Source organism: Streptococcus sp. Marseille-Q5855 (assembly GCF_946901985.1).
Classification (GTDB): domain Bacteria; phylum Bacillota; class Bacilli; order Lactobacillales; family Streptococcaceae; genus Streptococcus.
Genome location: NZ_CAMPPR010000006.1, coordinates 115,343 through 230,685 on the forward strand (window position 1 = coordinate 115,343; position 115,343 = coordinate 230,685).

The 115,343-nt window shown below is 40.8% G+C and carries 106 protein-coding genes, 3 pseudogenes and 2 riboswitches (1 of these 111 cut by a window edge); of the genes and pseudogenes, 28 read left to right on the forward strand and 81 right to left on the reverse strand.

What is annotated here, in order from left to right; genetic code table 11:
* Positions 1 to 68 precede the first annotated feature (68 nt).
* Genes OC529_RS07040 through OC529_RS07050 form a run of 3 tightly spaced genes read right to left on the reverse strand, consistent with a single transcriptional unit; the run spans position 69 to position 2,503 of the window.
* Entirely contained in the window at positions 69 to 1,409 is a 1,341-nt protein-coding gene (locus OC529_RS07040) for a sensor histidine kinase (protein WP_049538856.1), read from the reverse strand.
* Positions 1,410 to 1,422: 13 nt separating this feature from the next.
* On the reverse strand, positions 1,423 to 2,160 hold the full coding sequence (locus OC529_RS07045) for a response regulator transcription factor (protein WP_049538858.1): 738 nt from the start codon (positions 2,158 to 2,160) through the stop codon (positions 1,423 to 1,425).
* 4 nt (positions 2,161 to 2,164) lie between these two features.
* On the reverse strand, positions 2,165 to 2,503 hold the full coding sequence (locus OC529_RS07050; protein WP_049521288.1) for a LytTR family DNA-binding domain-containing protein: 339 nt from the start codon (positions 2,501 to 2,503) through the stop codon (positions 2,165 to 2,167).
* 358 nt (positions 2,504 to 2,861) lie between these two features.
* Between OC529_RS07050 and OC529_RS07055 the strand changes: the two genes are divergently transcribed.
* Together OC529_RS07055 and OC529_RS07060 are read left to right on the forward strand one after the other, a co-directional pair.
* Positions 2,862 to 3,113 (forward strand): hypothetical protein, encoded by a 252-nt coding sequence (locus tag OC529_RS07055; protein ID WP_001130044.1) that lies wholly within the window; start codon positions 2,862 to 2,864, stop codon positions 3,111 to 3,113.
* Between the two features lie 28 nt (positions 3,114 to 3,141).
* The gene (locus tag OC529_RS07060) at positions 3,142 to 3,465 is read left to right on the forward strand and encodes a hypothetical protein (protein WP_000131863.1); all 324 of its coding nucleotides are present in this window, start codon (positions 3,142 to 3,144) and stop codon (positions 3,463 to 3,465) included.
* Between the two features lie 175 nt (positions 3,466 to 3,640).
* On the opposite strand, the gene OC529_RS07065 is transcribed toward OC529_RS07060, so the two are convergent.
* A complete protein-coding gene (locus tag OC529_RS07065; RefSeq protein WP_262081822.1) occupies positions 3,641 to 4,690 on the reverse strand; it encodes an ABC transporter permease in 1,050 nt (349 codons plus the stop codon).
* Entirely contained in the window at positions 4,687 to 5,418 is a 732-nt protein-coding gene (locus tag OC529_RS07070; protein WP_000889954.1) for an ABC transporter ATP-binding protein, read from the reverse strand. The genes OC529_RS07065 and OC529_RS07070 overlap by 4 nt, the downstream gene beginning before the upstream one ends.
* A 67-nt stretch (positions 5,419 to 5,485) precedes the next feature.
* Between OC529_RS07070 and OC529_RS07075 the strand changes: the two genes are divergently transcribed.
* Complete coding sequence (locus OC529_RS07075; protein WP_001278317.1) at positions 5,486 to 5,896, forward strand: HIT family protein; 411 nt, start codon at positions 5,486 to 5,488, stop codon at positions 5,894 to 5,896.
* A gap of 9 nt (positions 5,897 to 5,905) precedes the next feature.
* On the forward strand, positions 5,906 to 6,193 hold the full coding sequence (locus OC529_RS07080; RefSeq protein WP_262081823.1) for a hypothetical protein: 288 nt from the start codon (positions 5,906 to 5,908) through the stop codon (positions 6,191 to 6,193).
* A 428-nt stretch (positions 6,194 to 6,621) separates the two neighbouring features.
* On the opposite strand, the gene dnaJ is transcribed toward OC529_RS07080, so the two are convergent.
* From dnaJ to OC529_RS07140, 12 genes are all read right to left on the reverse strand, one after another.
* The gene (gene dnaJ / locus OC529_RS07085) at positions 6,622 to 7,758 is read right to left on the reverse strand and encodes a molecular chaperone DnaJ (protein ID WP_262081824.1); all 1,137 of its coding nucleotides are present in this window, start codon (positions 7,756 to 7,758) and stop codon (positions 6,622 to 6,624) included.
* A gap of 198 nt (positions 7,759 to 7,956) precedes the next feature.
* Positions 7,957 to 8,589, reverse strand: a complete 633-nt coding sequence (locus tag OC529_RS07090; RefSeq protein ID WP_262081825.1) for a DJ-1/PfpI family protein — start codon at positions 8,587 to 8,589, stop codon at positions 7,957 to 7,959.
* Between the two features lie 304 nt (positions 8,590 to 8,893).
* Entirely contained in the window at positions 8,894 to 10,717 is a 1,824-nt protein-coding gene (dnaK, locus tag OC529_RS07095) for a molecular chaperone DnaK (RefSeq protein WP_262081826.1), read from the reverse strand.
* Positions 10,718 to 10,988: 271 nt separating this feature from the next.
* On the reverse strand, positions 10,989 to 11,513 hold the full coding sequence (gene grpE, locus OC529_RS07100) for a nucleotide exchange factor GrpE (protein WP_000046038.1): 525 nt from the start codon (positions 11,511 to 11,513) through the stop codon (positions 10,989 to 10,991).
* A 26-nt stretch (positions 11,514 to 11,539) separates the two neighbouring features.
* Entirely contained in the window at positions 11,540 to 12,574 is a 1,035-nt protein-coding gene (gene hrcA, locus OC529_RS07105; protein ID WP_262081827.1) for a heat-inducible transcriptional repressor HrcA, read from the reverse strand.
* A gap of 160 nt (positions 12,575 to 12,734) precedes the next feature.
* Entirely contained in the window at positions 12,735 to 13,247 is a 513-nt protein-coding gene (locus tag OC529_RS07110) for a DUF2812 domain-containing protein (protein ID WP_262081828.1), read from the reverse strand.
* A 34-nt stretch (positions 13,248 to 13,281) separates the two neighbouring features.
* Positions 13,282 to 13,857: a DUF2812 domain-containing protein gene (locus OC529_RS11765; RefSeq protein ID WP_200832377.1), complete on the reverse strand. Its 576-nt coding sequence runs from the start codon at positions 13,855 to 13,857 to the stop codon at positions 13,282 to 13,284.
* Positions 13,857 to 14,177: a PadR family transcriptional regulator gene (locus OC529_RS07120; protein ID WP_112444454.1), complete on the reverse strand. Its 321-nt coding sequence runs from the start codon at positions 14,175 to 14,177 to the stop codon at positions 13,857 to 13,859. Before OC529_RS07120 ends, OC529_RS11765 begins: the two co-directional genes overlap by 1 nt.
* Before the next feature lie 113 nt (positions 14,178 to 14,290).
* Complete coding sequence (gene glnA, locus OC529_RS07125) at positions 14,291 to 15,637, reverse strand: type I glutamate--ammonia ligase (protein WP_001122886.1); 1,347 nt, start codon at positions 15,635 to 15,637, stop codon at positions 14,291 to 14,293.
* 36 nt (positions 15,638 to 15,673) lie between these two features.
* Positions 15,674 to 16,030, reverse strand: a complete 357-nt coding sequence (gene glnR, locus OC529_RS07130) for a transcriptional repressor GlnR (RefSeq protein WP_000659547.1) — start codon at positions 16,028 to 16,030, stop codon at positions 15,674 to 15,676.
* 76 nt (positions 16,031 to 16,106) lie between these two features.
* Complete coding sequence (locus OC529_RS07135; protein WP_100104681.1) at positions 16,107 to 16,634, reverse strand: FUSC family protein; 528 nt, start codon at positions 16,632 to 16,634, stop codon at positions 16,107 to 16,109.
* Positions 16,635 to 16,957: 323 nt separating this feature from the next.
* Entirely contained in the window at positions 16,958 to 18,154 is a 1,197-nt protein-coding gene (locus tag OC529_RS07140) for a phosphoglycerate kinase (protein ID WP_001096747.1), read from the reverse strand.
* A gap of 212 nt (positions 18,155 to 18,366) precedes the next feature.
* Here OC529_RS07140 and OC529_RS07145 point away from each other — a divergent pair, with 212 nt between their 5' ends.
* Together OC529_RS07145 and OC529_RS07150 are read left to right on the forward strand one after the other, a co-directional pair.
* Entirely contained in the window at positions 18,367 to 19,533 is a 1,167-nt protein-coding gene (locus tag OC529_RS07145) for an IS30 family transposase (protein ID WP_262081829.1), read from the forward strand.
* Between the two features lie 404 nt (positions 19,534 to 19,937).
* Positions 19,938 to 21,569 carry a Na/Pi cotransporter family protein gene (locus tag OC529_RS07150; RefSeq protein WP_138703645.1) on the forward strand — a complete coding sequence of 544 codons (1,632 nt, stop codon included), beginning with the start codon at positions 19,938 to 19,940 and terminating at the stop codon, positions 21,567 to 21,569.
* A 473-nt stretch (positions 21,570 to 22,042) separates the two neighbouring features.
* On the opposite strand, the gene OC529_RS07155 is transcribed toward OC529_RS07150, so the two are convergent.
* The 11 genes from OC529_RS07155 to OC529_RS07205 form a co-directional block, all read right to left on the reverse strand.
* Entirely contained in the window at positions 22,043 to 23,650 is a 1,608-nt protein-coding gene (locus OC529_RS07155) for a CTP synthase (RefSeq protein ID WP_262081830.1), read from the reverse strand.
* Positions 23,651 to 23,886: 236 nt separating this feature from the next.
* Positions 23,887 to 24,474 carry a DNA-directed RNA polymerase subunit delta gene (rpoE, locus tag OC529_RS07160; protein WP_000418402.1) on the reverse strand — a complete coding sequence of 196 codons (588 nt, stop codon included), beginning with the start codon at positions 24,472 to 24,474 and terminating at the stop codon, positions 23,887 to 23,889.
* A 127-nt stretch (positions 24,475 to 24,601) separates the two neighbouring features.
* Positions 24,602 to 25,051, reverse strand: coding sequence for a GNAT family N-acetyltransferase (locus tag OC529_RS07165; RefSeq protein WP_262082046.1), 450 nt, complete (start codon positions 25,049 to 25,051; stop codon positions 24,602 to 24,604).
* Between the two features lie 4 nt (positions 25,052 to 25,055).
* Entirely contained in the window at positions 25,056 to 25,475 is a 420-nt protein-coding gene (locus OC529_RS07170; protein WP_262081831.1) for a chromosome partitioning protein ParB, read from the reverse strand.
* Positions 25,476 to 25,502: 27 nt separating this feature from the next.
* Positions 25,503 to 26,153, reverse strand: coding sequence for a phosphatase PAP2 family protein (locus OC529_RS07175; RefSeq protein WP_262081832.1), 651 nt, complete (start codon positions 26,151 to 26,153; stop codon positions 25,503 to 25,505).
* The gene (locus tag OC529_RS07180) at positions 26,143 to 26,706 is read right to left on the reverse strand and encodes an ECF transporter S component (protein ID WP_000185834.1); all 564 of its coding nucleotides are present in this window, start codon (positions 26,704 to 26,706) and stop codon (positions 26,143 to 26,145) included. The genes OC529_RS07175 and OC529_RS07180 overlap by 11 nt, the downstream gene beginning before the upstream one ends.
* Before the next feature lie 164 nt (positions 26,707 to 26,870).
* A riboswitch (FMN riboswitch) is annotated at positions 26,871 to 27,089 on the reverse strand.
* Between the two features lie 59 nt (positions 27,090 to 27,148).
* On the reverse strand, positions 27,149 to 27,652 hold the full coding sequence (locus tag OC529_RS07185; RefSeq protein ID WP_000181388.1) for a tRNA (cytidine(34)-2'-O)-methyltransferase: 504 nt from the start codon (positions 27,650 to 27,652) through the stop codon (positions 27,149 to 27,151).
* Positions 27,653 to 27,844: 192 nt separating this feature from the next.
* Positions 27,845 to 28,675 (reverse strand): energy-coupling factor transporter transmembrane component T family protein, encoded by an 831-nt coding sequence (locus tag OC529_RS07190; RefSeq protein ID WP_262081833.1) that lies wholly within the window; start codon positions 28,673 to 28,675, stop codon positions 27,845 to 27,847.
* Positions 28,660 to 30,342 carry an ABC transporter ATP-binding protein gene (locus tag OC529_RS07195; RefSeq protein WP_262081834.1) on the reverse strand — a complete coding sequence of 561 codons (1,683 nt, stop codon included), beginning with the start codon at positions 30,340 to 30,342 and terminating at the stop codon, positions 28,660 to 28,662. Before OC529_RS07195 ends, OC529_RS07190 begins: the two co-directional genes overlap by 16 nt.
* 281 nt (positions 30,343 to 30,623) lie before the next feature.
* Entirely contained in the window at positions 30,624 to 31,172 is a 549-nt protein-coding gene (locus OC529_RS07200; protein WP_000403160.1) for an ECF-type riboflavin transporter substrate-binding protein, read from the reverse strand.
* An 18-nt stretch (positions 31,173 to 31,190) separates the two neighbouring features.
* Positions 31,191 to 32,039, reverse strand: a complete 849-nt coding sequence (locus tag OC529_RS07205) for an S-adenosyl-l-methionine hydroxide adenosyltransferase family protein (protein WP_112444429.1) — start codon at positions 32,037 to 32,039, stop codon at positions 31,191 to 31,193.
* A 187-nt stretch (positions 32,040 to 32,226) separates the two neighbouring features.
* Between OC529_RS07205 and trkA the strand changes: the two genes are divergently transcribed.
* Together trkA and OC529_RS07215 are read left to right on the forward strand one after the other, a co-directional pair.
* Complete coding sequence (gene trkA / locus OC529_RS07210; RefSeq protein ID WP_173233504.1) at positions 32,227 to 33,576, forward strand: Trk system potassium transporter TrkA; 1,350 nt, start codon at positions 32,227 to 32,229, stop codon at positions 33,574 to 33,576.
* A 3-nt stretch (positions 33,577 to 33,579) separates the two neighbouring features.
* On the forward strand, positions 33,580 to 35,019 hold the full coding sequence (locus OC529_RS07215) for a TrkH family potassium uptake protein (protein WP_173233502.1): 1,440 nt from the start codon (positions 33,580 to 33,582) through the stop codon (positions 35,017 to 35,019).
* A 124-nt stretch (positions 35,020 to 35,143) separates the two neighbouring features.
* Here OC529_RS07215 and OC529_RS07220 read toward each other — a convergent pair whose 3' ends face one another.
* The 5 genes from OC529_RS07220 to OC529_RS07240 all read right to left on the reverse strand — a co-directional run bounded on the left by OC529_RS07220 (position 35,144) and on the right by OC529_RS07240 (position 42,037).
* The gene (locus OC529_RS07220) at positions 35,144 to 36,823 is read right to left on the reverse strand and encodes a PTS lactose transporter subunit IIBC (protein ID WP_262081835.1); all 1,680 of its coding nucleotides are present in this window, start codon (positions 36,821 to 36,823) and stop codon (positions 35,144 to 35,146) included.
* Positions 36,824 to 36,892: 69 nt separating this feature from the next.
* Entirely contained in the window at positions 36,893 to 38,305 is a 1,413-nt protein-coding gene (gene lacG / locus OC529_RS07225) for a 6-phospho-beta-galactosidase (RefSeq protein ID WP_262081836.1), read from the reverse strand.
* Positions 38,306 to 38,314: 9 nt separating this feature from the next.
* Positions 38,315 to 38,659: a PTS lactose/cellobiose transporter subunit IIA gene (locus OC529_RS07230; RefSeq protein WP_000836780.1), complete on the reverse strand. Its 345-nt coding sequence runs from the start codon at positions 38,657 to 38,659 to the stop codon at positions 38,315 to 38,317.
* Positions 38,660 to 38,826: 167 nt separating this feature from the next.
* A complete protein-coding gene (locus OC529_RS07235; RefSeq protein WP_262081837.1) occupies positions 38,827 to 40,713 on the reverse strand; it encodes a DUF4838 domain-containing protein in 1,887 nt (628 codons plus the stop codon).
* A 1-nt stretch (position 40,714) separates the two neighbouring features.
* Positions 40,715 to 42,037 carry a PTS sugar transporter subunit IIC gene (locus OC529_RS07240; protein ID WP_262081838.1) on the reverse strand — a complete coding sequence of 441 codons (1,323 nt, stop codon included), beginning with the start codon at positions 42,035 to 42,037 and terminating at the stop codon, positions 40,715 to 40,717.
* 167 nt (positions 42,038 to 42,204) lie between these two features.
* Here OC529_RS07240 and OC529_RS07245 point away from each other — a divergent pair, with 167 nt between their 5' ends.
* The 3 genes from OC529_RS07245 (at position 42,205) to OC529_RS07255 (ending at position 45,276) form a co-directional block, all read left to right on the forward strand.
* Positions 42,205 to 43,428: an ROK family transcriptional regulator gene (locus OC529_RS07245; RefSeq protein ID WP_262081839.1), complete on the forward strand. Its 1,224-nt coding sequence runs from the start codon at positions 42,205 to 42,207 to the stop codon at positions 43,426 to 43,428.
* Between the two features lie 1,013 nt (positions 43,429 to 44,441).
* A complete protein-coding gene (locus OC529_RS07250; RefSeq protein ID WP_261233580.1) occupies positions 44,442 to 44,726 on the forward strand; it encodes a hypothetical protein in 285 nt (94 codons plus the stop codon).
* Positions 44,719 to 45,276: a DUF6036 family nucleotidyltransferase gene (locus OC529_RS07255; protein ID WP_000359824.1), complete on the forward strand. Its 558-nt coding sequence runs from the start codon at positions 44,719 to 44,721 to the stop codon at positions 45,274 to 45,276. Before OC529_RS07250 ends, OC529_RS07255 begins: the two co-directional genes overlap by 8 nt.
* A 261-nt stretch (positions 45,277 to 45,537) precedes the next feature.
* On the opposite strand, the gene pflB is transcribed toward OC529_RS07255, so the two are convergent.
* Positions 45,538 to 47,862: a formate C-acetyltransferase gene (gene pflB, locus OC529_RS07260; RefSeq protein WP_000260631.1), complete on the reverse strand. Its 2,325-nt coding sequence runs from the start codon at positions 47,860 to 47,862 to the stop codon at positions 45,538 to 45,540.
* A 237-nt stretch (positions 47,863 to 48,099) separates the two neighbouring features.
* Between pflB and dinB the strand changes: the two genes are divergently transcribed.
* Complete coding sequence (gene dinB, locus OC529_RS07265; RefSeq protein WP_262081840.1) at positions 48,100 to 49,161, forward strand: DNA polymerase IV; 1,062 nt, start codon at positions 48,100 to 48,102, stop codon at positions 49,159 to 49,161.
* Between the two features lie 32 nt (positions 49,162 to 49,193).
* Here dinB and OC529_RS07270 read toward each other — a convergent pair whose 3' ends face one another.
* Positions 49,194 to 50,039, reverse strand: a complete 846-nt coding sequence (locus tag OC529_RS07270; RefSeq protein ID WP_262081841.1) for an undecaprenyl-diphosphate phosphatase — start codon at positions 50,037 to 50,039, stop codon at positions 49,194 to 49,196.
* Positions 50,040 to 50,099: 60 nt separating this feature from the next.
* Positions 50,100 to 51,989 carry a DUF2207 family protein gene (locus OC529_RS07275; RefSeq protein WP_262081842.1) on the reverse strand — a complete coding sequence of 630 codons (1,890 nt, stop codon included), beginning with the start codon at positions 51,987 to 51,989 and terminating at the stop codon, positions 50,100 to 50,102.
* A gap of 138 nt (positions 51,990 to 52,127) precedes the next feature.
* Here OC529_RS07275 and OC529_RS07280 point away from each other — a divergent pair, with 138 nt between their 5' ends.
* Entirely contained in the window at positions 52,128 to 53,693 is a 1,566-nt protein-coding gene (locus tag OC529_RS07280; protein ID WP_262081843.1) for an ABC transporter substrate-binding protein/permease, read from the forward strand.
* Entirely contained in the window at positions 53,693 to 54,433 is a 741-nt protein-coding gene (locus tag OC529_RS07285) for an amino acid ABC transporter ATP-binding protein (protein ID WP_033680755.1), read from the forward strand. The genes OC529_RS07280 and OC529_RS07285 overlap by 1 nt, the downstream gene beginning before the upstream one ends.
* Before the next feature lie 106 nt (positions 54,434 to 54,539).
* Here OC529_RS07285 and OC529_RS07290 read toward each other — a convergent pair whose 3' ends face one another.
* The 9 genes and pseudogenes from OC529_RS07290 to rpmB all read right to left on the reverse strand — a co-directional run bounded on the left by OC529_RS07290 (position 54,540) and on the right by rpmB (position 62,712).
* Entirely contained in the window at positions 54,540 to 54,755 is a 216-nt protein-coding gene (locus OC529_RS07290) for a hypothetical protein (protein WP_001130036.1), read from the reverse strand.
* 105 nt (positions 54,756 to 54,860) lie between these two features.
* Positions 54,861 to 54,974 (reverse strand): annotated as a pseudogene (locus OC529_RS07295) (SPFH domain-containing protein); the annotation flags it as partial.
* Between the two features lie 537 nt (positions 54,975 to 55,511).
* A complete protein-coding gene (ilvA, locus tag OC529_RS07300) occupies positions 55,512 to 56,762 on the reverse strand; it encodes a threonine ammonia-lyase IlvA (RefSeq protein WP_050242204.1) in 1,251 nt (416 codons plus the stop codon).
* 113 nt (positions 56,763 to 56,875) lie between these two features.
* On the reverse strand, positions 56,876 to 57,898 hold the full coding sequence (gene ilvC / locus OC529_RS07305; protein WP_000290683.1) for a ketol-acid reductoisomerase: 1,023 nt from the start codon (positions 57,896 to 57,898) through the stop codon (positions 56,876 to 56,878).
* A gap of 65 nt (positions 57,899 to 57,963) precedes the next feature.
* The gene (ilvN, locus tag OC529_RS07310) at positions 57,964 to 58,440 is read right to left on the reverse strand and encodes an acetolactate synthase small subunit (RefSeq protein ID WP_001253803.1); all 477 of its coding nucleotides are present in this window, start codon (positions 58,438 to 58,440) and stop codon (positions 57,964 to 57,966) included.
* The gene (locus OC529_RS07315; protein ID WP_060805182.1) at positions 58,433 to 60,133 is read right to left on the reverse strand and encodes an acetolactate synthase large subunit; all 1,701 of its coding nucleotides are present in this window, start codon (positions 60,131 to 60,133) and stop codon (positions 58,433 to 58,435) included. The genes ilvN and OC529_RS07315 overlap by 8 nt, the downstream gene beginning before the upstream one ends.
* 200 nt (positions 60,134 to 60,333) lie before the next feature.
* Positions 60,334 to 62,001 (reverse strand): DAK2 domain-containing protein, encoded by a 1,668-nt coding sequence (locus tag OC529_RS07320; protein WP_000036655.1) that lies wholly within the window; start codon positions 61,999 to 62,001, stop codon positions 60,334 to 60,336.
* Positions 62,002 to 62,003: 2 nt separating this feature from the next.
* Positions 62,004 to 62,369 (reverse strand): Asp23/Gls24 family envelope stress response protein, encoded by a 366-nt coding sequence (locus OC529_RS07325; RefSeq protein ID WP_050089938.1) that lies wholly within the window; start codon positions 62,367 to 62,369, stop codon positions 62,004 to 62,006.
* Between the two features lie 154 nt (positions 62,370 to 62,523).
* Entirely contained in the window at positions 62,524 to 62,712 is a 189-nt protein-coding gene (gene rpmB / locus OC529_RS07330) for a 50S ribosomal protein L28 (RefSeq protein ID WP_001140948.1), read from the reverse strand.
* A gap of 226 nt (positions 62,713 to 62,938) precedes the next feature.
* On the opposite strand from rpmB, the gene OC529_RS07335 reads away from it, so the two are divergent.
* Together OC529_RS07335 and OC529_RS07340 are read left to right on the forward strand one after the other, a co-directional pair.
* Positions 62,939 to 64,105, forward strand: coding sequence for an IS30 family transposase (locus OC529_RS07335; RefSeq protein WP_262081844.1), 1,167 nt, complete (start codon positions 62,939 to 62,941; stop codon positions 64,103 to 64,105).
* A 346-nt stretch (positions 64,106 to 64,451) separates the two neighbouring features.
* Positions 64,452 to 64,613, forward strand: a pseudogene (locus tag OC529_RS07340) (helix-turn-helix domain-containing protein); the annotation flags it as partial.
* Positions 64,614 to 64,794: 181 nt separating this feature from the next.
* Here the strand turns inward: OC529_RS07340 and OC529_RS07345 are convergent.
* Positions 64,795 to 65,060 (reverse strand): annotated as a pseudogene (locus OC529_RS07345) (glycosyltransferase family 8 protein); the annotation flags it as partial.
* A 253-nt stretch (positions 65,061 to 65,313) separates the two neighbouring features.
* Complete coding sequence (locus OC529_RS07350; protein WP_001025438.1) at positions 65,314 to 66,858, reverse strand: peptide chain release factor 3; 1,545 nt, start codon at positions 66,856 to 66,858, stop codon at positions 65,314 to 65,316.
* Between the two features lie 212 nt (positions 66,859 to 67,070).
* On the opposite strand from OC529_RS07350, the gene gatC reads away from it, so the two are divergent.
* From gatC to nusB, 6 genes are all read left to right on the forward strand, one after another.
* Positions 67,071 to 67,373 (forward strand): Asp-tRNA(Asn)/Glu-tRNA(Gln) amidotransferase subunit GatC, encoded by a 303-nt coding sequence (gene gatC, locus OC529_RS07355; RefSeq protein WP_057487535.1) that lies wholly within the window; start codon positions 67,071 to 67,073, stop codon positions 67,371 to 67,373.
* Positions 67,373 to 68,839: an Asp-tRNA(Asn)/Glu-tRNA(Gln) amidotransferase subunit GatA gene (gene gatA, locus OC529_RS07360; protein ID WP_173262939.1), complete on the forward strand. Its 1,467-nt coding sequence runs from the start codon at positions 67,373 to 67,375 to the stop codon at positions 68,837 to 68,839. Before gatC ends, gatA begins: the two co-directional genes overlap by 1 nt.
* The gene (gene gatB / locus OC529_RS07365) at positions 68,839 to 70,281 is read left to right on the forward strand and encodes an Asp-tRNA(Asn)/Glu-tRNA(Gln) amidotransferase subunit GatB (RefSeq protein ID WP_173262942.1); all 1,443 of its coding nucleotides are present in this window, start codon (positions 68,839 to 68,841) and stop codon (positions 70,279 to 70,281) included. The genes gatA and gatB overlap by 1 nt, the downstream gene beginning before the upstream one ends.
* A gap of 131 nt (positions 70,282 to 70,412) precedes the next feature.
* The gene (gene efp / locus OC529_RS07370) at positions 70,413 to 70,973 is read left to right on the forward strand and encodes an elongation factor P (protein WP_000568643.1); all 561 of its coding nucleotides are present in this window, start codon (positions 70,413 to 70,415) and stop codon (positions 70,971 to 70,973) included.
* A 21-nt stretch (positions 70,974 to 70,994) separates the two neighbouring features.
* On the forward strand, positions 70,995 to 71,384 hold the full coding sequence (locus OC529_RS07375) for an Asp23/Gls24 family envelope stress response protein (RefSeq protein ID WP_173262945.1): 390 nt from the start codon (positions 70,995 to 70,997) through the stop codon (positions 71,382 to 71,384).
* Positions 71,377 to 71,802, forward strand: a complete 426-nt coding sequence (gene nusB, locus OC529_RS07380) for a transcription antitermination factor NusB (RefSeq protein ID WP_262081846.1) — start codon at positions 71,377 to 71,379, stop codon at positions 71,800 to 71,802. Before OC529_RS07375 ends, nusB begins: the two co-directional genes overlap by 8 nt.
* A 219-nt stretch (positions 71,803 to 72,021) precedes the next feature.
* Here the strand turns inward: nusB and OC529_RS07385 are convergent, their stop codons facing one another.
* The 13 genes from OC529_RS07385 to OC529_RS07445 all read right to left on the reverse strand — a co-directional run bounded on the left by OC529_RS07385 (position 72,022) and on the right by OC529_RS07445 (position 82,581).
* On the reverse strand, positions 72,022 to 72,789 hold the full coding sequence (locus OC529_RS07385) for an acetyl-CoA carboxylase carboxyl transferase subunit alpha (protein WP_262081847.1): 768 nt from the start codon (positions 72,787 to 72,789) through the stop codon (positions 72,022 to 72,024).
* Positions 72,786 to 73,652, reverse strand: coding sequence for an acetyl-CoA carboxylase, carboxyltransferase subunit beta (gene accD / locus OC529_RS07390; RefSeq protein WP_262081848.1), 867 nt, complete (start codon positions 73,650 to 73,652; stop codon positions 72,786 to 72,788). The genes OC529_RS07385 and accD overlap by 4 nt, the downstream gene beginning before the upstream one ends.
* Positions 73,653 to 73,688: 36 nt before the next feature.
* Positions 73,689 to 75,056 carry an acetyl-CoA carboxylase biotin carboxylase subunit gene (gene accC / locus OC529_RS07395; RefSeq protein ID WP_262081849.1) on the reverse strand — a complete coding sequence of 456 codons (1,368 nt, stop codon included), beginning with the start codon at positions 75,054 to 75,056 and terminating at the stop codon, positions 73,689 to 73,691.
* Positions 75,057 to 75,067: 11 nt separating this feature from the next.
* Positions 75,068 to 75,490 (reverse strand): 3-hydroxyacyl-ACP dehydratase FabZ, encoded by a 423-nt coding sequence (gene fabZ / locus OC529_RS07400; protein WP_000565515.1) that lies wholly within the window; start codon positions 75,488 to 75,490, stop codon positions 75,068 to 75,070.
* Complete coding sequence (gene accB, locus OC529_RS07405; RefSeq protein ID WP_262081850.1) at positions 75,487 to 75,972, reverse strand: acetyl-CoA carboxylase biotin carboxyl carrier protein; 486 nt, start codon at positions 75,970 to 75,972, stop codon at positions 75,487 to 75,489. The genes fabZ and accB overlap by 4 nt, the downstream gene beginning before the upstream one ends.
* 2 nt (positions 75,973 to 75,974) lie before the next feature.
* The gene (gene fabF / locus OC529_RS07410) at positions 75,975 to 77,210 is read right to left on the reverse strand and encodes a beta-ketoacyl-ACP synthase II (RefSeq protein ID WP_262079499.1); all 1,236 of its coding nucleotides are present in this window, start codon (positions 77,208 to 77,210) and stop codon (positions 75,975 to 75,977) included.
* Positions 77,211 to 77,231: 21 nt separating this feature from the next.
* A complete protein-coding gene (gene fabG, locus OC529_RS07415; RefSeq protein WP_262081851.1) occupies positions 77,232 to 77,963 on the reverse strand; it encodes a 3-oxoacyl-[acyl-carrier-protein] reductase in 732 nt (243 codons plus the stop codon).
* 40 nt (positions 77,964 to 78,003) lie between these two features.
* Positions 78,004 to 78,927 (reverse strand): ACP S-malonyltransferase, encoded by a 924-nt coding sequence (fabD, locus tag OC529_RS07420; RefSeq protein WP_262081852.1) that lies wholly within the window; start codon positions 78,925 to 78,927, stop codon positions 78,004 to 78,006.
* Positions 78,920 to 79,894 (reverse strand): enoyl-[acyl-carrier-protein] reductase FabK, encoded by a 975-nt coding sequence (fabK, locus tag OC529_RS07425; RefSeq protein ID WP_000857439.1) that lies wholly within the window; start codon positions 79,892 to 79,894, stop codon positions 78,920 to 78,922. The genes fabD and fabK overlap by 8 nt, the downstream gene beginning before the upstream one ends.
* Before the next feature lie 117 nt (positions 79,895 to 80,011).
* Entirely contained in the window at positions 80,012 to 80,236 is a 225-nt protein-coding gene (locus tag OC529_RS07430) for an acyl carrier protein (RefSeq protein WP_000257838.1), read from the reverse strand.
* 58 nt (positions 80,237 to 80,294) lie between these two features.
* Complete coding sequence (locus OC529_RS07435) at positions 80,295 to 81,269, reverse strand: beta-ketoacyl-ACP synthase III (RefSeq protein ID WP_262081853.1); 975 nt, start codon at positions 81,267 to 81,269, stop codon at positions 80,295 to 80,297.
* Positions 81,269 to 81,703: a MarR family winged helix-turn-helix transcriptional regulator gene (locus OC529_RS07440; protein ID WP_000386353.1), complete on the reverse strand. Its 435-nt coding sequence runs from the start codon at positions 81,701 to 81,703 to the stop codon at positions 81,269 to 81,271. Before OC529_RS07440 ends, OC529_RS07435 begins: the two co-directional genes overlap by 1 nt.
* A 92-nt stretch (positions 81,704 to 81,795) precedes the next feature.
* Complete coding sequence (locus OC529_RS07445; protein ID WP_262081854.1) at positions 81,796 to 82,581, reverse strand: enoyl-CoA hydratase; 786 nt, start codon at positions 82,579 to 82,581, stop codon at positions 81,796 to 81,798.
* A gap of 408 nt (positions 82,582 to 82,989) precedes the next feature.
* Between OC529_RS07445 and OC529_RS07450 the strand changes: the two genes are divergently transcribed.
* The 3 genes from OC529_RS07450 to serS all read left to right on the forward strand — a co-directional run bounded on the left by OC529_RS07450 (position 82,990) and on the right by serS (position 86,216).
* Positions 82,990 to 84,354 carry an aspartate kinase gene (locus OC529_RS07450; RefSeq protein WP_262081855.1) on the forward strand — a complete coding sequence of 455 codons (1,365 nt, stop codon included), beginning with the start codon at positions 82,990 to 82,992 and terminating at the stop codon, positions 84,352 to 84,354.
* 2 nt (positions 84,355 to 84,356) lie between these two features.
* Positions 84,357 to 84,728: a DUF956 family protein gene (locus OC529_RS07455; RefSeq protein ID WP_262079511.1), complete on the forward strand. Its 372-nt coding sequence runs from the start codon at positions 84,357 to 84,359 to the stop codon at positions 84,726 to 84,728.
* Positions 84,729 to 84,941: 213 nt separating this feature from the next.
* The gene (gene serS / locus OC529_RS07460) at positions 84,942 to 86,216 is read left to right on the forward strand and encodes a serine--tRNA ligase (protein ID WP_262081856.1); all 1,275 of its coding nucleotides are present in this window, start codon (positions 84,942 to 84,944) and stop codon (positions 86,214 to 86,216) included.
* Between the two features lie 24 nt (positions 86,217 to 86,240).
* On the opposite strand, the gene OC529_RS07465 is transcribed toward serS, so the two are convergent.
* The 6 genes from OC529_RS07465 to zapA form a co-directional block, all read right to left on the reverse strand.
* Positions 86,241 to 87,140 (reverse strand): TDT family transporter, encoded by a 900-nt coding sequence (locus OC529_RS07465; RefSeq protein WP_262081857.1) that lies wholly within the window; start codon positions 87,138 to 87,140, stop codon positions 86,241 to 86,243.
* Between the two features lie 108 nt (positions 87,141 to 87,248).
* Complete coding sequence (locus OC529_RS07470) at positions 87,249 to 87,797, reverse strand: carboxymuconolactone decarboxylase family protein (protein ID WP_262082047.1); 549 nt, start codon at positions 87,795 to 87,797, stop codon at positions 87,249 to 87,251.
* A gap of 131 nt (positions 87,798 to 87,928) precedes the next feature.
* Entirely contained in the window at positions 87,929 to 89,251 is a 1,323-nt protein-coding gene (locus tag OC529_RS07475) for an alanine/glycine:cation symporter family protein (protein WP_262081858.1), read from the reverse strand.
* A gap of 90 nt (positions 89,252 to 89,341) precedes the next feature.
* Positions 89,342 to 89,430, reverse strand: a riboswitch (glycine riboswitch).
* A 163-nt stretch (positions 89,431 to 89,593) separates the two neighbouring features.
* Positions 89,594 to 91,930 carry an endonuclease MutS2 gene (locus tag OC529_RS07480; protein ID WP_262081859.1) on the reverse strand — a complete coding sequence of 779 codons (2,337 nt, stop codon included), beginning with the start codon at positions 91,928 to 91,930 and terminating at the stop codon, positions 89,594 to 89,596.
* A gap of 218 nt (positions 91,931 to 92,148) precedes the next feature.
* Positions 92,149 to 92,697 carry a CvpA family protein gene (locus tag OC529_RS07485; RefSeq protein WP_262081860.1) on the reverse strand — a complete coding sequence of 183 codons (549 nt, stop codon included), beginning with the start codon at positions 92,695 to 92,697 and terminating at the stop codon, positions 92,149 to 92,151.
* Entirely contained in the window at positions 92,694 to 92,996 is a 303-nt protein-coding gene (zapA, locus tag OC529_RS07490; protein WP_000002019.1) for a cell division protein ZapA, read from the reverse strand. The genes OC529_RS07485 and zapA overlap by 4 nt, the downstream gene beginning before the upstream one ends.
* Before the next feature lie 86 nt (positions 92,997 to 93,082).
* On the opposite strand from zapA, the gene rnhC reads away from it, so the two are divergent.
* The 3 genes from rnhC to OC529_RS07505 all read left to right on the forward strand — a co-directional run bounded on the left by rnhC (position 93,083) and on the right by OC529_RS07505 (position 97,182).
* Positions 93,083 to 93,964: a ribonuclease HIII gene (gene rnhC, locus OC529_RS07495; protein ID WP_262081861.1), complete on the forward strand. Its 882-nt coding sequence runs from the start codon at positions 93,083 to 93,085 to the stop codon at positions 93,962 to 93,964.
* A 3-nt stretch (positions 93,965 to 93,967) separates the two neighbouring features.
* Positions 93,968 to 94,582, forward strand: coding sequence for a signal peptidase I (lepB, locus tag OC529_RS07500; RefSeq protein WP_101506910.1), 615 nt, complete (start codon positions 93,968 to 93,970; stop codon positions 94,580 to 94,582).
* A 233-nt stretch (positions 94,583 to 94,815) separates the two neighbouring features.
* Positions 94,816 to 97,182: an ATP-dependent RecD-like DNA helicase gene (locus OC529_RS07505; protein ID WP_262081862.1), complete on the forward strand. Its 2,367-nt coding sequence runs from the start codon at positions 94,816 to 94,818 to the stop codon at positions 97,180 to 97,182.
* Between the two features lie 47 nt (positions 97,183 to 97,229).
* On the opposite strand, the gene tig is transcribed toward OC529_RS07505, so the two are convergent.
* From tig to mapZ, 15 genes are all read right to left on the reverse strand, one after another.
* Positions 97,230 to 98,513, reverse strand: coding sequence for a trigger factor (tig, locus tag OC529_RS07510; protein ID WP_261030165.1), 1,284 nt, complete (start codon positions 98,511 to 98,513; stop codon positions 97,230 to 97,232).
* A gap of 317 nt (positions 98,514 to 98,830) precedes the next feature.
* Positions 98,831 to 99,850 carry a choline-binding protein CbpC gene (gene cbpC, locus OC529_RS07515; RefSeq protein WP_000698044.1) on the reverse strand — a complete coding sequence of 340 codons (1,020 nt, stop codon included), beginning with the start codon at positions 99,848 to 99,850 and terminating at the stop codon, positions 98,831 to 98,833.
* Positions 99,851 to 99,867: 17 nt separating this feature from the next.
* Positions 99,868 to 101,202 carry a trypsin-like peptidase domain-containing protein gene (locus OC529_RS11830; RefSeq protein ID WP_000750731.1) on the reverse strand — a complete coding sequence of 445 codons (1,335 nt, stop codon included), beginning with the start codon at positions 101,200 to 101,202 and terminating at the stop codon, positions 99,868 to 99,870.
* Between the two features lie 219 nt (positions 101,203 to 101,421).
* A complete protein-coding gene (locus OC529_RS07525) occupies positions 101,422 to 102,054 on the reverse strand; it encodes a response regulator (RefSeq protein WP_262081864.1) in 633 nt (210 codons plus the stop codon).
* Between the two features lie 9 nt (positions 102,055 to 102,063).
* A complete protein-coding gene (locus tag OC529_RS07530; protein ID WP_262081865.1) occupies positions 102,064 to 103,062 on the reverse strand; it encodes a sensor histidine kinase in 999 nt (332 codons plus the stop codon).
* Positions 103,059 to 103,757 carry a cell wall-active antibiotics response protein LiaF gene (liaF, locus tag OC529_RS07535; protein ID WP_262081866.1) on the reverse strand — a complete coding sequence of 233 codons (699 nt, stop codon included), beginning with the start codon at positions 103,755 to 103,757 and terminating at the stop codon, positions 103,059 to 103,061. Before liaF ends, OC529_RS07530 begins: the two co-directional genes overlap by 4 nt.
* A gap of 76 nt (positions 103,758 to 103,833) precedes the next feature.
* Positions 103,834 to 104,844, reverse strand: a complete 1,011-nt coding sequence (gene fni, locus OC529_RS07540) for a type 2 isopentenyl-diphosphate Delta-isomerase (RefSeq protein ID WP_262081867.1) — start codon at positions 104,842 to 104,844, stop codon at positions 103,834 to 103,836.
* Positions 104,828 to 105,835: a phosphomevalonate kinase gene (locus OC529_RS07545; RefSeq protein WP_262081868.1), complete on the reverse strand. Its 1,008-nt coding sequence runs from the start codon at positions 105,833 to 105,835 to the stop codon at positions 104,828 to 104,830. Before OC529_RS07545 ends, fni begins: the two co-directional genes overlap by 17 nt.
* The gene (mvaD, locus tag OC529_RS07550) at positions 105,822 to 106,775 is read right to left on the reverse strand and encodes a diphosphomevalonate decarboxylase (RefSeq protein WP_262081869.1); all 954 of its coding nucleotides are present in this window, start codon (positions 106,773 to 106,775) and stop codon (positions 105,822 to 105,824) included. The genes OC529_RS07545 and mvaD overlap by 14 nt, the downstream gene beginning before the upstream one ends.
* Complete coding sequence (gene mvk / locus OC529_RS07555) at positions 106,757 to 107,635, reverse strand: mevalonate kinase (protein ID WP_262081870.1); 879 nt, start codon at positions 107,633 to 107,635, stop codon at positions 106,757 to 106,759. Before mvk ends, mvaD begins: the two co-directional genes overlap by 19 nt.
* Positions 107,636 to 107,809: 174 nt before the next feature.
* Entirely contained in the window at positions 107,810 to 111,031 is a 3,222-nt protein-coding gene (locus OC529_RS07560) for an SHIRT domain-containing protein (protein WP_316043904.1), read from the reverse strand.
* Between the two features lie 363 nt (positions 111,032 to 111,394).
* A complete protein-coding gene (cbpF, locus tag OC529_RS07565) occupies positions 111,395 to 112,483 on the reverse strand; it encodes a choline-binding protein CbpF (RefSeq protein WP_262081872.1) in 1,089 nt (362 codons plus the stop codon).
* Between the two features lie 99 nt (positions 112,484 to 112,582).
* A complete protein-coding gene (locus tag OC529_RS07570) occupies positions 112,583 to 113,272 on the reverse strand; it encodes a DNA-binding response regulator (RefSeq protein WP_262081874.1) in 690 nt (229 codons plus the stop codon).
* A gap of 11 nt (positions 113,273 to 113,283) precedes the next feature.
* The gene (gndA, locus tag OC529_RS07575; protein ID WP_050389763.1) at positions 113,284 to 114,708 is read right to left on the reverse strand and encodes an NADP-dependent phosphogluconate dehydrogenase; all 1,425 of its coding nucleotides are present in this window, start codon (positions 114,706 to 114,708) and stop codon (positions 113,284 to 113,286) included.
* A gap of 75 nt (positions 114,709 to 114,783) precedes the next feature.
* On the reverse strand, positions 114,784 to 115,343 hold the end of the coding sequence (gene mapZ / locus OC529_RS07580; protein ID WP_262081876.1) for a mid-cell-anchored protein MapZ. Its footprint extends 853 nt past the window's final position; the window shows 560 of its 1,413 coding nt (coding positions 854-1,413); its start codon lies off the right edge, out of view; its stop codon occupies positions 114,784 to 114,786.

Sequence of the window (115,343 nt, forward strand, 5' to 3'; positions counted from 1 at the left end):
AGTTTTATTGTAGAGTTTTAATATATTTATTCTAGTATTTGATTTTTCAATGATTCTATTATTTGTTATCATTCAATTGATATCATTGTTAAAACCTGACGAAATACTTGATTTTTGCAGGCGGTATTTAGACTGGTATTAGGATGACTTTCCACAATTTTCATGACGGTATAGAGACCAATTCCTCTCTCCTCCCCTTTAGAGCTTGCTCCAAAGGAGAAGATTTCAGAAATATCGATGCCCTCTTCTTTGATGGAATTTTCAATGATAAAGGTCTCCTGTGCTCCATTTTTAAAAAAGGCGATTGAAACGTGAGGTTGACTGGCCTCTGCAGTGGCTTCAATAGCATTGTCACAAAGGATAGACACAATGGTTAGAAAATCAAGCAGTCTCATTCCCTCAACCTGAATCTCCTCAGGAACTTCGACATTAAAGACAATCTTCTTATCTCTGGCTTTTAGAAATTTCCCTGCTAGGAGACTTTTGAGGGCTTTATCACGAATATTCACTAATCTGCCCAGGTCATATTTGTTGTCCTGCAATTTTTCACTGGAATCCTTTAAAACAGAGTCGTAAACCTCTTTTATCTGCTCCATATCCTCCTCTTCAATGCCCAGACGTAAACTAGTCAAGAGGTTGCTATAGTCATGCCGAAAGCTCCGTACTTCCTTGTAAAGTTCCTCTATATGCCGACTATAGCGTTCCATATCTCTATAGCGCAAGGTCTGCTCTTGGTTCAGTTTCTCCTGAAGTTTTTCCTTCAAATAGGTATCTAATTTCTTGATAACCCCCATAAAAAAGAGTAGATAAAATACCAGAATGAAATGGCGAACAGTCGTTGATTGTATACCTTGTACATATTCAAAATAAGACAGACTTTGCATCACTAGATAGTAAGCCCCCATTATCCAGTTAATCTTAGTCAGGGACTTTTGAAAATCTTTATCGGGAATCTCCTTTCTCAAACTAGTAAAATCATAGTCTAACCATTTCAAAAAGGCTAGAGAAATAAAGCAAATGAAAATTTTTATACATAACCAAATAAAAGAGCGGTCATCATACACATGCCCTTGCCCTAAAAATGGAAGCACAAAATAAGAAATACCTCTATAAAAGAGATTCACCAATATCATTGGAAAGAGACCATAAAAGAAAAGGAGTTTTTTAGGAAGTCCTCTTAACAGTAATAAAGACAAGCCTATGCCGTACAAGGGTTCCACAAAATAAGATAGGTAATTATTTCCTACTATATAGCTAATCGTTACAAAAATAACTACTAAAAGTAGCTTAAAAAGAAAAGCTTTAAAGACTCTCTCCAGAGTTAGAACAATTCCATCCACCTTAAAAAATATAAACAATTCCAATCCAGATAGCAAAAACACATATACGATCTTCCAAACTAATTCCATCCCATCACCTCACTCAGTGCAAGTTATTGATAGCCTCAGACACTTCCCTGACCTTATAACGCGCTATCATACAGCTCCCACCATTGGGAAAGAAAAGCAGTTTTTCTTTCTTATCCAAACGCACCACATTGGCAGGATTGATGAGAAAAGAGCGATGGCACTGCAAGAGACGAGGTTCCTGCTTGAGAATCTCCTCCAAACTCGCTGTAAATTCCAACCTATCTGTCTCGCTATAGAGAATGACATGATGGGGTCTGGGAGACGTTTCGAGATAGTAAACCTCTTTAAAAGGATACTGGAATTGGGCAAATTTTGATTTAAAGTAAAAGCAATCTTCCGCTAGACTCTTACTGTCTTGACTATTGGCATAGAGGAGGGCTGTCTCGATCCGAGATTCAAACTCCTCTGCCGAAAGAGCCTTATCAATGTAGTCCAAAGCAGACACTTGGTAGCGAAAGGACAGGGGCATAAACTCTGAGTGAGTCGTCACAAAGACTATCAAGGCATAAGGATCCCGATCCCGAATCTTTCTAGCCACTTCCAGCCCCTTCATCTCCTCATTTCGAATCTCAATATCCAAAAAGAATAGCTGATGCGCCCCCTTCTCATGCACCTCTGCCAGCAGTTGAGCTGGCTTACCAAAGACCTCAAAAGAGCTGGGAGTGATATGATGTTCCTTCAAAAGTTTCTCAATCGTCGTTTCAATCCTAGTCTGCTGGGAAAAATCATCTTCTAAAACAAATATTCTCATCTTCTTACTCTCCTTCTTTCAACCATTTTTGACGAATTTCTCTATAGCGACGTCTGGCATACTTGACAGCGTATTGACCTTCTTCTCCGAGAAAAAGGATTCTTTCTTGAAAATCAATCGATTTTAATTTATCAAGATTAACCAAACAATTTCGATGACATCTCATCAAGGTTTCCCCATATTGGTTCTCAAGATTACTTAAATTTTGAACCATATTAAAGCTAGCTTCTTCTGTAACAATCTGTACGGTATGGGCTTTAGTTGGATGTGTTTGGATATAGTAGATATCGTCGACGTTTACTTTATAGACTGTTTTCTGTGTCTGAATAATCATATGTTTCATTGGATTCTCCTCCTAAGAAAAGAATAACAGAAAAGGTCTAGCACAAGCACACCCAATCCTAAACAGTCTTTGAAAGCTCCTAAAAGGATTATTTTTCTACAACATCATGATGGGCTTACCACTATTTTATCATAAAATCTTAACAGTACCATTCAGGAAATTTCAAGAACAATTAAAGATTTGATGGTGAAAAAGGAGATAAAAGTGATAGACTATGATTATAGAAAGACTATGTTTGCAACAACTTTAAAAATCATCAAAAAAGGAGAGGTGCATATGATTTATTCACATCCACCATGATTAACACCCTATACATATACTCTATTGCAATTGACGTAAATATAACAAGGAGAAAATTATGGCCAAGTCAAATAAAACAAAACAATTAACATCAATCGAACTTTCTCATATAAATGGCGGTAGTATTCCATATGGATGGTATTCTCCGTTTCATATAATTAGCGATAATGTACTATGTAGAAATGGATATTCATATAATAAAGCTAATCTTGATAATGGTAAATGTATCATTGATTGGGGCAACATAGTTGGCAATGTTGCTAATAATATAGGTGCCTCACTAGGAGATTTACACAATCCCTTACCTTAAAATATAAATTATATAGGAGGTCACGCAAATGACAGACCCAATTAAAACTGCTCAGACTTTGATTACTGACTTAAACAAAGCCTACCAAGCATGCAAACAGGCAACCGCTGACGACGTCCGCTTTCAGGAGCAATTAAACTCTATTCTTGGTTTTCTAGCCAAGGCTGAGACAGTGGATAATCGAGTCTTGATTGAACTGGAAAAATTTTACCAGACTTCCAGTCTGCTCATGGGACTCAGCGCTCTCAATCCTGATGCTCCTACTCGCGCCGCTTGGCGTGCCTATGACCGTTTCCACTTTGACCAAGTCAAGACCAAGTTGAGCCTCTACGGTCCAACCATTATCTTGTAGAAAATAAAAGAAGCTGAGACAGATTGAACTCAACTTCTTTTTTGTTTCATATAAGCAATGTTATACTCAATGAAAATCAAAGAGCAAACTAGGAAGCTAGCCGCAGATTGCTCAAAATACTGTTTTGAGGTTGCAGATGGAAGCTGATATGGTTTGAAGAGATTTTCGAAGAGTATTAGTCCTGCATCTGGCGTTTCACCTGATAAGGCAGATACAAGACTTGTAAAACCAAACCAGCACCCAGCAAGGCTAGAAGGGCCAGTTTTTCTTGGAAGGTCACAAGGCCGACCACTAATTCCACCACTAAGACCAAACTGGTCAATCCTCGGACTACCGCCTGCAAGCCTTTTTCCTTTTGCCCCTTGTCCAGTGGAAAAAGTTGGGTCAAATACTGGTAGTCAAAGGCATGATAGAGGGCCAGTAACTGGAAGAGCAAGAGGTAGTTAAAGAGAACCACCACTGCTGTCGCAATCCAAGCTTGCTCGATAAAGACCTGCGCCAGCAAAGAAAGCAAGAGCAGACGGAGACTGAGCGCAAAGAGGTCTCCATTTCGCAGATAAGAACGCAGATAGAGATTTTGCCAAATCTTTCCAGGCACCTTCTGAACAGTCTTTAGGATAAAATCCAGATAAGCACGGCGCTTGACGCTGTTTGAAATTCCCTTTACCTGCGTAAAGAGGGCAAAGAAACGAAGCAAGACTTGCTTGCGCTTGCTTTCTTGAGAAATAACATAGTCCCAGTCCAGTCCAGTTTCAGTGAAAAATTTGCTGGCCTTTTGACGAAAGAGGAAATATTTACCTACCCCCACTAAAAGTACATAGACCAGAAAAACAGGCAAGCCATAACCCATGGCTAAAAATAAGGGCGCAAATAAAAGCAAGAAAAGGGTCTGGACAAAGAGCCAAAAGACTAGGGAAACGCCAGTTTGACGCTTGAGATAGAGTTTGATTTCCTCTTCTCCGACCAAGAGAAAGAGCTTGTCTGGAGCCTCCATATAGGTGGCAATTCCTCCCCAAAGCAAAAGTAAAACAGAGGTAATTCCTACAAATAAAAGGATAGGCCAATGATTTTCAGGAAAATGTTGCAAGAGTTGACTGTACTGGTAGGCTAGAAAGCCCAGCAGGACAAGCAGGAACAAGACAAAGTGGTCATTGAGAACATAGCGCAGATAACCGACACACTCCTTACGAAAAGCCTGCTTTCTCTTTAAAAACAAGTCTTTCATAGCTCCTCCTCTTTGGTCAGAGCCAAGTAAATATCATTCAAACTAGCCTCAGGCATATCAAAGGCTTCGCGCAGTTGCAGGAGATTGCCTTTGGCACGCACCTCTCCCTTGTGAAGAATGACAAAGGCATCACACATCTTTTCCGCTGAATCCAGCACGTGAGTACTCATGAGAATAGACTTACCCTTTTGCTTTTCCACTTCCAAAAGCTGAATCAAGTCTGCAATAGCCAGCGGATCAAGACCAAGGAAAGGCTCATCCACGATGAAAAGACTCGGATCCACCACAAAAGCACAGATAATCATGACTTTCTGCTTCATCCCTTTTGAAAAATGAACAGGGAACCAGTCCAATTTCTGGTCCAGACGGAACATTTTTAACAAAGGTTCTACTCGATCAAAAGCCACTTTCTGCTCAATACCATAAGCCATGGCAACCGTTTCGATATGCTCTCTGAGGGTCAATTCCTCATACAAGCTAGGTGTCTCAGGAATGTAACCAATTTGCTTGCGATAGCTAGTCGCATCTTCTTGCAGGGTCAGGCCATTGATATTGATGGAGCCACTATAAGGTGTCAACAGACCAATAATCTCATTGATTGTCGTCGATTTCCCAGCACCATTGAGACCAATCAAACCGACCAGCTGCCCACTTTCAACAGTAAAAGACACATCTTTCAAGACAGGGACATGGACATAGCCACCTGTCAGGTTTTTAATTTCTAACATATTTTCTCCAAATCTGGTATAATGTAGCTATATTATATCAAAATTCAATACAGTAGAGGTAGATTTTATGTCAGATTGCATTTTTTGTAAAATCATCGCAGGGGAAATTCCTGCTTCAAAAGTATATGAAGATGAGCAGGTTCTTGCCTTTCTTGATATCTCTCAAGTGACACCCGGACACACCTTGGTCGTGCCAAAAGAACACTATCGCAATCTTTTGGAAATGGACGCTACTAGCGCCAGCCAACTCTTTGCCCAAGTACCAAAAGTAGCTCAAAAAGTCATGAAAGCTACCAAGGCTGCTGGTATGAATATCATTGCCAACTGTGAAGAAATCGCAGGCCAAACAGTCTTTCATACCCACGTTCACCTCGTACCTCGCTACAGTGCGGACGATGACCTCAAGATTGATTTTATCGCCCACGAACCAGACTTTGACAAACTTGCTCAAGTCGCTGAAACTATCAAAAACGCCTAAGGAGTTGCCATGAAATTATCCAACCTACTGCTATTTGCAGGAGCTGCAGCTGGAAGTTATCTAGTTACAAAAAATCGCCAAACCATCACAGATGAAGTCTTGAATACCACTGACCGCGTTCAAGCTATCAAGGACGATGTGGATATTATCCAAAACAGCCTGCAAATCATTGACCAGCAAAAAGAACTCATCAAGGGATACCAAGAAGACCTGACTTATAAATTTAAAGTCTTGGAAAAGGATATCCAGACTAGACTAGCTGTTATCAAAGAAACACAGGAAACTGAAGATAAGTAAAAGAGCCACTCGGCTCTTTTTTAAAAGGTAAACAAGTTATATCCCATCAACTATACATCATAATTTAGGCAACTCATACTCAATAAAAATCAAAGAGCAAACTAGAAAGCTAGGCACAAGCTGCTCAAAACACCGTTTTGAGGTTGTGGATAAAACTGACGAAGTCAGCTCAAAACACGGTTTTGAGGTTGTAGACAAGCCGACGCTGACGTAGTTTGAAGAGTATTATTCACCATTTCATAACTAAATCGAAGACTTTCCGCCGTAATGAAAACACCTGAAACAGCTTGGTTTCAGGTATTCGGAAACTTTGAGACCTAGGCTCAAAGTTTAGGTATGGAACTTCGAAGAGGTCGCTACCGTCCGTCATTACTTAAGGAAAGTCTTAAAAATCTACAAGCAAAAAGAGCCCGACGGCTCTTTTTGCTTTATTCTCCTTCAAAGGCATCTTTAATATGGTCAAAGAAGCCCTTTTTCTTTGGATTTACTTTCAAGTCACCAGCAGCTGCGAATTCTTTCAAGGCTGCTTTTTGGCGGTCATTCAAGCCTGTCGGTGTTACGACATTAACGGTAACATATTGGTCACCAACTGCACCACCACGAAGGCTCGGAGCTCCTTTTCCACGTAGACGGAATTTCTTACCAGTCTGAGTTCCCTCTGGGATAACCAATTCAACATCACCGTGAACAGTTGGGATATCTACTGTATCACCAAGAGCTGCTTGGACAAAGTTAAGGTTCAGATTATAGAAGATAGTGGTTCCTTCACGTTCAAACTTGTCGCTGGCTTCCACAGAAACCACTACATACAAGTCACCATAAGGTCCACCATTAAAGCCAGCTTCACCTTGACCAGCTAGGCGAATTTGTTGACCTGTTTCCACACCAGCAGGAATTTTGACATGTACGCTATGCGCTTGTTTTTCATGCCCTGTTCCGTGACATGTTGTACATGGATCTTTGATTTCTTTTCCGCGACCATGACAGACATCACAGGTTACTTGGCGACGCATCATACCAAGTGGAGTCTGCGTATCGACGTTAATGACACCAGCACCATGACAGCGTCCACAAGTGACTGGACTTGTTCCTGGTTTAGCACCTGAGCCATTACATGTACTACAGCTTGCTTCACGATTGTACTTAACCTCTTTTTCAGCTCCAAAAATAGCTTCTTCAAAGGTCAAGTTCACACGATACTGGAGGTCATCCCCTTGACGAGGAGCGTTTGGATTGCGTGAAGCACCGCCTCCTCCGAAGAAACTTGAGAAGATATCTTCAAAACCACCGAAGCCTCTTGCCCCATCGAAACCGCCGAAACCACCAGCTCCACCAAAACCACCGTTGGCTCCAGCAGCACCGTATTGGTCATAGGCAGCACGTTTTTGGTCGTCACTCAAAGTCTCATAAGCTTCCTGAACTTCCTTGTACTTTTCCTCAGCACCAGGCTCCTTATTGATATCTGGGTGATATTTTTTGGAAAGCTTACGATAAGCCTTTTTGATCTCGTCTGCCGAAGCGTTTTTTGACACCCCCAGACGATCATAAAATTCAGTATTGTTCATACAAGATACCAAGACCGTAAAATTCGACTGAAAAATAGGAAATCTGACGCTGGAGCGATGCTCCTAGACAGATTTATCTTTTTTCCGAAAATTTAGGTCGGGTTCAATTCCTTTCTTTTATATTGAGTAAGAAATTTGGGAACCCATGTTCAATTCCCTGAACACCCTTGTTCCTTTCTATAATTTTCATGTAAATCTTTAGAGGCTGTTTTCTATACTCTGCTTCACTTGATCAAACTCTTCATCTGATAGAGTAAATATCAAATCCTCTTCAGCATACTCGTTCTGTTCTTTAAAATAGTTGTCCGTATTCTCTGCCAACCCTAAACCAAAAATCACTTTTCTTGCAAACTCTTGATGCGCAAAGCCTATAGCCGTAATGATATTTTTATCTTGCACAACCAGTTTGGGTTGGAAATTCTCACGCGGAAGAAATTCAAAATAGTCAAAGAAGTTTTGCCAAATCCCACCTGTAAATTTCGTGTCGTTCAACAAGCCTGCTTTCGCCAATAAAAGGGGCGCTGAAGAAATAGCTGCAATTAGGATATCTTGCTCATTAAGACTTCTCAAAAACGAGATCAATTTCTCATCTTGTAGAGCAGGACCTATATTTACCATTCCTGGCAAAATTACACAAGAATAATCTTCTATACGGATCTGATCCAATGTTTTTGTAGGTAAACAAGGCAAGCCATCCTCAGAGACCACCATCGAATTCTCAGAAGCGACATAATCAATCGTGATGTCAAAAGACAGAGCTAAAGTACTTGTTAAAGCGGTTATCTCATAAAGAGAAAAATTAGGATAAATGATACAAAGTACTTTTTTCATACACAACATCCTCTATTTTATCGAAAAACAGAGGCTGGGTTGCAACCTCTGGATTTCTTCCTATCATTACGACGTTCAAAAACAAAGTCGATTATACTTTGTTTTTGAACTAGTAAGGCGTTTAGGCAAGTCGCCATAGCGATTGCCGTAGAATGACAATCACTTTAGTGATTAGTCATTCTTAACGAGTTAGGCTTAACTGAGTTTCGGCTAAAAACTTCGGAAAAAAGATAAGCCATCTTTTGTGCATCGCACAAGGCGATGGCTTCCTATTTTTCTTTCGTTTTCTTAATACCTCAACATCTTATTTTTCAGTAAACTCTCCGTCTACGACGTCATCGCCTGCGTTTCCTGTTGCTTGTGCGCCTTCTGCTCCTGCTTGAGCTTGTTGGGCTGCTGCTGCTTGTTCGTAGAGTTTAACAGCAAGTCCTTGAGCTTTTTCGTTCAAAGCTTCGAGTTTTGCTTTCATTTCATCCAAGTTGTTGTCTTCTTGAGCTTTCTTAAGGTCATCAAGGGCAGCTTGGGCAGCGTCACGTTCTGTGTCGAAGCCTTTACCTTCAGTTTCCTTGATAGTCTTTTCAGTTGCGAAGATTGCTTGGTCTACTTCGTTACGAAGATCAACTTCTTCTTTACGTTTCTTATCCGCTTCAGCGTTTGCTTCTGCATCTTTCATCATGCGGTCGATTTCTTCGTCAGTCAAACCTGAGTTTGATTGGATAACAATAGTTTGTTCTTTTTGAGTTCCAAGATCTTTAGCCTTAACAGACACGATACCGTTCTTGTCGATGTCAAATGTTACTTCGATTTGAGGAATTCCACGAGGTGCAGCTGGGATGTCTGTCAATTGGAAACGTCCAAGAGTCTTGTTATCTGCTGCCATTGGGCGTTCCCCTTGAAGAACGTGGATATCAACGGCTGGTTGGTTGTCTGCTGCTGTTGAGAAGACTTGTGATTTAGATGTTGGGATTGTTGTGTTACGGTCGATGAGTTTTGTAAAGACACCACCCATTGTTTCAATACCGAGTGACAATGGTGTTACGTCAAGAAGGACAACGTCTTTGACATCACCAGTGATGACACCACCTTGGATCGCAGCACCCATAGCAACTACTTCGTCAGGGTTTACTGATTTGTTTGGTTCTTTACCAGTTTCAGCCTTCACAGCTTCTACAACGGCTGGGATACGAGTTGAACCACCAACAAGGATAACTTCGTCGATTTCTGACAAGCTCAAACCTGCATCCGAAAGGGCTTGACGAACTGGAACTTTTGTACGTTCTACAAGGTCACGAGTCAAATCATCAAATTTCGCACGAGTCAAAGTCATTTCCAAGTGAAGAGGTCCAGCCTCACCTGCAGTGATAAATGGCAAGCTGATTTGTGTTGAAGTTACACCAGAAAGGTCTTTCTTCGCTTTTTCAGCCGCATCTTTCAAACGTTGCATTGCCATCTTGTCAGTAGACAAGTCAATACCATTTTCTTTCTTAAATTCTGCTACCAAGTGGTCGATGATTTTTTGGTCAAAGTCGTCACCACCAAGTTTGTTGTCCCCTGCAGTTGACAATACGTCGAAGACACCATCACCCAATTCAAGGATAGAGACGTCGAATGTACCACCACCAAGGTCAAATACCAAGATTTTTTCTTCTTTGTCAGTCTTGTCCAAACCGTAAGCAAGAGCGGCTGCAGTTGGTTCGTTGACAATACGTTCTACTTCAAGACCAGCGATTTTACCAGCGTCTTTTGTTGCTTGACGTTGAGCGTCGTTGAAGTAAGCAGGAACTGTGATAACTGCTTTGGTTACTTTTTCACCAAGATAGTCTTCAGCATAACCTTTCAAGTATTGAAGAATCATAGCTGAGATTTCTTGTGGAGTGTATTCTTTTCCGTTTGCAGAAACTTTTTCAGAAGTTCCCATATTAGATTTGATAGAGATAACTGTATCTGGATTTGTAACTGCTTGACGTTTCGCAGCGTCACCAACGATGATTTCGCCGTTTTTAAATGATACTACAGATGGAGTTGTGCGGTTTCCTTCTGGATTTGCGATGATTTTGCTTTCAGTTCCTTCAAGAACTGCTACTGCTGAGTTTGTTGTCCCTAAGTCAATACCGATAATTTTAGACATGTGTTTTTCTCCTTAAATTTTATATTCTATTTTTCTTTTTGATACTCTTCTTAAGTGGCGACGCCGTCAGAGCTTGACTTCGTCAATCTCTTTGACTAAACTTTGACCCTAAGGTCTCAAAGTTTGCGCAGATAGCGCCACGGCGAAGAGTATCGTCTTTGGTTCGCTTCGCTCACTATTGCAAAGCTGAACTACTTTTTTATCTTTCTTCATAGTTTATTGTCATTTCGGACAAGTTTTCTATTATATATGTTGCAACCGTCATAATTGCCTAGTTGTAGACAACTACCATTGCTGGGCGTAGGATGCGGTCATGGAGTTTGTAGCCTTTTTGGAAAACTTGGGCGATGGTATCTGCTGGGTGTTCATCGTCTGCTGGGAGAGTTTGGATGGCCATATGATAGTTATGGTCAAATTCACCGTCAGCTGCGATTTCTTCGATTCCTTCTTCTTTCAAAGCATGAATCAAGCTTTCTTGCACCATTTCCAATCCTTTTTTGACATCGTCTGTCAAACCTTCAACCGCGAGTGCACGCTCAAGGTTATCCAAAGAAGGGAGAATCGCTTTTGCCAAGTCCTGGCTACGATAACGTTGCAAGTTTTGACGCTCTTCATTGGCACGACGTTGGATATTTTGCATTTCTGCATGAGCGCGAAGATATTTGTTTTCGAACTCATCTGCACGTTCATTCGCCAAGTCCAACTCAGACTTCTCAGGAGTTGTTTCTTCTACCGTTTCCACAACTTCCTCTTCTTGGACTTCTTCTACTTCTTCATTTTTTATATCTTGGGCCATTTTCGCCTCCTTTAATGATTTCAATCTTAATGTACTTCGTAATGATTACTGCTGAGGTAGCGGTAAAAATCTGTCAACTTCATGGTCAAAACACGGTTGACCACATTGACTTGGTTGATTAGCTGTTGGTAATCCAGATTAACAGGACCGATAATGGCTAGAATTCCAACTCCCCGATAAGGAATGAGGAACTTGCTACTAATCACCGCTAGATCTGCTAAACAAGATTCTTGACTGTCCGCAACTCGGATATTTTGCATTTGATCCTCGTGCATCCCCTCACGAATCTCCAGAGCCACCTTTTGCGGTTGATCAAAGAACTGATAGGCTGCCAGATTGGCAAAATTCAAGAGATTGACCTTGCCCGCCACCACAATGTTTTCGTTGAACATTTCCTTAAAAATGTGTTCAAAGAGATCGATCACATTATCCGTTGTTGTGAAGTAACGCTGGATAATCTGCGGAATCTCCGTCCGAATCTTGTAGTGAATATCTAAAACGGTGTGACCGAGGAAACGTTCCTGAATGATGCTCTTCAGTTTCAGCAAATCCTCCTGCAAAAAGTTCCTTGGAATCAGAAACTGACTGGTAACCGTTCGCGACTCGTCTAGGGTGAATACTGCCAAGGCTGTATGTTGCCCCAAAACAACGATATCAAAGGCTGTCAACCTTTGCCTGCTCGGCTCAACATCCAGTGCCACTACCGTACAGCCACTCAGGTCTGTCAGTAGATTAGCAGCTTCTTGCAGAATATCCTCTAGCTTGAAGAATTCCTGATCAAAGGCTTTGACAATCTCATAAACCTCATTTTCAGCCAGTCGGTCAAAATCCAGTGAGTGTTTTACATAGTACTGAAAACCAGCAACACTTGGCATTCGACCACTTGAAGTATGAGCCTTCTCAAGCAAACCTTGCTTTTCTAGAGCCGCCATATCATTACGAATGGTTGCACTGCTAGAGTTAATAGACTCTTGCAAGGCTTTGGATCCGACAGGTTCGTGCGTTTTGGTAAAGATGTCAATAATCAGATTTAAAATATCCTGCTGACGCTCTGTAACCATCTCATCACTCCTCTCTGTCTGATCGATTAGCACTCGATACGCTCAAGTGCTAACTTATGATTCTATTATACACCCTTAGAAGAGAATGTCAAGATAAAAACTCAAAAAATTAGCACTCTTTTATCAAGAGTGCTAAAAATCAGTCTACAGACCGAGAAACTCACCTTCCATCTACTTGGTATTTACTTTTTAGTCTGAAATAACCATAGATTAGATAAGAAATCATAAAGGCATATAGAGCAAAAATGACAAAGAAAGATTGCGACAGTTCTTCCCTAAACGAACTCATACAAACAACAAGACCGCCTAAGAAAGTAGCTGTACAGGAACGAAGTCTATTTCGCACAACTTCCCATCTGAGCCCCTTACTCATATAGACTTGATCCTCTGGAAGTAAATCAGAAGCCGGTTTACGAAGAATCGAACAAGAACCTGCTCCTATCAATTCCCAACCTCTATCTCTAAAATCTTGCAGTTCATGCTTATATTTTTTAAGAAATCTAGAATCATAGATACAGTAGATGACATCGTTTGGTTGACATTGGTCAAAATAGAACAAACCAAAACGACTCGTTCTATACCTCCAACCTTTCAAATGCATCTCATGTAAATATTCTTCTTCCTTGTCCAAATCAACAATGGTGAAAAACCGAAATTGTACTTTGCTATTCATTACCTTACCTCCAAATCAGAAAACATACATGGTTTTATTTGTCAGATAATTCTTTCCATTTTTGAAACAAGCTCCAAAAAATATAAGAAATCTGAATCGCAAAAACTATCAATAAAACCCAATCTATTATGAAAATCAAAAACACTACCCAACTGAAAGAACTACCTCCACTGACAAACTTTGAGAAAACCGGTAGTAGAGCTAAAAAGAGAAGCAAAATAGGAAGCATCCGCCTCGTTAAAATCCGTTTGACCATAGCTAACTTCCCGGCCGCGTCATTATAAATTTCAAACTCGGCATCCGACTCAATTCCAGAATGAAGCTTTCTAAAGTAGGAAAACCCATTAAAGTCTGTAATATGATCCCAGCCACAGTCTTTAAATAATTGTAAATAGGAGGCTCTCTCTGATTTTTTCATGGGATAAAAGTCCAACTGATAAGACACCTGCTTCGGTTGGCACTGTTCAAAAGTATACTTAACCGCAACTACTAAGTTAGAGTAGGTTACTTCCTTGAGCTTCCAGCCCTCAGCATGCATTTTTCTAAGATATAAAGCCTCTCTATCATAATCCGCAATGGTAGCAATTCTATAAACAACCTTCTTTTCCATCATCTTCCCTCCAGACTGTTTCTATAGAGGCGTTCAATACGTTTCAATTCAATATCTAAGACTTTTCGTCCCAAGTCTGTAATCTGATAGATTTTACGCTTCTCCTCTTCTCGGACAAAGGAAATCAAACCATCCTTTTCCATCTTTGACAAGGTTCCATACATAGTCCCAGGACTAATCGAAACTTGAGAATCTGTCATCTCCTTGACCTTTTGCGTAATACTATAACCATGACCTTCCTTTTGCAGACAGAACAAGATATAAAAACCCGTTTCCGTCATGGGAAGATAAACTCGACGAATCTTATCTGTTAATTCCATTTGCATTCACCTCCTATTCAGCTCGATATATCGCACTTCGTTATATAAAATATATCACACCTCGATATAAAATACAAGAAAAAAGACCGCCCTCAGGCAATCTTTCTTCTATATTAGTAAAGATCTAAATAGTTATCAATTTCCCATTGTGAAACGAAGGTTGCATAGCTTGCCCATTCGATTCGTTTAGCTTCAAGGAAACTAGTATAGATATGTTCTCCGAGAGCCGCTCTGACAACTTCATCTTCTGTCAAAGCTTTCAAAGCGTTGTGAAGGGTTGATGGAAGGTCTGTAATACCAGCTTCCTTACGCTCTTCTGCTGTCATGATGTAGATATTTTCTTCGATAGGAGCTGGTGCTTCGATTTTATTTTCAATACCATGCAAACCAACCTCCAAAAGAACAGCCATAGCAATGTAAGGGTTCGCCATTGGATCCACTGAACGCAACTCAAGACGAGTTCCCATACCGCGTGAAGCAGGTACGCGCACAAGTGGCGAACGGTTACGACCAGCCCAAGCAATGTAAACAGGCGCTTCATAACCCGGAACCAAACGTTTGTATGAGTTAACCGTTGGGTTCATGATGGCAGTATAGTTGTAGGCATGCTTGATCAAACCGCCAAGGAAATGGTAGGCCGTTTCTGACAACTGCATCCCTTTTGGATCATTTGGATCAAAGAAGGCGTTATTTCCTTCTGCATCAAACAAGGACATATTACAGTGCATACCTGATCCAGCAATACCAAATTTTGGTTTGGCCATAAAAGTTGCGTAAAGACCATGTTTGCGAGCAATAGTTTTAACAACGAGCTTAAAGATTTGAATCTTATCACAGGCACGGAGAACTTCATCGTACTTAAAGTCAATCTCGTGTTGACCAACCGCAACCTCGTGGTGACTGGCTTCTACTTCAAATCCCATTTTGGTCAAGACATTGACAATCTCACGACGTGTATTGTCCGCAAGGTCAGTAGGTGCCAAATCAAAGTAGCCACCCTTGTCATTTACTTCAAGTGTTGGGTCCCCATTTTCATCCAGTTTAAATAGGAAGAATTCTGGCTCTGGTCCAAGGTTGAAGGATTTGAATCCTACTTCTTCCATGTGACGAAGAGCTCGTTTCAAATTGCCACGAGGGTCTCCTGCAAATGGTTCACCTTCTGTTGTATAGACATCACAGATCAAACCTGCAACACTTCCATTTTCATCTCCCCACGGGAAGACTGTCCATGTATCCAAGTCTGGGTACAAGTACATATCCGACTCATTGATACGTACAAAACCTTCGATAGAAGATCCATCAAACATAGCCTTATTTGACAAGACCTTATCTAATTGTTCATCTGTAGCAGGAATTTCGACGTTTTTCATGGTTCCCAAAATATCTGAGAACATGAGACGGATAAAGGTAACATTTTTTTCCTTGACTTCACGACGAATATCTGCAGCTGTGATTGGCATGAGTTTTCTCCTTAATGTATGACTACTTGCGGTTGCCTAACCGCGTCCAAAAGGTGATTGCACCGAAGCAAAGCGACCCTGCTGGAGGAGTTCATTGTGCAGTGCACGGCGCACCTCAGTCTGACTCACCGCTTTCTTGGATTTCGCTTCACGTTCAGCATATTTTTTCTTAATGGCAGCGATATTATAACCTTCAGAAATATAATCTTTGATTTCAAGTAGACGATCCATGTCATTCAAGGAATACATGCGACGGTTCCCTTCGTTTCGATCAGGCTTAATCAACTCTTGATCTTCATAATAACGAATCTGACGCGCCGATAGATCGGTCAACTTCATAACACTGCCGATAGGAAAAACAGCCATATTTCGGCGAAATTCTTTTTCCTTCATTTACAATTTCCTTCTTTCTGTCTATTATAGTCTAAAAAAAGACAAACGTCAATTGATAATGTTATAAAATGTAACATTATTTTTCTTTTTTCTCTAAAAAGAACCGAATACGATCAATATCGTAATTTACCAGAATTGCGACAAAAACTCCCATGAACGTTTCTGATACACGCGCAAACACGTACAAAATCGTTTCCCCACTCGGAATCGATAGGGTAATGATTAACATAGCTGCTACACCGCCAATAACCCCTGCTTTGTTATTCATGGCTACATTTGTCATAATGGTTAACATGGTGCAGATTGGAACAACTACCAAGGTCACCCAAAAAGCTTCGTGGAAAAAGGTATTTAATAAGAAGAAGACCAGGGCATAGAGGCCACCGATACTATTTCCTAGAATACGCGAAGTTCCGAAATGGACACTCTTATCAAAACTCTCCCTCAGACTAAAAACGGCTGTCAAAGCACCGATTTGAAGACCTTTCCAACCAAAAAAGCCAAAAATCAAGAGAACTAGAAAAACAGCAATACCTGTTTTAAAGGTTCGCATACCAAGTTTGAACTGGGATTTATCGAATTTATATTTTTTAAAATAACTCATAATCTCAACTTTCTATTTCCATTTTATCATAAATCGGTGATTTTTATGAGTAATAGTTGAGAGGAAGCGTTTTTATTTTGAGCAAAAGAAAAGAGGAACTTTCATCCCTCTCTTCTTTGATTTAGTTATAAAATCTTATTTTTCTGTCAAGGCTGCAAGTCCTGGAAGAACTTTACCTTCAAGAAGTTCCATTGATGCTCCACCACCGCGTCACAAATACCTCCACTAACACAAAAAGGTGACATAGCCACCTTTTTGTTAACGTTTCAGTTTTGTTCCTTTTTCTACAAAATCAGGATTTTGTAGAGACTAACGGGCTGAAATTATTTTTCTGTTAGTGCAGCCAAACCTGGCAATACTTTACCTTCGAGAAGTTCCATTGATGCACCTCCGCCCGTACTAATCCATGAGAATTTATCTGCACGGCCAAGGTTAATCGCTGCGGCAGCTGAGTCACCACCACCGATGATTGATTTAACGCCTGGTTGTTTCACGATAGCGTCCATCACACCGATTGTACCAGCTTGGAAGTCTGGGTTTTCAAATACACCCATAGGTCCGTTCCATACAACTGTTTTGGCACCAGTCAAAGCTTCGTCAAATTTAGCGATAGATTTTGGACCGATGTCAAGACCAAGGAAGCCTTCAGAAACTGCTTCACCTTCAGTGTCACGCACTTCAGTGTAACCAGCAAATGCGTTAGCTTCTTTTGAGTCAACTGGCAAGATCAATTTACCGTTTGCTTTTTCAAGAAGAGCTTTCGCAACATCCAATTTGTCTTCTTCTACAAGTGAGTTACCGATTTCGATACCTTGTGCTTTGTAGAATGTGTAAGTCATACCACCACCGATAAGGACGTTATCAGCTTTTTCAAGCAAGTTTTCGATAACACCAATCTTGTCTGAAACTTTTGAACCACCAAGGATTGCTACGAATGGACGTTCTGGAGTTTCAACTGCTTCTTGGATGTAAGCAATTTCGTTTTCAAGAAGGAAACCAGCAACTGCTTTTTCAACGTTTGCTGAGATACCAACGTTAGATGCGTGTGCACGGTGAGCTGTACCGAATGCATCGTTTACGAAGATACCATCTCCAAGTGATGCCCAGTATTTACCAAGTTCAGGATCGTTTTTAGATTCTTTCTTGCCGTCAACATCTTCGTAACGAGTGTTTTCAACCAAGAGAACTTGTCCATCTTCAAGAGCGTTGATTGCTGCTTCCAATTCAGCACCACGAGTGACACCTGGGAAAACAACGTCTTGACCAAGTTTTGCTGCCAAGTCAGCTGCTACAGGAGCAAGTGATTTACCAGCTTTGTCAGCTTCTTCTTTCACACGTCCAAGGTGAGAGAAAAGAATTGCACGTCCACCTTGTTCGATGATGTACTTAATAGTTGGAAGAGCTGCTGTGATACGGTTGTCGTTAGTGATTACGCCATCTTTCAATGGTACGTTGAAGTCAACACGAACGAGGACTTTTTTACCTTTCAAGTCAACGTCTTTAACAGTAAGTTTTGCCATGTTACAAAAACCCCTTTATTTATTTTATTCGAAACTATTATATCACACTTTGGAAATATAAGGAAAGATTTCACAAGATTTTTCGATATTTAATCTTTGTGCTAACTTCTCAAAGTAACTTCCACTTGCCTATCCAAAGTGGAAGTTAGTCTAAAACGGATTTTTATGGTGGAATTAAGTGTGAGACGTTTGAGTTAGAAACGAGGTCTACTATGACAAAACATAAACACCTTACCCTTTCAGACCGTAATGATATCCAATTAGGTTTAGAGCGCAGTGAAACCTTCAAAGCGATCGGGCAACTTATTCTAAAAGACCCGACTACTGTTTCCAAAGAAGTCAAACGAAACAGACAAGTCCGAGAGTCTACAGGCCATAACCTTCCTTGCCCTCTACTCGACAAGGCTCCCTTTGTCTGTAACGGCTGTCCTAAAAGAAGACAAAATTGTGGATTTAAAAAAATCTTCTACCTCGCTAAACAAGCTCAAAAACAATACGAACAAACTCTTGTAGAAGCTCGTGAAGGAACTCCCCTCAATTCTAAGACCTTCTGGGACATGGACAAAGTCATTTCTGATGGTGTTAAAAAGGGACAACACATCTATCATATCCTCAAAACTCACAATCTTGATGTCAGCTCCTCAACTGTCTATCGACACATCCGAAAAGGTTACCTGTCTATCGCTCCTATTGACCTAACCAGAGCCGTTAAATTTAAAGAACGAAGAAAAAGTAAGCTACCTCCCATCCCTAAAGAAGCTAAAAAAGGCCGTTCCTATGAGGATTTCCTAAATTATTTAACCCTTAATCAACTAGACTCTTGGCTAGAAATGGATACCGTTATGGGCAGAATGGGAGGTAAAGTCCTACTCACCTTCAATCTATCTTTCTGTAACTGTATCTTCGCTAGACTGCTGGATAATAAAACTGCCCTTGAGGTTACCAAACACCTCTATGACATCAAGAACACTCTTCACCAAGCTGACAAAGATTTCTTCCAACTCTTCCCTGTCATTCTTACCGATAATGGTGGAGAGTTTGCAAGGGTTGATGACATCGAAATGGATGTGCGAGGAGAGAGTAAACTCTTCTTTTGTGACCCTAATCGCTCTGACCAGAAAGGGAGAATCGAGAAAAATCACACCTTGATTCGCGACATCCTAACAAAGGGAATTTCCTTTGACAACTTAACTCAAGAGGACATCAATCTCGTCTGCTCTCATGTCAACAGCGTCAAACGTGCTGCTTTGAATGGAAAGTCAGCTTATGAACTCTTTGCCTTTACTTATGGAGAAGAAATTCCTAAGCTTCTCGGCATTTCTAAAATACCTGCAGAAGACGTCTGTCAGTCGTCTACATTACTCCAACATAAGTTCTAAAAACTAACCTAAAACCCTATTCAAACGTCTCACACTAACTTCCACCATAGCGGAACTTAATCTGAAACGCTTTCAGATGAGGGGATTTTGTGCGCTCTTTTTTTCGATTCCTTTCGGCTACAAAAACAATAAAATCAAGCATATTTAAAACCAGTGGAACTTACCCTGACACGGATTTCCACTGGTTTTTAGGATTTTTATCAGACTAACTTCCACTTGGATTAGCGGTGGAACTTAGTTTGGGAATTTACCATTTAATCTTTGTGACATGCTAGAGTATATTATTTTTACTTTTTCTAACGAATTTTCTTTCTAAAATCTTAGCTTAACACTTGTTAGATTTACTTTTATCCTTTAAAATAGAATAGGAGAAATTCCGTTATTATTTTTCGGAGGAAAAAGAAATGTCCATTAATTGGCAGGAAATTTTATTTCACTTTTTAGGTGGTCTGGGACTATTCTTATATAGTATCAAGACCATGGGAGACGGTTTGCAACAAGCTGCTGGAGATCGCCTTCGTTTTTACATTGACAAATATACTAGTAATCCTTTCTTTGGAGTTCTGGTTGGTATTGGGATGACTGCTCTAATTCAGTCTAGTTCTGGTGTAACAGTTATCACAGTCGGCCTGGTCAGTGCCGGTCTCCTAACCTTACGTCAGGCTATCGGAATTGTCATGGGGGCTAATATTGGGACAACAGTCACATCCTTTCTTATTGGGTTTAAACTAGGTGACTATGCCCTGCCTATGCTCTTTATCGGTGCTGTCTGTCTCTTCTTTACAAAAAATCGAACAGTCAATAATATCGGACGCATCCTCTTTGGTGTCGGTGGTATCTTTTTTGCCCTCAATCTCATGAGCGGTGCAATGGCTCCACTCAAAGATTTACAGGTCTTTAAAGACTATATGATTGAGCTAAGTAAGAATCCTGTTTTGGGTGTCTTTGTCGGTACCGGCTTGACCTTACTGATTCAAGCTTCCTCGGCTACCATCGGGATTTTACAAAACCTCTACGCCAGCAATCTCATTGACCTGCAAGGAGCTTTGCCAGTTCTATTTGGTGACAATATCGGGACAACCATTACAGCCATCATTGCCTCTTTAGGTGCTAATATTGCAGCTAAACGGGTAGCAGGAGCTCATGTTGCCTTCAACGTTATCGGAACAGTCGTCTGCGTTATTTTTCTAGTTCCTTTTACAGCCCTGATTCATTGGTTTGAATCTACGCTAAATCTAGCACCGGAAATGACCATCGCCTTTGCTCACGGAACCTTTAATATTACCAATACCATTGTCCAATTTCCATTTATCGGAGCTCTGGCTTACTTTGTAACCAAGATTATTCCTGGAGAAGACGAGGTTGTCAAATACGAACCCTTATATCTTGATGAGCATTTCATCAAACAAGCCCCATCTATCGCTCTCGGAAATGCTAAGAAAGAGCTCTTGCACTTAGGAAACTACGCTGCCAAAGCCTTTGACCTTTCCTATAAGTATATCATTGACTTGGATGAAAAAGTTGCTGAAAAAGGGCATAAAACCGAAGAAGCCATTAACACCATCGATGAGCAATTAACACGTTATCTCATTGCCCTTTCAAGCGAAGCTCTCAGTCAAAAAGAAAGCGAAGTGCTCACCAATATCCTTGATTCCTCCCGTGATTTGGAACGGATTGGAGACCACGCGGAGGCTCTACTCAATCTGACTGACTATCTTCAACGGAAAAATGTTGAATTTTCTGATGCCGCCTTGAAAGAATTAGAGGAAGTTTATCGTCAAACTAGTGACTTTATTAAAGATGCTCTGGATAGTGTGGAAAACAATGATATTGAAAAAGCACGCAGTCTTGTAGAACGTCATGAAGCAATCAATAACATAGAGCGTGTTCTCAGAAAAACCCACATCAAACGCCTCAACAAGGGCGAATGTTCAACACAAGCTGGGGTCAACTTTATAGACATCATCTCACACTACACTCGTGTATCAGACCACGCTATGAACCTTGCCGAAAAGGTTTTTGCAGAACAAATCTAAGAACAAAGAAGCTATCCTGAATGGGATGGCTTTTTGCTTTTTTCTTAAGCAAGACTAGGCTGAATGAAACTGAGAAAGTATTCTGCAGATATAGTGGATTAATACTCAATGAAAATCAAAGAGCAAACTAGGAAGCTAGCCGCAGGCTGTACTTGAGTACGGCAAGGTGAAGCTGACGTGGTTTGAATTTGATTTTCGAAGAGTATAAATTAAAAAAGTATAGTGTATTGAATCTATAACAGTACACCTTGACTACTAAAATATTTCTAGAAATTGATTTGGCTTTCCGAATTAATTTGTTCAGATTTCATTTCAATATACTGATAAATCCATTCACTAGCACAGGGCAAGCGGGAGTCGCTATTGATTTCAAGGGTAGCAGGTACACACAGAGGACTCCTACCTCAGATATACTGCAATATCCATCGTATGCAAAAAAACCTCTGAGATTCTTCTCAAAGGTTTTGATTTTCCTAATTACTGTTCTCAACTGCTGCAGTAATAAAGGCAGTGTAGAGTTCTTCTGGGCGGTTTGGACGACTTGACAGTTCAGGGTGATACTGACACGCTACAAAGAATTTATTTTCTGGAATTTCCACGATTTCTACCAAACGATTGTCTGGAGAAACTCCTGAGAAGACAAAGCCTGCTGCCTCAAACTGCTCACGGAAGGCATTGTTAAACTCATAACGGTGACGGTGACGGCGTTGCACCACTTCTTGATTGTGATAAGCAGCTGCTGCCTTAGAGCCACGTTTTAGTTTAGACGGATAAAGTCCCAAACGAAGGGTTCCCCCCATATCCTCAACATCAATCTGATCACGCATGATATCAATGATAGGGTATTTTGTTTCTGGTGCAAGCTCTGCAGAATTGGCACCTTCAAGACCCAAAACGTGACGAGCAAATTCGATACATGTCAACTGCATTCCCAAGCAGACTCCCAACATTGGAACATCATTCTCACGCGCATAGCGAATGGCTTGGATTTTCCCTTCTGTACCACGTTGGCCAAAACCACCTGGTACGATGATTCCGTCCGCATCGGACAAAAGCTCTGCTACATTCTCTGCTGTCACATCATTGGCATTGATCCAATTGATTTTAACTTCTGCGTCGTTGGCATAACCAGAGTGTTTCAAGGCTTCAACCACAGAAATGTAGGCATCTTGCAACTCAACATACTTACCGACAAGGGAAATCTTGACTTGTTTTTTCAGGTTCATGACCTTGTCCACCATAGCTGACCACTCTGTCATATCTGCTACTGGTGCGTCTAATTTCAAATGGTCACAGACAATCTGGTCCATACCTTGTGCCTGCAAATTCAACGGAATTTGGTAAAGATGTTCAACGTCTAAAGACTCGATAACGGCTTCTGGTGCCACATCACAGAACTGGGCCAGTTTGTTTTTAATTCCTTGACCAGCTGGCTCTTCTGTACGAATAACCAACATATTTGGTTGGATTCCCAATCCACGCAATTCTTTTACAGAGTGTTGAGTTGGTTTGGTTTTCATTTCACCAGCTGCCTTGAGATATGGAAGCAAAGTTGTATGAATGTACATGACATTATCTGCACCCACATCTGCCTTCATCTGACGAAGGGCCTCTAGGAATGGCAAGGACTCGATATCCCCAACAGTTCCACCGACCTCTGTGATAATGACATTAGAGTCAGTCGTTAGAGCGGCACGCTTGATTTTTTCTTTCAAAGCATCTGTGATATGAGGAATGACTTGAACAGTTGCCCCAAGGTATTCTCCACGGCGTTCTTTACGAAGAACTTCACTGTAAATTTTACCAGTTGTCACGTTGGAATATTTGTTGAGATTGATATCGATGAAGCGTTCATAGTGACCCAAGTCCAAATCTGTCTCAGCTCCGTCATCTGTCACAAAAACTTCCCCGTGCTGGTAAGGGCTCATAGTTCCCGGATCGATATTGATATAAGGATCAAACTTTTGAATGGTTACTTTGAGACCACGATTTTTCAAGAGACGACCCAGACTCGCTGCCACAATCCCTTTCCCAATAGACGATACCACACCACCAGTTACAAAAATATATTTCGTAGACATAGATTCCTCTTTCTAAAATCCTCAAGGTCTTGTTAACTACGAGGGGACATAGAAAACAAGACCCTACTAATAAGAATAATCTGGGACGACTGCACCAGATTCACAACTAAAATACAAGAAGATAACTTCTTGAAAAAACAAAAATAGCTCCCTAAGAACTAGGGAGCCCCTACCTCTAAAAGAGGTGCCCGAACAATATGATACCTAAAAATAGGATAATTGTCAATAGCTAACTTTTATTCCTCGCTGGTTTCAGCATCATCATCTGAAAACTCGTCGTCGTCTTCGTTGAGATCCACGTCTTCACCCAAGTCATCTGGGGCGATTTCGTTGATTTCTGCATCATAAGCTTCCACTTCATTTTTCTCATCATCTGGATTTTCATCATCATATGAAAGAGCTGGATCTGCTTCGTATGCATCTTCGTCTTCTGGATCATCTGCATTGTAGTCAATAGCATCTGAATCGCCATCCATGAAGGCATTGACACGTTTTTTCTTAGCTTTTGGTGCTACTTCATCGTCGTCATTTTCTTCAAGAGCGATGATTTCTTCGTCGATTTCGTCCACACCATACCATGAACGAAGCCCCCATTTGTTGTCTCCAAGTGAGATGAAGCTACCGTCAAAGTTCAACTCTGTGTAGAACAAAGGCAAGGCTTCGCGGATATCGCTGTTTGATGTTCCAAGGTAGTTTTGAATTTCGTTTACAAGATCGCTAAAATGCATCTCATGGTCGCGACCACGAAGTTCCAAGATAGCACGCGCTACCTCAATCATAGATAGTTCACTTTTTTCTTGCCCAGCAAATACTTCTAATTCCAAAGCGTTTCTCCTCATTTATACTACTATCGCCAGAGCGAACAGACTCTGACCTCATTTTATCATTTACTCTTTATTTTACGATAATTTTACGGAATAGTCAAAGGTTAAGGGGGAGAAAGTGGCAGGATTAGACTAATTTCAATACAAAACTCCTTCCTTTTTCTGTTGTTCCATCTTCCACAAATCCAAGCGACTTGAAACACCTCCTAGAAGCATGATTGTAGGTGTAGATTTCCTTGACTTTCAATTCTTTCCATCCTTTTACTCGAGCCAATTCAATCAAAGTACTTAGAACCTTTTTCCCAATCCCTCGATGTTGGTAAGCGGGATTCCCAATCACAATGGGGAGATTATCCTGAGATAGTGTAACATCCCCAATTGGAAACCATTCTCCCTTCTCCTTGACTTCAATCCAAAAAAGCTCTCCATGCTTATCCAAATAAGAATACATAGCTTCCAGGGTCGCTGGACTGTAAGGTCTCTTCACACCATCTACGAGGTAAACCAAGTTCACATCCTGATACCAAGCCAAAGCTTCCTCACAATGATTGACCTTATAATAAGGAACAAGACGCAGTGCATTATCTATTTGTAAAATCCGTTTCATCTGCTTTCCTTTTCAATAAGAGAGTTGCTGCTTGGTTAAAACCATCACACCAGTTATACCATTTTGCTTCATACTCATCTTGAGGTAAGATATGATTTTTTAAATCCAGAACAGAGTAAATCTTTCTTTCCTCGCAGGCTTGCGCATAGAGATGATATAGTTCATCACCACCATCTCTATCCCACTCAGCAGAAATCGTATTCCTACCTGCCAATAAAGCCTGATAAGCCCTGTGATGCCCATCTGTAATCAACAAGCAATCTCCAAAGGCAAGAATACTGATTGGATCGACTTGGATTGTTTCTGCCGACTGGTAAAGCATCTGAATATTTTGCAACTTCTTTTCTGATAAGTATAGTTGAGTCGGATGAAGATCTGCTATATTGACTTTCATTTCTTTCTCCTCAAGGGAATTTGATACTCACTTCTGCTTGCCTTTAAATCGCCATTGGAAGCGTAGCTTGTCATAGAAGGGAAATTCGATAAACAAGACTCCCAAGCCCACACAGAGACTGGCAAGGACATCTGATGGATAATGAACTCCCAGATAGACCCTTGATACCAGCACACTGACTAGGTAGAGACCTAGCACAATTTGCATGATTTTTCTCCAGACCGGATTTTTCATCCGTTGACTGAGAATGACAATCAGAGAGCCGACCATCAAGGTTACAGCCAGAGAATGACCACTTGGGAAGGAAAATCCCTTCTCCTCAACCAAGTGTAAAATAGCTGGTCGTGGGCGCTGGTAGATGTTTTTAAAAGTCACGATTAAAAGTCCTGCTAAAGCCAGATTTCCCAGCATGAAGAAACTTTCTATCTTCCATCGCTTACGATAAAAGATAAAGGCTACGATGGCAACCCAAGTGATAATCACTGGAATATCAATCAAGCGTGTGATGGCTCGGAAAAGAATAGTCAAGTAATCTGGTAAGTCTCCTCGAATGGCAGTCTGAATCGATTGATCAAAACCGACCAGCGTTTCAGGGTAAAATTTGACCATGTAGCCAAGAATAACGAAAAGTAAAAGGGCAAAACTGCCCTTCATTAAAAATGTTTGGTTATCTTTCATAATGTTTTAAGGTTGGTTTCAAAAGGACATACAACAACCAGAATGAAACGGAAAAGATTACACCCTCAATCAAGTTAAAAGGCAACACCATAGTCATTAGGTAGTTGGAAAGTCCCAAAATTTTTCCAATATCAAAGTTAGCAAACTTAGCGTACAAAGGAACAGCATAAACATAGTTGAGAACCAACATTGCCACAGTTAAACCAATAGTCCCAGCTAGAGAGCCTAGTAGGAAACGAAGGGTTGTCCGTTCCTTTTTCCAAATCAAAGCAAATACGATGACAAAAACTCCCAAAGCTACGATATTCATTGGCAAACCAATGTAAGTATTCACTCCCTGACTGTTAAGAAGCAGTTTCAAGAGTGAGCGAAGCAAGAGAACTCCTAAAGCAGCAGGCAAATCCATAACCACCAAGCCCACAAGGACTGGCAAGATACTAAATTCGATCTTGAGGAAGGACGCCGCTGGCAAAAGCGGAAAGTCAAAGTACATCAGCACAAATGAGATGGCTGATAGAATCGCAATGGTCGAAAGTCGACGTGTGTTTGTCATAACAGGTTCCTCCAATTTTCTATAAAATCAGAAGAAGTTAGAAAGGATTCCTCTATCTATTCTCACTTTTTATATCCCAAAAGTTCCCTATCACTCTATTAAAGAAAACTAAAGCAAGCGGTTACAATCTAGCTATAAATCTATCAGAACAGACAAAGCTATTCTTTCGTCTTCTCCCATCCAGACTATACTGTCGGTTGTGGAATCTCACCACATCAGCTTGCGCTCGCGGACTTATTTGGCTAAGATATTTTAGATTTATCTAGGCGTCGCAGTCGAAGATAATACTTAAAGTATATCGAGACAAGACAACGACGAGAAAGCTAAAATAGATAGTCAAATTTACCGCCGGTCGGGAATTTCACCCTGCCCTGAAGACTCTTTTATCATAACAAAAAACGCTTGCAAGCGCAAGCATTTTGTTCATTTCCATTTTCATTTTTTATTTCAATTTATCCACTTCATAGGTATGAACAAGCTCAAGACCTGCAAAGTTCTGCTGGCGAAGAGCTTCGTAGACAATCATGCAAACGGTATTAGACACATTGAGACTGCGGACATGTTCATCATTCATAGGAATACGGAGAGCTTTCTCAGGATGTTCTCGCATAAAGTCCTCCGGCAATCCCTTGTCTTCACGTCCAAAAAGAAAATAATGGTCTTCGTCAGTCGATAAATCCACCTCAGAATACACTTTCTCAGCGAATTTCGAAATCAGATAGAGTTTTCCCTTCATCTGAGACATAAAATCTTCCAAACTCTCGTAAAAATAAATCTCTAGCTTATCCCAATAATCCAATCCAGCCCGCTTCATCTTGCGGTCGTCAATAGGAAAGCCCATTGGCTTGATGATGTGGAGGGGAGAATTGGTCGCAGCGCAAGTACGCGCGATATTGCCTGTATTTTGTGGAATTTGTGGTTCAAATAATACAATGTGATTTGTCATGACTTGTTTCCTTTCACCATTGCAAAAAAATAGCCACACTGCCCGGAGTCAAGCTCAGCAAACAGCGTGGTTAAGGCATCGTTAACTTACCTCACAACAGGTTTGAAGTAAATCAGCGAAACTACTTTCTTAGTATAACACTTTCAGAATCATTGTCAATAGAAACGACTTGATTTTTTCAATTTTTTCAAGCTATTTCCAAGGGTTGTAAAATCGTCCCTGATTCTGCAAGATAAGTAGTAAACTAGCTACTAAAAACAAGGCTGCCAAGAACAAGGTAAGATAGTCTCCTTTTTTCAAGGCCTGATAACTATACCAAGTGCGTTTTTTCTCTTTTCCAAAGCGGCGAAGCTCCATGGCGGTCGCAATGGTATCAATGCGTTCTAGCGAGCTAAAAATCAAGGGAGTGATAATGCGCAGATTGCCTTTGATTCGTTGCATGAGAGAAGCTTTCTTGGATAATTCCATCCCACGCGCTTCCTGAGACATCTTGATAGTAAAGAATTCTTCCTGCAAATCTGGAATATAGCGCAAGGTCAGGCTGACAGAATAGGCAATCTTGTAAGACACACCAATTTGATTTAAACTGGAAGCAAACTGACTAGGGTGGGTTGTCATCAAAAAGATAATAGCCAGAGGAATGGTGCAAAGGTACTTAATAGCTAGATTTAGCAGATAAAAGAGCTCTTGGCTGGTCAGAGTGTAGGCACCGATTCCCTGCCAAATCACACTTCTCTCTCCGTAAAGTCCAACCCCATACTCGGGAGAAAAGAGATAGACCATCAAGACGTTTAAAACGGCAAATACCGTCGCAAAAACGGCTACAAAGGAAACATCTTTAAAACGGATTTCTGACAAATAGAGGAGAAAGACCGAAAAGATGGCAATCAGAACAAGCAGTCTGGTATCATAGCTAATCATGGCCGCCAATGATACAAGGATGAAAAAGAGGAGTTTACCAGCTCCTGACAAGCGATGAATCACAGTATCTCTATGCTGGTAACCAATTAGTTTAGCTTGCATCCTTCTCTCCTTTCTTTATAAAATGCCGTTAAAGCAAGTGGATCCACGTCGAGTTTCTTGGCCAAGTTGAAGATAGAGGTCTCTTTTAGATTGGCTTTTACTAACAGTTCAGGGTTGCTCAACAGACTAGCTGGATCGGTATCGGCAATCAATTCCCCATCCACCATGACAAGGGCTCGGTCTGAATAATCCAGCATCAATTGCATATCATGGGTAATCATGACAATGGTATGCCCTTTTTGATGCAGTTCTTCAAGAAATTCCATAATCTCAGTATAGTTCTTCTGGTCTTGACCTGCTGTCGGTTCATCTAAGAGGATAATTTCAGCCCCCAAGACCAAAATTGAAGCAATGGTGACACGTTTTTTCTGACCAAATGACAGGGCAGAAATAGGCCAATTACGGAATTCATAGAGACCACAGATTTTCAAAGTTTCATAGACTCTCGTTTCAATTTCCTGCTCGTCCACACCTCGCAAACGAAGTCCCAGAGCCACCTCATCAAAAATCATATTGGTTGAAATCATTTGATTAGGATTTTGTAGCACATAGCCTACTCGTTCCGCCCGCTCTGCAACAGAATCGCCTTTTATATCCTGTCCTTCCCAAAGATAGCGACCTTCAGTCTGGATAAAGCTACTTAAGGCCTTGGCTAGGGTTGATTTCCCTGCTCCATTTTTCCCGACAATGGCAATCTTTTCGCCCTTTTTAATATCCAGATGAATGGATTTCAAAATCGGTCTATCATCATAAGAAAAAGACACATCATCTAGTCTAAAAAGTGACTGCAAATCTGGTATCTCTTTTACCAATTCAGTCTGCAACTGAACCTGGCCTTTTGAGATGGACAAGTTGTCCAAATTTGATAATTGTTCTTCTTTAGCTAAATCCACACCTAATTGACGTAAAGTGGTTAGATAAAGGGGTTCTCGAATTCCATTTTGGGTCAACAGGTCAGTCGCCAATAACTGATCAGGACTCCCATTAAAGAGGATACGGCCATCGTTTATCAAGACAATCCGATCCACAGGACGATGCAGAACGTCCTCCAAACGGTGCTCAATAATAAGGGTCGTCGTCCCCTCCTCCTTATGAATCTGGTCAATCAATTCGATAATATCCTGACCTGACTTGGGATCCAGATTGGCGAGCGGCTCATCAAACAAAAGAATCGGACTTTCATCAATCAAGACACCAGCCAGACTGACCCGCTGCTTTTGTCCACCTGACAAATCCTGAGGACGCTGAGACAGTAAAGGAAGAAGGTCCAGCTTTTCAGCCCATTTATGAACACGACCTTTCATCTCTTCTAGATCTGTCACATCATTTTCCAGAGCAAACGCCAAATCTTCTGCCACAGACAGGCCGATAAACTGCCCATCTGTATCCTGCAAAACTGTACTGACCAGATGAGATTTATCATAGACACTCATATCAAAAGCGGCTTGACCCTTGATCACAAATTCTCCAGACATCTGACCCTTGTAAATATTGGGAATAATCCCATTCAAACACTGACCCAAGGTAGATTTACCTGACCCAGATGGCCCAACAATTAAGACTTTCTCTCCCTTGTAAATGGTCAAGTCTACCCCTTGCAAGGTCGGTTCTTGTTGTGTTTCATACCGGAAAGAGAAATCCTTCCACTCAATTATAGCTTCTTTCATCTTACTCTCTTCATTCGCTTCTTAGACTTCTATTTTATCATAAATCTACCCCTTCTTGCAGTCTCTTCTCTTAAAATCTTAGCGCCAAAAAGATTCCTATCCTAGCTTACTTGCCTAACTAATCAATAAACAGCAAAAAGACTGGTTGCCCAGCCTTCCCCATCATTTTATACTCAATGAAAATCAAAGAGCAAACCAGAAAGCTAGCCACAAGTTGCTCAAAACACTGTTTTGAGGTTGCAGATAGAGCTGACGTGGTTTGAAGAGATTTTCGAAGAGTATTAGTCCTTTTTCAAACTTCCTGCACGAGTTTGAGTTCCTGCGTAGGCAAGCAAGAGAAGAGTTCCTGCAATAGCTACAGATACACCATTAGCAATTCCCGCAACAATCCCTTGTGCAAATACTTTTTCTGCCGCTTCTTGATAAATCACAACATCTCCAAGCGGTGCCAAGACACCCCAAACAAGGGCATTTGCAAGTAGTTGAATGAGGTTAAAAATAAGAATATCTTTCCAGTCAAAGACACCATTGATCACGCGAACGTACTTTCTAAATAGCCCCACAGCTAGACCAAAGAGCCCACTAGCGATAATCCAAGTCCACCACAGACCGTAACCAGCAAGAGAGTCCTTGATTGCATGACCAATCAACCCGACAAGCAAACCGATAATCGGTCCAAAAATAATAGAAAGTAGCGCTTGTACCGCATACTGAAGCTGGATGCTTGTATTGGGAACAGGGGTCGGAATGTTGATCATCCCGATGACGACAAAGAGGGCAGCGCCAATTCCGACAGCAACAACTTGTTTAATTGTAAATTTGATTTCCATACTATTTATTCTCCTATTTTATCCTTCTATTTTCTTTATTTCAATGGTCCAAGATGAACCGACACCCACATTATAGGCCTTGGCAAAAGAACCTTGGTTGATAGCCAGACCTAAACGATAGAGAGAGTTGATGTAAAGGATGGGTTGCCCAATTCTCACATCCGCAAATGATTTGCCATAAACAACCTGATTTTGATAGACCAGCATATCAGCGTGATAGATAGTCACTTCAAAACGGTCACCAAAGTCTGGTTCCAGTTTGTAAAATTCTTCTCGCGTGATAGAGGTCCAAAGCGAACCAAAACGCACATCCAGAATATCAATAGCTCCCTTCACCAAATGATCTTCAATGATGGTCTCTACGACTGGAAGCTCTACAATATGGTCTACACTGAGCTCTGGCCCCACTTCCTCAAAAGTAATGTGACCGCTGGCCAGTTTAGCACCAGTATAAGCATAAACATCACGACCGTGGAAGGTATAAGAATGCTCTGTGTTTTGACGTCTATTGGCCACTTCAGAAATTTCACGAATAGCTACAATGCCAACGTGTTTCTTGATAAAAGAAAGCGTTCCATTATCTGGCGTGACAATGTATTGATTTTTTGCAGTCTTGGCAACCACACTCTTACGTTTCGAGCCGACACCTGGATCGACAACCGATACAAAAGTCGTTCCCTCAGGCCAGTAATCCACCGTCTGAAAAAGACGGTAGCTCCCCTCAAAAATATTATAAGGCGTAATATCGTGCGTCAAGTGATGAATTTTTAAGGTTGGAGATTCTTCTAAAGCCACTCCAATCATAGCCGATACCGCACCATCAACCAGACCAAAGTCTGATTGTAATACCAGTAAATTATTATTCATTTTATCTCCTTGTATATCCTTTATCATACCATATTTCAGAGAAAGTCGCTAATAGCTATTTCAATTGGTTAGGGTATAGTTTTATCTTATAGCAAATTTTCACTAAAAGCTCTTGTTATTAGCTAGTAGGTGCATTTTTTCTTGAAAAAAGGTATGATAGTTACATCATGAAAAAGTAGGTTTTAATATGAAAATTATCCTTGTCGGAGGGGGAAAAGTTGGTTTTGCCCTCTGTCGCTCCTTGGTTGCAGAAAAGCATGATGTTTTGCTAATTGAGCAAGACGAAGCTGTCCTCAATCATATTGTTAATCGCTTTGATATCATGGGTATCCTTGGTAACGGGGCCGATTTTACCATCCTTGAGCAAGCCAGTGTCCAGGATTGTGATATCTTTATCGCCCTGACTGAATACGATGAAGTGAACATGATCGCAGCCGTTCTAGCCAAAAAAATGGGAGCTAAAGAGACCATCGTTCGGGTGCGGAACCCTGAATATTCTAACTCTTATTTCAAAGAAAAGAATATTCTCGGTTTTTCTCTTATCGTTAATCCTGAGCTCTTGGCTGCCCGCGCTATCGCCAATATCATTGACTTCCCCAACGCCCTCTCTGTCGAACGTTTCTTTGGTGGACGGGTCAGCTTGATGGAATTCACTGTTAAATCCTCCAGTGGTCTTTGCCAAATGCCCATTTCTGATTTTCGGAAAAAATTTGGCAATGTCATTGTCTGTGCGATAGAAAGAGATCATCAAATTATCATCCCAAGCGGTGACATGACTGTACAGGATAAAGACAGAATCTTTGTCACTGGTAACCGTGTTGATATGATGCTCTTCCATAATTATTTCAAGTCTCGTGCTGTGAAGAGTCTTCTCATCGTCGGTGCAGGTAGAATTGCCTATTATCTACTAGGCATTCTCAAAGACAGTCGTATCGATACCAAGGTCATTGAAATCAATTCTGAAATCGCTAGTTTCTTTAGCGAGAAGTTCCCAAATCTTCATATCGTTCAAGGAGATGGTACCGCAAAAGATATCCTGCTGGAAGAAAGTGCTCAACACTATGATGCCGTTGCGACTCTAACAGGAGTCGATGAGGAAAATCTGATTACCTCTATGTTCCTTGACAGGGTAGGTGTACAGAAAAATATTACCAAGGTCAATCGTACCAGTCTCCTCGAGATTATCAATGCGCCTGATTTTTCAAGTATTATCACACCTAAAAGCATCGCTGTAGATACAATCATGCACTTTATTCGTGGTCGGGTTAATGCCCAGTATTCAGACCTTCAAGCCATGCACCATCTAGCCAATGGCCAAATCGAAACCCTACAATTCCATATCAAGGAAGCCAATAAAATGACTGCCAAACCTCTTTCTCAACTCAAACTGAAAAAAGGGGTTCTTATTGCAGCCATCATTCGAAAGGGCAAGACTATTTTCCCAACTGGGGAGGATATGTTGGAAGTTGGAGATAAGCTCCTAGTAACAACCTTGTTGCCAAACATCACCAAGATTTATGACTTGATCGCGAGGTAAGAAATGAATAAAAGTATGATTCGCTACCTCCTTTCAAAGTTACTTTTGATTGAAGCCGTTCTTCTTTTGGTTCCTGTGTCTGTCGCTGTCTATTACCGTGAATCGAGCCAAGTCTTTACAGCCCTCTTTACAACGATTGGGATTCTCGTATTACTAGGCGGTTCAGGAATTTTACAAAAGCCAAAAAATCAACGTATTTATGCCAAGGAGGGAATCTTAATTGTTGCCCTCTGCTGGATCCTTTGGTCTTTCTTTGGCGGTCTCCCCTTTGTTTTTGCTGGACAAATCCCTAGCGTTATCGATGCCTTTTTTGAAATCAGTTCTGGGTTTACAACTACTGGAGCAAGTATCTTGAACGACATTTCGGTTCTCAGCCGTTCCCTCCTCTTCTGGCGAAGTTTTACCCACTTGATTGGAGGGATGGGAGTGCTCGTTTTCGCACTGGCTATTATGGATAATACCAAGAATAGCCACCTAGAAGTGATGAAGGCTGAGGTTCCTGGTCCCGTCTTCGGTAAGGTTGTATCCAAACTCAAAAATACTGCCCAGATTCTCTATCTCCTTTATCTAGCTCTCTTCTCCCTCTTTGTCATCATCTATTATCTAGCTGGTATGCCCCTATTTGATAGTTTTGTCATTGCCATGGGAACAGCAGGTACAGGAGGATTTACCGTCTATAACGACGGAATTGCTCACTATGGTAGCTCACTGATTACCTATCTAGTTAGTATAGGAGTTCTAGTTTTTGGGGTAAATTTCAATCTCTACTACTTCCTTATGCTCCGTCGCATCAAGGCCTTCTTTAGAGATGAAGAGCTTAGGGCTTACTTGGTCATCGTGCTGGTTTCTACAGGCTTGATTAGCCTTAATACCCTCTATCTCTACCCAGGATTTTCAAAGAGCTTTGAAATGGCCTTCTTCCAAGTTTCCAACATCATTACAACAACTGGTTTTGGATATGGAGATATTACCAACTGGCCCCTCTTCTCCCAGTTTATCCTCCTCTTTCTCATGGCAATCGGTGGCTCTGCTGGATCAACCGCAGGTGGACTCAAGGTTATTCGAGGCCTCATCCTTTCAAAAATTGCCAAAAACCAGATTTTGTCAATCCTATCGCCCCACCGTGTTTTGACCCTCCATGTTAATAAAACGGTGATTGATAAAGATACCCAGCATAAGATTCTCAAGTACTTTGTCATCTATGCTATGATTTTGCTAGCACTTATCTTTATTGTCAGCCTAGATAGCAATGATTTCCTAGTCGTTACCAGTGCTGTCTTTAGCTGCTTCAATAATATCGGGCCTATCCTAGGAACCACTTCTAGTTTCTCAATCTTTAGTCCTATCTCAAAAATTCTCCTCTCCTTTGCAATGATTGCAGGCCGCTTGGAGATTTACCCAATCCTACTTCTCTTTATGAAAAGAACTTGGTCTAAGAGATAAAATACAAAATCCCTCTTTTTACAATTGTTAAAGAGGGATTTTTATATTAAAAAGGGGGAACGATTTTAAATCCAAGCCTGTCTGTAAGCAAAGTCCTTACTCAAATAAAAGATGGAAAAATTTACTACACAGCTTGGTAATACTCCAATACAAATTGTAAGGCTTTACTTGGATTCTTTGTTAAATGAATATATTCCATTCCTCTGGTAGCAACTATCTGAATACCTAATCTTTCTGCATCCACCTTCATCTCTCTATAATAACTCCGAACTTGTGGAGCCAGAATAATTAAATCATAAACACCCATAATATCATAATGAGCTCCGTACGCTCCTGAATTTGCAATCACTCTAACTTCTGCTACTTGAGCGCCCTCGTTAATTGCATTTGCTAATTGCGCACTTGTTCCAGACCCTGCACAAAGAACCAGTACTTTCAACTCCTTACTTTTTATTTCATCTAACTCACCAGGCATTATTTCACTTGTATCCTCCTCTAAAATAATATCATTTGAGCTTGCAACATCTTCTTTCATCAGTAACTGTCTATCATACGCTCTACAGAATGGCAAATAAATCAATATGTCGACAACTAAAATCAAAGATAAAAATACAAAGGAGATAGGTTGAAAATTCGTTCCAATTAACAATCCCAATGGACCAGGAAAGGCCCAAGGTAACTGGATATAAAATCCATTCATTCCAAAGAAATCAATAAAGACCTTTCCTAGAAATACATTCACTGGTGGAGTCATCAAAAAAGGGACAAAAAGATAGGGATTCAAAATAACAGGCATACCAAATAGAAGAGGTTCATTTACCGCAAATAAAACAGGAGTAATTGTAGCTTTACCTACCGATTTTAATTGTTTAGACCGCATAAAGAAAATCAAAATAAATGGTACAACAAAGGTAGCCCCCGTTCCTCCGATAGCAGCGATATAATTCCCGAAATTAGGTGTTAAAGAATGATAAGGGAACTGCCCATTTGCAAGAAGTTGAGCATTCTCTTCCATATTGCTTAGTTGTAAAGCTGTAACAGCAGGTAAGACAATAGATGGTCCATGAATTCCAACAAACCAAAGCAAAGCACACATAAACCAAATCAACATCATAGCAGGATATGATTCTGCACCCTTAAAAATAGGGGTCAATAGTTGTTGAAATACTTGGGCAAAAGGAACATCTAAACTAAACCGAGATACAATATCTAACAAACCACTAATAAGTAAAACAAAAGAAAAAGGAAAAATATCTCTAAAAGCTTGTGATATAGCCCCAGGAACTTCCTTAGGTAAATGAATAGTAATGTCTCGCTTAATACAGAATCGGTAAACATTTACAGTAATAAAGGCACTGACAAACGAAGTTATCAATCCTTGAGATCCTAAATAGTTTGTCGACAAACTTGTAGATCCCGTTTTCTCATCAACTACAAGCGTTACAGTTAATACCAGATAACTACATATGGCTGCCAACATTACAGAAGTATCATTTATTACCTTTCCAGGAGGCATTTTTCTATTAACATTTCCAGCCAATGACTTTGCAACTGTCCCTGAAACAATAATACCCAAAACTCCCATGGTTAGCATATACACTTTCCTCATCCAGGCAATAGCTGGACTCGGTAACTCTACTCCGAAATTTTTAGGAATCATAATAATAATCATCAAAAAGCTTGAAAACATAATTAAAGGCATAGTAGCAATGAATCCATCTTTAATAGCCATCATATAATTATTAGTAGAAATTTTTTCAAATTTCCCTTGTTGCTTTTCAATGACAGCGACTAACTTATCCATAAAAACTCCTCCTGTAAAAAATTTAAGCTCATAGTTAAAATATATTAAACATCAGTCAAATCGCTAACCTTAATTCCGTTTTAATCCTTTTACCCAAAGAGCACTTTTCTTAATATATCGCTTCTGTGTCTCATAATCAACGAAGAAAAGACCATATCGCTTATTATAGCCATTCGCCCAAGAAAATTGATCTTGCAAAGACCATATAAAATAGCCTTGAATATTGACTCCCCTATCTCGAGCCTCTAAAACTTTGTGTAAATGTTGCTCAATATAACGGATTCTTTTACTGTCATCAATAATATCATTCTCGCCCTCTGGCTTAACCTCTTTAAGGGCTGTACCATTTTCAGTTAAATAAATGACCGGATGTTGAGGATATTCTTCTTTGATACGAAGCAACATATCAAATAACCCTTGAGGATAAATATTCCAATCCCAATCTGTTGTCGGAATCCCAGGCTTTTTTACAAATTCACCTAGAGCATTTAATTTAAAAGAGGACTGTCCTTTTATTCCTGTTGAATTAAATTCTTGTCTATTTTCACCTTTGTATTCACGAATAAATTCTGAACGATAATAATTCATCCCAAACATCGTATTAAGAGGTGCAGCTCTTTTCATAATTTCTAAATCACCATCTTCAATAATAAAGCTAGAATTATTAGCTTCCAATATTTGATTCAAGTGAAAAAGCGTGTCATCACTGTAGTAGCCTAAAAAAGTTCCATCTAATAGAAATTTATTATTATAAACATCATACCGTTTAGCTGCCAAAATATTTTCTTTTTGCCCATCAATAGGATAGCCTGGCTTTAAAGCATGAATACAACCTATCTCTCCCTCAATTCCTAATTGATGAAATTCGAGGACTGCACGAGCATGCGCCAACAACATATTATGATTCGCTTGAATTGCTTCAGATAATTGAAAATGGTGATTTGGAGGAAACTGACCTCCTATATATTGACCTGCAGCAAGAGACATCAGTTCATTGATTGTAAACCAATGCTTGACTTCTGTAAATTCTTGAAAACAAAAACGAGCATATCGTATGAAACGATCAATATTCTCTCTATTCAACCAATCCCCTGTTTCTAACATTTTCTGAGGCGAATCAAAATGATGTAAAGAAACAAACGGAATCACATTATGTTTTAAGCAGGACTGAAAGACTCTATGGTAATAACGAACAGCTAATATATTAGCATCCCCATCTATATCAGGAAATATACGAACCCAAGAAATAGATAAACGCAAAGCCTGCAAACCATGTTCTGCCGCCAAAGCTATATCCTCTTCGTAACGATAATAAAAATCACTAGCTGGATCTGGTAAGAACGGACTGTTTTCTTGCAAATAAACATCCCACATATTTGTTCCTTTGCCATCTACCCTAGTTGCACCCTCTACTTGATAAGCAGCGGTAGCAGCTCCTAATAAAAACTCCTTCGGTAAGGCTTTAACCTGTAAATTTTCCATGACTAATCCTCATTGCAAACCAATATGTTCTTCAATCTTTCGAATTCGTTCATATTCATCAATAAAAAACTTGACCTGATCATACAATAGCATCGTTGTCATCAAAGTATCTTGACCATGAATCATAATAAAGCTCACTTCAAAATTATCTCCAGATGCCTCCTCCGCTAATAAATTAGTCTGTTCTCGATGGGCAGACACTATCGAATCGTTTGCAGACTCAACTAATTCTCTTGCCTGTTCAAAATATCCATCTCTCGCAAATGCTAAAGCATCCATCAAATCTGACCTTGCATCTCCTGCGTAAGCAACAATTGTAAAACCAAGCATATTTATTTCTTCTTTTGATTTCATCCTTCTCCCTCCTCAATCTTGATCCATCTTTTACACATCATTATTAAAATGACTTCGCTACCATACAAATAGAAAGTTGACCCTAAATATCTTAAAAATCCTTAAATTTCATAATATTTAGGATCAATCTTCTCTGAATACCTTAGTTCATTTTCTATACTTATGATTTATAAATGGAAACCAGCGTAATTTTTTGCTACTTCAATTACACGATAAACATCCAAATTAGATTGGAATAGCAGTTCGTGCCCACGGATATAATTCAACACATTTTTCCACTCATCTTGAGCTTGCCTTGTTTTTCCGGTTGCTTGAAGATATAAAGCCTTCGCCATCTTAACAACATATTCACGATGATAACTGAGCTGTTTCCATTCATCCTTTTGACTATTTAATAACTTAGAAATATTTTCCTCAATAATTGGTAAAAAATTATCAGCTAGATTGTAAGCTATATAATAATGATTCGCTAAAACATCATTTTGACGGCTGCCAATTGCATTAAAATAGTCACAAGAGGAATAAATGGATAATTTTTCTAAATATTCAACAACAGACTGCCAATTTTCCCCATACAAAGCAGAAAAGTATTCTTCAATCAATTCTTCATAACTTCTTGTCTTCTTCCAGAGCATTTGCCCCATAACATAATTAGGAAAATTATGAGGGAATCCTGCACGTAATTCTTGACAAGAAATGTAACCGTTCAAATGTAGGTTTGAAAGATAAGATACATCTCTGTAAATAGTTTGACTAATTTTCATATAGCCTAAATCGCCATAATGAGCACGCCCTAAAGGATAGTCATATACGAAACTATCTCCTTTAAATGTTTTTTGCCACTCAAAAAGATAAGATAAATTTTCCTCAAGAGAATTCGGAAGTATAATTTTATTACGTATATAAGGTTTAGGCGTAGGGATGGAATTGTCAAAATCTACATCTGCATAACTCATTTCAAATGTTCTTGTAATCGGTGCAAACATCATGGTAAAGCGTTCAGGATTATCTAATTTTTCTTTCTGAGGTGCCCATAACAACTCATGGTAAAGCAGAAAACAAATCTTTGTATCTAATCCCTCACTCGTTAAAGCCCTATCCAATTGATTGAGAATACGAATATACTGATCCGAAACCAATTCTTGTCTACAGTTTTCGCATTCACAAATATTATTACGAGCATCCGACAACCATACATGTAAGTAGTTAACATCAGGTCTTTTCTTGGCATAATCCTTGATAATTTCTACCATCTTATCCGCCACATCTGGATTTGAAAAATCCAGACTGGTTAAAATTGGAGCCGTATTAAATAATTCTCGTTTCCCGTTTATTTCAGCGATATAGGGTTTCTTCTCCTCTGAAATACTAAGACCTGATTCCCAGCCAAATTTTGAAGAGTAGCCTAAAACCTCACCTGTCCATCCATGACCAACACGATGATGAATAAGACCTCTTTTTTGCAATTCTTTATCCAACCTATCACTCAATTCTTGTACTAATTCATTTGAGAATTTTTCTTTATTTAGATATGGATTAAATTCATGTTCATACCAACGTTTCAAAAAAGAGTAAGGATTTTCAAACTGGATGAAAAAACTGTTCATTCCAATCTTAGGTAGCCAATCAATAAAATCTAGTATATTTTCAAATGAATCCGCTCCCTCTATACATACTCCCCTATGATAGTAACTGGCTGTTTCATCTATAGATAGCTGTTTATCTAAAAAATCTTCAAATCGTAACTCTGGAACAAAGTCATGTCCGCGCCCTGGTCTAGTATACACAACCCCAAATTCATGAAACATTCGGTAAATTCCAATAAGTAAACCTACAATTGTATTAGACTCAATTCTCCCCTTACCCTTGTCTAATGAGATAAGAACATGGTCTTTTCTATCTTCTTTATTGACTAATCCTACAAAAATATCCGCTTCCTTCTCCTCGACAAGTTCTATATCAGTCTTAAAGACCCGATTCATATAGTAACTTAATTCCTCTAAGGCAAAGCTAGAATAAGCATTTTTCTGCTGATTAAATACTCTGATAACCATCTTATTCCCCTCCAACAGTAGCTTTTTCTTTTTCAAGATTGCGTTTATCTGCAATTTTGAAGAATGGATAATAAATTGCCACAGAAACCAAAATTAAAACAACTTGTAATAGAGCTCCTCGCCAACTAGCCCCTGTCGCAAGGAATCCTCCTATGATCGGTGGCATTGTCCACGGAAGGATTACACCTGTTGTATAAGGTACTAATCCTACAGCCATTGATACATAGGTAATTAAGGAATTGATTGTAGGAGTAGCAATAAACGGAATCAGCATAATCGGATTTAAAACCGTTGGAAACGTAAATAGAATAGCTGTATTGATATTAAAGATAGACGGTATAATAGCTAGCTTACCTAATGTTTTATTCGCACGACTCTTACTAAATAGGAAGAGACAAATCGCAAGACCAATAGTCGCTCCACCGCCACCAATAAATACAAATAAATCTTTAAACGGTAATGTAATAATGTGTTGTAGGGTTTGTCCTGCAGCCACAGCTTCTTGGTTTTCTGTAGTAAATTGTAACCAAACTGGGTCTACAAAAGCATTTAAAACTTGTCCCCCGTTAACTCCACAGAACCAAAAGAATGAGTTTACAATAACACATAGAATCATACCTGGAAGCGTTCCTGCAATTAACTTAAGCGGTGTTCCAACAATTGCACCTAGAAGTCCGTTGAGACCTCCTGCAACTCCTGCTGCTTCCAGACCTTTTAAGACCAAAGCCCACAAAACAAAAGTAGTAAAACCAGGTAAAAGAGCTGAAAATGATTTACTGACTACATCTGGGACACCACTTGGCATTTTTATCGTAATTCCGCGCTGGATAAACATACGATAAATCTCTGCTGTAACCAATCCAATGGTAATCGCCATAAATAAAGAAGATGCATTCAGGCTAGAAAATGGTATTGCGCCGCCAAATAACTGCTTGACCTGCTCTCCATTTTTATCATAAACCATACTCGAAAAACGAGGTGCCATCAATACAAAACTGGATAAGGCTATGATCCCTGCCGACGGACCATCTGTACCGTATCCTTCCGACAACCTGTAGGCAATACCGAAACAAGCGACCAAGGAGATAATCGCTACTGTTGACTGATTCATAGTTGTCAAGATACTTAGCAATCCAACACTATTCAGCCAATTTGTAAAAGCCTCTTGAGGCCAACTGATTAGAATAAGAAATAAAGAGCCGACTAAAATCAAAGGCATTGCCATCATAAATCCTTCACGAATAGCTTTCAAATGCCGTTGGTTGCCAACTTTTTCACCAAACGGAGCGACTTTCGTTTCTAAAAACGTTAAAATATTGTTCATCACCGGAACTCCTTTTTTTATTTTTTATAAATTAAATATACCACTAACAGAAAGCGTTGTCAATATATTTTTTGCTGTTTTTACAATATTTTTTTCTTTGTATAGAATAATAATTTTAATTGATTTTTTCTTATGTTTAATATAAAATAAACCAAAGGAGGAAACAAATGATTACAAAACAATCAGCCTTTTTACAAAATAGAGCCACTATACTGGAGTTTCTATATCGAAATCCAGCAACATCCCGTACAGATATTGTTAATGAAACAGGACTTACTCCAGCAACAACGACTAACATCATCAAAGAGCTAAGTGAACAATCCCTCATATACGAAACCGGTGATGAATTTAGCGAGTTTTCCGGATCTGGAAGACGTAGAAAAACTATTTCTATCACAGATAATATTCCGTATATTGTTGGAGGTATTGAAATAAACGTCTTAGGTATCTTTCTCAGTCTATGTGACTTACAAGGGAAAACTCTTTTCGAGACAGAAATTTTGAATGAAGATTATCCTATTTCAGAAATCAATTCCACCATTACCAATATGATAAAAACAGCTATAGAGTATGTCCCTTTGGAGACAAAATTACTTGGATTTGGCTTATCAATACCTGGACATTATAACAAAGACTCCGGAAGCATCATTACAAACAACTCCATATGGGAATCGTTTAATTTATTAAATGTAATTAAAAAATTCGATTTCCCTTTTATTGTAAAAAATAATATCGATTGTATGGCTATAGGACAATACCTTTTTAACCCACACAATACCCCCGATAACTTTATTTTCCTACACGCTGGATTAGGTATTTACACTTCCTTTTTCACAAAAGAAAAAATAGGAGCCTCTAAAAATCCTTATATCGGAGAAATTGGACACACCATTGTCGAATTGAATGGGCAATATTGTGAATGCGGAAAAAAAGGTTGTTTACAAACATATATTTCGGATGCTTGGTTAATCAAACATGCCCAATTATTATTTAAAAATTCTCAACTAACTGTACTAAAAAGCCTTGTAAAAACTGAAAAAGACATTCATTTAGATACTCTTTTAACAGCTTACAACTTAGGCGACTCCGCTTTACGTCAACAAATTGATAAAGGAGTCAATTTATTAGCCACTTCTATTGCAAATCTTCTCCTCATCAATCCTGCTGATAAAATCTATATCAACAGTCAATTGCTTAATTATCAACCTTTCACTCATGAAGTCAGGGATAAAATCCAAGATCAGCTCCACTTCGTTCCCTTTACTCGTAATATAGAAATTGAAATTTTACCTTACAACAAACATCGTGGAAGTATAGGAGCTTGTGCATTAGCTATCGTTGCTTTTTTCATAGAGCATAACAATGTATTACAAGATATTATTTCACCTTAATATATATTCGAAATCTATAGACCTGTTTAAATCAACTATAACCTGTAGTAAATATCTCGTATTTAGACAATATGAAAACAAGACGACTTCCATATAGGAAACCGCCTTCTCGCTATGCTGCATGAAACTGTAAAAATAGATGAAATTGATAGCGGTAGTCAAATCAAGAGGTATCATAACTCTAAAAAGTCACAATATATAAGTTCATCCTCGGAAAAATATCATTCTAATTGTTGAAATGCCTACATGAAAAGGAACGTTAAATGCTCATGAAACAAGGAATACAGGTATCAAAACTGTGACAAAACAAGTCCCTAAATTTACTAAAGACACTGCTCAACTTTACACCTGTAAATGGTTGTTGTATAATAAAGTTACAAAGATGTACGACCACACTGTTGTAAATCATAGTATTCGCGAATATATTACTGATAGCATTTCTACAAATACAAGTATAGGGATTGGATGAGATTCAAACGAAATATGTCAGTGTTTTGGCATTCCTAGCCTTCATATCATTTAAAGAATTGTATAGATAAAATTTTTCCCAATACAGACACTCGTAACAACTGCTTCATTTTTCTACCAACATATTTAGGAACAAGATAAGATACAAGAGGATCAATCCATAAATCAGTTCTATACCAATCTAAGACAAATAAGCTAAAAAAACGATTGATAATAAGCAAATGGATTCCAAATTTTCTCTATCTCCTCATTTTAATAAACAATACTAGTGTAACTATCCTTCCAGTCAGAAGCTTGTCAAATCACACCGAAAATTCTTCTAAAATTTATCTCGTTAGGCAATTAAGCAAAAACTCAACGATAGTACAAACATTATCATACAGAATTGACTTCCTAAATTATATACTTTAGTAAGGTTTTTGGATAAGAAAAAAGGTTCATTTTACATTTCTAAATACTCTTTTCTAATACGAGCTAATTAAGAAAAACTACATTTTTAAATATAAACTACAATAAGATAAACTAAATTTCATAGGAGGAAGACAATGGATTGGTACGATTATATGATACAGGCATCCAAACAATCACAATTCAACGCAAGTCATTGGTTTCGCTATTTGCGAAAAGTTATTTTTGAAGACTATTCTTATTTAACAAACCAAGATGTAGAAAAGTTGCTAGACTCCAAAGAACTAACTCATTTTCAAAAAATTAGCTTGAAGTATGCCTTTCAAAAGCATACTCCAACTCATAAATATGTGATTTCATTAAATAAACCTGCTAAGTTAACCAATGTTCAAAAATTGATGGAGAAATACAAGCATGGATAAAATGAAACCGGTATTCCAAGCCCTAAATAAGGAATTAATTCAGGAAAATCTGACTTTAACAATTATCTGTGTCGGTGGTTATGTCTTAGAATATCATGGTTTACGTGCCACACAAGATGTTGATGCTTTTTATGACCAAAATCAGAAAATCAATGAAATTATTGCTCGTGTAGGAAAACAGTTTAATCTTAACACCCACGAAGAGTTATGGCTCAACAATCATGTTGCAAATATGAACAAACAACCTCCCTTAAGTTTATGTGAATCCTTGTACTCATTTGAGAATCTGACCGTTTTAGTAGTCCCTATTGAGTATGTGTTAGGAATGAAGATGATGAGTATCAGGGAGCAGGATTTGAAAGATATTGGTGCAATTATTAAATACAAAAACTTTCATTCACCATTCGATACCTTTAAATATTTAAAAGACATGGGATTTGATACTATTGACCTCTCTGTTCTATTAGAAGGCTTTAGTTATGCTTATGGTATGGATTGGTTAGAAAAATTTTTTAAAGAAAATCAAGATAAACTTCGCGAATTTTATTAACAGTATCAAACAAGATGATTGTCAATTAGCCAGTCGTCTTGTTTTTATGATGAAATGAAATAAAATCTGAATAAATTGATCAGGGAATTCCAGTCAATTTCTAGCACTGTTTGAGACGTTTCAGTGGACTATTTCAGATTCGGTCTACTATTACTTCCCAAAAACATTGCATATTGCGCCGAAGGAATTGCTCACACTATCCCAAGCACAAAACCCTCGGTCGATTGACCGAGGGTTCCTTTTTATTATTCAAGAACTTGATTAGCTCAATGCATCCAAGGCATCATCCATTGAAAGAACTTCGTGGAATACACGTTGTGTCAATTCAGTTTTTTGTTCTGGAGTGAGGTATTTAGTGTTTACACAGTATCCAGAGATACGTACGATAACGTCTTCACCTGACATGATCTTTTCGTAAACATCGTTCAAGTCCATAACGTTCAAGTTAACGTGTTGTCCACCGTTTTCAAAGTAACCATCAAGGATTGTTACTAAGTTATCAACTTGTTCGTCACGAGTCTTACCAAGAGCGCGAGGTGAAACTTGTGTAGTCAATGAGATACCATCAGCTGCGTAACTAAAGTCAAGGCTAGAAAGTGAGTTCAAGTTTTGCAACCATCCACCTTTAGCTTTATTAGATGGGTTAGCACCTGGTGAGAAGAATTCAAGTTTAGACAAGTTCACAGAACCATCTTCGTTGAGGTATACACCTTTGTGGACTGGTGAGTTACCAGTTTGTTTAGAGTAAGCAACGTTAGATGTGATTGTCAAAAGTGAAACTGTAGCTTCTGCGTCTTTATAAAGTTTGTGGCTACGTAGACGAGTAGTGTAAGCTTCGATCAACCATTCTGCCAATTCGTTTGAACGTGGGTCATCTTCACCCCAACGTGGGTATTCACCGATTGTTTCGTAATCGTAGATGTAGCCATTTTCATCACGGATTGGTTTAACTGTAGCGTACTTAATAGCTGACAATGTGTCAACAGTGTTAGCAAATCCACAGATACCGAATCCCATGTTGGCACGTTGTTTAGTTGGCAAGAAGGCCATTTGAACAGCTTCATAGTTGTACTTATCAGTCATATAGTGGATGATATTCAAAGCATCTACGTAAGTGTCAGTCAACCAGTCAAGAGATTTTTCAAAGTTAGCTTTAACTGATTCAAATTCAAGAACTTCGTCACGGATTGGTTCGATGTCAAATACTTTGTAGTCTTTGTGTACATCGTCGTAACCACCGTTCAAACCAGTAAGAAGGGCTTTCAATACGTTTACACGCGCACCAAAGTACTGGATGTTGTGGCGTTGTTCTTCATTTTCTGGGTCAAGTGGAGACACACAGCATGAGATGCAGCTCATTTCACCATATCCGTCTTTAGCCATTGTTGTTACACCTTCATATTGGATTGAAGAGTGTTTGTGGCTCATGTGCATACAGTAGCGACGGAAGTTGTATGGCAATTTATCAGTCCAAAGAACTGTCAAGTTTGGTTCTGGAGAGTTACCGATGTTGTCAAGTGTGTTCAAGAAACGGTAGTCCATCTTAGTAACACGGTGACGACCGTCGTTACCCATACCAGCCATAGAAGTTGTGATGAAAGTTGGGTCACCTGAGTACAATTGGTCGTAAGCTTTTGTACGAGCAAATTTAACTGTACGAAGTTTCATAACGAAATCATCAACGAATTCTTGGATTTCCGATTCAGTAAATGTACCACGAGCAAGGTCACGCTCTGCAAAGATGTCCAATACGATTGGTACACGTCCTAGGGATGTAGCAGCACCGTTGATAACACGGCAAACAGACATGAAGGCGATGTTAACCCATTGGATTGCTTCTTTAACGTTCATCGCTGGTTTGCGAACATCAACTCCGTAAAGATCACCCAAGCGAACAACTTGTTGCAATGCTTGGTATTGAAGGTTGATTTCTTCACGAAGACGGATTGTTTCTTCATCGATTTCTTCGATTGCATTCCAATCGTTTACTTTTTCTTGCATCAAGTAGTCTGCACCGTAAAGAGCAAGACGTGCGTAAACACCGATGATACGTCCGCGTGAGTATGCATCTGGAAGACCAGTTACAGTGTGAGCGTGACGAGCGCGACGGATGTTTGAAGTGTAAGCGCGGAAGATACCGTCGTTAACTGTTGTTACGTATTTAGTGAAGATTTCGTGAACAGCTGGATCTGGTTCGTATCCATTTTCTTTCAAAGTAGTTTCAGCCATACGGATACCACCTTTTGGCATGAAGTTCAATTTGAAGAGTTCATCGTTTTGGATACCGAAGATAACTTCGTTTTCTTTGTCGATAAATCCAGCAGGAATATCAGCAATAGATGTTGGACGAGTGTCCATTGGGAAACGAGTTTCTTCATAGTGAGCCTTAGTTTCTTCTACAATTTTTTTGATATGAAGTGAACGTTCTGTTGGTCCTGCAAGGAAGCTTTCGTCTCCATCGTAAGGTGTATAGTTAGCTTGTACGAAGCGTGATACACTTGCTTTTTCTTTCCAATCTACGCCTTTGAAGCCTTCCCAAGCTTTGTCAAAAATATCTTGTGCTTCAACAACTGTTTTAACAACCATGTTAATGTCCTCTTTTTTCTTTCTAGTAACAACCATCTGTTACATTTATGAGACAAGTATACCACACAGTAACCGATTTCAACAAGTGAAAATTCCCTATTTTTACACTTTCTTTTCTAAAACAGTCTGTTTTTTATCCCAAACTGTATTATATTTTTGAAAAAATAAAGGCCTTTTTTCTTTTTTTCAGAAAAAAGGGTATAATAAAAGAAAATAAGCAGTAAAAAGGTGCTAAGCATGTTGATTTTCCCCTTATTAAATGATTTGTCAAGAAAAATCATCCATATTGACATGGATGCCTTTTTTGCTGCAGTGGAAATCAGGGATAATCCTAAACTCAGAGGAAAACCTGTCATTATAGGAAGCGACCCTCGGCAAACAGGTGGGCGAGGAGTCGTTTCGACCTGTAGCTATGAGGCAAGAGCTTTTGGTGTTCATTCTGCCATGAGTTCCAAGGAAGCCTATGAACGATGTCCCCAGGCCGTCTTTATCTCAGGAAATTATGAAAAATACAAGTCTGTGGGATTCCAGATTCGAGCTATTTTTAAGCGCTATACAGATTTGATTGAACCTATGAGTATTGACGAAGCCTATTTAGACGTGACAGAAAATAAACTCGGTATCAAGTCGGCCGTCAAAATCGCTCGCCTCATTCAAGAGGATATCTGGCAAGAACTTCATTTAACTGCTTCTGCCGGTGTTTCCTACAACAAATTCTTAGCTAAAATGGCTAGCGATTATCAAAAACCACATGGTTTGACAGTGATTCTACCTGACCAAGCTGAGGATTTTCTCAAACAAATGGATATTTCCAAGTTTCATGGAGTAGGAAAAAAGACGGTGGAACGACTTCATCACATGGGTGTTTTTACTGGCGCTGACCTACTTGAAGTTCCTGAAGTGACCCTAATAGACCGTTTTGGAAGACTGGGCTATGATCTTTATCGAAAGGCTCGTGGTATTCATAACTCCCCAGTCAAATCCAATCGCATCCGTAAATCAATCGGGAAGGAGAAAACCTATGGAAAGATCCTCCATGCCGAGGAAGACATTAAAAAAGAGCTGACTCTTCTATCAGAAAGAGTCGCTCTCAATCTACATCAACAAGAAAAAGCTGGAAAAATTGTCATTTTAAAGATCCGCTATGAGGACTTTTCAACTCTTACTAAACGAAAAAGTCTGGCTCAAAAAACACAGGATGCTAGTCAGATAAGCCAAATTGCCCTGCAACTCTATGAAGAGTTAAGCGAGAAAGAAAGAGGTGTCCGCCTGCTAGGAGTTACCGTGACTGGATTTTAAAACCTTGAAGAGTTGCCCCTTCAAGGTTTTTCTTATACAAATAAACGGACAAAGCTATACAGTAGCAAGACACTACCAAGCACGATGCGGTATTTACCAAAAAGGGTAAAGTCGTGTTTTTTCACATAGCTGGTCAAGAAACGAATAGCGACCATGCTGACTGCAAAGGCTACTCCCATCGCAACCAAGAGCAAGAACAACTGCCCAAAGCTCAAGAGCTGTCCTGCTTTCACAAATTTGAAAATCTTTAAGGCACTAGCTCCAAACATAACAGGAATTCCAAGATAGAAGGTAAATTCTGTCACAACAGAACGACTGGTTCCATTTAACAAACCACCGACGATTGTAGCTCCAGAACGGCTAGTTCCTGGTAAAAGGGCAAGAACTTGGAAGAGGCCGATATAGAAGGCTGTCGTATAAGGAAGCTTGTCCAACTCTGTTACACTTGGCTCTATAGCACGCGCTTTATTGCGCTTTTCCAAATAGATAAAGGCAACCCCATAGATAATCAACATGAGAGCAACTGAAACCATGTTATGGAAGTGGGTATCAAACCAATCATCAAACTTAAATACAGCAAGCAAAGGTAAAGTAGCTACAAGAACTTTAGACCACAATTGCCAAGTTCGACGAACTTCCTGCTTGTCTTTACTTGGTTTAAAAGGATTGAGCTTGTTAAAGTAAATGACCATAACCGCCAAAATCGCACCAAGCTGAATCACGACATTAAACATGGACATAAAAGATTCATTCTGATTTTGGTATTGGATAAACTCCTCTGCTAAAATCAAGTGACCTGTACTGGAAATCGGCAACCATTCCGTAATTCCTTCAACAATACCGAAGAAGATAGATTTTAAAATTTCAATAAGATACATAGATTACTCCTTTTTCTATCTTCCATTATAGCATATTTTTTCAGCCAGTGATAGCTCTCTTTAAAAGGCACCGATACTTCCACCACCTCCGCCTCCAGAGAAACCACCGCCAGAACTTCCACTTCCAGAAGATACGGAGTAGGTACTTGCTGTATTTGCGACACTAGCATAATGGCTCATTTGCGCGCTTGAATGATAAAACATACTATGCCAGCCATAAGCTACATAGAGATTGATATCTGGATTTTCCACTTGAATCTGATGAACCTTCATCAAATGACTAACCTTGTCCGCATAGCCAAATAAGGTCGCATAGACCAAGAGGCGATTCCAGACCACAATACTTTCCAATTCAGCCTGATCCAATCGTGCAATCTCACGCAACATATTTTCAAAACTGGTCCAGAGATAGTATACTTCTGCTCCTGCTTCATTTAGGACACCATCACGATTATCTAATCGAAGCTTCCAATAATAGAAAACAGCCAAAACCAAACCTAGAAAACCAAGTATTGGCAAGGGGATGTAAAGATAGCCATAAACATCCAAACTGTACAAGAACAAACCAAATCCGATAAATAGGGACAAGATAGTCAAGACACCCATACCTACTTGCAAGGCCTTTTCTCCACCAGTCAAGGGACGATAATAATCCGGAAGCCCCCAGAAGGTAACCCGATTTCTCACTCCTTCTTGCATCTGGTTCAATACTTCTTCAAAAGAAGATTTGAGTTGAAGCCCTCTTGCTTGAATCCGTTTTTCATCAGAGACTTTTGCTCTACGATAAAGACTATCAGATACCTTGTAATCCGCAAACAAATTGGAAAGAGTTTCTTCTTTTTTGCCTGAAAATGCCAGATCTAGGCAGTCTTTCTCAAAACTTGACAAACCATCTTCTTTTACTAGCCTCAAGCCAACAGCATCTCCTTCTGAAATGATAGAGACATTCCCACGGTCTATCACATCTAGCAAGGTAGCTTGAATAAGTTGGTCAAAGGTGAATTTACCAGCTCCTTTGGTTAAAGGACTCACTTCCTCCAAGGAGGTCGAGTAGACAGCCTCTGATAAAACCATAGGCTCTAATTCCATTGGTGGTTCATAGAGACGGTGATTTTTAGCATATTTGACTGAAGGAGTGATCTTTCTTCTATAGATAAAATAGAAGCAGACACTCAATAACAAGGAAATGGAAAGTAGCAAAGGAAATACCCAAGTAACGAGTTGTTTACTCTGATCTTTTTCTCTAACAATCGAGTCTTCTATCTTATTAAACTCTTCTAAACGATTCCCTTTCAAGCCCTGATCCATAGCGCTAGTAAAATCGGTCCGAGGCCAATAGGCATGCAACTCAACTCCACGCTTAGCTGGAAGATTGTCCAAACGAATAGTATAATCAAGGCTACTCTTTTCAATCGTTCCCTCTCTAAAAAGTTTGCCTGTATGGAAAAAGAGTTTTTCAGCCCCCTTCTCTCCCCTTACATGAAATTCAAACTTTCCAATAGCCCCTGAACTATCTGTCAGAGGTTGCCAATTTAATTCAGCAATATCATCATATAGAAAAAGCAAATTTTTTAAATTCCATGTGAGATCAACTTCAACTATGTCGCCCCCCTGACCTGAATTGTAGACTTTCACAGTATAACCATTTGCTTCTTCTGTCACTTCGCTAGTAACATCTGTCAGTTCAGCACCATTTTTCGCAGCCTGAACCTTTGGATGAGGATCAATGTCAAATCCACTAGGCATCTTGCCAGCACGTCCAAGTCCCACGATTTGGCCCTTAAAGTCTTCCTCAAACTGATAAACTATCTTCTGTCTAAATTCTGCTGTATTGTCTGCATGAATATACAAATCCCCTTGATAAGAGTTTATCTTGAAATCAATGGCAAAAACAGAGAATGGCAGAAGGCAAAACAAGCCTAAAACAAATAAGAAAAAAGTTTTTTTCATCAACTAAACCCCCTTTTTATCTTTGCTATCATTATATCATTTTTTCTCAAGTAAGGGCTTACCTATATTGAAAAATAGAGTTTTTTTCGATAAAATAGGAGACAGTTATTTTTTAATAGATTAGAAATAGGAGAAATCATGAGAAAAATATACTTATCTATTTTCACAAGTCTCTTGCTGATGCTGGGATTTGTTAATGTTGCCCAAGCCGATGAATATTTACGCATCGGGATGGAAGCGGCATATGCTCCCTTTAACTGGACTCAGGATGATGATAGCAATGGAGCTGTCAAAATCGATGGGACTAACCAGTATGCTAACGGATACGATGTTCAAATCGCCAAGAAAATCGCTAAGGACTTAGGTAAAGAACCTTTGGTTGTTAAAACCAAGTGGGAAGGTCTAGTCCCTGCCCTCACTTCTGGTAAGATTGATATGATTATCGCAGGTATGAGTCCAACTGCCGAGCGTAAACAAGAAATTGCCTTTTCAAGCAGTTACTACACTAGCGAACCCGTTCTACTAGTCAAAAAAGATTCTGCCTACGCAAGTGCTAAATCTTTGGATGACTTTAATGGTGCGAAAATCACTTCTCAACAAGGTGTCTATCTTTATGACTTGATTGCACAAATCCCAGGTGCTAAAAAAGAAACAGCCATGGGAGACTTCGCTCAAATGCGCCAAGCTCTTGAGGCTGGTGTCATCGATGCCTATGTTTCTGAACGCCCAGAAGCTCTGACTGCTGAAGCTGCTAACTCTAAGTTCAAGATGGTCCAAGTAGAACCAGGTTTCAAAACTGGGGAAGAAGATACAGCTATCGCCATTGGACTTCGTAAAGATGACAATCGTATTAGCCAAATCAATGCCAGCATCGAAACCATTTCAAAAGATGACCAAGTTGCCTTGATGGATCGTATGATCAAGGAGCAACCTGCCGAAGCTACAACAACTGAAGAGACTAGCAGTAGTTTCTTTAGCCAAGTCGCTAAAATTCTCTCTGAAAACTGGCAACAACTCTTGCGTGGTGCTGGTATCACTCTTTTAATCTCTATTGTCGGAACCATCACAGGTCTCATTATTGGACTTGCCATTGGTGTCTTCCGTACTGCTCCTCTATCTGAGAATAAAGCCATTTATGGCCTACAAAAACTAGTCGGCTGGATTCTCAATGTCTATATTGAAATCTTCCGTGGTACTCCAATGATCGTTCAATCAATGGTTATCTACTATGGAACTGCCCAAGCTTTCGGTATCAACCTTGACCGTACACTGGCCGCTATCTTCATCGTTTCGATTAACACTGGTGCCTACATGACTGAAATCGTCCGTGGTGGTATCCTAGCAGTTGACAAGGGACAATTTGAAGCCGCGACTGCTCTTGGTATGACTCATAACCAAACCATGCGTAAGATTGTCCTCCCTCAGGTAGTTCGTAACATCCTACCAGCAACTGGTAATGAATTTGTCATCAATATCAAAGATACATCTGTATTGAACGTTATCTCTGTTGTCGAACTTTATTTCTCAGGAAATACCGTGGCAACACAAACTTATCAATACTTCCAGACATTTACAATCATCGCCGTGATTTACTTTGTCCTCACCTTCACCGTAACACGTATCCTACGCTTCATCGAGCGCCGAATGGACATGGATACCTATACTACAGGTGCTAACCAAATGCAAACGGAGGATTTGAAATAATGACCCAAGCAATCCTTGAAATTAAACACCTCAAAAAATCCTATGGACAAAACGAAGTGCTAAAAGACATTTCTCTGACTGTCCACAAGGGAGAAGTTATCTCTATCATCGGAAGCTCTGGAAGCGGGAAATCGACCTTCCTACGCTCCATTAACCTACTTGAAACACCAACTGATGGACAAATTCTTTATCATGGACAAAACGTCCTCGAAAAAGGCTATGACCTCACGCAATACCGTGAAAAGTTGGGAATGGTTTTCCAATCCTTTAACCTCTTTGAAAATCTCAACGTTCTTGAAAACACAATAGTCGCTCAGACAACAGTCCTTAAACGTGAACGCACAGAAGCTGAAAAGATTGCCAAAGAAAACCTTGAAAAAGTCGGCATGGGGGAACGCTACTGGCAAGCCAAGCCAAAACAGCTCTCAGGTGGTCAAAAACAACGTGTGGCTATCGCTCGTGCCCTCTCCATGAATCCAGACGCTATTCTCTTTGATGAACCAACATCCGCTCTCGATCCAGAAATGGTTGGAGAAGTCCTTAAAATCATGCAGGAACTGGCCCAAGAAGGCTTGACTATGATTGTCGTGACTCACGAGATGGAATTCGCTCGTGATGTCTCTCACCGTGTTATCTTTATGGATAAGGGTGTTATTGCTGAAGAAGGTAAGCCAGAAGACCTCTTCACCAATCCTAAAGAAGATCGAACAAAAGAGTTCCTTCAACGCTATCTCAAATAAAAAGAAAAGGCTGCATCAATCGTGCAGTCTTTTTGCTGTCCAAAATGAAAAGGCAGATTCTCTATCTCTACTACTTGAGGGTCAAGAATCCGCCGTTATCCAAAGATTAATCTTCAAATTTTTCATGATTTTTTTCATAGAAATCAATTAGGCCTAGGGCTGTTTCAAATGAAATATTTTTTACTTTTGCACGACCCTGCGCCAGAGCAATGATAGACATTTCACGCGCATTCGTTTCTTTAGAGATACGGTAGCCTGTGATTTTCTTATCACGAACCCAGCCAACAACTGATTCTACTTTTTCAAAGTTTGACTTAGCCATGTTTTTCTCCTATTTTCTTCTTTACAATATTTAATTGTATACGTTTTTACTACTTTTGTCAATAAAAAAACATATATTCAATAAAATAAATGATCTAGAATATTCTTACTTCCTTTTTAAAGCCGATAATATATAGGTTTTACTAGCCTCTACACCATAAATATTTGCTAATAAAAATATTGTATTATTACCCTCTTGAGGTGCAAAATTATTCAAGCTCTTAAAAAAATGCTTCTCTATTCCCGTAAGATAGCTTATTTCTTCAATTTAAGAACTGAAGATGACAGTCCTAACCTTTAGAAATCCAAGCATTCACTAGCTCAAAACTCCTATCTTTCTTCCTCAAGAAATCATCTGAGAGATAGTTATTCCTTATATTCTTCAAATTCATCACTCATTTGGATATTGAAGTGCTAACCTAAAACCAAACACCCGATTCTCTAAACCATCCTTAATAAAGATGACAAGATGGATAAGCTCAGTCAATTACTTATATATCCTTTTAATATGGTATGTTTGTCAATAAAAAGAAATCAAATCACATCTTAAAGACCGTGTGAGTTTACTTTTCAAAATAGATGGGAAATCAAAATGAAGGATGGAAATCTGAGCCAAACATCATAAGTGCTATAATGAACAGAAGTAAGAATTGCACGATAAGCTTCCTAAAACCATAGGAATCGCCCCCTTTCTTCATCTTCATTATAGCACCTATACATCAGTTGTGCAAATAATATGATATTTTTTTATTAGTCCTCAGACAAGCATATTATAAAGCGTTTCATTCCCATTTAAGTTAATATAAGCCGGATCAAAACCTTCCATTCTACGGATCAAACCTGCATAATCATGCTTATCTGCTAAAGCGATCCCAATTAAGACTGGCCCTGTCCCCTTACTAGCTCGTTTGATATACTCAAAACGTGTGATATCATCATTTGGCCCCAGGATATCATTTACAAACTCACGTAAAGCCCCTGGACGCTGTGGAAAATTGACCACAAAGTAATGCTTGATCCCATCATAAATCAAGGCACGTTCTTCCATTTCTGGCATACGGTTGATATCATTATTTCCTCCAGAAATGATACAACAAATGGTTTTCCCCTTGATATATTCAGCTAAAACTTCTAAAGAAGCAATACTAGCCGCTCCAGCAGGTTCTGCAACAATCCCTTGCTTAGAGTAGAGGTCAATCAAGGTTTCAGAAATCAATCCTTCATCGACACCTACCAAAGTTTGAACATGTTGACGAGTTGCCTCATAGGTCAACTGTCCTACCTTTTGCACAGCAATCCCATCCGCAAATTTGTCAATTTCCTTGAGTTTAACAGGCCCACCAGCTTCAAAGGCAGCCTTCATGGAACGTGCTCCATTCGCCTCTACTCCGATTACTTCAATCTCTGGATTTGTTTCCTTGATATAAGTAGAAACCCCAGCAATGAGACCACCACCTCCAACAGGAACTAAGACAGCATCAAAATCAATCGATTCTTTTCGAGCTTCTTCTAAAATCTCATAAGCAACGGTTCCTTGACCTGCCTGAACATGGGCATCATCAAAGGGATCAATAAAGGTACGATTTTCAGAGACCGTAAATTCTTGAGCTGCTTTGGCCGAGGCATCAAAGGTATCTCCAACTAATTTAATGGTTACAAAATCCCCACCAAAAAAGCGAACCTGACCAATCTTTTGTTGTGGCGTAGTAATGGGCATAAAGATAGTAGCAGGAATTTTCATCTCATTACAAGTATAGGCAACTCCCTGCGCATGATTTCCCGCAGAGGCACAGACTACCCCACGCTCACGCTCTTCCTTGCTGAGCTGAGAAATAGCATAATAGGCACCACGAATTTTAAAAGAACGAACACGTTGGGCATTTTCCTTTTTCAAATAAATCTTAGCACCATACTTCTCCGATAAATAATGGTCATAATCAAGCGGTGTATTCACAACCACACCGTTCAAGACCTTGTGAGCCTTGATAATATCTTTTGAACTTAACATCTTTTTCTCCTAGACTATTTCATACTTATCTCAATCCATCCTCTTAAAAAGAGAGGAATTGATTATAAAAGCGAGTCAGTCCCCCAACTCGCCTTCACCTTAATTTCTATCAATTAGTTATAAATTTTGAATGCATCATCGTCGTTTTTACCAACGAAAGGCATTGCTTTACGCAATTCTGCACCAACTTTTTCAATTTCAAGGTTAGCTGCTTGTTCACGGTAAGCAGTCAATTTTGGACGTCCAGCTTTATAGTCATTGACAAAGTCATTTGCAAATTTACCATTTTGGATGTCTGCCAAGACAGCTTTCATGTTTTCTTTAACTTGTTCAGTGATTACACGTGGACCTGATACATAGTCACCGTACTCAGCAGTGTTTGAAATTGATTGACGCATTTTCTTGAATCCACCTTCATAGATCAAATCAACGATCAATTTCATTTCGTGAAGAACTTCAAAGTAAGCCAATTCTGGAGCGTAACCTGCTTCTGTCAAGACTTCGAAACCTGCTTCGATAAGGGCAGTCAAACCACCACAAAGTACAGCTTGTTCACCAAACAAATCTTCTTCAGTTTCTTCTTTGTATGTTGTTTCAAGAAGACCTACACGAGCTGCTCCAACACCTTTACACCAGTCCATAGCAATGTTTTTCGCATTTCCTGTTGCATCTTGGTATACGGCGTAAAGAGCTGGAACACCAAATCCTTCTTCATAAGTACGGCGTACCAAGTGTCCTGGTCCTTTAGGAGCACACATGAAGACATCTACATCTGCAGGAACTTTGATAAACTCAAAGTGAATGTTGAAACCATGGGCAAATCCAACTGCATTTCCAGCTTCCAAGTTTGGAGCGATTTCTGCTTCGTACAATTCTTGTTGGATTTCGTCTGGTGCCAAAATCATGATAACATCAGCCAATTTAGTTGCTTCTGCTACTGTATAAGTGTCAAATCCGTCTTCTTTTGCTTTGTCAAAAGATTTACCTGGACGTACACCGATGATGACATCGCGACCTGAATCACGCAAATTTTGCGCATGCGCATGTCCTTGTGAACCATAACCGATAACGGCAATTTTTTTACCGTCAAGTGCTGCTACTTTAACATCTTTTTCGTATTCCATTTGAACTGCCATAGTTTTTCTCTCTTTTCTATTATTTATTGCCTTTTAGGCTGGTTTAACAAATTTAAGTTGGATTTTTAATCACGGGTAAATCCTGTTGCACCCGTACGAGCGATATTGCGAATACCGTATGGTCGAATGACTCGCAATAGAGCTTCACTCTTTTCGGCATTTCCTGTCATTTGAATGGTAATCGAGCTTGGCGCTACGTCTACCACTGTTGCACGGAAAGGTTGAATAATCGCTAGAATCTCAGCTCGCTTCTCAGCTGGCGCTGACATCTTAACCAAAATCACCTCGCGTTCCAAGTGTGGTTTATCCGTAATATCTCGAATGCGAATCACATCAATCTGACGATTGAGCTGCTTGATGATTTGCTCCACTTCATCATGTGAAGCTACATCAATAATAATGGTGATACGCGATACATTCGGATCTTCTGTTGCTCCAACAGAGATGCTTTCGATATTAACCTGACGGCGAGACAGGACACCGGTAAAGCGATTGAGGACTCCCGAACGATTTTGTAGTTTTGCTGTTAACATTCTACGCATGGAACTTCACCCCCAACATCTCATGATTGCTCTTACCAGCTGGCACCATTGGTAACACCTGCTCCTTACGAGAAATATCTACCTCGATTAGCATAGGAACATCCTCAGTGATGACTTCAAGGTCTTGAGCCAAGGTCTCAGGATTGTCAAATTTATAGTTTTTAATACCGTAAGCTTGTGCCATCAATTGGAAATCAGGAAGGGTATCAAAGACTGACTCAGATGTTCTACCTTCATAGAAGGATTCCTGCCACTGACGAACCATTCCAAGTGAGTGGTTGTTCAGCATAACCACCTTGATTGGCACCTTGTAAATGTTCAAAATCGCCAATTCCTGATTAGTCATTTGGAAACCGCCATCCCCAACAAACAAGACTACTTCCTTATCTGGGTTAGCAATTTTAGCCCCGATTGCTGCTGGAATTCCAAATCCCATGGTTCCTAAACCACCTGAAGTCACTAACTGACGTTCATTTTGGTAGGGATAATACTGGGCTGTCCACATTTGGTGTTGACCTACGTCTGTGACCACAATGGCATCTCCGTTAGTTAATTCACCAATTCGTTCAATAACAGCTTGCGGTTGAACTACACGCTCTTTCTTATCATAAGAACGAACGCGGTTCTTGTCTTTGGTAACTTTTTCAATCCATTTCTCAGTATTGTTATGAACTGTTGGTTCTGCTAGCAACATTTGCAAGGCTTTCTTAGCATCTCCAACTACAGGAATATCTGCACTGATAATCTTACCAATCTCAGCTGGGTCAATATCAATGTGAGCAACCTTAGCATTCTTAGCAAAAGTCTTTGGATTCCCCGTCAAACGGTCATCGAAACGGCAACCAATACTAATCATAAAGTCCGCTTCCGTCATGGCAATATTAGCTGCGAATGACCCGTGCATGCCTCCCATTCCAAGGAAGAGTGGATGACTCGTTGCAATCGTTCCTTGTCCCAAAAGACTGGTTACCACCGGAATTTGATAGCGTTCTGCAAATTCATTTAATTCTGCAGCAGCTTCAGCATAACTAATTCCACCACCAGCTAGCAAGACTGGCTTTTTAGCCTTGGATAATTGCTTCAAGATTTTCTTGATTTGCATATCATTTGGCTCAAGAGTCGGCTGATAGCTTGGTAGGTTCACTTCTGATGAATAGATGAAGTCTGTTTCTAAAGCAGATACGTCTTTAGGTAGGTCAATTACAACTGGCCCTGGACGGCCTGTAGTTGCGATATGGACAGCTTCCGTAATGATACGAGGAATATCAGCTGTCTCACGAACTTGGTAATTGTACTTAGTGATTGGCATGGTAATTCCCACGATGTCTGCCTCCTGAAAGGCATCCTTCCCAATCCCTGCTCGCGCCACCTGACCTGTAAAGACCAAAAGGGGAACACTATCGCTCATGGCATCCGCAATCCCTGTAATGGCATTTGTTGCTCCCGGTCCGCTAGTAACGACGGCAACACCCAACTTTCCAGTTGATTTAGCATAACCTTCAGCTTCATGCAGACAGCCTTGCTCATGGCGTCCTAGAATGTGGCGAATGCCTTTAAAATTATATATCGCATCATAAAAAGGCAAGACTGCACCACCAGGATAGCCAAAGATGGTATCAATTCCTAAATCACGAAGTGTTTCCAAAACTAGGTCAGACCCCGTCTTAGGAGATTCTAAACTGATTTTCTCCATTGTTCCCCTTTCTTTCCTCTTAAAAATAACTTGTTACTATCATACCACTTTTTCAAAATTTTTCAAGACAAAAGAAGAAATTTTCTGAATTTTCTATTTTAACGTTTATTTATGAATGTTATTTTGGTTTTTATTTAAAAGATACCGATTTCATTATTTAAAAAGAAAAAAAGAACTGATTTCTCAGTCCTTCATTAATCTTATTCTACACTAAATAGGTATGGGTAAACAGGTTGTTGACCTTGGTGAATCTCGACTTCAACGTCTTCGAATTCTTCTGCGATTTCTTGAGCAATTTCATTGGCAAGTTCTTCGCTTCCGTCTTCACCGACATAGAAGGTTACGATTTCACTATCTTCATCCAACATATGTTTCAAAGTTTCTGTCAAGGTTTGGTGCATGTCAGGGTTTGACACGAGAATTTTCCCATCCACCATACCTAGATTATCATTTTCATGGATTTCTAAGCCATCAATGGTTGTATCACGCACAGCTGTTGTGACGCTTCCGCTAACGACATCGCTAAGAGCAGCTGTCATACGCTCTTGGTTTTCTTCGATGGACTTACTTGGATCAAAGGCAAGAAGACTTGTCAAACCTTGTGGCAAAGTACGAGCTTCCACCACTACTGCTGGTTGCTCCAAAACTTCTGCTGCAGATTGAGCTGCCATGAAGATATTCTTGTTATTTGGCAGGAAGATGATGTTACGGGCATTGACCTGCTCAACAGCCTTGATAAAGTCTTCTGTTGAAGGGTTCATGGTTTGGCCGCCTTCGATAACATAATCCACACCTTGAGAACGGAAGATATCTGCTAGACCTTTACCAGCCACTACAGCAATCAAAGCATACTCTTTTTCTTCAGCAGGCTTGCTAACTTGAGCAGCTTCTTTCTCAACCTGTGCTTCGTGTTGGTTACGCATATTGTCAACTTTTACCTTGACCAAGCTACCATATTTGAGACCTTCTTGCATAACAAGTCCTGGATCTTCTGTATGGACATGGACTTTGACAATTTCATCATCGTTAACAACGAGGAGAGAATCTCCAAGTTCATTCAAGTAGTTACGAAATTCGTCGTAGTCAAAATCTTTGGCATAGGTTGGGCCTTGCTTAAGAGCTACCATGATTTCAGTACAGTAACCAAAGGTGATGTCCTCAGTCGCTACATGACCAGCCACAGACTTATGATGCTCTGCATTGATCATCTCACTCATGTTGGCAGGAGTCGCTACAAAGTCCTCAGATGCAATATATTCGCCAGTAAGGGCTGAAAGGAAACCTTCATAGATGAAGACCAGTCCTTGACCACCTGAATCCACAACGCCAACTTCTTTCAATACTGGAAGCATGTCTGGCGTTTTAGCTAGAGCTGTTTTAGCACCTTCCAAGGCTGCGCGCATGACTTCAACAGCGTCATCTGTTTGCTCAGCTTTTTTCTTAGCACCGATAGCAGCCCCACGAGAAACTGTCAAAATCGTTCCTTCAACTGGTTTCATAACTGCCTTGTAGGCAACTTCCACACCTGATTGGAAAGCAAGGGCCAAGTCTTGACCTGTTAACTCGTCTTTATCCTTGATAGCTTGTGAAAATCCACGGAAAAGCTGAGACGTAATAACTCCTGAGTTCCCTCGCGCACCCATCAAAAGCCCTTTAGCAAGAATGCTCGCTACCTCGCCAACTGTAGAAGCTGGCTTGTCTGCAACTTCTTTAGCACCATTTTCAATGGTCATTCCCATGTTTGTTCCAGTATCTCCATCTGGAACAGGGAAGACGTTTAATGAATTGACATATTCAGCTTGCTTATTCAAGCGAGTTGATGCAGCCTGCACCATTTCTTGAAATAAGCTAGTAGTAATTTTTGACACGGTTATTCTCCTACAACTTTGATATTTTGAATGTAGACATTTACAGTCTGAGCAGTAATTCCAAGCTGGTTTTCCAAGCTAAAGGCAACACGCTCTTGAATGTTTTTTGACACTTCACTAATCTTTGTTCCGTAGCTCAACACGGTATACACATCAACTGCAATGCTGCCATCTTCGGCTGCCTTTACGACGACACCTTTGGAATAATTTTCCTTACCTAGGAGGGCTTGGAAATTATCTTTGAGGGCATTTTTACTAGCCATACCGACCACACCAAAAATCTCAGTTGTTGCACCGCCTACGACAGTTGCAATCACTTCATCTGTTAGTTCGATTTGACCATCTTTTGTATTAATTTTTACAGTCATCCTTTTTACCTCAACTAGTTGATACTCTATTTTATCATATTTCAGCCCAAGTGTAAAAGCAGAATACTGTATCAGCGGATATTTACTCTGCTTTTAAAATGATTTTTTCGCTATGACAAAAGAAAAAGACCCTGAGGTCTCCTTGCTTTTATTATTAAACGCGTTCAACTTTACCTGATTTCAAAGCACGAGCTGAAGCCCAAACTTTTTTAGGTTTACCATCGATAAGAACAGTAACTTTTTGAAGGTTTGGTTTTACGGCACGTTTTGTTTGGTTCATCGCGTGTGAACGGTTGTTTCCTGATACAGTCTTACGACCTGTAAAGTAACATACTTTAGCCATTTGTGTTTTCCTCCTATTAGATCTAATATAGCGGATGTGCTAGCACCACATACCGTACTATGTTATCACACTTTCTTCATTTTTGCAAGGGAATTAGAAGATTTTTTTATTTATTGTAACTTCTCAAAGTAACTTCCACTTGCCTGACCAAAGTGGAAATTAGTCTAAAACGGATTTTTATGGTGGAATTAAGTGTGAGACGCTTGAGTTAGAAACGAGGTCTACTATGACAAAACATAAACACCTTACCCTTTCAGACCGTAATGACATCCAATTAGGCTTAGAGCGCGGTGAAACCTTCAAAGCGATCGGGCAACTTATTCTAAAAGACCCGACTACTGTTTCTAAAGAAGTCAAACGAAACAGACAAGTCCGAGAGTCTACTTGTGATAACCTCCCTTGCCCTCTGCTCGACAAAGCTCCCTTTGTCTGTAACGGATGCCTTAAAAGAAGACAGAATTGTGGCTATAAGAAGATTTTCTACCTCGCTAAACAAGCTCAAAAACAATACGAACAAACTCTTGTAGAAGCTCGTGAAGGAACTCCCCTCAATTCTAAGACCTTCTGGGACATGGACAAAGTCATTTCTGATGGTGTTAAAAAGGGACAACACATCTATCATATCCTCAAAACTCACAATCTTGATGTCAGCTCCTCAACTGTCTATCGACACATCCGAAAAGGTTACCTGTCTATCGCTCCTATTGACCTAACCAGAGCCGTTAAATTTAAAGAACGAAGAAAAAGTAAGCTACCTCCCATCCCTAAAGAAGCTAAAAAAGGCCGTTCCTATGAGGATTTCCTAAATTATTTAACCCTTAATCAACTAGACTCTTGGCTAGAAATGGATACCGTTATGGGCAGAATGGGAGGTAAAGTCCTACTCACCTTCAATCTATCTTTCTGTAACTGTATCTTCGCTAGACTGCTGGATAATAAAACTGCCCTTGAGGTTACCAAACACCTCTATGACATCAAGAACACTCTTCACCAAGCTGACAAAGATTTCTTCCAACTCTTCCCTGTCATTCTTACCGATAATGGTGGAGAGTTTGCAAGGGTTGATGACATCGAAATGGATGTGCGAGGAGAGAGTAAACTCTTCTTTTGTGACCCTAATCGCTCTGACCAGAAAGGGAGAATCGAGAAAAATCACACCTTGATTCGCGACATCCTAACAAAGGGAATTTCCTTTGACAACTTAACTCAAGAGGACATCAATCTCGTCTGCTCTCATGTCAACAGCGTCAAACGTGCTGCTTTGAATGGAAAGTCAGCTTATGAACTCTTTGCCTTTACTTATGGAGAAGAAATTCCTAAGCTTCTCGGCATTTCTAAAATACCTGCAGAAGACGTCTGTCAGTCGTCTACATTACTCCAACATAAGTTCTAAAAACTAATCTTCAACCCCATTCAAACGTCTCACACTAACTTCCACCATAGCGGAATTTAATCTGAAACGCTTTCAGATAAGAGGATTTTGTGCGCTCTTTTTTTCGATTCATTTTGGCTACAAAAACAATAAAATCAAGCATGTTTAAAACCAGTGGAACTTACCCTGACACGGATTTCCACTGGTTTTTACGATTTTTATCAGACTAACTTCCACTTGGATTAGCAGTGGAACTTAGTTTGGGAATTTACCTATTTGTGATTAGAATGTGATAATGTCTTTAGTAAATCGAACGTGAAAATGTCCCATTTGGTAGAATAGTCATATGAAAAAGATCCAACTGAATATGAATGAAACGAAAAAATATCTTGTGATAAAAGCTATAGCCCAAGGAAAGAAAACAAAGAAACGAGCCTGTGTCGAACTCAATCTTTCTGAAAGACAAATCAATCGTCTGCTACTAGCCTATCAACAGAAAGGAAAAGAAGTCTTCAGACACGGAAACAGAGAATTGGAAGATTTTTTATTTGTGTCTAAAATCAGATCTTACGTGACATTTTCTGCTCTTCACATGTCATTGTTAATTAACAAAAAACCAGCATTGAAAATAGGTGTATAAAAATCATCTCTAACTACTACTCAGGAGACGGCTGTTAAGTATAAGTACCACAGCTCATCTATCAGTTTTCTAACTATAATATCCAAGTCTAAATACAGTACACGAACCTCACTTACATACTTTGGAATAAAATACCTAAAGAAGGTAGCGTAAGAAAGTCCCTCAAAGGGCAAACGATAATCTTTCAGAATACTACTGTCAATCGGAAGATCATCATTAAAAATATAAAACTTCCGATTATCATAATGAACACACAGGGATTTTATTGTTGTTTCAACTTTATTCATACTGAGCATTACCTGCACCTAAGACAATCGATTTTTTCTCTTCTTTCACTCTTTATCCCATTTCTTTTTTTCCCATCATATGTTTCTACGTAAGCATTATTTTCTCCCATTCGTTCGTAAAACCATACCGGTGGAGATTTTAGTTGAAGTCCCATTACGGTTTACGATTTTCACATTACGACACTGAGTTTTACAAATCGATTCCATTTGTAAAACTCAGTTAGTGAGGCAGTTAGCTAGTTCGCCAAATAGCGACTAGCGTCCAACAATTTGGAACTTTAGTTCCAATTGTTGGTACTGAGTCACATTTTTTCTTCCAACTCTACATCTGGATACTTGTCCGCAAACCAACGGAGGGCAAAGTCATTTTCAAAGAGGAAGACTGGTTGGTCAAAACGGTCTTTGGCCAAGATATTGCGACTTGACGACATCCGTTCATCCAAGTCCTCAGGCTTGATCCAACGAACGGTCTTTTTACCCATTGGGCTCATAACCACTTCCGCATTGTACTCGCCTTCCATACGGTGCTTAAAGACTTCAAACTGGAGTTGACCAACAGCACCCAGCATATACTCACCTGTTTGGTAATTTTTATAAAGCTGAACGGCTCCTTCTTGCACTAGTTGCTCAATCCCCTTGTGGAAGGATTTTTGCTTCATGACATTCTTAGCAGAAACTTTCATAAAAATTTCAGGAGTAAAGGTTGGCAATGGTTCAAATTCAAACTTGTTTTTTCCAACCGTCAAGGTATCCCCAACCTGATAAGTACCGGTATCGTAAACCCCGATAATATCACCTGCCACAGCATTAGTCACATTCTCACGACTTTCAGCCATAAACTGAGTGACATTCGAAAGTTTAGCCCCCTTACCAGTACGAGGCAGGTTGACACTCATACCACGCTCAAATTCACCTGATACGATACGCACAAAGGCAATACGGTCACGGTGACGAGGATCCATATTAGCTTGGATTTTAAAGACAAATCCTGAGAAATCCTTGTCATAAGGATCCACAATTTCGCCATCTGTTTTCTTGTGTCCATGGGGTTCTGGAGCAAACTTAAGGAAGGTTTCAAGGAAGGTCTGCACACCAAAGTTTGTCAAAGCCGAACCGAAGAAGACAGGCGTCAATTCTCCAGCCAGAATAGCTTCCTCCGAAAACTCATTTCCAGCTTCATTTAAAAGTTCAATATCATCCTTGACTTGCTCGTAGAAAGGATTGCTGCCAAAAAGCTTGTCCCCATCTTCTAGACTAGCGAAACGCTCATCCCCTTTATAGAGCTCCAAGCGTTGGTTATAGAGGTCATAGAGCCCTTCAAAGGCTTTCCCCATCCCGATTGGCCAGTTCATCGGGTAACTCGCAATACCCAAGACTTCTTCCAATTCTTGCAAGAGGTCTAGTGGCTCACGACCGTCACGGTCTAGCTTGTTCATAAAGGTAAAGACTGGAATACCACGGTGCTTGACAACCTCAAACAATTTCTTGGTTTGAGCCTCGATACCCTTGGCAGAGTCCACCACCATGACCGCAGCATCCACCGCCATCAAGGTACGATAAGTATCTTCTGAAAAGTCCTCATGCCCTGGCGTGTCGAGGATATTCACGCGCTTGCCATCGTAGTCAAATTGCATCACAGATGAAGTCACCGAAATCCCGCGTTGCTTCTCGATATCCATCCAGTCAGACTTGGCAAAAGTCCCTGTTTTCTTCCCTTTTACCGTACCAGCCTCACGAATCTCGCCCCCAAAGTAGAGCAATTGCTCAGTAATAGTAGTTTTCCCCGCGTCAGGGTGAGAGATAATGGCAAAAGTACGACGTTTCTTAATTTCTTCTTGAATATTCATAAGTTCTCTTTCTTTGATTCTCTATTTTTCTTGTTTCGATAGCTAAGAATGATTTTTACATTGGATTTTACCATTCCTTTCAACACTCCATTATATCGGATTTTAGCATTTTTTTCAATTTCTATTTCTTTTCACTTATCCCTCCCTTATTTATAGGAAAATATGGTAAAATAGAACAGACTAAAAATCATCATTTCACGAAAGGATGCAAGATGAAAATTACGCAAGAAGAGGTAACACACGTTGCCAATCTTTCAAAATTAAGATTCTCTGAAGAAGAAACTGCTGCCTTTGCGACTACCTTGTCTAAGATTGTTGACATGGTTGAGTTACTGGCCGAAGTTGACACAACTGGTGTCGCACCTACTACGACTATGGCTGACCGCAAGACTGTACTCCGCCCTGATGTAGCCGAAGAAGGAACAGACCGTGATCGCTTGTTTAAAAACGTACCTGAAAAAGACAACTACTATATCAAGGTACCAGCTATCCTAGACGATGGAGGAGATGCCTAATGACTTTTAATAACAAAACCATTGAAGACTTGCACAATCTCCTTGTTTCTAAGGAAATTTCAGCAACGGAATTGGCACAAGCTACGCTTGAAGATATCAAGTCTCGCGAGACAGCTATCAACGCTTTTGTCACCATCGCTGAGGAGCAAGCTCTTGCTCAAGCTAAAGCCATTGATGAAGCTGGAATCGATGCTGATAATGTCCTTTCAGGAATTCCACTTGCAGTTAAAGATAATATCTCTACAGATGGTATTCTCACAACTGCCGCCTCAAAAATGCTCTACAACTATGAGCCAATCTTTGATGCGACAGCCGTTGCCAATGCAAAGGCTAAAGGCATGATTGTCGTAGGGAAAACCAACATGGACGAATTTGCCATGGGTGGTTCAGGTGAGACTTCTCACTACGGAGCAACTAAAAATGCTTGGGACCACAGCAAGGTTCCTGGTGGATCATCAAGTGGTTCGGCCGCAGCTGTAGCCTCAGGACAAGTCCGCTTGTCACTTGGTTCTGATACTGGTGGTTCTATCCGCCAACCTGCTGCCTTCAACGGGATTGTTGGTCTCAAACCAACCTACGGAACAGTTTCTCGTTTCGGTCTCATTGCCTTCGGTAGCTCATTAGACCAGATTGGACCTTTTGCTCCTACTGTTAAAGAAAATGCTCTCTTGCTCAACGCTATTGCCAGCGAAGATGCCAAAGATTCTACCTCTGCCCCTGTCCGCATTGCCGACTTTACTTCAAAAATCGGTCAAGACATCAAGGGAATGAAAATCGCTTTACCTAAAGAATATCTTGGTGAAGGGATTGACCCAGAAGTTAAGGAAACAATCTTGAACGCGGCCAAGCACTTTGAAAAATTGGGTGCTATCGTCGAAGAAGTCAGCCTGCCTCACTCTAAATACGGTGTTGCCGTTTACTACATCATCGCTTCATCAGAAGCTTCATCAAACTTGCAACGTTTTGACGGTATCCGTTATGGCTACCGCGCAGAAGATGCAACCAACCTTGATGAAATCTATGTAAACAGCCGTAGCCAAGGTTTTGGTGAAGAAGTGAAGCGCCGTATCATGCTAGGTACTTTCAGCCTTTCATCAGGTTACTACGATGCTTACTACAAGAAAGCTGGTCAGGTCCGTACCCTCATCATCCAAGATTTTGAAAAAGTCTTTGCGGATTACGATTTGATTTTGGGTCCAACTGCTCCAAGTGTTGCCTATGACTTGGATTCTCTCAACCATGACCCAGTTGCCATGTACTTGGCTGACCTTTTGACAATACCAGTCAACTTGGCAGGTCTTCCAGGGATTTCGATTCCTGCTGGATTTTCTCAAGGACTACCTGTTGGTCTACAACTGATTGGTCCTAAGTACTCTGAGGAAACCATTTACCAAGCTGCTGCTGCCTTTGAAGCAACAACAGACTACCACAAACAACAACCCGTGATTTTTGGAGGTGACAACTAATGAACTTTGAAACAGTCATCGGACTTGAAGTCCACGTAGAGCTCAACACCAATTCAAAAATCTTCTCACCTACTTCTGCCCACTTTGGAAATGACCAAAACGCCAACACTAACGTGATTGACTGGTCTTTCCCAGGAGTTCTGCCGGTTCTCAACAAAGGTGTTGTCGATGCCGGTATCAAGGCTGCTCTTGCCCTCAACATGGACATCCATAAAAAGATGCACTTTGACCGCAAAAACTACTTCTACCCTGATAATCCAAAGGCCTACCAAATTTCTCAGTTTGATGAGCCAATCGGTTATAACGGTTGGATTGAAGTGGAGCTTGAAGACGGTACGACTAAGAAAATCGGTATCGAACGTGCCCACCTAGAGGAAGACGCTGGTAAAAACACCCACGGTACAGATGGCTACTCTTACGTTGACCTCAACCGCCAAGGGGTACCCTTGATTGAGATTGTATCTGAAGCCGACATGCGTTCCCCAGAGGAAGCCTACGCTTATCTAACAGCCCTCAAGGAAGTTATCCAGTACGCTGGCATTTCTGACGTTAAGATGGAAGAGGGTTCTATGCGTGTGGATGCCAATATCTCTCTTCGTCCGTATGGTCAAGAAAAATTCGGTACCAAGACAGAGTTGAAGAACCTCAACTCCTTCTCAAATGTTCGCAAAGGTCTTGAATACGAAGTCCAACGTCAAGCTGAAATCCTTCGCTCAGGGGGGCAAATCCGCCAAGAAACACGCCGTTATGATGAAGCTAACAAAGCAACCATCCTCATGCGTGTTAAGGAAGGAGCTGCAGACTACCGCTACTTCCCAGAACCAGACCTACCCCTCTTTGAAATCTCAGACGAGTGGATTGAGGAAATGCGTACTGAATTGCCAGAGTTTCCAAAAGAACGACGTGCGCGTTACGTGGCTGACCTTGGCTTGTCAGACTACGATGCTAAACAGTTGACTGCTAACAAAGTCACTTCTGACTTCTTTGAAAAAGCTGTCGCCCTCGGTGGCGATGCTAAGCAAGTCTCTAACTGGCTCCAAGGGGAAGTCGCTCAATTCTTGAACGCTGAAGGCAAAACTCTCGAACAAATCGAATTGACACCAGAAAACTTGGTTGAAATGATTGCCATCATCGAAGATGGCACTATCTCTTCTAAGATTGCCAAGAAAGTCTTTGTCCACCTGGCTAAAAATGGTGGTGGAGCGCGTGAATACGTGGAAAAAGCAGGCATGGTGCAAATCTCAGACCCAGCTGTCCTGATTCCAATCATCCACCAAGTCTTTGCGGATAACGAAGCAGCCGTTGCCGACTTCAAGTCAGGCAAACGTAACGCAGACAAGGCCTTCACAGGATTCCTTATGAAAGCAACCAAAGGCCAAGCCAACCCACAAGTCGCCCTTAAACTCCTTGCCCAAGAATTGGCGAAGTTGAAAGAAGATTAATATGTAAAAGAAACCAGCCCTAAGGTTGGTTTTTTTCGCTCCTAACAAATCCCAATAACTATTTTGGCTTTATTTCCAGAAGATTTTATGGTAAAATTAAGAGTAATAATATTTATTAAAGAGGTAAAAACATGATTGAAGCAAGCAAATTGAAAGCTGGTATGACATTTGAAACTGCAGACGGAAAATTGATCCGCGTTTTGGAAGCTAGCCACCACAAACCAGGTAAAGGGAACACAATCATGCGTATGAAATTGCGTGATGTCCGTACTGGTTCTACATTTGACACAAGCTACCGTCCAGAAGAAAAATTCGAACAAGCTATTATCGAGACTGTTCCAGCTCAATACTTGTACAAAATGGATGAAACTGCCTACTTCATGAATACTGAAACTTACGACCAATACGAAATCCCAGTCGTAAACGTTGAAAATGAATTGCTTTACATCCTTGAAAACTCTGATGTGAAAATCCAATTCTACGGAACTGAAGTAATCGGTGTAACTGTACCAACTACTGTTGAATTAACAGTTGCTGAAACACAACCATCTATCAAAGGTGCTACTGTTACAGGTTCTGGTAAACCAGCAACTATGGAAACTGGACTTGTTGTCAACGTTCCTGACTTCATCGAAGCTGGACAAAAATTGATCATCAACACTGCAGAAGGAACTTACGTTTCTCGTGCCTAATCTCTAGAAAGAGGTCATTCTATGGGAATTGAAGAACAATTTGGCGAAATCGTTATCGCTCCACGTGTACTTGAAAAAATCATTGCTATCGCAACTGCTAAAGTTGAAGGTGTCCACTCATTTTCAAATAAATCCGTATCTGATACCCTATCAAAACTCTCTCTTGGTCGTGGTGTCTACTTAAAAGAAAGCAACGAAGAGCTAACTGCTGACATCTATCTCTATCTTGAGTACGGTGTGAAAGTACCTAAAGTTGCTCTTGCTATTCAAAAAGCAGTTAAAGATGCTGTCCGTGATATGGCTGATGTGGAACTTTCTGCTGTTAACATCCATGTTGCAGGAATCGTTCCAGATAAAACACCAAAACCTGAGTTGAAAGATCTATTTAACGAGGACTTCCTCAATGACTAGTCCATTATTAGAATCTAGACGCGAACTTCGTAAATGCGCTTTTCAAGCTCTCATGAGCCTTGAGTTCGGCACAGATACGGAAACGGCTTGTCGTTTTGCCTACACACATGACCGAGAAGATGAAGATGTGCAAATTCCAGCCTTTCTTCTAAACTTGGTTTCTGGTATCCAAGCTCAAAAAGAAGAGTTGGATAAACAAATCAACCAGCACCTCAAGTCAGGCTGGACAGTTGAACGCTTGACCTTGGTCGAAAAAAACTTACTACGCTTGGGTATCTTTGAAATCACATCATTTGATACACCTCAGCTTGTAGCAGTCAATGAAGCCATTGAACTCGCTAAGAATTTTTCAGATCAAAAATCAGCCCGTTTTATCAACGGACTGCTTAGTCAATTTGTGACAGAAGAAAATGAATAATCGAAAAGGTGTTTGGTCTTCCAAGCACCTTTTGACTTTCCCCTCTGCACAGAGTAAGAACCACATAAAAACTAGAACTGGCAGTCAGTTCTAGTTTTTGCGTATTCTAAAGAATTATACTCAATGAAAATCAAAGAGCAAACTAGGAAGCTAGCCGTAGGCAGTACTTGAGTACGGCAAGGCGAAGCTGACGTGGTTTGAAGAGATTTTCGAAGAGTATTAGTATTTTCTAAATCTTTGATAGCGTTCTTCCAACAACTCTTCTAGCGGTTTTTGTGAAAGTAGAGCTAGCTCAGCTTGGAGTTCTTTTTTTACATTCTTAATCAGTTCTTTACTAGAAAGTCCTGCTTCAGAAATCACTTTATCCACCACGTCCATTTCTAACAACTCGTGTGAAGTGATTTTCATCAGTTCTGCCGCTTCCATGGCACGACTGCCGTCCTTCCATAGAATGGAAGCAAAGCCTTCTGGACTGAGAATAGCATAGATAGAATTTTCCAGCATCCAGACACGGTCTGCGACTGCTAGAGCCAGAGCCCCACCTGAACCACCTTCACCGATAATGATAGCGATAATAGGAACTCTCAGATCACTCATTTCCATGAGATTGCGAGCAATAGCTTCTCCTTGACCGCGTTCTTCCGCACCGACACCAGGATAGGCACCTGCAGTATTGATAAAGGTCACAACTGGACGGCCAAACTTTTCAGCCTGTTTCATCAACCGTAGGGCCTTGCGGTAGCCTTCTGGATGCGGTTGACCAAAATTCCGCTTGAGGTTATCTTGTAAACTCTTGCCTTTTTGGATACCAACCACTGTTACAGCTTGATCTCCAAGCCAGCCGATACCACCAACAACTGCACCATCATCACGAAAAGAACGGTCACCGTGTAATTGGATAAAGTCATCAAAAATGCCTGTCGCAAAGTCCAAAGTTGTCAAGCGACTCTGCTCACGCGCTTCTCTGACTATTTTTGCAATATTCATCTAGGACCCCCTCCGTGCAATCTGACTAGGCTAGCAATGGTATCTGGCAAGTCTCTTCTTTTGACAATCGCATCCACAAATCCATGTTCCAATAAAAATTCTGCCTTTTGGAAATCCTCAGGCAAGCTTTCACGAACCGTGTTTTCAATCACACGACGCCCAGCAAAGCCGACCAAGCTCTGTGGTTCAGCTAGAATGATATCGCCTTCCATAGCGAAAGAAGCTGTCACTCCACCTGTCGTTGGATCTGTCAAAATGGTCAGATAAAAGAGACCAGCATTTGAATGCCGTTTAACTGCTGCAGAGATCTTGGCCATCTGCATGAGACTCATGATTCCTTCCTGCATACGGGCTCCACCAGAGGCTGTGAAGAGGACAACTGGCAATTTTTCAACAGTCGCATACTCAAACAAACGAGTGATTTTCTCCCCTACAACTGTACCCATAGAAGCCATGATAAAGTTAGAATCCATAATCCCAAGAGCCACAGTCTGACCTTTAATAAGAGCAGTTCCTGTCACAACGGCTTCATCCAGACCTGTTTTTTCACGCATGGTTGCTAGTTTCTTTTGATAACCAGGGAAATGCAAGGGATCCTTGCTTTCAATCCCTGTAAACAATTCCTTGAAGGTTCCCATATCAATCGTCAAAGCCAAGCGTTCTTGGGCAGAAATACGAAAGGTATAGCTACAATGTGGACAGATACGCTCACTTCCCAGATCCTTCTGGTAGATGGTATACTTACAGCCTGGACACTGGGAGAATAATTCATCTGGAACCTCTGGCTTAGCTTGAGGTTTTTCCCTAACCGAACGATTGGGATTGATTCGAATATACTTATCTTTTTTACTAAATAGAGCCATTGATTCCCCTTTTCGGTTTAAACTCTTGAAGTCATTTTATTCTTTTTCTTGATACTTGGGTAAAAAGGTTTCCATCAAGAAGGAAGTATCATAATCTCCAGCAATGACATTGCGATCTGAAATGAGGTCAAGCTGGAAATCTGCATTGGTCTGCACTCCTTCAATCTCTAATTCATAAAGGGCACGTTGCATTTTCATCAAGGCATCAAAACGATTTTCGCCGTGAACGATGATTTTAGCAATCATACTATCATAATAAGGCGGAATGGTATAACCTGGATAAACTGCTGAATCCACGCGCAAGCCAACTCCTCCACTTGGAAGATAGAGATTGGTGATCTTACCTGGACTTGGAGCAAAGTTGAAGGCTGGATTTTCTGCATTGATACGACACTCGATGGCATGACCTCGTAGGACAATATCTTCTTGCTTAACAGACAGTGCCTGACCTGCCGCAATGCGAATTTGTTCCTTAACGATATCCACACCTGAAACAAACTCTGTTACTGGATGCTCTACCTGAACACGTGTATTCATTTCCATGAAATAGAATTTACCACTGGCTTCATCAAGAAGAAACTCAATGGTCCCTGCATTTTCATAACCAACAGACTCTGCAGCTCGAACAGCAGCAGAACCAATTTCATTGCGTAGCGTTTTGCCGATTGCAATCGAAGGACTTTCTTCTAAAACCTTTTGGTTATTCCGTTGAAGAGAACAATCCCGTTCCCCCAAGTGAATCACATGTCCATGCTCATCTCCTAGAATTTGAACCTCGATGTGACGAGCTGGATAGATAACCCGTTCTATGTACATGGCACCATTGCCATAATTGGCTTTGGCTTCACTTGAAGCAGTTTCAAAGGCAGAAACGAGATCTTCTGGTTTTTCAACCTTACGAATCCCTTTACCACCTCCACCTGCGGAAGCCTTGAGCATAACAGGATAGCCAATTTTTTCAGCGACAGTCAAAGCTTCCTCAGAGTTATGCACTTCTCCATCTGAACCTGGAATGACAGGTACACCTGCTTTGATCATCTGAGCACGCGCATTGATCTTATCTCCCATCATATCCATAACATGGCCAGATGGACCGATAAACTTGATTCCCACCTCTTCACACATGGTCGCAAATTTGGAATTTTCACTGAGAAATCCAAAACCTGGGTGAATGGCTTCTGCCTCAGTCAAAACTGCAGCTGATAGAACCGCATTAATATTGAGATAAGACTCTGTCGCCTTACCAGGGCCAATACAAACTGCTTCATCTGCCAAAAGCGTATGAAGAGCTTCCTTATCAGCAGTTGAATAGACTGCTACGGTCGCAATGCCCAATTCACGCGCCGCACGAATAATACGAACCGCAATTTCACCACGATTGGCAATTAAAATTTTTCGAAACATGGAGAACCTCCTTAGTTCCCAATTGCAAAGGTAAGAGTACCACTAGCTGCAAGCTTGCCATCCACTTCAGCCTTTGCTTCAACCACAGCGATTGTGCCACGGCGTTTTACAAACGTTGCCGTCATAACCAATTGGTCGCCTGGTACAACTTGCTTCTTGAACTTAACCTTGTCCATACCAGCGTAAAAGACCAGTTTCCCCTTATTTTCAGGTTTTGACAACTCCAAGACACCAGCTGTTTGCGCCAATGCTTCCATGATCAGAACACCTGGCATAACAGGGTATTGAGGGAAATGACCGTTAAAGAAGGGCTCATTGATGGTCACATTTTTGATGGCAACAATGGTATCCTCGCTCACTTCCAACACACGGTCCACTAGGAGCATAGGATAACGGTGGGGAAGGGCTTCTTTGATTCCTTGAATATCGATCATTTGATACGTACCAATCCTTTACCAAACTCAACCATTTCTTCATTAGAAACGAGAATTTCCGTTACCACACCATCCTTAGGAGCTGGGATTTCATTCATGACTTTCATGGCTTCGATAATTACCAATGTTTGACCTTTTTTAACACTATCACCAACTGTCACAAAGGCAGGTTTATCTGGACCAGCAGCCAAGTAAGCTACCCCAACAAGTGGGCTCTCTACAAGATCTCCCTCAGCAGCCACACTTGTTTCTGCTGAAGCTGGAACTTCTTCCACTATAGTTTCTGCTGGAGCAGATGTAGGAGCCACTGGACTCGGTGCTGCTAGAACGGGCGCTGGAGCGACTTGAGATGCAACTTCAGACACCAGTCTCGCTTCATTCTTGCTAAACTGCAACTCATCCGTCCCATTTTTATAAGAAAATTCTCTCAAACTTGACTGGTCAAATTGGGCCATCAAGTCTTTAATATCGTTTAAATTCATACTTATTTATTCTCCCAACGTTTGAAAGCAAGAACTGCATTGTGGCCACCAAAACCAAAAGTATTTGAAATAGCGTATGGAATTTCTTGCTCCAAGCCTTGTCCATAAATGACATTGGCTTCGATATAATCTGATACTTCACTTGTTCCAGCTGTCATTGGTACAAAGTTATGACGCATGGCTTCGATTGTGACGATAGCTTCTACTGCACCTGCAGCACCCAGCAAATGTCCTGTGAATGATTTGGTTGATGATACAGGTACTTCCTTACCAAGAACAGCTACGATAGCACCACTTTCTCCTTTTTCATTGGCAGGAGTTGACGTTCCGTGAGCATTGACATAGGCTACTTGCTCTGGAGAAATCTCAGCTTCTTCCAAGGCTAGTTTGATGGCCTTGATAGCTCCCTGACCTTCTGGATGTGGTGAAGTCATATGGTAGGCATCACAAGTATTTCCGTAACCAACCACTTCAGCCAGGATAGTAGCGCCACGTTTTTCGGCGTGTTCAAGACTTTCAAGAACCAACATCCCTGAACCTTCACCCATAACAAACCCATTGCGATCCTTATCAAATGGGATCGAAGCACGAGTAGGATCCTCTGTAGTAGAGAGAGCTGTTAGGGCTTGGAAACCAGCAATAGCAAAAGGTGTGATAGAGGCCTCTGAACCACCTACCAACATAACATCTTGGAAACCAAACTTAATTGAGCGGAAGGCATCCCCAATCGCATCATTTGATGAAGCGCAGGCAGTATTGATGGATTTACAAACACCGCTTGCTCCAAAACGCATGGCAACATTTCCTGAAGCCATATTTGGCAAGGCTTTTGGAAGGGTCAATGGTTTCACACGTTTTGGCCCTTTGTCATTTAGGCGAAGCACTTGATCTTCAATTTCTTTGATTCCACCAATACCTGAGGCCACAATAACACCAAAACGATCCTTGTCAATAGCCTCTACATCCAGATTAGCGTGGTTGACAGCCTCTTGGGCTGCATACAAGGCATACAAAGAATAGTTATCAAAACGATTGGTATCCTTCTTAACAAAGTATTTATCAAAAGGAAAATCTTGGATTTCTGCCGCATTATGCACATCAAAGTCACTATGATCAAATTTTGTAATTGGACCAATTCCGATTTTTCCAGTTGTCAAACTATTCCAAAATTCTTCTGGTGTATTTCCAATTGGAGATGTCACTCCATAACCTGTTACTACTACGCGATTTAGTTTCATCTTTTTTACCTCTAGCTTCTGCTACATACTTAAGCCACCATCAATGGCAACCACTTGACCAGTTAGATAATCTTGGCCTGCTAAAAATACTGTCAAATCTGCAACCTGCTCTGCCTGCCCAAATGCTTTCATAGGAATTTGCGCCAGCATGGCATCTTTGACCTTGTCTGATAGGACAGCTGTCATATCGGACTCAATCATTCCAGGTGCAATAGCATTAACTCTGATATTGCGATTGGCCACTTCACGCGCCACAGACTTGGTAAAACCAATCAAACCAGCCTTAGAAGCAGCATAGTTAGCTTGACCAATATTTCCCATCAAACCAACAACACTAGACATATTAATGATAGCACCTTCTCTGGCTTTCATCATCGGTTTCAAGACTGATTGTGTCATGTTAAAGGCACCGGTCAAGTTAACCTTGAGAACTTTTTCAAAATCCGCTTCTGTCATCTTGAGCATCAGGGTATCTTGGGTAATCCCTGCATTGTTGACCAAAACGTCTACTGAACCCAGCTCTGCAATAGCTTGCTCAACCATACGCTTAGCGTCTGCAAAATCTGATACATCTCCTGAAATGGGAACCACCTTGACACCATAGTTTGAAAACTCAGCGAGCAATTCTTCTGAGATTGCCCCACGACTGTTTAAAACAATATTGGCTCCTGCTTGAGCAAACTTGTGGGCAATGGCAAGGCCAATTCCACGACTCGAACCTGTAATAAAGATATTTTTATTTTTTAGTTGCATTCTTTTCTCCTGTTTCCTCTTGTATTTATGGGAGAAGGGATTACTTGTTTCCCAACAGGGCTTCCAAGCTAGCCTGATCTTCGACAGTGGCTAGTTTAGCCGTTTTATCAATTTTTTTGACAAAGCCTGACAAGACTTTCCCCGGTCCAATCTCGATAAAGTTGGTTACGCCTGCTTCTTGCATAACCGCAATACTTTCATAGAAACGAACTGGCTCCTTGACCTGACGCGTCAAGAGTCGAGCGATGTCTTCTTTTTTCATGACAGCAGCTTCTGTATTGCCGACTAGGGGACAAGTAAAATCTGAAAAACTTACTTGAGCTAGAGTTTCAGCTAGTTTCTGGCTAGCAGGCTCAAGGAGAGCGGTATGAAAGGGACCTGACACCTTGAGAGGAATCAAGCGTTTGGCACCTACTTCTTGCAAGAGTTCAACAGCTCTGTCAACCGCAACCACTTCTCCACCAATGACGATTTGTGCAGGTGTATTATAGTTGGCTGGGGTAACCACTCCAAGTTCAGAAGCTTGCTGACAGACTTCCTCAATGACCTCTACTGGCGTATTGAGTACTGCCACCATCTTGCCAGAGCCAGCAGGAGCTGCTTCTTCCATATAGACGCCACGTTTAGCTACCAAAGCAACCGCATCTTCAAAATCCAAGGCGCCACTGGCCACCAAGGCAGAGTATTCTCCAAGAGACAAACCAGCAACCATATCAGGCTGATAGCCCTTTTCTTGCAATAATCGGTAAATAGCAACTGAAGTTGCTAAAATAGCTGGTTGCGTATAGCGGGTCTGATTGAGTTTGTCTTCTTCCGTATCGATGAGATGACGCAAATCATAACCGAGTACCTGACTCGCTTGATCAATCGTTTCTTTGACAATCGGGTAGTGATCATAGAGATCCCGTCCCATCCCTAGATACTGGGCACCTTGACCAGCAAATAAAAAGGCTGTTTTAGTCATTTCTTACAACTCCTGCCCAACGAGAGGCTTCTTCTTGAATTTTCTTAGCTGCTCCGTAATACAAATCTTTTAGGATTTCTTCAGCTGTTTCTTCTTTGGAAACAAGCCCCGCAATTTGACCCGCCATAACAGAGCCACCATCCACATCTCCGTGAACAACCGCTTTGGCTAGGGCACCCGCTCCCATTTGTTCAAAGATTTCCAAATCAGGATTTTCTTGTTTAAAGGCATCTTTCTCAGCTTTTTCAAAATCACGAGTCAATTGATTTTTAATAGCACGAACAGCATGGCCAAAGTGTTGAGCTGAAATCGTAGTATCAATATCTCTAGCTTTTAAAATCTTGGCCTTGTAATTTGGATGGGCATTAGATTCTTTTGCAACGACAAAACGAGTTCCAACCTGAACAGCCTCTGCACCTAGCATAAATCCAGCCGCAGCACCTTCACCATCCGCAATTCCTCCTGCAGCAATAACAGGAATAGATACAGCTGCCGCCACTTGACGCACCAAGGTCATGGTTGTTAATTTACCGATATGCCCCCCAGCTTCCATTCCTTCTGCGATAACAGCGTCCGCACCGATTTTTTCCATGCGTTTAGCTAGGGCAACACTTGGTACAACTGGAATAACTGTAATCCCTGCTTCATGAAAACGTTCCATGTATTTACCAGGATTTCCTGCACCTGTTGTCACTACCTTAACACCTTCCTCGATAACGAGGTCTACAATATCTTCCACAAAGGGAGACAAGAGCATGATGTTGACACCAAAAGGTTTATCAGTCAATGATTTGATTTTATCAATATTTGCCTTGACGACTTCTTTCGGAGCATTCCCACCACCAATAATCCCTAGTCCTCCAGCCTTGGAAACAGCTCCTGCCAAATCACCATCAGCGACCCAGGCCATTCCTCCTTGGAAAATAGGATAATCAATGTTCAATAATTCTGTAATACGTGTTTTCATAGTGCCTCCATCGTTTCTTGCTTACGTAATAGTTCGATACTGTCATAATTTGACAATCAAACTATTGCCTAAACAAGAGGGAGCGGGTTTCCCTACTCCTTCTATCTTATATTCTTCTTATTTTGTTTGCTCTTCAACATAGGCAACCAAGTCACCAACTGTTTTCAAGTCATCTTCTGCTTCGATTTGGATATCAAAAGCATCTTCGATTTCTGAGATTACTTGGAACAAGTCCAATGAATCTGCATCCAAATCATCAAAAGTTGATTCAAGTGTTACTTCTGATGCGTCTTTTCCAAGTTCTTCAACGATAATTTCTTGTACTTTTTCAAATACTGCCATGATAGGACTCCTTTAAAATAAATAGTTTTTTATAACAATGTGTTCACCACATGATTACCTAAATTGTAAGAATGAGCGTGCCCCAGGTCAAGCCTCCACCGAAGCCTGATAGCAGAACAGTCTGGCTACCATCTAAAGGGATGAGACCTTGTTCTACACACTCTGAAAGTAAAATCGGGATACTGGCTGCACTGGTATTACCATATTCCATCATATTGGCTGGAAGTTTGTCTCGGTCAACCCCAATTTTTCTAGCCATCTTATCCAAAATACGGTCATTAGCCTGATGAAGTAGCAGATAATCCAAGTCTGTCGCCTCTATAGGAGATTCATCAATAGTCTGCTTGATAGACTTGGCTACATCCCGAATAGCAAAATCAAAGACTGCGCGTCCATCCATCTTCAAAAATGAATCTGCATTTTCTTGATCTGAAAATGGAGAATGTAACCCTGAATGTCCATAGGTCAGACACTCACTACGACTTCCATCGCTATTGAGACTCTCAGCCAAGAAATGCTCTTGCTCGCTAGCTTCTAACAAGACACCTCCGGCACCATCTCCAAACAAAACAGCTGTTGATCGGTCTGACCAATCTACTGCCTTAGAGAGGGTTTCACTACCAATCACCAAGCCTTTTTGAAAGCGACCAGAAGCGATAAACTTTTCAGCAGTTGAAAGAGCAAATACAAATCCACTGCAAGCTGCTGTTAGGTCAAAAGCAAAGGCTTTATTAGCACCAATATTGGCTTGAACACGAGCAGCTGTAGAGGGCATCATCGAATCTGGAGTAATGGTAGCTAGGATGATAAAATCCAACTCCTCCCCTGTGATTCCAGCTTTTGCCATCAGTTTCTTAGCAACCTCTGTAGCCAAATCACTGGTAGATTCTGTTCTTGAAATATGCCTTTGTCGTATTCCCGTCCGACTTGAAATCCACTCATCATTGGTATCCATAATCTGAGCCAAGTCGTGATTTGTAACCACTTGCTCTGGCACATAATGAGCAACCTGGCTTATTTTTGCAAAAGCCATTATTTCAAATCCTCCAAAAATTGATAAAGATTGGTCAAACCTTTGCTCATAACATCAATTTCTTCCTTACTCATACCATCAATGATTTTTTCAACCATGGCCTTGTGGAAGCGTTTATGCAGCCTATGAACCAAGCGACCCTTCTTTGTCAAATGTAGATGCACCACGCGACGATCCTGCTCTGAGCGAATGCGTTCAATGTAACCCTTGCGTTCGAGATTATTCAAACTAGTCGTAACTGTCCCAAGAGTCACCATCAACTCTTTTGACACTTGACTTGGTGTCACGTCTGGGAATTTCCCAATCACATCAATCGTATGCATTTCTTTGATGGAGATATCCTTGAAACGACTACCTCTCAAGCTCACTTCCTCAATGACAAGGACATTGTTAAATATAGATGTTAAATATTCATTAATTCGTTGGTAGTCCATTTTCATATCCCTCCTTCTCAAAAAAACTTTTACAATCAAAACATTTGACAAGAGAATTATATCAAAGTTCAAAGAATGATGCAAGCATTTTTTTATTTTCCTGTAAATTTAGGCCGTCTTCTCTCCGAATGAGCTCGCACTCCTTCTTTGAAATCCTCTGTTTGAGCTAAGGATCCCTGTAGGTTCAGTTCCAAAGTAGCATAATCCTGCCAGTCTTTAAATTGGCTCTCCCAAACCAACTTCTTAATGGCTGCATAGGAATTACTTGAACCACGTCTTAATTTTTTAAGAAGCTGTTCTCTCGTCTTTTCAAGTTTATCAGCTTCAGAAACGCGGTAAACTAGCCCCCACTCTAGAGCTTTTTCTGCGTTCAAAGCCTCACCTGTCATAGCTAACTGAGCAGCACGCGTCACACCAATACTTCGACTCAAGAGATGAATCCCACCTGCATCTGGAGCCAAGCCGACGCCAACAAAGGCTTGGATAAACTTAGCCTTATCCGTTGCAAGACAGAAATCTGCCGCAACAGCCATATTGGCTGCGGCACCTGCAACAGCACCGTCAACTTCCATTAAAATAGGTTTGGCTATTTGCTTGATTTTATAGGAAATCGTATTGACCAACTCTGCGATTTTTGTCAATGATGGAATATCATCCTCATCCACTGCCCGCTTCATCTCTACCAAATCTCCCCCAACTGAAAAGACTTTGCCATTGGCATTGATTAAGATAAAATGCACAGCTGGATCCTCTTCTGCTAAAGTCAGCGCTTCTAAAATCTCCTCACACATAGGAATATGAAAACCATTCGCGACCTCAGGACGATTCAAGGTAAGGATTGCCAAATCCTCTTCAAGCTGATAAATAATGTGTTCCATCTGGACTCCTTTTTTTATTTTATAAGCAGTTTATACTCTTCGAAAATCTCTTCAAACCACATCAGCTTCGCCTTGCCGTAGGTATGGTTACTGACTTCGTCAGTTCTATCCACAACCTCAAAACAGTGTTTTGAGCTGACTTCGTCAGTCTTATTTACAACCTCAAAGCAGTGCTTTGAGCAGTCTACGGCTAGCTTCCTAGTTTGCTCTTTAATTTTCGTTGAGTATTAAATTATTTCATTGTCAAAGTATAGCTTTTTTAAAACTCGAAAGCAAGAAAAAATCAACTGAAAGTGTCTCAGCCGATTGGAAAGGCTCGCTTTAGGCTAGAAAGCATCTTATTTTCTTCATTGAAAAAAGGCTTTCTTTCTGCTATAATCGTATAAAATACTTACTTTAGGAGTTCTTATGAAGGTTGTTAAATTTGGAGGTAGCTCTCTTGCCTCTGCTAGTCAATTAGAAAAAGTTTTAAACATCGTAAAAAGCGATCCAGAGCGTCGTTTTGTAGTCGTTTCTGCGCCTGGTAAACGCAATGCTGAAGATACTAAGGTTACGGATGCCTTGATTAAATACTACCGCGACTATGTTGCTGGTAACGATATTAGCAAGAGTCAAAGCTGGATTATCGACCGCTATGCTGCTATGGTTAGCGAATTGGGACTAAAGCCAGCTATTCTAGAAAAAATTTCTAAAAGCATTCGTGCCTTGGCCACTCTTCCTATCGAAGAAAATGAATTTCTCTACGACACTTTCCTAGCAGCCGGTGAAAACAACAATGCTAAATTGATCGCAGCCTACTTTAATCAAAATGGGATTGATGCACGCTATGTTCACCCTAGAGAAGCTGGTATTGTGGTCACAAGTGAACCTGGTCACGCTCGCATTATTCCATCAAGTTATGACAAGATTGAGGAATTGACAAATGCAAATGAAGTTCTTGTCATTCCTGGTTTCTTTGGAGTTACCAAGGAAAATCAAATCTGTACCTTCTCACGTGGAGGCTCAGACATTACAGGTTCTATCATTGCTGCTGGTGTCAAAGCTGACCTTTATGAAAACTTTACGGACGTTGATGGTATCTTTGCGGCTCACCCAGGTATTATCCACCAACCACACTCGATTCCTGAGTTAACCTACCGTGAAATGCGTGAGTTGGCCTATGCAGGATTCTCAGTCCTTCATGATGAAGCTCTTCTACCTGCCTACCGTGGAAAAATTCCTCTGGTTATCAAGAATACCAACAATCCTGATCATCCAGGTACTCGTATCGTTCTAAAACATAGTAGTGATGAATTCCCAGTTGTGGGAATTGCTGGTGATTCTGGCTTTGTCAGCATCAATATGTCTAAATACCTCATGAACCGTGAGGTTGGATTTGGTCGCAAGGTCCTGCAAATCCTTGAAGATCTTAACATCGGTTGGGAACATATGCCAACAGGTATCGACGATCTTTCTATCATTCTCCGTTCTCGCGAACTAACTCCTATAAAGGAAGAAGAAATCCTTCGTCAGTTGGTTCAAAAGGCTGAAGTAGACCATGCAGAAATCGAACACGACCTTTCTATCATTATGATTGTTGGAGAAAAGATGAAGAGTCATATTGGTGTCACTGCTACTGCGACACGCGCTCTATCTGAAAATAAGATCAACATCCAGATGATGTCTCAAGGTTCTAGTGAAGTTTCTATCATGTTCGTTGTCAATAAGGACCAAGAAAAAGCAGCTATTAAAGCCCTTTACAATGCCTTTTTCGGTGAAAGTAAGGAAGACTAGTCATGGCCCAATCTCTTAACAAAACTGTTCTTCTCAGCACGACAGGTACCTCCTACCTCTCTATAGCTGGGAAAGTTGGGAAATTTCTTGTCGGAGATCAGGCTCTGGAATTTTACCCAGATGTCAATGTTGAACAATTTATCCAGATTCCTTGGAGCCATATCAACCAAATTGGAGCTAACGTTTCTGGTCGCAAAATCAGTCGCCACTTCGAAGTCTTTACAGACAAAGGAAAATTCCTCTTTGCCTCAAAAGACTCAGGTGCCATTCTTAAAATTGCACGCGAAAAACTGGGAAATGACAAGGTCGTAAAACTTCCGACCCTGATTCAGACAATTAGCCAAAAATTTAAAAATCTATTTGCAAAAAAGTAGAAACTTTAGTATAATCATAGCAACGGATAAGTAGGTTATCTTCTTCTTTCAGAAAGTCTGCGGGTGCTGCGAGCAGATAGGAGAGATAGGTGAAATTCTACCGTTAGTAACAATTGCATACACATTCGAGTGCACACCTGTGAAGTTGGATGGAACCGTGGCCCTGCCACTCCAACGCTTTGTCAGGTGTGCTTTTTTCATAAAGGAGTTCTTATGTTAGATATCAAACGTATTCGTACAGACTTTGAAGCTGTCGCAGAAAAATTGGCTACACGTGGTGTAGATGCTGCTGTCTTGAATGAGATGAAAGAAATCGATGCTAAACGTCGTGACATCTTGGTCAAGGTTGAAACTTTAAAAGCAAAACGTAACACAGTTTCTGCTGAGATTGCCCAAGCCAAACGCAACAAGGAAAATGCAGATGACAAGATTACTGCTATGCAAAATCTATCTTCTGAAGTCAAAGCCTTGGATGCTGAATTGGCAGAAATCGATGCTAAATTAACAGAATTTACCACTACTCTTCCAAATATTCCAGCTGATAGCGTTCCTGTTGGGGCTGACGAAGACGACAATGTGGAAGTTCGCCGTTGGGGTACTCCACGCGAGTTCGATTTCGAACCTAAAGCTCACTGGGATCTTGGTGAAGATCTTGGTATCCTTGACTGGGAACGCGGTGGTAAGGTAACAGGCGCTCGCTTCCTCTTCTATAAAGGTCTCGGTGCTCGTTTGGAACGTGCTATCTACAACTTTATGTTGGATGAGCATGGAAAGGAAGGATATACGGAAGTCATCACGCCTTACATGGTTAACCACGATTCTATGTTTGGTACTGGTCAATATCCAAAATTCAAGGAAGATACTTTTGAATTGAGTGACAGCAATTATGTCCTTATTCCTACAGCTGAGGTTCCTCTGACAAACTACTACCGTGATGAAATCCTGGACGGTAAAGACCTGCCAATCTACTTCACTGCTATGAGTCCTTCATTCCGTTCTGAGGCTGGTTCAGCTGGTCGTGATACTCGTGGCTTGATTCGTTTGCACCAATTCCACAAGGTTGAAATGGTTAAATTTGCCAAGCCAGAAGAATCTTACGAAGAATTGGAAAAAATGACAGCCAACGCTGAAAACATCCTTCAAAAACTTAACCTTCCATACCGTGTCGTTGCTCTCTCTACTGGAGATATGGGCTTCTCAGCTGCCAAAACTTACGACTTGGAAGTGTGGATTCCAGCACAAAATACCTACCGTGAAATCTCAAGCTGTTCAAACACAGAAGATTTCCAAGCCCGTCGTGCCCAAATCCGTTACCGTGATGAAGCAGATGGCAAGGTGAAATTGCTCCATACCTTGAATGGTTCTGGACTTGCAGTTGGACGTACAGTGGCTGCTATTCTTGAAAACTACCAAAATGCAGATGGTTCTGTGACCATCCCAGAAGTTCTTCGTCCATACATGGGTGGAGCTGAAGTCATCAAACCATAAAAAATAAGGTTTAGCTATTTCTAGCTAGACCTTTTTTCGTAACCAAATCAGATAAGCGCCTAATACAAAGAGTAAAATAATTAAGCAAATAGCGGTTTCAGCCACTACCAAATAATCCAAAAATGGAAGTTTCAAGATTCCCTGAGCCATCTTAAGCGAAGTAGCTGTGATAATGGTCGGGAAAGTGAGGGCTGAGAAGGCTGGTTGAAAGCCTTGCTTTAAAATATTGGGTAGGCGAGTTAAAACAAAGAAAAAGAAGGATTGAGAAGCCAAAATCATAACGATTAAGAGCCAAGTTGGTAGACTCTCTCCTCCAACTCGAACTAGAGAAGCCAAGAGTAGAGAGAAGGGAGCGCAATAGATTCCTTCTTGGCCAAGCAAGGCTAGTGGGAGTGGATGTTTCTTTAAATCGCTATAAATAAGGGGATAGAGATAGAAGGTCAAGAGAAAACCAAAACTCAAGGTCGCATAGGCAATTTCGATGATGCCTACCAGAGGATAGGTCAAGGCAGCCACCGCTATCCCCACATAGAGAACCGTCCAGCTAGGAGTCGCATGAACCCTACGACCTGGACAGGCAAACTTGATGGTGAAATCAGCAATCAAGGCCAAGTCCAAGAGAAATGAAAACCACCAGAGCCCTTGCGCTACCAAAGGAAGATGAGGGAATACGCGAAAGACATAAGTTGATAAAATCATCCCAGCCATGGGAAAGGTTGCCATCCCTGATAAAAGAGGGGGCTTGGTCAATTCTTGCTTGGTTTCCTTCCAATTAAAGAGATGAAGAATCAGAAAGTAAATCCACAAAATCAAACCTGTCAGACTCAACAGATGGGACAGAACCGGCAACGTATCTAAAATAAGATTTCCAGCTCCTGCCAAACCTAGCAAACAACCTGAAAATACTAAGGGGAGTTTTTTCATCCTAACCTCCAATAATCATGTTAGTTTCAGTATAGCATAAAAGCGCTTAAATGAGGGGATAAAAAATGAAGTCCGATTATTTCAGACTTCATTTTACTCAGATATGAATTAAGCATAAGGTTGCAATTCTGGGTTAATTGGGGTATTAGCTAGATTGTTGGCATAGTTACAGAGGCTTGCTAGACTGACACCAAGAACCACATCCAAGGCATTTTGTTGGCTATAACCAGCTTCTAAAAACTCAGCCAAGGCTTCATCTCCTACACGACCCTTGGTATTGATAACTGCCAAGGTAAACTTAGCCAGAGTGTCCAATTTAGGATCTGTTTCAATTGGAGTACGATTGCGAAGAGCTTGAATCAAGTCATCATTCATCTGGATTTGTTTGATGGAAAAAGCTGTATGACCTGCAACACAGAAGGCACAACCATTGGTCACGGCTGCCGTGATTTGCACGACTTCGCGCTCAACGGGTGTCAGGCTATTGCGACGGTTGATAGCTCCGACAGTACGATAAGCCTCTAAAGCAGTCGGTGCATTAGCCAAGAGACCGATTAGGTTGGGAATATAGCCATTGTTATCTTTTTCTACTGTTTCAAGAACCTCTTTCACTTCTGCTGGCGCTGATTCTACTGTATGAATTGTAAATGTTGTCATCATAAAACCTCTTTTCATGTTGTTGAAATCTAGTCTATCACAGATTCTATACCGTGTATAATATATATTTTAAATTGCACCGATAGAAATTTTTTATAAAAGCAAAAAATCACACGCAATGTGTGATTCCATTATTTATTAAAATACTTTTTAGTCTCAGCAATAACGACTGGCGACAAGACTAAGAGGGCAATCAAGTTTGGCAGAGCCATCAAGGCATTGACAATATCTGCGATAATCCAAACCATATCCAACTCGATAAATCCTCCCAACAAGACCATGAGTACAAAGACCACACGGTAGAGCCAGATAAAGCGAACCCCAAAGAGAAACTCGAAACAGCGTTCTCCGTAATAGTTCCAACCTAGAATCGTCGTGAAGGCAAAAAGTACAAGGAAGATGGTCAAGAGGGCAGGCCCAAAATGTGAAAAGACTGTTGAGAAGGCTGACTGAGTCAAGGCAACCCCATTTAAGTCACCACTCCAAACACCAGTTACCAAGATGGTTAAACCAGTCAGAGTACAGATAATGAGGGTATCAATAAAGGTTCCTGTCATGGAAATCAAACCTTGCTCTACTGGTTCATTTGTCTTAGCCGCAGCCGCTGCAATGGGAGCAGAACCCAGACCAGATTCATTTGAAAAGACACCACGCGCAACACCATTTTGGATAGCCATCCGAATGCTAGCACCAGCAAATCCACCTACCGCAGCAAGGGGACTAAATGCTGATGTCAAAATTAAAGCGATTGTGGCAGGGATTTTCTCGATATTAAAGAAAATAACTGTAAGAGTTCCCAAAATATAAATGATAGCCATAAAAGGAACAACGGTAGTTGAAACCTTTGAAATGGACTTGAGTCCGCCAAAGACTGCAATCGCTACAAAGACAGACAAGACGAGAGCTGTGATGGCTGGTGAAATCGCCGTTGTATTTTGGATAGATTCTGTAATCGAGTTGACTTGGGTGAAGGTTCCGATTCCCAAGAGAGCAACCAGTACTCCTGCTACTGCAAACAAAACAGCAAGTGGACGCCACTTTTCTCCCATTCCTAGAAGGATATAGTGCATGGGACCTCCCGCTACTGCACCATGGTCATCCTTGGTGCGGTATTTGATGGCCAAGAGTCCTTCCGCATACTTGGTAGCCATTCCAAAGAAAGCCGCCATCCACATCCAAAAGAGGGCTCCTGGTCCACCAACCTTGATAGCCGTCGCAACTCCTATGATATTTCCTGTTCCAACGGTTGATGCCAAGGCTGTACACAGAGCTGCAAAACTGGATACATCTCCATGTCCCTTATCCTGGATAAAAATAAGCTGAAAGGCCTTGGGCAGACGCAAAACCTGCAAGAGTCCTAGCCGAATAGTTAGGTAAATCCCTGTCCCGACCAATAAAATCAAGAGGGGTGGACCCCAAGCAAAAGCATCAATTGATTTAAGCAATTCTAACATTTCCTTCTCCTATCTTTTCAACCCCAAAAGAAAGAGCACATGCAAGATACATGTACTCTGGAATGCTTAGATAAATGCTAAAAAGCGGTCTATCCTAGCTCTGTCCTTTTACCTGAGAGTTTGAGCAGTTGCCTGCCTTGCCCCTTCGGTGCCTTTACGGTCTCTCCAGAGTTCCGTCCATTTACAGTCATGGAAAATCAAACGATTCCCCACTTCTATTAAACTTCATTCGGTGTTGGTATTTAATTGATTCTTATTTTACAAAAAATGTTGGCTTTTGTCAATGTGTTTATTAGTAAAAATTAGTTCAACAGTTTTTACTTTATAAAGTCCAGAATACTGCTATCCTTTAAAAGTGACAATAGTCGCACCACTGCCTCCAGCATTTTGTGGGGCATAGCCGAAACTCTTGACATGCTTGTTTCTTTGTAGGTATTTGGTGACACCTTCACGGATGACACCTGTTCCGATACCATGGATGATATCAACTTGAGCCATATTGTTAAGCAAGGCTTGGTCGATAAAAGCATCTAGCTCATTCATAGCTTCTTCGTAACGTTTGCCTCGAAGGTCCAGTCTAGCTTGAGGTCCTCGACCAGAAGTTCGTTTCACCACATTGACTTGTTTCTTCTTGACTGGTTTTTCTTGCTGGGCTTGAACGAGGTCAAATTCTTTCTCTTCTAAGGTCATCTTAATCAAGCCAACTTGGGCTTCCCAGCGGCCGTCCTTGAGTTGACTGGTCAAGGTACCACGCTGTCCATAACTGAGCACCACGATATCATCTCCCACCTTTGGAGCTCGTTTTTTCTTGGCCTTTTGAAGAACCTTATTTTTAGATAAGTCTACTTTTTCAGGAGCCAATTTTTTCAATTTAGCCTTGGCTTCAATGATTTCGTGGGGTTTAAGTTGAGATTTACTATGGAGATTCTTAAGAATCTGGTCACTTTCACTGAGGGCCATGTCTACAATCTCACTAGCCTGTTCACGCGCCTTGTTGAGCTCCGTTTCCTTTTCACGATTGAGCTCATTGTAAAGCTTTTTGAGAGCACGGTTCATCTTGAGATTTTCTTGCTCCACCTCACGGATATTATCCAAGCGTTTGCGGCTTTCCAGCGTCTGCTCTTCTAGTTGCTCAATAATCCGATTGACATCATTGTCTTGATCGACCTGCTGACTAGCATCCCCTACGATAACTTCAGATAGGCCTAGACGTTTGGCAATCTCAAAGGCATTGCTTCGACCAGGAACTCCCTGCATAAAGCGATAAGTCGGGCGAAGAGTTGCAGTATCAAACTCCATGCTGGCATTTTGCACAAAGGCTGTCTCAATACCGTAGGCCTTGAGTTCCGGATAGTGAGTTGTAGCCATAGTCTTAACTTGACGCAGGCGAAGGTCCTCCAGAATAGCCATGGCAAGGGCGGCTCCCTCTTGGGGATCTGTACCAGCCCCCAACTCATCCAAAAGTAAGAGTGAATCTTGGTTGACCTTGCCAAGAATATCCACGATATTGGTCATGTGGCTAGAGAAGGTAGACAAGCTCTGCTCAATAGATTGCTCATCGCCAATATCAGCAAAGATTTCTTCAAAAATACCAACACGACTTCCCTTGTCTGCCAAAATCGGCAAACCGGACTGAGCCATAACCTGCGTCAATCCCAGAGTTTTAAGCATGATGGTCTTCCCACCCGTATTGGGACCTGTAATGACAATCGCTGTTAAATCTTGACCAAAATGGACATCATTTGCGACGGCATTTTTGACCAAAGGATGGCAGACATGGAGCAGTTGAATTTCTTGATTTTCTGACAGCTGAGGAACGGCTGCTTGCCTTTCTTGGATAAAGCGGACCTTGGCACGAATCAAGTCCAGATGGCCGATAATCCAAGCATCATTGGCAATCTCAGCCGCATGAGGGCGAACACGTTCCGAGATTTCTTGAAGAATGCGAAGCATTTCATAGCGCTCATCTGCTCGCAAACTGGCAATTTCTTCGCTCAGTTTGACCACCTCACGGGGTTCGATATAGACGGTATTTCCACTAGCAGAAATATCATGAACGACACCTGCAATCTTATTGCGGTAGGTGTTTTTGACTGGTAAAACCTGACGACCATTTCTGCTGGCAACAATCCCTTCTGTCAACATCTGCGCTTTTTGTTTGAGCAAATCTTGCAAGACATCGCGAACCTGACTCTCGCTATCATGGATTTTTCGACGGATGCGCGCCAATTCTTCACTGGCAAAATTTTCAATGAAACCTGCATCATTAAAGGCTTGGAGATTTCCTTGTAATTGCGGAAAATCGTGTAATTTTTCAAACCAAAGGGCTAATTCTTCCAAGCTGACATTTTCCAGATTGGCATAAAAACTTTGCAGCTCTCGGCTGGCAAGAAGCACGCGCTTCAAGAGTAGGAACTCCTCGATATTGAGATCCGCCCCCATCTCCAAGCGCTTGCAGACTCCTGCAATTTCCTTAGTTGCGAGAATGGTAAAATGCGGTTGCTCGACAAAGAGATCCTGCATTTCCTTCATCTCAGCAAAAGACTGTTTGATTTTATCCGCTTTGGCAGTTGGAGCCAACTGTCTCAATTGCTCCAAGCCCTGCTCAGTCAACAAATGGGGTTCAAACAAGGCCTTGACCTTATTGAACTCTAATGTTTCTAATATTTTCTTGTTCATCTTTATTTCCTTGTCTTTGAATGTCTAGGTGTATGATACTCAATAAAAATCAAAAAGCAAACTAGGAAGCTAGCCGCAGGTTGCTCAAAACAGTGGTTTGAGGTTGCAGATGGAAGCTGACGTGGTTTGAAGAGATTTTCGAAGAGTATTAGCTTTTTACATTCTGATAGATTCTAGTCAAATCTGTAAACAAAGGGCTAGGAAAACTCCTGCCCTTTTTATCCGATTAAATTTGTCACCCAGATTTGTTTGAGCCAACTAGTTGTTACCGGTATGCTCTGGATGATGTGTTTTGCGACGATACTCTTTTCAAGAGGATTTTGTATAGCTGCCATGGGAATGGTTGCTAGTATGGTCAAGGTCATTTGCAAGACAAATAAGGTCACCAACATGGACAAGACACCTGCTGAAACTTGGAACAACTTACCACCCAGTTTTTTACTAGGGATCAAGTGTAAGAGGAGACCAAGCAAACGACCGATGCTATAGACAATCCCAAATACAAGCAAGTAGCCGATACCTGCATAAAAGACCTTATCCAGCTGAAAGAGTTGATCCGACGGGAAGAAGAAAGTCCCCTGACCTTCCTGCGGATTTGCATAAGGAAGCAACAAATGAAATTGCTCTCCAAGTCCCTTATAAAACTGGCCAGCCATAAAAGCCGATGCCATGGCTGAAATCAGGTAATAAATCTGTAAGAGGAGACCTCTCCGATAGCCGATATAAAATCCCCAAGCCAAGACCAATAGAAGAAGGAGTGAAATCATAAGGAGTCCTCAATCTTGCTCTGTTCTTGCTTGCAAGTCACGAGCTTGTGACGGAGTTCTTCTAATTCTTGCTCCTTATCGTCAAATTCAATCTCACGACTGAGTTGAGTTGACAAACAGTTGACTGCCAACAAAAGAGCGATTGTTTCATCGTCTGCACTTGGCATTTGTTCTTTAATTGCTTGGTATTTTTCTGTCGCAACCTTAGCGATTTCCTCCATAAAAAGGTTATCATGCTCGCTTGTCAAGGTTAATGATTTTTTCCCGAATGTAAATTTGAATCGATTTAGATTTGCCATAAAATTCACCTCACGATATTATACCAAAATTCGCTAACTTTGTCAGTTTTTACAAATTTGCCTGCTTTTATGGTACAATAGAAACTATGGCAAGTATAACACTCACACCAAGTGAAAAGGAGATTCAGGCTTTTCTTGAACACTATCAAACCAGTCTGGCTCCCAGCAAGAATCCCTATATCCACTACTTTTTGAGACTGCCTCAGGCAACGGTTTCTATCTATACTTCTGGAAAGGTCTTACTTCAGGGTGAAGGCGCTGAGAAATACGCTAGTTTCTTTGGCTATCAAGTTGTAGAGGAAAACAGGGGGCAAAATCTTCCTTTGATTGGGACGGATGAGGTAGGGAATGGTTCCTACTTTGGTGGGCTTGCAGTTGTGGCTTCCTTTGTCACACCTGACCAGCATGACTTCTTGCGAAAACTCGGTGTGGGGGATTCCAAGACACTGACCGACCAAAAGATCCGTCAGATTGCCCCTATTCTCAAAGAAAAAATCCAGCACCAGGCATTGCTTCTCTCACCAAGCAAGTACAACGAGGTCATCGGAGACCGCTACAATGCTGTTTCGGTTAAGGTAGCCCTCCATAACCAGGCTATCTATCTCCTTCTTCAAAAAGGCATTCAGCCTGAGAAAATTGTGATTGATGCCTTTACTAGTGCTAAAAATTATGACAAGTACTTGGCACAAGAGGCCAATCGTTTCAGTAATCCTATCAGCTTAGAAGAAAAGGCTGAGGGCAAATACTTGGCTGTCGCAGTTTCTTCTATCATTGCGCGTGATCTCTTTCTGGAAAATCTTGAAAATCTGGGACGAGAACTGGGCTATCAACTTCCAAGTGGAGCTGGAACGGCTTCTGATAAGGTAGCTAGCCAGATTTTACAAGCCTATGGTATGCAGGGACTCAACTTCTGCGCCAAACTGCACTTTAAAAATACTGAAAAAGCGAAAAAACGCTTAGAAAGGTAAGTTATGAATTCATTTAAAAGTTTCCTAAAAGAGTGGGGATTGTTCCTCCTGATTCTGTCATTACTAGCTTTAAGTCGTATCTTTTTTTGGAGTAATGTCCGCGTAGAAGGGCATTCTATGGATCCTACCCTAGCGGATGGCGAAATTCTCTTTGTTGTCAAACACCTCCCTATTGACCGTTTTGATATCGTGGTGGCCCATGAAGAAGATGGAAATAAGGACATCGTCAAGCGTGTCATCGGAATGCCTGGTGACACCATCCGTTACGAGAACGATAAACTTTACATCAATGATAAAGAGACGGATGAGCCTTACCTAGCTGACTACATCAAACGTTTCAAGGATGATAAACTCCAAAGCACTTACTCAGGCAAGGGATTTGAAGGAAATAAAGGAACTTTCTTTAGAAGTATCGCTCAAAAAGCTCAAGCCTTCACAGTTGATGTCAACTACAATACCAATTTTAGCTTTACTGTTCCAGAAGGAGAATACCTTCTCCTCGGAGATGACCGCTTGGTTTCGAGCGACAGCCGCCATGTAGGTACCTTTAAAGCAAAAGATATTACAGGGGAAGCTAAATTCCGCTTCTGGCCAATCACCCGTATCGGAACATTTTAAGAGACCTAAGAGGCCGAGAGTCACCAATCTCAGCCTCTTCTTCTATCGTGAGAATATGATTATTCACTATCCAGTTTGATTAAGATAGAAACAAAGTTATACTCAATGAAAATCAAAGAGCAAACTAGGAAGCTAGCCGCAGGCTGTACTTGAGTACGGCAAGGCGAAGCTGACGTGGTTTGAAGAGATTTTCGAAGAGTATTAACTCTCACCTATTCATGCAAAGGAATTTTATGGAAGTTTATTTTTCAGGAACCATTGAACGGATTATTTTTGAAAATCCCAGCAATTTTTATCGTATCCTCCTCCTAGAAATCGACGATACAGACGCAGAAAGCTTTGATGATTTTGAAATCATTGTCACGGGCACCATGGCTGATGTGATTGAGGGAGAAGACTATACTTTTTGGGGACAAATTGTCCAGCACTCCAAGTATGGGGAACAACTGCAAATCAGCCGATATGAACGCGCAAAACCAACTAGCAAGGGCTTGGTCAAGTACTTTTCAAGTAGCCATTTCAAGGGGATTGGTCTCAAGACTGCTCAGAAAATCGTCGACACCTATGGCGACAATACCATTGACGAAATTCTGCAACACCCAGAAAAGCTAGAAGGCATCTCAGGGCTCTCTGCCAAAAATCGTGAGGCTTTCGTCTCCACTCTCCGTCTCAACTACGGAACCGAGATGGTCTTGGCCAAACTAGCCAACTACGGCATTCCCAATAAACTAGCATTTCAAATTCAAGACTTTTACAAGGAAGAAACCCTTGATGTGGTTGAAAATTATCCCTACCAATTGGTTGAGGATATCAAGGGCTTGGGATTTACCATTGCTGACCAACTAGCTGAGGAACTAGGCATCGAAAGTCAGGCTCCTGAACGCTTCCGCGCCGGTCTAGTTCATAGTCTTTTTCAGGCCTGTATGGAAACAGGGGACACCTATGTTGAAGCACGAGATTTGCTGGAACAAACCCTTACTCTCCTTGAGTCTTCCCGTCCCGTGGAACTGGACCCCAGCCAAGTGGCCCAAGAACTCTCCTACCTGATCGAAGAAGACAAGGTTCAGCAGGTTGATACCAAGATTTTTGATAACAGTCTCTTTTTCGCTGAGGAAGGCATCCGCAGTCACCTGGTTCGTATCCTTGAAAAAGGAAAACAGAAGAGCCAGGATTTAGAAACCATTCAAAAACATATCACTACTATCGAGGAAGAGCTGGGAATTGAGTATGATAGCATTCAAAAACAAGCTATCTGTGATGCTATCCAGAACAAGGTCTTTATTCTGACAGGCGGCCCAGGTACTGGTAAGACAACGGTTATCAATGGTATCATCGCTGTTTATGCCCTTTTAGAAGGACTTGACCTCAGGAAAAAAAGCAATTTACCGATTCTTCTTGCTGCTCCAACTGGCCGAGCAGCTCGCCGCATGAATGAATTGACAGGCTTGCCTAGCGCGACCATACACCGTCACTTGGGAATGACAGGCGACGATGATACCAGTCATCTGGAAGATTATCTGGATGCCGACTTTATTATCGTGGATGAATTTTCCATGGTGGATACTTGGCTGGCCAATCAACTCTTCTCCAACATCTCTTCTAACAGTAAAATCCTCATCGTGGGCGACAGCGACCAGTTGCCTTCTGTCAGTCCTGGACAAGTTCTAGCTGATCTGCTTCATATTCCCTTGATTCCTCAGACTCGCTTGGAAAAAATTTACCGGCAAAGCGAAGAATCAACCATCGTCACCCTAGCTAGTCAAATTCGACAGGGCATCTTGCCAGCTGATTTCACTCAGAAAAAAGCTGACCGTTCCTACTTTGAAATCGCTAGTGGCCATATTCCTGCCACCATTGAAAAGATCTTAGGCGCTGCCCTCAGAAGTGGTATTCCTGCCCGTGATATCCAAGTTCTGGCTCCCATGTACCGAGGGACGGCAGGGATTGATGCTATCAATCAGCTCATGCAAGACCTGCTCAATCCACCACAAAAAGACCAACTCAGTTTTGAAGCTCCCCAGTGTCACTATCGTAAAGGAGATAAGGTCATTCACTTGGTCAACGATGCTGAAATCAATGTTTTTAATGGAGATTTAGGAGCCATCACAGACCTGATTCCGGGTAAATACACCGAGTCGAAACAAGACGAGATTGTCATTGATTTTGACGGCAACGAGGTCTCTTACCCACGTAACGAATGGTACAAGATTCGCTTGGCCTATGCCATGAGTATCCATAAGTCTCAGGGAAGTGAGTTCCCTGTTGTTATCCTACCTATCACCAGTGCTAGCAGGCGTATGCTGGAGCGTAATCTCATCTATACAGCCATTACACGCGCCAAAAGCAAGCTTATCTTACTAGGCGAATTACAGGCCTTTGACTATGCTACCCAACATATCGGAACTGCCCGAAAAACCTATCTGATTGAACGCTTCAGTGATTTATTGGAGAATGTTGAAGAAAAGCAACCAGCTGTCTCTGAAACTGCCACATCAAGTGCCTCTGAACAATCCTACATCCTAACCGAAGAAAACTGGGACAGCATCCCGGCCATGATTGGGATTACAGATGCAGACCTCAGAGAGATTTTTGGAAAATAGTGCATCAGAAAACCCACCTAGGCAGGTGGGATTTTTGTTTATTAAGATTATTTAACTGTTGCTGTGCTTGTAATCAATTCAACAGCTTTTTTGATTGTGATATCGTGTTTCAACATATCAGCTGAAAGCAAGCTTTGTACTTGTGCAACTTCCATGTTGTAGTCTGTTGCCAATTGCTCAACTTCTTTTTGGATTTCTTCTTCTGAAGCATCAAATCCTTCAGCTTTGGCAACTGCTTCGATAACAAGGTTAGTCTTAGTACGTGACTCAGCTTCTGCTTGGTATTGGTTATGAAGGTCTTCTTGAGTAGTTCCAGTGATTTGGAAGTACATATCAGGGTTGATACCTTGACGTTGCAAGTTTCCAAGGAATTCATTTACTGAACGGTGAACTTCTTCGTGAATCATTTCTTCTGGAAGTTCTACGATTTCAGCGTTTTCTACAGCTTTATCGATTGCTGCACCTTCAACTGCATCTTTGTAAGCTTCTTCTTTAGCAGCAGCCAATTCTTTGCGGTATTTTTCTTTCAATTCAGCAAGTGTTTCAACTTCTTCGTCGATGTCTTTTGCAAGTTCATCGTCAAGAGCTGGAACTTCTTTAGCTTTTACTTCGTGGATAGTTGTCACGAATTTAGCTTCTTTACCTGCAAGGTCTTCTGCTTGGTAGTCTTCTGGGAATGTTACGATAACATCAACAGTTTCACCAGCTGAGTGACCTACCAATTGGTCTTCGAAACCAGGAATGAATTGACCTGAACCAAGTCCAAGTGAGAAGTTTTCACCTTTTCCACCATCAAATTCAACACCGTCGATAGAACCAACGAAGTCGATGACAACAGTGTCGCCGTTTTCAGCAGCAGCTTCCTTGATAACCAATTCAGCCAAGTTGTTGCGTTCGCGTTCGATACGCTCTTCAACGTCAGCATCAGTTACTTCTTTTTCTACATCTACTGATACTTCAAGGTTTTTGTAGTCACCCAATTTTACTTCAGGTTTTGTCACGACTTCAGCTGTAATAACCCAGTCTTGACCTTTTTCCATTGAAGTTACATCAATTTTTGGTTGAGCAACCACTTCAAGACCAGCTTCTTTTACAGCTGCTTCATAAGCGTTTGGCAAAAGAGCGTTCATAACATCTTGGTAAAGTGACTCTTCACCAAATTTTTTGTCGAAGATAGGACGTGGAAGGTGACCTTTACGGAAACCTGGAACATTAAGAGATTTCTTCACTGAGTTGAAGACACGATCCAATTCTGGTTTGATTTGGTCTTGAGAGATAGTGAAAGTCAAGACACCACGGTTTGTTTCTTTGTTTTCAAATGATACAGACATTCTGTCATTTCTCCTTAAAATTTTTTAAATACAGTCTATTATAACATAAATGGGCGACTTTTTTCAAGTAATGACTGCGCTTTTCAATGATGGTAGAAGTATGGTTTCTCCTTGGTTTTCTTTATACTAGATTGAAATCAAAAAGCATTATATAATAGTGATAGGAAATCAACTAAAGAAGAAATCTTTCCACTACAAAAACGCATATTATCAAGGTTTTTGAACACCTAATAATATGCGTTTTTTTCTATTTTAAAGACTTTTATCCACCTATTATAAAAAGTTAAGTATCCATCACAGTTTACAATTAGCCTTCATTACTTAATCCATTCACCATTGTAGTTGACGTAGTAGCCACCTACTGTGGTATTAACAGCTAAAGCACCTGAGCTATAAGCATAGTACCATTTTCCATTGACCTGGAACCAGCCTGTCTTCATATCTCCATTACTTGCATTTAGGTAGTACCAAGTTGAACCATCTTTCACCCAACCGGTAGACATTGCACCTGATGAACGAAGGTAGTACCAACTGTTACCAACATAAGCCCAACCTGTCTTCATATCACCATTTTGAGCATCTAGATAATACCAAGTTGAACCATCTTTCACCCAACCAGTTGCCATAGCACCTGATGAACGGAGATAGTACCAGTTATTACCTAGATATTGCCATCCTGTTTGCATAATGCCAGTTTCTGGGTCTAGGTAATACCATGGAGCAGGTTTGCTTCTATCAATGTCAATAGTAACATGAAAATCTTGAGTCCAACCCTTAGCAACTTCACCAATTGGTAGTGGATTGTACGAATCATCGCCAAAATTTCCTAGCTTATTTAAATAATACCAATGACCCTCTTCATAAATCCAACCTGTCTTTACAGCATAATTATTATCAAAATAATAAGTTCTCTTTTCAGCAGATGGAGTATATTGTTCACCGTATACTTTTCCTGTGTTTTCAGACGTTTTTGCCTCTAGTACTTGTTTATCTGTTTGTTCTAGCAAAGCACCATCTTGTCCAAAATAGTACCACTTCTCCTGAAGGGCAATTTCATTAACTGGTTGGTTGTCTAATAAATTATCACGATAGCCTGTCCCAGGGATTTCTATGTATTGCCAACCAACTACCATTTCTCCTTTATCACCAAAATAGTAAGTTTTACCGTCTATTTTATGCCAATAGATTGCTTTATGATCATCTTTTACATAATATTTTCTATTATCCTTATCAACAAATCGGCCACCTGTGGTATTCGCAAATACTGTACTTGTCGCTAGCAAACCAAAGAAAAATACTGTCAGTCCAACTTGCATAGTTTTTTTCAAAATTTTCATCTATATATCCTCCAATATTAAATCCACTCACCAGATGAGGCGAAATTATACACTTTACCATCGATAGTTTGGCTACCTGTAACCATTGCTCCAGAGGAATTGAGATAATACCAGTTTCCTCCTACTTTTATCCAACCTTTTTTCATGTCTCCATTAGTAGGATCTAGATAGTACCATGTTGAGCCATCTTTATACCAACCAGTCTTCATATCACCATTGGTCTTATCGAAATAATACCATCTTCCTCCTACATATTTCCAACTTGTTGCCATAGAACCAGAGGAGCCAAAATAATACCATTTTCCGTTTACTTTTTGCCAATCTGTAAGCATCTTACCTGAAGCATCTAGATAGTACCATGTATCATTTATCTTTTGCCAACCCGTTTGTTTATTACTATTCTTATAATAATACCAAGTATCACTAATCAACTTCCATCCATCAATAGAATGCCCTTTAATAACAGAGTAGATGAAAGATAGAGCTTTCTCATTTAACTTAACAGCATAATTCATTTGTTCAGGGTCACTCCCATTAGTATGAACTCCAACAATCCTATTATTAGAATCATACACTGCTGAACCGCTAGCACCACCCTTTGTATCTATTTGGTAGAATAAAAAATCATTTGTATCTTGAAGTATCGTTTTTGTATCAGTATACATCTGCTTAATACCCTTATTAACAGCAGAATATCCCGTAACTGTTACATCTAGATTTTTAGTATTTTCTAAATTATTGGGAAGTCCTAACGTCCCCAATTGAGCACCAATCGGTTCTTCCAAAATTAAAACTGCTAAGTCATAGGTAGTAAGCTCATTTGGAGCAGTATTTCGAAATTCTTTTAAATAACGAACTTCTTTGACTTTTATTTCACCAAATGGATTACTATCTGGAGTAGCCGCAGGCATAATCTCTACTTCAGTCGCTTCTGTTTTGGATTCACGGTCATAAACGACATGAGCTGCTGTAATCAAAACATTGTCTTTGATAAAGGAAGCACTTCCTCTACCTGTACCTATTTCTACTGAATCGGCATTTTTAATTTTGAATGTTGCTTTTACATAAGCTGATGTAGAGTAAGGATATTGTAAAGTATTTTTTACTTTAACTAAATCATTTTTGCCAATAATGACTTCTGACTGATTTGTATAATATTGACCATAAGTTGGCGAAATCTCAGGAAGTGACAAATTATTAGTTCCTGGACTTTTCTGTAATGTCTCACTTACCTCATATTCTTCACCTGTACTAGAAATAACAGTCAAAGCAGATACTGTCGATAACTGGCTAGCCAATAAAGTACTCGCAATAATTGAAATACCCAATTTTTTATAAAAAGTTTTCTTCATTATTCTATCCTCCTAATGTAATTATAGCATACCATTCTAAATTTCTCAATCTACTATAGAATCAAGAAATCTACCGCCTTCTTTAAATATCCTCTATTATGACATAAACGAGCGACTTTTTTCAAGTAATGACTGCGCTTTTCAACCATGCTAGAGGTACTTGCTCACTTCTTTGGTACTCAACTCAATCATTTCCTCAATATTATTCTTATATAACAATTAAAAATCTTCCCGCCCCACCAAGTGGTGCTGAAAGGCATAGACTGCTGCCTGAGTGCGATCACTGACCTCAAGCTTAGCAAGGATATTGGACACATGGGTCTTGACCGTCTTAAGAGAGATAAAAAGTTCATCAGCGATGCGCTGATTTTCATAGCCCTTGGCGATGAGTTGGAGAACATCTCGCTCACGCGCAGTTAGGTCCTCATGAAGTTCCATGTGATTTCGGTGGTATTCGACCTTCTTGCTGACCTCTTGCTCAATGGCTAACTCCCCAGCAGCTACCTTGCGGACAGCATGGAGCAATTCATCTGCACTAGAAGTCTTAAGCATATAGCCCCTAGCACCAGCATTTAAGACAGGCATGATTTTTTCATTGTCCAAGTAAGAGGTCACAATTAATATTTTGGCTTCAGGCCATTCTTTGAGGATGGCTAAGGTCGCGTCAATCCCATTCATCTCAGGCATGACAATATCCATGACAATAACATCTGGACGCAATTCCAATGCCAAGTCAATACCTTGAGACCCATTTGCAGCCTCGCCCACAACTTCTACATCGTCTTGGAGGTCAAAGTAGCTTTTCAAGCCCAATCGAACCATTTCATGGTCATCTACTAGTAAAATTTTCATCTTTATTCCTTATAGTTCCTTATCTAACAAGGGAATACGGATATCAACTGCCAGCCCTTGCTTGGGAGCTGTCAAGAGTTGAACTGTTCCAGCCATATCTTCAACCCTCTCTTTGATATTTCGCAGTCCATAACTCAAGTCGTCTAAGCTCCCTAACTGGAAACCAATCCCATTGTCCACCACCTTCAGTTGCAATTCAAAATCCGTCTGATAGAGATAGACATCCAGACAAGATGCCTGGGCATGGCGGAGGGTATTGCTGATCAATTCTTGCAGAATACGGAAGATATGCTCCTCGATTTTCTTGGGTAATTTCGTCACATTTTGCTTGAAAGCAACCTTGAGATCACTCTTGTCCTCAAGCTCTTTTAAAAGGATTTGAATTCCTTCAACCAGACTCTTCTGCTCCAGCTCAACTGGTCGCAAATGCAAGAGCAAGACCCGCAAATCCTTCTGGGCTGTTTCTAAAATAGCTGTGACACTCTGCAACTGGGTCTGCATCTTTTCTCTATCCAATTTCAAAGCCTGCTGACTGACGCCTGATAAAATCATGTGGGCCGCAAACAACTCCTGACTGACTGTATCGTGCAAATCCCGAGCAATCCGCTTTCGTTCCTTCTCGATGATTTCCTCTTCCTGGGCAAGACTCTGGTTTTCAGCCTTTTGAAGTGCTTCTGTCAAAAGGTTAAGTTTGCCAGACAAGGACTTGAAACTGGCATCCAAATCTGGATCTGCAAGCTGAACCACTTCTTGCCCTGCCAACAAACGCTTGAGATTAGCCTGCATTTTTCTTAGAGAAAGCTCTTCAATACCTCGCCAAAACAGGGCTAAGAGACAGGTCATGGACATGCTGAATACCAACAACAAAAAGACAAATTTTTCTGTTTTTTCAACATCATGCAAGAAAATAGACCAGTCAAAGTCAAGGATTTCCAGCAAGCTGTGGGACAGAAATAAGACAAACAGGATGGAGGTGAGAGCAATGATTACATAGGCTTGTTTTTTCATCCTCTGACCACCTCCACATCCCCAATCATAGTAGTCAAGAAAATCTTGACACTCTTGTTACTCTTGAGATAGTCTTTCGTTTCCTGATGATAGTGTTCATTGCGGAGGGCTCTCTTGGGCTGATTGAAAAAAGTCAAATCCCCATAGAGACAGTTAACACTGAGACTGACTTCTACATCTACAGGTACAATGATTTTAGTCGTTCCTACCATCTTTCTGAGGATAATGACATTGTCGTGATTGGTTAGGATGACCCTCTCCAGATGAATAGTGTCCCTACCCATGAGACGAAAGAGATTGATATCATCAAACTGGCAAGTCTGGTAACTTGAAAAATGATGGAGATTTCCAAACCAACGATTTTTCTCCTTCTTAACCGTTACCACCTCTTCAAAAACCAAATTGGTCTGCTCTTTTTCCTGATTCATCATCGGGTAAAGAAGAAAGAGACTGTATATAACCGCAACAAAAATAGCTAGAATCACAAAAGGATTGAGCATGACGATAAAAAAGAAGAGAATGGTTGCCACCACTAAAAGAAGATTATTTCCCTCTTTACCAGTGTAATAGCGAATTAAAAGCAAAAAGAGGAATAAAATCAGCAGAAAACGTGAAAAATGCTCTGAAACCATCAAAATCAGAGCTCCCGTCAAAAGACAGGCTTCGATAAATAAAAAGATTTTAAATTTTCTCATAGGTTCATCCTCTCTCTTCTATTTTATCACACTTCAAAAAAGCCACCTCGGTCTGAAGATGGAAAAAAGGCGGTGATTACGCCTTTTTCATCTGATCTTTTGCTTCTTTTAATTTTCCATAAAGAAGATAGTCTACTTTTTGCAGATCTGCTATGGTAGCACAATTAAGAGCACACATAATCAAACGCAGATCGTCTTTCCAGTCTTGGACAATGCCAATCACTTCTTCGACTGTGTAGCTTTCAATCAATTCCAGAACGGTTCGTGACAGCCCTACAGCCTTTGCGCCAAAGACCAAGCACTTAATCATATCCAGCGGATTGCGAACGCCTCCACTGACCAAGAGTTCGACCTTGTCTTTCCTGTCTTGGGCATTGAGAAGGGCTTGCATGGTAGACTGGCCCCATTGATTGAGGTAATCACGCTGACCACTGCGACGGTTTTCAATATAGGCAAAGCTGGTGCCACCACGGCCTGACAGGTCCACTGTACGAACACCTAGTTCATAGGCTCTTTCGATGGTCTTGGCATCCATTCCAAAGCCGACTTCCTTTAGGACAATTGGAACAGGGATTTGTTTACTATAGTCTGCTAGATTCGATTGCCAGCTTCTGAACTTCCTTTCTCCCTCTGGCATGAGTAATTCCTGCATAACATTGACATGCACTTGTAGGAGAAGGGGATCCATCTCTTCTACAGTCTGAAGTCCTAACTCGACAGACTTATCCAATCCAATATTGGTTCCAATAAGGAGATTTGGATGACTAGACTTAACAGAAAAAGAGTCATCTGTTGAATCTTTGAGGGCTGCGCTATAAGATCCCGTCACAAACAAAATCCCACAGGCGTCCGCCACCTGAGCTAGTTTTTGATTGATTTCTTTACCTTTTTCACTCCCACCTGTCATGGCATTGATATAAAAAGGAAAATCCCACTTTCGACCAGCAAACTCTGTCGACAGATCGATTTCATCCAGATCGTAAAGAGGCAAGGAAGCATGAATCAACTCCACCTCATCAAAGCTATTATAGGAACTTTTCTGCTCAAGGGCATAGCGGATGTGCTCATCCTTACGATTTGTCGTCATGTCCTATCCTTTCTTGGTATAAGAGCTCAATCCCCAGATTGACCCAACGGTTTTTTAGGGTTTCAGTTGATTGCTCATCAAAACTCAAGGCAATACCACAATCACCACCACCAGCGCCGCTACTCTTAGCAACAGCCTGCAAATCTTGACTGGCTTCTTTCAACTGTCTAAGCGAAGGCGTGTAAATATCTGTACTCAATTCTTCTAAAAGCTGGCTGGCTGTTTCCACCTGCTCAATGATTTTTTCTGCATTCCCCTGCTCCAAGGCTTCTACCAAAGAAGCCACCGTTTCTTTTGAGGAACTTAAAAAATTCTGATTGATATTTTGCTTGATTTGCTGAACCATGTTACTAGACACAGCTACTTCCTTGGTCCATCCCACTAGGAAATCACATTCTAGGGTAGGTTTCACTTGTGAGATAGAAAAGCCCCACTCACGCTCCAAAACTGTCGCCAAGTTTTCTTCTTCCAACCAAGCAGCAACCTTCTGGCGATCAAATGACTGGTAGAGAACCAATTCCTCTGCTACAATACAGGCAAGGTCTCCCATAGAACCATTGTCTCCGCGCTTGAGCAAGACAGCGCTAGCCAGCTTGAACAAGAGCTCCTGATCAACCGAAAGATCATATAGAGCAAGCAAAGCCTTGATAACCAAGACAACGACGCTACCGCTAGAACCCAGACCAAACTTTTTCCCTTCTCGTTCCATTTTCCCTCGGATTTCCAAAGAAAAAGGTCGTAAGGTTTGTCCACGATAAACGAGGAAATTTTCCACTAAAGCAATCGTTTCTTGAATCAAGCTATAGTCAGGATTTGGCGTCAAATCTACTGCGAAATCAAACATATCTGAGTAGATACGGTAACTATCAGAAAAAGCAATCTCAGCCCTCATATAGATGGGAATATCCTTTATCAAGGCCAACTGTCCTGACTCTAAAATAGCATATTCGCCTGCCCAATAGAGCTTTCCGCAAGTTTTAACAGTAATCATCTTGACTCAAATCCTTTGTTTTTGACACAATCAAGCGATAACGTTGACCGAAGATTTTTGATAAATGCTCCAAGTCTTTCTCCTGACAAAGGACCTTGACATTGGGACCAGCATCCATGGTAAAGTAGCAGGCTTCCCCTTGCTCACGTAGCTGGCGGACAAAGTCCATGGCTTCATAAGACGCATCCGTCAGATAAGAAAAGGCTGGTGATGCTGTTTTGGTCGTAGCGTGCATAGCCAGGGCATTTTCCTCCGTTAACTCCCCAACCTTAGCAAAGTCATTTTCCTTGAGATAAATCAGCATATCCTGATAGTCCTTCTCAGACTGACGCACCCAGTCTCCAAAAGTCGTCGAAGTTTCCACACAGAGTTTCATCCCGTCACGGCTAGAGATTGGTTTTTTCTTGTCCTCTAGCACCAACATAATCATAGCTAGTTTCAGGTCTGTCTCTACCGGGTAAATCTCTCCGCTATCCTTGTCCCAGGCACCTAATGGTCCATAAAAACTCCGAGAGGAAGATCCTGAGGCAAACTTAGCCTCCTGTGCCAACTGGCTCCGAGTCAATCCAAGCTGAAAATAAGCATTACAAGCTTTGACCAGGGCGGACAAACCACTAGAACTTGAGGACAGACCCGCTGCAGTGGGCATATTGTTTTGAGTATCAATACGAACAAAGCCCTCACCATCTGGACGATAACGGTCAATAATCTTACTCATCTTAGCATGCTCCGCCTCATTTTGTAGCTGACCATTGATATAAAAGGCATCAGTTGTCGCATGGGCTGGTAGAGGTGACAAAGTCGTCTCTGTGTACATATTTTCCAAAGTCAGAGAAATACTGCTAGTAGCAGGCACCATCTCTTTTTCTTTTTTCTTTCCCCAATATTTGATAATAGCAATATTTGCGTAGGAACGTACTGTTACAGGCTCTCTATCCATGTCTGAACAGCTCCTTTCTCTTCTAATCTTTCTGCTAGTTCTTGTGCGTGTGTCAAATTGTCTGCCAAGGCTATGATACAGCCTCCAAGCCCACCACCGCTCATCTTAGCCCCCAGAGCACCATGACTAAGAGCAGTTTCAACTAGAGAATCCGCCTCTGGGCTACTAACACCAATTTCTCTTAAATGTAAATGTGCTTGACTGAGGATTTGCCCTAGTCCTTCAGCATCTTTTCGTGAAATCGCATCCTCTGCCTGCCGGGTCAATTCTCCCAAGGCATGCAAAAACGGTAGGGCATCCTTGCCCTTATTTTGAACTACTTGAATGGCTTCACGAGTATGACCATAAACGCCCGTATCGGCAATGACCAAATAGGCAGATAAATCCATCTCAAGTTCTGTAAATCCTACATTCTTAATAAATCGAATAGGCTGGTCACTGAGACAGGTCTTGGCATCCAAACCACTAGGATTCATATGGGCAATCATCTCAGCCCGATTGACCAAGATTTCTAATACATCATGAGGCAGGTCGGCTTGATAGTAGTCAAATACCGCACGAATGGCCGCTATGCTGATAGCAGCTGACGAACCCATCCCTCGTTTTTCAGGGATAGCCGAGTCAATCTCACAACGAATGCAGGCTTCCTTGATATCCAAATACTCCAGAGAAGCATACACCGCCATAGACAAGGTATCCTCCTCATAGAGACGCCAAGGTCTCTCTGCAGGAACTACCTTACAAGTCACCTCCACCTCCAAAAGAGGCAGGGAAATGGCAGGATAACCGTAAACGACCGCATGCTCCCCTATTAAGATAATCTTACTATGTGCCTGACCGACACCAATTTTTTTTGTCATTTTTTCCTTTTACTAGACGAAAAAGCCGTCTCATTTTTTCATACAAGTATTGCTTCTCTCCTATCTATTTTATTATATTTTCACAAAAAAAGCGATTGTTTCCTTCACAATCGCCTCTTTCATTATAGGGATATATTTCCATCATTTTATTATTTAAACGATTTCTAGCATATCCTATTCTTCTCGTTTTTTAGGAAATACCGTCAAAGCACCTAGGAGAGATAAGCCACCTAGAGCTACCAACCATTCATCTCGTTGACTACCTGTCTGAGGTAGTTCATCCTGCTTGTGCACTTCAGTACTTCCTTGATTCCAATCTTCTGAAGAAATTGAGGTAGGAGTTGGTGTTGGTTGCGGTTCTGGTTTCGGTTCCGGCTTAGGCTCTGGTTTCGGTTCTGGCTTAGGCTCCGGTTTTGGTTCAGGCTTAGGCTCTGGTTTCGGTTCCGGCTTAGGCTCTGGCTTAGGCTCCGGTTTTGGGTCTGGCTTAGGTTCCGGCTTAGGCTCTGGTTTTGGCTCTGGTTTTGGCTCTGGCTCAGGCTCCGGTTTTGGGTCTGGCTTAGGCTCTGGCTTAGGCTCTGGCTTAGGTCCAGGCTTAGGCTCTGGTTTCGGTTCTGGCTTAGGAGTCGGTGCGTTAGCCACGAATACCCATGTTCCTACAAACTCTACATCTGCTTTATTTACTTGTTTATTTTCAGCATCGTAGCTCTTGAATACCCATTTTCCATCATTTTCTGTATCAACGTACTCTGTACTTGTTGGTTGAATTGTTGTTACATTTGATTTATCTACATAACAGTTTTGGTCTGTTGGTTTATAGCCTTCTATTGCTGCTGGCAATGTCTTACCTGGTGTCCCACTTTCAAATTTATATGTTACACCGTATTTATTAGCCACGAATACCCATGTTCCTACAAACTCTACATCTGCTTTATTTACTTGTTTATTTTCAGCATCGTAGCTCTTGAATACCCATTTTCCATCATTTGCTGTATCAACATACTCTGTTTTTGTTGGTTGAATTGTTGTTACATTTGATTTATCTACATAACGGTTTTGGTCTGTGGGTTTATAGTTTTCGATTGCTGCTGGTAATGTCTTACCTGGTGTCCCACTTTCAAATTTATAGGTTACACCGTATTTATTAGCCACGAATACCCATGTTCCTACAAACGCTACATCTGCTTTATTTACTTGTTTATTTTCAGCATCGTAGCTCTTGAATACCCATTTTCCATCATTTTCTGCATCTACGTACTCTGTTTTTGTCGGTTGAGTCGCAACTACATTTGCTTTATCTACATAACGGTTTTGGTCTGTTGGTTTATAGCCTTCTATTGCTGCTGGTAATGCTTTACCTTCTGTTCCACTAACGAATTTGTATGTTACACCGTATTTATTAGATTCGAATACCCATGTTCCAATGAACTCCACATCTGCTTTGTTTACTTGTTTTTTAGCTTCATCATAACCTTTGAAGACCCATTTTCCATCGTTTTCTGCATCTATATACTCTGTAGTTGTCGGTTGTGTTGGTGTTACATTCGCTTCATTTTCGTAAGTAGCTGTATCTTTTGGCTTATAGTTTTCGATTACTGCTGGTAATACTTTTCCCTCTGTTCCACTTTGGAATCGGTAGGATACATTATAAAATGTAACATAACCTAGTTCTAAAACGTTAGCTTCTACTTTGTTAATAGGTAAATTTGTAGCTGAATCCAGGCTTAACCAGCCACTACCGATTCTACCTGCACTTGGATGAACATTACCCTCAACAGAACCTGTTACTTTTAGTACTGTATTTCCATTTGTATCTGCTAACTCTTTGGCTTTATCTTGATTAATACGAACAACCATCTGATTGATTTCTTCATCACTCTTATTAGGGAACAAGGCTTTAAGTTCTGTTGATGTAAGAGATCGAAGTATCATATTGCGCATAATTGTTTCAGCAATAGACTTACCTTCATCCGGTTTTACTACACTCTCAGCTATACGCTCATTTCGTTCATTTTCCGGTCTATTACTATCATATCCGTTTAAAGATCTAAGAATCATTCTAAATGTTATATTATGGTTACCTTTAGTTTCAACACCAAATGTGACTCTAGGGTCCGTATTACTAACGATTGAATTAAAGCTATCTTTTGTATTTCCTAAGGCTGTCCCTTCTTTTGAATACACATTTAGGATTTCCTTCGTTCCATCTTCCTTAATTCCAAGAGCATACAATGGTCTCCATGAGTAACCATTAAACTCTGCATATAATTTTTCCGGAACAACTAAATCTTTGTCTAAATTCACATTTAAGTCTACATAGGTGTAAGTTTTTTTCTTTTCATCTAATTTAAAGTTATTATCCTTGTATGTGTTGGATAAAACCGGACCAACATATCCTACATGAGGATTTCTATACACAGTCATCGCTGTAGTTTTATCCATTTCAAACTCAGCTTTTAAAACCACTTCATTCACTTTTGTAGTATCATTATTGTCCGGTTTATACTCATCAATGATACGGCGGGTATTTTTTTCTTTGTCTTTTGTTTCTTTATTTAAATTAGTATTAGGTAATACTTCTTCTGATTCTACATTCGTATCAATATGAACCTTATTATCATTAATGGCAAATTTATTCATTCCACCTATAATCGCAAATCCCATAGAAAATTTATCAGCAGGGAAAGGTGTATCTTGGTCATTTAGACTGGCATAAACACCATATAGCTTAGAATCAGCTGACAAGCCATTCGGAAAGGCTGTAGCTATAGTGTCTTCTGCCGAGAACAGTCTTGCACCATCTGCAATTTTCCCATTTACTGGCGGCATATCAGACCAACCAAGAAAAGTTTTTGCAGCGCCACGGAAAAGACCTGGATTAGATAAGGGACTCCCTAATTTATCTGTAGCATTCTTATATGTATTTTCAGTATCTTTTTTTTCGTGTGATTCACTTGTCCATTGACCAATAAGACTTACTTTACCATCATAATTTGCTGGTTCTGTTGCTCTTTCAAGCCCTCTAGGTTTCTCATTATTATTTCTTGCTTCAACATTATCTTCTGGCTTAATAGGCCCATTTTCTGTTGATGCAGCTGTATTTGTATTTGTATTTTCTATTTCTGTGTCACCAGTATTAGCACCAGAAGTGCCTAGTGTGCTTGTTGTACTTGCTGAACTTGCTGAACCTAGTGTACTTGGTGGGGCTGGTGTGCCTGATACTAGTTCGCCTACTCCTGGTCCATCCGCTTGAACAGTCGCCACACCAGTTGCAAAAAACAACACCGAAGCTACTGCTACACTAGCTACTCCCAAATGATGTTTTCTAATAGAATAGCGTAAAACTTTTTTCCCGTTTTCTTCACATTTTCTTGACTTAAAGTTCATTTTCAACCTCATTTCTTTTTTACAAATGGGTACTTATACCCCCCTTAAATATTTAAGTATTTAAAGAAGGTTCGATTTTTAAGCCTAAAATTGTAATTGTTGTGATGCTTTCAAAAAAACACTTGATATTACACTAACATTATATACCTTTTTCTAAAACATGTCATGTAAAACTGGGCAAAAACTCAATTTTGTTAAAAATAAGTAAATAAGTAAATCTTTCCACAATAAACCGCATATTATCAAGGTTTTGCCAATTTTTTGACGCCTGATAATATGCGGTTTTCTGATTTTAAAAACTTTTTATCCAGTATCACTTCGTGAAGCTGCACTCTTACTTAAAATTTATCTCAAATTACAAAATACTACCATTATTTATCGAACCCATTCGCCATTATAGTTGACAGAATAGCCATCTACGGTCGTATTCACTGCCAAAGCACCTGAGATGTAAGCATAGTACCATTTGCCATTGACCTGGAACCAGCCAGTGACCATGGCTCCTGATGAACGGAGATAGTACCACTTGTTACCAAGGTTTTGCCAACCCGTTTTCATATCACCATTTGACTCGTCTAAATAATACCAAGTCGAACCTTCCTGATACCAGCCAGTTGCCATGGAACCTGATGAACGGAGATAGTACCACTTGTTACCAAGGTTTTGCCAACCCGTTTTCATATCACCATTTTCAGCATCTAAATAGTACCAAGTTGAGCCTTCTTGATACCAACCAGTTGCCATGGAACCTGATGAACGGAGGTAGTACCACTTATTGCCTAGATATTGCCAACCAGTTTGCATTGCAGCACTTGTTGGATCCAGATAGTACCATGGAGCCGCTTTAAGCTTCTCTTCATCATATGTAAGAGGAAAATCCTTAGCCCAACCACGTGCTAGCTCCCCAACAGTCAATCTGTTGATGCGAGAATCAAAGCCACCATCCTTCAGTAAATAATACCAGTGCCCCTCATCATAAACCCAACCAGTTTTTAAGGTGTGATAACTACGTTGATCTTCAAAATAATAGACTCGTTTCTCTGCTGGACTATTATATTGTTCCCCATGATGCTTGTTGACATTTGTAGCTGTTCTTGCTTCTAAAACTTGCTTACCAACAAATTCTTGTAGGACCCCATCTTGACCAAAGTAAAACCAATCTGGTCTAAAAGCAATATCTTGCCTTATAGAAGAACCAATCGTAACCCCTTCGTGTGGAGCAGGTATATATTGCCAGCCGACAACCATCTCTCCGGATAAAGGATCAAAATAATAGTATTTTCCATCAATCACTCGCCAGTAGGTTTCTTTGAGTTCCCCCTTCTTGTAGTAGGTTCTACCATTTTCTTGGACAAATTGCCAGCCTTCTGAATCAGCATCATCCGCCAATACTGCACTTGTTGCCAGTAAGCTAAAGAAAAAAACTGCTAATGCAATTTGCATCAATTTTTTTATTATTTTCATTAGACCTATCCTCCATAACTGATTGTAGCAAATACAAAATCGCATGTCAACATATAAAGAACTCATATAAAAAGCAGTTACATAACTGCAACTGCTTTTCTATTCTTGCATGGTGTAACCAACACCACGTACTGTTTTAATGTAGCTTTTTTGACCTTTTACATCAAGCTTGCTACGTAGATAACGGATATAGACATCCACGATATTGGTCTCTGTCGCACTTTCATACTTCCAGACGCTTTCCAACAACTGCTCACGAGTCAAAACTTTCTTGCTTCCCATAAGAGTGGCCAAAAGGTCATACTCACGACGCGTCAGAGCAATCATCTCCTCGCCACGATAAACGGTATGATGTTCTACATCCATACGCAGATTGCGATAAGACGTTGGAACCTTCATCTGACTACAGTGTTGGTCGATGAAGTCTCGACCTCGGAAAATCGCTGAAATACGAGCTACCAGATTCTCAATAATAACTGGCTTATAGATGTAAGAAACGGCAAAACGTTGGATTGTCTCAATCTGATCTTGCAATTCTTCGCGATGGTCCAAGACCATGATGACTGAAGCCGGCTTAGTTCGACTCAGCTTGTCTGCAAAATCCTGGGCTGTCATATCCCCCAGATGAGCATTCAATAAAATCAAGTCATAGTCTGTCTGAAGAGCCGTGGAGAGGGCTTTTTGCCCCTCCTCAACCTGATCAACTCGGTATTGCTCTTTTTGGAGTTCCAAACTTAAAAAATGAGCTAGATTTCGTTCTTTCTCAAGTAATAAAATCCGTTTCCCCATGGCAGACCTACTTATTTTTCGTCATACCAAGAGTAGTGGAAGATTCCTTCTTTGTCTTTACGTTGGTAAGTGTGGGCACCAAAGTAGTCACGTTGCGCTTGGATCAAGTTAGCTGGAAGGTCAGCTGAACGGTAGCTATCAAAGTAAGTAATAGCTGCTGAGAAGGTTGGTACTGGCACACCAGCTTGAACAGCAAGAGCTACGATGTCACGCACTGCTTGTTGGTACTTAGCAGTAACATCCAAGAAGTACTCATCCAAAAGAAGATTAGCAAGGTCTGCATCACGGTTGTAAGCATCTGTAATCTTTTGCAAGAAACGAGAACGGATGATACAGCCATCACGCCAGATAGATGCGATGTCTGCAAATGGCAAGTTCCAGTTGTTTTCTTTAGAAGCTACACGCAATTGCGCAAAACCTTGTGCGTATGAAATGATTTTTGAGAAGTAAAGGGCTTGACGGATCTTTTCAATCAACTCAGCCTTGTCTCCTTCAAATTTGAAGGCAGCTGGTTTTGGAAGAACCTTGCTAGCATGCACGCGTTCTTCTTTGTAAGTAGAGATGTAACGGGCAAATACTGACTCAGTGATGAGTGACAATGGCACACCAAGGTCAAGTGATGATTGGCTAGTCCATTTACCAGTTCCCTTGTTACCTGCAGCATCAAGGATGTAGTCTACGATTGGTCCAGCTTGACCTTCATCGTCTTTACGGCTCAAGATATCAGCTGTGATTTCGATCAAGTAGCTGTCCAATTCACCCTTGTTCCACTCAGTAAAGATTTCAGCCATGTCTTCTGCAGAAAGGCCTAGCAAGTGTTGCATCAAGTCATAGCTTTCTGCGATCAATTGCATATCACCATACTCGATACCGTTGTGAACCATTTTCACATAGTGACCAGCTCCATCAGGCCCGATGTAAGTCACACATGGTTTGCCATCTTCTGGTGCTTTAGCTGAGATTTCTTCAAGAACATCCGCAACCAATTCGTAGGCTTCTTTTTGTCCACCAGGCATGATAGAAGGACCTTCAAGGGCACCTTTTTCACCACCAGAAACCCCAGTACCGATAAAGTTGATACCTGAGTTTGCCAATTCTTCATTACGACGGATGGTATCTTTGTAGAAAGTATTTCCACCGTCAATCAAGATATCACCCTTGTCAAGGTGTGGAAGAAGGGCTTGGATAGTAGCATCTGTACCAGGTCCAGCTTGAACCATGAGCATGATACGGCGAGGTTTTTCGATTGAGTTTACAAAACTTTCAACGTCATAGCTTGGTACAAAGTTCTTTTCAGGATGGCAAGCAATTACATCTTCCGTTTTTTCTTTACTACGGTTGTAGATAGCAACTGTGTAACCACGAGATTCAATATTAAGGGCAAGGTTACGACCCATTACGGCCATACCTACGACACCAAAGTTAGCTTTTGTCATTTGACACTCCTCTTGTTTGATTTGTTTTATTTTATCATTTTTACTTTTGAAAAGAAAGAATTTTGTAACGACTGCTTAGTAGTCCAAGTCATCCGCATGACCAGCGCCATTTCCGACAAAGTAGCCTGTCTTACAGTTAAGGGTAAAGAGATAGGTTCCATCTGGCTTGTAGAGGTTGTAATAACCATTGCCGTTAACGATATTGACACGTTCAAGGATATATTGGTCTCCAGTGATATAGCCACGTGAACGTGAAGTCGCTAGAATTTGTTCCAAGACACCATCCGCAAAATCCCAAGCAGAGTTGTTACTATCATCAATAGCAGACTGATTATAGGCAACACGACTAGCACTTCTTTGAACAGCAACCCCTGCACTTGATACGCCCATATTGACTTCGCTACGAGAACTTCTAGTCTCATTTGAGGTAGCATTTGAACTACTTGGGCTTGTCTCACTAGTCGTATTTGAGCTTGCTTGACTTGAACTTGAGCTACTAGTTTGACTTGAACTTGAGCTAGAGCTAGAAGTACTTGTTTGCTGGCTCTTACCAAGGCTGATAGCCTTATCTAGCACTTTATCAAGCTCCGTATTTCCAGTTTTAATATCTGTAAATTTAGCATCCGATTTGGCTT

Bases quoted from the DNA above. Each gene is read 5' to 3' on its own strand.
- OC529_RS07040 (WP_049538856.1), bottom strand. From the start codon at position 1,409: ATGGAATTAGTTTGGAAGATCGTATATGTGTTTTTGCTATCTGGATTG.
- OC529_RS07045 (WP_049538858.1), bottom strand. From the start codon at position 2,160: ATGAGAATATTTGTTTTAGAAGATGATTTTTCCCAGCAGACTAGGATT.
- OC529_RS07050 (WP_049521288.1), bottom strand. From the start codon at position 2,503: ATGAAACATATGATTATTCAGACACAGAAAACAGTCTATAAAGTAAAC.
- OC529_RS07055 (WP_001130044.1), top strand. From the start codon at position 2,862: ATGGCCAAGTCAAATAAAACAAAACAATTAACATCAATCGAACTTTCT.
- OC529_RS07060 (WP_000131863.1), top strand. From the start codon at position 3,142: ATGACAGACCCAATTAAAACTGCTCAGACTTTGATTACTGACTTAAAC.
- OC529_RS07065 (WP_262081822.1), bottom strand. From the start codon at position 4,690: ATGAAAGACTTGTTTTTAAAGAGAAAGCAGGCTTTTCGTAAGGAGTGT.
- OC529_RS07070 (WP_000889954.1), bottom strand. From the start codon at position 5,418: ATGTTAGAAATTAAAAACCTGACAGGTGGCTATGTCCATGTCCCTGTC.
- OC529_RS07075 (WP_001278317.1), top strand. From the start codon at position 5,486: ATGTCAGATTGCATTTTTTGTAAAATCATCGCAGGGGAAATTCCTGCT.
- OC529_RS07080 (WP_262081823.1), top strand. From the start codon at position 5,906: ATGAAATTATCCAACCTACTGCTATTTGCAGGAGCTGCAGCTGGAAGT.
- dnaJ (WP_262081824.1), bottom strand. From the start codon at position 7,758: ATGAACAATACTGAATTTTATGATCGTCTGGGGGTGTCAAAAAACGCT.
- OC529_RS07090 (WP_262081825.1), bottom strand. From the start codon at position 8,589: ATGAAAAAAGTACTTTGTATCATTTATCCTAATTTTTCTCTTTATGAG.
- dnaK (WP_262081826.1), bottom strand. From the start codon at position 10,717: ATGTCTAAAATTATCGGTATTGACTTAGGGACAACAAACTCAGCAGTA.
- grpE (WP_000046038.1), bottom strand. From the start codon at position 11,513: ATGGCCCAAGATATAAAAAATGAAGAAGTAGAAGAAGTCCAAGAAGAG.
- hrcA (WP_262081827.1), bottom strand. From the start codon at position 12,574: ATGGTTACAGAGCGTCAGCAGGATATTTTAAATCTGATTATTGACATC.
- OC529_RS07110 (WP_262081828.1), bottom strand. From the start codon at position 13,247: ATGAATAGCAAAGTACAATTTCGGTTTTTCACCATTGTTGATTTGGAC.
- OC529_RS11765 (WP_200832377.1), bottom strand. From the start codon at position 13,857: ATGGAAAAGAAGGTTGTTTATAGAATTGCTACCATTGCGGATTATGAT.
- OC529_RS07120 (WP_112444454.1), bottom strand. From the start codon at position 14,177: ATGGAATTAACAGATAAGATTCGTCGAGTTTATCTTCCCATGACGGAA.
- glnA (WP_001122886.1), bottom strand. From the start codon at position 15,637: ATGCCAATCACAGCTGCAGATATTCGTCGTGAAGTCAAGGAAAAAAAT.
- glnR (WP_000659547.1), bottom strand. From the start codon at position 16,030: ATGAAGGAAAAAGAATTTCGCCGAAATATGGCTGTTTTTCCTATCGGC.
- OC529_RS07135 (WP_100104681.1), bottom strand. From the start codon at position 16,634: ATGAGTTATTTTAAAAAATATAAATTCGATAAATCCCAGTTCAAACTT.
- OC529_RS07140 (WP_001096747.1), bottom strand. From the start codon at position 18,154: ATGGCAAAACTTACTGTTAAAGACGTTGACTTGAAAGGTAAAAAAGTC.
- OC529_RS07145 (WP_262081829.1), top strand. From the start codon at position 18,367: ATGACAAAACATAAACACCTTACCCTTTCAGACCGTAATGATATCCAA.
- OC529_RS07150 (WP_138703645.1), top strand. From the start codon at position 19,938: ATGTCCATTAATTGGCAGGAAATTTTATTTCACTTTTTAGGTGGTCTG.
- OC529_RS07155 (WP_262081830.1), bottom strand. From the start codon at position 23,650: ATGTCTACGAAATATATTTTTGTAACTGGTGGTGTGGTATCGTCTATT.
- OC529_RS07170 (WP_262081831.1), bottom strand. From the start codon at position 25,475: ATGAAAGTCAATATAGCAGATCTTCATCCGACTCAACTATACTTATCA.
- OC529_RS07175 (WP_262081832.1), bottom strand. From the start codon at position 26,153: ATGAAAGATAACCAAACATTTTTAATGAAGGGCAGTTTTGCCCTTTTA.
- OC529_RS07180 (WP_000185834.1), bottom strand. From the start codon at position 26,706: ATGACAAACACACGTCGACTTTCGACCATTGCGATTCTATCAGCCATC.
- OC529_RS07185 (WP_000181388.1), bottom strand. From the start codon at position 27,652: ATGACAAATCACATTGTATTATTTGAACCACAAATTCCACAAAATACA.
- OC529_RS07190 (WP_262081833.1), bottom strand. From the start codon at position 28,675: ATGCAAGCTAAACTAATTGGTTACCAGCATAGAGATACTGTGATTCAT.
- OC529_RS07195 (WP_262081834.1), bottom strand. From the start codon at position 30,342: ATGAAAGAAGCTATAATTGAGTGGAAGGATTTCTCTTTCCGGTATGAA.
- OC529_RS07200 (WP_000403160.1), bottom strand. From the start codon at position 31,172: ATGGAAATCAAATTTACAATTAAACAAGTTGTTGCTGTCGGAATTGGC.
- OC529_RS07205 (WP_112444429.1), bottom strand. From the start codon at position 32,039: ATGAATAATAATTTACTGGTATTACAATCAGACTTTGGTCTGGTTGAT.
- trkA (WP_173233504.1), top strand. From the start codon at position 32,227: ATGAAAATTATCCTTGTCGGAGGGGGAAAAGTTGGTTTTGCCCTCTGT.
- OC529_RS07215 (WP_173233502.1), top strand. From the start codon at position 33,580: ATGAATAAAAGTATGATTCGCTACCTCCTTTCAAAGTTACTTTTGATT.
- OC529_RS07220 (WP_262081835.1), bottom strand. From the start codon at position 36,823: ATGGATAAGTTAGTCGCTGTCATTGAAAAGCAACAAGGGAAATTTGAA.
- lacG (WP_262081836.1), bottom strand. From the start codon at position 38,305: ATGGAAAATTTACAGGTTAAAGCCTTACCGAAGGAGTTTTTATTAGGA.
- OC529_RS07230 (WP_000836780.1), bottom strand. From the start codon at position 38,659: ATGAAATCAAAAGAAGAAATAAATATGCTTGGTTTTACAATTGTTGCT.
- OC529_RS07235 (WP_262081837.1), bottom strand. From the start codon at position 40,713: ATGGTTATCAGAGTATTTAATCAGCAGAAAAATGCTTATTCTAGCTTT.
- OC529_RS07240 (WP_262081838.1), bottom strand. From the start codon at position 42,037: ATGAACAATATTTTAACGTTTTTAGAAACGAAAGTCGCTCCGTTTGGT.
- OC529_RS07245 (WP_262081839.1), top strand. From the start codon at position 42,205: ATGATTACAAAACAATCAGCCTTTTTACAAAATAGAGCCACTATACTG.
- OC529_RS07250 (WP_261233580.1), top strand. From the start codon at position 44,442: ATGGATTGGTACGATTATATGATACAGGCATCCAAACAATCACAATTC.
- OC529_RS07255 (WP_000359824.1), top strand. From the start codon at position 44,719: ATGGATAAAATGAAACCGGTATTCCAAGCCCTAAATAAGGAATTAATT.
- pflB (WP_000260631.1), bottom strand. From the start codon at position 47,862: ATGGTTGTTAAAACAGTTGTTGAAGCACAAGATATTTTTGACAAAGCT.
- dinB (WP_262081840.1), top strand. From the start codon at position 48,100: ATGTTGATTTTCCCCTTATTAAATGATTTGTCAAGAAAAATCATCCAT.
- OC529_RS07270 (WP_262081841.1), bottom strand. From the start codon at position 50,039: ATGTATCTTATTGAAATTTTAAAATCTATCTTCTTCGGTATTGTTGAA.
- OC529_RS07275 (WP_262081842.1), bottom strand. From the start codon at position 51,989: ATGAAAAAAACTTTTTTCTTATTTGTTTTAGGCTTGTTTTGCCTTCTG.
- OC529_RS07280 (WP_262081843.1), top strand. From the start codon at position 52,128: ATGAGAAAAATATACTTATCTATTTTCACAAGTCTCTTGCTGATGCTG.
- OC529_RS07285 (WP_033680755.1), top strand. From the start codon at position 53,693: ATGACCCAAGCAATCCTTGAAATTAAACACCTCAAAAAATCCTATGGA.
- OC529_RS07290 (WP_001130036.1), bottom strand. From the start codon at position 54,755: ATGGCTAAGTCAAACTTTGAAAAAGTAGAATCAGTTGTTGGCTGGGTT.
- ilvA (WP_050242204.1), bottom strand. From the start codon at position 56,762: ATGTTAAGTTCAAAAGATATTATCAAGGCTCACAAGGTCTTGAACGGT.
- ilvC (WP_000290683.1), bottom strand. From the start codon at position 57,898: ATGGCAGTTCAAATGGAATACGAAAAAGATGTTAAAGTAGCAGCACTT.
- ilvN (WP_001253803.1), bottom strand. From the start codon at position 58,440: ATGCGTAGAATGTTAACAGCAAAACTACAAAATCGTTCGGGAGTCCTC.
- OC529_RS07315 (WP_060805182.1), bottom strand. From the start codon at position 60,133: ATGGAGAAAATCAGTTTAGAATCTCCTAAGACGGGGTCTGACCTAGTT.
- OC529_RS07325 (WP_050089938.1), bottom strand. From the start codon at position 62,369: ATGACTGTAAAAATTAATACAAAAGATGGTCAAATCGAACTAACAGAT.
- rpmB (WP_001140948.1), bottom strand. From the start codon at position 62,712: ATGGCTAAAGTATGTTACTTTACAGGTCGTAAGACTGTATCAGGAAAC.
- OC529_RS07335 (WP_262081844.1), top strand. From the start codon at position 62,939: ATGACAAAACATAAACACCTTACCCTTTCAGACCGTAATGACATCCAA.
- OC529_RS07350 (WP_001025438.1), bottom strand. From the start codon at position 66,858: ATGAATATTCAAGAAGAAATTAAGAAACGTCGTACTTTTGCCATTATC.
- gatC (WP_057487535.1), top strand. From the start codon at position 67,071: ATGAAAATTACGCAAGAAGAGGTAACACACGTTGCCAATCTTTCAAAA.
- gatA (WP_173262939.1), top strand. From the start codon at position 67,373: ATGACTTTTAATAACAAAACCATTGAAGACTTGCACAATCTCCTTGTT.
- gatB (WP_173262942.1), top strand. From the start codon at position 68,839: ATGAACTTTGAAACAGTCATCGGACTTGAAGTCCACGTAGAGCTCAAC.
- efp (WP_000568643.1), top strand. From the start codon at position 70,413: ATGATTGAAGCAAGCAAATTGAAAGCTGGTATGACATTTGAAACTGCA.
- OC529_RS07375 (WP_173262945.1), top strand. From the start codon at position 70,995: ATGGGAATTGAAGAACAATTTGGCGAAATCGTTATCGCTCCACGTGTA.
- nusB (WP_262081846.1), top strand. From the start codon at position 71,377: ATGACTAGTCCATTATTAGAATCTAGACGCGAACTTCGTAAATGCGCT.
- OC529_RS07385 (WP_262081847.1), bottom strand. From the start codon at position 72,789: ATGAATATTGCAAAAATAGTCAGAGAAGCGCGTGAGCAGAGTCGCTTG.
- accD (WP_262081848.1), bottom strand. From the start codon at position 73,652: ATGGCTCTATTTAGTAAAAAAGATAAGTATATTCGAATCAATCCCAAT.
- accC (WP_262081849.1), bottom strand. From the start codon at position 75,056: ATGTTTCGAAAAATTTTAATTGCCAATCGTGGTGAAATTGCGGTTCGT.
- fabZ (WP_000565515.1), bottom strand. From the start codon at position 75,490: ATGATCGATATTCAAGGAATCAAAGAAGCCCTTCCCCACCGTTATCCT.
- accB (WP_262081850.1), bottom strand. From the start codon at position 75,972: ATGAATTTAAACGATATTAAAGACTTGATGGCCCAATTTGACCAGTCA.
- fabF (WP_262079499.1), bottom strand. From the start codon at position 77,210: ATGAAACTAAATCGCGTAGTAGTAACAGGTTATGGAGTGACATCTCCA.
- fabG (WP_262081851.1), bottom strand. From the start codon at position 77,963: ATGCAACTAAAAAATAAAAATATCTTTATTACAGGTTCGAGTCGTGGA.
- fabD (WP_262081852.1), bottom strand. From the start codon at position 78,927: ATGACTAAAACAGCCTTTTTATTTGCTGGTCAAGGTGCCCAGTATCTA.
- fabK (WP_000857439.1), bottom strand. From the start codon at position 79,894: ATGAAAACACGTATTACAGAATTATTGAACATTGATTATCCTATTTTC.
- OC529_RS07430 (WP_000257838.1), bottom strand. From the start codon at position 80,236: ATGGCAGTATTTGAAAAAGTACAAGAAATTATCGTTGAAGAACTTGGA.
- OC529_RS07435 (WP_262081853.1), bottom strand. From the start codon at position 81,269: ATGGCTTTTGCAAAAATAAGCCAGGTTGCTCATTATGTGCCAGAGCAA.
- OC529_RS07440 (WP_000386353.1), bottom strand. From the start codon at position 81,703: ATGGACTACCAACGAATTAATGAATATTTAACATCTATATTTAACAAT.
- OC529_RS07445 (WP_262081854.1), bottom strand. From the start codon at position 82,581: ATGGAACACATTATTTATCAGCTTGAAGAGGATTTGGCAATCCTTACC.
- OC529_RS07450 (WP_262081855.1), top strand. From the start codon at position 82,990: ATGAAGGTTGTTAAATTTGGAGGTAGCTCTCTTGCCTCTGCTAGTCAA.
- OC529_RS07455 (WP_262079511.1), top strand. From the start codon at position 84,357: ATGGCCCAATCTCTTAACAAAACTGTTCTTCTCAGCACGACAGGTACC.
- serS (WP_262081856.1), top strand. From the start codon at position 84,942: ATGTTAGATATCAAACGTATTCGTACAGACTTTGAAGCTGTCGCAGAA.
- OC529_RS07465 (WP_262081857.1), bottom strand. From the start codon at position 87,140: ATGAAAAAACTCCCCTTAGTATTTTCAGGTTGTTTGCTAGGTTTGGCA.
- OC529_RS07470 (WP_262082047.1), bottom strand. From the start codon at position 87,797: ATGACAACATTTACAATTCATACAGTAGAATCAGCGCCAGCAGAAGTG.
- OC529_RS07475 (WP_262081858.1), bottom strand. From the start codon at position 89,251: ATGTTAGAATTGCTTAAATCAATTGATGCTTTTGCTTGGGGTCCACCC.
- OC529_RS07480 (WP_262081859.1), bottom strand. From the start codon at position 91,930: ATGAACAAGAAAATATTAGAAACATTAGAGTTCAATAAGGTCAAGGCC.
- OC529_RS07485 (WP_262081860.1), bottom strand. From the start codon at position 92,697: ATGATTTCACTCCTTCTTCTATTGGTCTTGGCTTGGGGATTTTATATC.
- zapA (WP_000002019.1), bottom strand. From the start codon at position 92,996: ATGGCAAATCTAAATCGATTCAAATTTACATTCGGGAAAAAATCATTA.
- rnhC (WP_262081861.1), top strand. From the start codon at position 93,083: ATGGCAAGTATAACACTCACACCAAGTGAAAAGGAGATTCAGGCTTTT.
- lepB (WP_101506910.1), top strand. From the start codon at position 93,968: ATGAATTCATTTAAAAGTTTCCTAAAAGAGTGGGGATTGTTCCTCCTG.
- OC529_RS07505 (WP_262081862.1), top strand. From the start codon at position 94,816: ATGGAAGTTTATTTTTCAGGAACCATTGAACGGATTATTTTTGAAAAT.
- tig (WP_261030165.1), bottom strand. From the start codon at position 98,513: ATGTCTGTATCATTTGAAAACAAAGAAACAAACCGTGGTGTCTTGACT.
- cbpC (WP_000698044.1), bottom strand. From the start codon at position 99,850: ATGAAAATTTTGAAAAAAACTATGCAAGTTGGACTGACAGTATTTTTC.
- OC529_RS11830 (WP_000750731.1), bottom strand. From the start codon at position 101,202: ATGAAGAAAACTTTTTATAAAAAATTGGGTATTTCAATTATTGCGAGT.
- OC529_RS07525 (WP_262081864.1), bottom strand. From the start codon at position 102,054: ATGAAAATTTTACTAGTAGATGACCATGAAATGGTTCGATTGGGCTTG.
- OC529_RS07530 (WP_262081865.1), bottom strand. From the start codon at position 103,062: ATGAAAAAACAAGCCTATGTAATCATTGCTCTCACCTCCATCCTGTTT.
- liaF (WP_262081866.1), bottom strand. From the start codon at position 103,757: ATGAGAAAATTTAAAATCTTTTTATTTATCGAAGCCTGTCTTTTGACG.
- fni (WP_262081867.1), bottom strand. From the start codon at position 104,844: ATGACGACAAATCGTAAGGATGAGCACATCCGCTATGCCCTTGAGCAG.
- OC529_RS07545 (WP_262081868.1), bottom strand. From the start codon at position 105,835: ATGATTACTGTTAAAACTTGCGGAAAGCTCTATTGGGCAGGCGAATAT.
- mvaD (WP_262081869.1), bottom strand. From the start codon at position 106,775: ATGGATAGAGAGCCTGTAACAGTACGTTCCTACGCAAATATTGCTATT.
- mvk (WP_262081870.1), bottom strand. From the start codon at position 107,635: ATGACAAAAAAAATTGGTGTCGGTCAGGCACATAGTAAGATTATCTTA.
- OC529_RS07560 (WP_316043904.1), bottom strand. From the start codon at position 111,031: ATGAGGTTGAAAATGAACTTTAAGTCAAGAAAATGTGAAGAAAACGGG.
- cbpF (WP_262081872.1), bottom strand. From the start codon at position 112,483: ATGAAAATAATAAAAAAATTGATGCAAATTGCATTAGCAGTTTTTTTC.
- OC529_RS07570 (WP_262081874.1), bottom strand. From the start codon at position 113,272: ATGGGGAAACGGATTTTATTACTTGAGAAAGAACGAAATCTAGCTCAT.
- gndA (WP_050389763.1), bottom strand. From the start codon at position 114,708: ATGACAAAAGCTAACTTTGGTGTCGTAGGTATGGCCGTAATGGGTCGT.